At 49.4% G+C, this 115,343-nt stretch carries 99 protein-coding genes, 3 tRNA genes, 1 pseudogene and 1 riboswitch (2 of these 104 only partly in view); of the genes and pseudogenes, 50 read left to right on the forward strand and 53 right to left on the reverse strand.

Annotated features, from left to right (window positions below; all coding sequences use genetic code 11):
* From EKK48_19415 to EKK48_19435, 5 genes are all read right to left on the reverse strand, one after another.
* On the reverse strand, window positions 1-137 hold the 5' portion of the coding sequence (locus EKK48_19415; GenBank protein ID RTL39219.1) for a TolC family protein. 1,375 nt of this gene lie to the left of the window's left edge; the window shows 137 of its 1,512 coding nt (coding positions 1-137); the start codon lies at window positions 135-137; the stop codon falls past the left edge of the window.
* The gene (locus EKK48_19420; protein RTL39220.1) at window positions 134-1,540 is read right to left on the reverse strand and encodes an HlyD family efflux transporter periplasmic adaptor subunit; all 1,407 of its coding nucleotides are present in this window, start codon (window positions 1,538-1,540) and stop codon (window positions 134-136) included. The genes EKK48_19415 and EKK48_19420 overlap by 4 nt, the downstream gene beginning before the upstream one ends.
* Complete coding sequence (locus EKK48_19425) at window positions 1,541-3,331, reverse strand: ATP-binding cassette domain-containing protein (GenBank protein ID RTL39221.1); 1,791 nt, start codon at window positions 3,329-3,331, stop codon at window positions 1,541-1,543. It lies immediately after the preceding gene.
* A gap of 339 nt (window positions 3,332-3,670) precedes the next feature.
* Window positions 3,671-4,066: an acyl-CoA thioesterase gene (locus tag EKK48_19430; GenBank protein ID RTL39222.1), complete on the reverse strand. Its 396-nt coding sequence runs from the start codon at window positions 4,064-4,066 to the stop codon at window positions 3,671-3,673.
* A 116-nt stretch (window positions 4,067-4,182) separates the two neighbouring features.
* Window positions 4,183-4,314: riboswitch (cobalamin riboswitch) on the reverse strand.
* A gap of 146 nt (window positions 4,315-4,460) precedes the next feature.
* Window positions 4,461-5,990 (reverse strand): hypothetical protein, encoded by a 1,530-nt coding sequence (locus EKK48_19435; GenBank protein ID RTL39223.1) that lies wholly within the window; start codon window positions 5,988-5,990, stop codon window positions 4,461-4,463.
* An 80-nt stretch (window positions 5,991-6,070) separates the two neighbouring features.
* On the opposite strand from EKK48_19435, the gene EKK48_19440 reads away from it, so the two are divergent.
* Entirely contained in the window at window positions 6,071-7,288 is a 1,218-nt protein-coding gene (locus EKK48_19440; protein ID RTL39224.1) for an N-methyl-L-tryptophan oxidase, read from the forward strand.
* Here the strand turns inward: EKK48_19440 and EKK48_19445 are convergent.
* Window positions 7,278-8,210 carry a D-amino acid aminotransferase gene (locus tag EKK48_19445; protein ID RTL39225.1) on the reverse strand — a complete coding sequence of 311 codons (933 nt, stop codon included), beginning with the start codon at window positions 8,208-8,210 and terminating at the stop codon, window positions 7,278-7,280. The two genes, EKK48_19440 and EKK48_19445, sit on opposite strands and share 11 nt — an antisense overlap.
* A 530-nt stretch (window positions 8,211-8,740) precedes the next feature.
* On the opposite strand from EKK48_19445, the gene EKK48_19450 reads away from it, so the two are divergent.
* Window positions 8,741-10,888, forward strand: coding sequence for a molybdopterin oxidoreductase family protein (locus tag EKK48_19450; GenBank protein RTL39226.1), 2,148 nt, complete (start codon window positions 8,741-8,743; stop codon window positions 10,886-10,888).
* A gap of 94 nt (window positions 10,889-10,982) precedes the next feature.
* Here the strand turns inward: EKK48_19450 and EKK48_19455 are convergent, their stop codons facing one another.
* From EKK48_19455 to EKK48_19470, 4 genes are all read right to left on the reverse strand, one after another.
* Window positions 10,983-11,267, reverse strand: a complete 285-nt coding sequence (locus EKK48_19455) for a DUF427 domain-containing protein (protein ID RTL39227.1) — start codon at window positions 11,265-11,267, stop codon at window positions 10,983-10,985.
* Between the two features lie 225 nt (window positions 11,268-11,492).
* Window positions 11,493-12,614, reverse strand: a complete 1,122-nt coding sequence (locus EKK48_19460; protein RTL39228.1) for a hypothetical protein — start codon at window positions 12,612-12,614, stop codon at window positions 11,493-11,495.
* 141 nt (window positions 12,615-12,755) lie between these two features.
* Complete coding sequence (locus EKK48_19465) at window positions 12,756-13,706, reverse strand: alpha/beta hydrolase (GenBank protein RTL39229.1); 951 nt, start codon at window positions 13,704-13,706, stop codon at window positions 12,756-12,758.
* A gap of 909 nt (window positions 13,707-14,615) precedes the next feature.
* Window positions 14,616-14,687, reverse strand: a tRNA-Val gene (locus tag EKK48_19470).
* Between the two features lie 209 nt (window positions 14,688-14,896).
* Here EKK48_19470 and EKK48_19475 point away from each other — a divergent pair.
* The gene (locus EKK48_19475) at window positions 14,897-15,295 is read left to right on the forward strand and encodes a TonB family protein (protein RTL39230.1); all 399 of its coding nucleotides are present in this window, start codon (window positions 14,897-14,899) and stop codon (window positions 15,293-15,295) included.
* Entirely contained in the window at window positions 15,292-15,684 is a 393-nt protein-coding gene (locus EKK48_19480) for a transcriptional repressor (GenBank protein ID RTL39231.1), read from the forward strand. Before EKK48_19475 ends, EKK48_19480 begins: the two co-directional genes overlap by 4 nt.
* Window positions 15,685-15,698: 14 nt before the next feature.
* On the opposite strand, the gene EKK48_19485 is transcribed toward EKK48_19480, so the two are convergent.
* Together EKK48_19485 and EKK48_19490 are read right to left on the reverse strand one after the other, a co-directional pair.
* On the reverse strand, window positions 15,699-16,787 hold the full coding sequence (locus tag EKK48_19485) for a TrkA family potassium uptake protein (GenBank protein RTL39232.1): 1,089 nt from the start codon (window positions 16,785-16,787) through the stop codon (window positions 15,699-15,701).
* A gap of 288 nt (window positions 16,788-17,075) precedes the next feature.
* On the reverse strand, window positions 17,076-18,044 hold the full coding sequence (locus tag EKK48_19490; GenBank protein ID RTL39233.1) for a sigma-70 family RNA polymerase sigma factor: 969 nt from the start codon (window positions 18,042-18,044) through the stop codon (window positions 17,076-17,078).
* A 336-nt stretch (window positions 18,045-18,380) separates the two neighbouring features.
* On the opposite strand from EKK48_19490, the gene EKK48_19495 reads away from it, so the two are divergent.
* Together EKK48_19495 and EKK48_19500 are read left to right on the forward strand one after the other, a co-directional pair.
* A complete protein-coding gene (locus EKK48_19495; GenBank protein ID RTL39234.1) occupies window positions 18,381-19,922 on the forward strand; it encodes a DUF4118 domain-containing protein in 1,542 nt (513 codons plus the stop codon).
* Window positions 19,919-20,638, forward strand: coding sequence for a response regulator transcription factor (locus EKK48_19500; protein RTL39235.1), 720 nt, complete (start codon window positions 19,919-19,921; stop codon window positions 20,636-20,638). Before EKK48_19495 ends, EKK48_19500 begins: the two co-directional genes overlap by 4 nt.
* Window positions 20,639-20,702: 64 nt before the next feature.
* On the opposite strand, the gene EKK48_19505 is transcribed toward EKK48_19500, so the two are convergent.
* A complete protein-coding gene (locus EKK48_19505; protein ID RTL39236.1) occupies window positions 20,703-21,857 on the reverse strand; it encodes a hypothetical protein in 1,155 nt (384 codons plus the stop codon).
* A 276-nt stretch (window positions 21,858-22,133) separates the two neighbouring features.
* On the opposite strand from EKK48_19505, the gene EKK48_19510 reads away from it, so the two are divergent.
* From EKK48_19510 to EKK48_19535, 6 genes are all read left to right on the forward strand, one after another.
* On the forward strand, window positions 22,134-23,114 hold the full coding sequence (locus EKK48_19510) for a hypothetical protein (GenBank protein ID RTL39237.1): 981 nt from the start codon (window positions 22,134-22,136) through the stop codon (window positions 23,112-23,114).
* Window positions 23,115-23,316: 202 nt separating this feature from the next.
* Window positions 23,317-23,406 carry a K(+)-transporting ATPase subunit F gene (gene kdpF / locus EKK48_19515; protein RTL39238.1) on the forward strand — a complete coding sequence of 30 codons (90 nt, stop codon included), beginning with the start codon at window positions 23,317-23,319 and terminating at the stop codon, window positions 23,404-23,406.
* 2 nt (window positions 23,407-23,408) lie between these two features.
* Window positions 23,409-25,199 (forward strand): potassium-transporting ATPase subunit KdpA, encoded by a 1,791-nt coding sequence (gene kdpA, locus EKK48_19520; GenBank protein ID RTL39239.1) that lies wholly within the window; start codon window positions 23,409-23,411, stop codon window positions 25,197-25,199.
* A gap of 30 nt (window positions 25,200-25,229) precedes the next feature.
* A complete protein-coding gene (kdpB, locus tag EKK48_19525) occupies window positions 25,230-27,329 on the forward strand; it encodes a K(+)-transporting ATPase subunit B (protein RTL39330.1) in 2,100 nt (699 codons plus the stop codon).
* A 2-nt stretch (window positions 27,330-27,331) separates the two neighbouring features.
* Window positions 27,332-27,952 (forward strand): K(+)-transporting ATPase subunit C, encoded by a 621-nt coding sequence (gene kdpC, locus EKK48_19530; protein RTL39240.1) that lies wholly within the window; start codon window positions 27,332-27,334, stop codon window positions 27,950-27,952.
* Window positions 27,953-27,976: 24 nt separating this feature from the next.
* Complete coding sequence (locus tag EKK48_19535; protein RTL39241.1) at window positions 27,977-29,959, forward strand: sensor histidine kinase KdpD; 1,983 nt, start codon at window positions 27,977-27,979, stop codon at window positions 29,957-29,959.
* A 39-nt stretch (window positions 29,960-29,998) separates the two neighbouring features.
* Here the strand turns inward: EKK48_19535 and EKK48_19540 are convergent, their stop codons facing one another.
* Window positions 29,999-30,712 (reverse strand): transporter, encoded by a 714-nt coding sequence (locus EKK48_19540; GenBank protein ID RTL39242.1) that lies wholly within the window; start codon window positions 30,710-30,712, stop codon window positions 29,999-30,001.
* 210 nt (window positions 30,713-30,922) lie between these two features.
* On the reverse strand, window positions 30,923-31,285 hold the full coding sequence (locus tag EKK48_19545) for a response regulator (GenBank protein RTL39243.1): 363 nt from the start codon (window positions 31,283-31,285) through the stop codon (window positions 30,923-30,925).
* Window positions 31,286-31,676: 391 nt separating this feature from the next.
* Between EKK48_19545 and EKK48_19550 the strand changes: the two genes are divergently transcribed.
* The 3 genes from EKK48_19550 to EKK48_19560 all read left to right on the forward strand — a co-directional run bounded on the left by EKK48_19550 (window position 31,677) and on the right by EKK48_19560 (window position 34,284).
* The gene (locus EKK48_19550) at window positions 31,677-33,617 is read left to right on the forward strand and encodes an amino acid transporter (GenBank protein ID RTL39331.1); all 1,941 of its coding nucleotides are present in this window, start codon (window positions 31,677-31,679) and stop codon (window positions 33,615-33,617) included.
* A 175-nt stretch (window positions 33,618-33,792) separates the two neighbouring features.
* Window positions 33,793-34,011 (forward strand): hypothetical protein, encoded by a 219-nt coding sequence (locus EKK48_19555; protein ID RTL39244.1) that lies wholly within the window; start codon window positions 33,793-33,795, stop codon window positions 34,009-34,011.
* A 45-nt stretch (window positions 34,012-34,056) separates the two neighbouring features.
* Entirely contained in the window at window positions 34,057-34,284 is a 228-nt protein-coding gene (locus tag EKK48_19560; protein ID RTL39245.1) for a hypothetical protein, read from the forward strand.
* Window positions 34,285-34,361: 77 nt separating this feature from the next.
* On the opposite strand, the gene EKK48_19565 is transcribed toward EKK48_19560, so the two are convergent.
* The 3 genes and pseudogenes from EKK48_19565 to EKK48_19575 form a co-directional block, all read right to left on the reverse strand.
* Window positions 34,362-34,640, reverse strand: a complete 279-nt coding sequence (locus EKK48_19565) for a hypothetical protein (protein RTL39246.1) — start codon at window positions 34,638-34,640, stop codon at window positions 34,362-34,364.
* Window positions 34,641-34,956: 316 nt separating this feature from the next.
* A pseudogene (locus EKK48_19570) lies at window positions 34,957-35,031 on the reverse strand (RNA-binding protein).
* A 541-nt stretch (window positions 35,032-35,572) separates the two neighbouring features.
* The gene (locus EKK48_19575; GenBank protein RTL39247.1) at window positions 35,573-35,977 is read right to left on the reverse strand and encodes a hypothetical protein; all 405 of its coding nucleotides are present in this window, start codon (window positions 35,975-35,977) and stop codon (window positions 35,573-35,575) included.
* Between the two features lie 154 nt (window positions 35,978-36,131).
* Between EKK48_19575 and EKK48_19580 the strand changes: the two genes are divergently transcribed.
* On the forward strand, window positions 36,132-37,034 hold the full coding sequence (locus EKK48_19580) for a universal stress protein (protein RTL39248.1): 903 nt from the start codon (window positions 36,132-36,134) through the stop codon (window positions 37,032-37,034).
* Window positions 37,035-37,095: 61 nt separating this feature from the next.
* Window positions 37,096-37,890: a hypothetical protein gene (locus EKK48_19585; protein ID RTL39249.1), complete on the forward strand. Its 795-nt coding sequence runs from the start codon at window positions 37,096-37,098 to the stop codon at window positions 37,888-37,890.
* Between the two features lie 133 nt (window positions 37,891-38,023).
* Here the strand turns inward: EKK48_19585 and EKK48_19590 are convergent, their stop codons facing one another.
* A complete protein-coding gene (locus EKK48_19590) occupies window positions 38,024-38,392 on the reverse strand; it encodes a hypothetical protein (protein RTL39250.1) in 369 nt (122 codons plus the stop codon).
* 169 nt (window positions 38,393-38,561) lie between these two features.
* Here EKK48_19590 and EKK48_19595 point away from each other — a divergent pair, with 169 nt between their 5' ends.
* A complete protein-coding gene (locus tag EKK48_19595; protein ID RTL39251.1) occupies window positions 38,562-39,542 on the forward strand; it encodes an ABC transporter ATP-binding protein in 981 nt (326 codons plus the stop codon).
* An 8-nt stretch (window positions 39,543-39,550) separates the two neighbouring features.
* A complete protein-coding gene (locus EKK48_19600; protein RTL39252.1) occupies window positions 39,551-41,164 on the forward strand; it encodes an NAD(P)H-hydrate dehydratase in 1,614 nt (537 codons plus the stop codon).
* A 108-nt stretch (window positions 41,165-41,272) separates the two neighbouring features.
* Here EKK48_19600 and EKK48_19605 read toward each other — a convergent pair whose 3' ends face one another.
* A complete protein-coding gene (locus EKK48_19605) occupies window positions 41,273-42,226 on the reverse strand; it encodes an LD-carboxypeptidase (GenBank protein ID RTL39253.1) in 954 nt (317 codons plus the stop codon).
* Between the two features lie 2 nt (window positions 42,227-42,228).
* Complete coding sequence (locus EKK48_19610; protein ID RTL39254.1) at window positions 42,229-43,209, reverse strand: LD-carboxypeptidase; 981 nt, start codon at window positions 43,207-43,209, stop codon at window positions 42,229-42,231.
* A 23-nt stretch (window positions 43,210-43,232) separates the two neighbouring features.
* On the opposite strand from EKK48_19610, the gene EKK48_19615 reads away from it, so the two are divergent.
* The 7 genes from EKK48_19615 (at window position 43,233) to EKK48_19645 (ending at window position 50,092) form a co-directional block, all read left to right on the forward strand.
* The gene (locus EKK48_19615; GenBank protein ID RTL39255.1) at window positions 43,233-44,495 is read left to right on the forward strand and encodes an acyl-CoA dehydrogenase; all 1,263 of its coding nucleotides are present in this window, start codon (window positions 43,233-43,235) and stop codon (window positions 44,493-44,495) included.
* Between the two features lie 3 nt (window positions 44,496-44,498).
* Window positions 44,499-45,047 carry a hypothetical protein gene (locus EKK48_19620; GenBank protein ID RTL39256.1) on the forward strand — a complete coding sequence of 183 codons (549 nt, stop codon included), beginning with the start codon at window positions 44,499-44,501 and terminating at the stop codon, window positions 45,045-45,047.
* On the forward strand, window positions 44,975-46,006 hold the full coding sequence (locus EKK48_19625; protein ID RTL39257.1) for a polyprenyl synthetase family protein: 1,032 nt from the start codon (window positions 44,975-44,977) through the stop codon (window positions 46,004-46,006). Before EKK48_19620 ends, EKK48_19625 begins: the two co-directional genes overlap by 73 nt.
* Before the next feature lie 19 nt (window positions 46,007-46,025).
* The gene (locus tag EKK48_19630) at window positions 46,026-46,583 is read left to right on the forward strand and encodes a divergent PAP2 family protein (GenBank protein RTL39258.1); all 558 of its coding nucleotides are present in this window, start codon (window positions 46,026-46,028) and stop codon (window positions 46,581-46,583) included.
* A 412-nt stretch (window positions 46,584-46,995) separates the two neighbouring features.
* The gene (locus tag EKK48_19635) at window positions 46,996-47,562 is read left to right on the forward strand and encodes a hypothetical protein (protein RTL39259.1); all 567 of its coding nucleotides are present in this window, start codon (window positions 46,996-46,998) and stop codon (window positions 47,560-47,562) included.
* Between the two features lie 244 nt (window positions 47,563-47,806).
* The gene (locus tag EKK48_19640) at window positions 47,807-48,787 is read left to right on the forward strand and encodes a hypothetical protein (protein RTL39260.1); all 981 of its coding nucleotides are present in this window, start codon (window positions 47,807-47,809) and stop codon (window positions 48,785-48,787) included.
* Between the two features lie 81 nt (window positions 48,788-48,868).
* Complete coding sequence (locus EKK48_19645; protein ID RTL39261.1) at window positions 48,869-50,092, forward strand: cytochrome P450; 1,224 nt, start codon at window positions 48,869-48,871, stop codon at window positions 50,090-50,092.
* 73 nt (window positions 50,093-50,165) lie between these two features.
* Here EKK48_19645 and EKK48_19650 read toward each other — a convergent pair whose 3' ends face one another.
* A complete protein-coding gene (locus EKK48_19650; protein RTL39262.1) occupies window positions 50,166-51,821 on the reverse strand; it encodes a hypothetical protein in 1,656 nt (551 codons plus the stop codon).
* Window positions 51,822-52,112: 291 nt separating this feature from the next.
* On the opposite strand from EKK48_19650, the gene EKK48_19655 reads away from it, so the two are divergent.
* On the forward strand, window positions 52,113-54,101 hold the full coding sequence (locus EKK48_19655; protein RTL39263.1) for a hypothetical protein: 1,989 nt from the start codon (window positions 52,113-52,115) through the stop codon (window positions 54,099-54,101).
* Between the two features lie 2 nt (window positions 54,102-54,103).
* Here the strand turns inward: EKK48_19655 and EKK48_19660 are convergent, their stop codons facing one another.
* Window positions 54,104-54,838 (reverse strand): hypothetical protein, encoded by a 735-nt coding sequence (locus EKK48_19660; protein ID RTL39264.1) that lies wholly within the window; start codon window positions 54,836-54,838, stop codon window positions 54,104-54,106.
* Between the two features lie 278 nt (window positions 54,839-55,116).
* Between EKK48_19660 and EKK48_19665 the strand changes: the two genes are divergently transcribed.
* Window positions 55,117-59,493, forward strand: coding sequence for a tetratricopeptide repeat protein (locus tag EKK48_19665; protein ID RTL39265.1), 4,377 nt, complete (start codon window positions 55,117-55,119; stop codon window positions 59,491-59,493).
* Here EKK48_19665 and EKK48_19670 read toward each other — a convergent pair whose 3' ends face one another.
* Window positions 59,494-59,694 carry a hypothetical protein gene (locus EKK48_19670; protein ID RTL39266.1) on the reverse strand — a complete coding sequence of 67 codons (201 nt, stop codon included), beginning with the start codon at window positions 59,692-59,694 and terminating at the stop codon, window positions 59,494-59,496. It lies immediately after the preceding gene.
* A gap of 149 nt (window positions 59,695-59,843) precedes the next feature.
* Between EKK48_19670 and EKK48_19675 the strand changes: the two genes are divergently transcribed.
* A complete protein-coding gene (locus EKK48_19675; GenBank protein RTL39267.1) occupies window positions 59,844-63,488 on the forward strand; it encodes a CPBP family intramembrane metalloprotease in 3,645 nt (1,214 codons plus the stop codon).
* Here the strand turns inward: EKK48_19675 and EKK48_19680 are convergent.
* Window positions 63,468-64,217 (reverse strand): hypothetical protein, encoded by a 750-nt coding sequence (locus tag EKK48_19680; GenBank protein RTL39268.1) that lies wholly within the window; start codon window positions 64,215-64,217, stop codon window positions 63,468-63,470. The genes EKK48_19675 and EKK48_19680 overlap by 21 nt on opposite strands.
* A gap of 229 nt (window positions 64,218-64,446) precedes the next feature.
* Between EKK48_19680 and EKK48_19685 the strand changes: the two genes are divergently transcribed.
* Both EKK48_19685 and EKK48_19690 read left to right on the forward strand, forming a co-directional pair.
* The gene (locus EKK48_19685) at window positions 64,447-65,613 is read left to right on the forward strand and encodes a tetratricopeptide repeat protein (protein RTL39269.1); all 1,167 of its coding nucleotides are present in this window, start codon (window positions 64,447-64,449) and stop codon (window positions 65,611-65,613) included.
* 124 nt (window positions 65,614-65,737) lie between these two features.
* Window positions 65,738-66,223, forward strand: coding sequence for a hypothetical protein (locus tag EKK48_19690; protein ID RTL39270.1), 486 nt, complete (start codon window positions 65,738-65,740; stop codon window positions 66,221-66,223).
* A gap of 51 nt (window positions 66,224-66,274) precedes the next feature.
* Here the strand turns inward: EKK48_19690 and EKK48_19695 are convergent, their stop codons facing one another.
* The gene (locus tag EKK48_19695; GenBank protein ID RTL39271.1) at window positions 66,275-68,821 is read right to left on the reverse strand and encodes a hypothetical protein; all 2,547 of its coding nucleotides are present in this window, start codon (window positions 68,819-68,821) and stop codon (window positions 66,275-66,277) included.
* Complete coding sequence (gene smpB / locus EKK48_19700) at window positions 68,821-69,318, reverse strand: SsrA-binding protein SmpB (GenBank protein ID RTL39272.1); 498 nt, start codon at window positions 69,316-69,318, stop codon at window positions 68,821-68,823. The genes EKK48_19695 and smpB overlap by 1 nt, the downstream gene beginning before the upstream one ends.
* Window positions 69,319-69,760: 442 nt before the next feature.
* Here smpB and EKK48_19705 point away from each other — a divergent pair, with 442 nt between their 5' ends.
* The 5 genes from EKK48_19705 (at window position 69,761) to EKK48_19725 (ending at window position 74,953) form a co-directional block, all read left to right on the forward strand.
* A complete protein-coding gene (locus tag EKK48_19705) occupies window positions 69,761-70,828 on the forward strand; it encodes a GNAT family N-acetyltransferase (protein RTL39273.1) in 1,068 nt (355 codons plus the stop codon).
* Between the two features lie 267 nt (window positions 70,829-71,095).
* Window positions 71,096-71,503 (forward strand): 30S ribosomal protein S12, encoded by a 408-nt coding sequence (locus EKK48_19710; protein RTL39274.1) that lies wholly within the window; start codon window positions 71,096-71,098, stop codon window positions 71,501-71,503.
* Window positions 71,504-71,524: 21 nt separating this feature from the next.
* Window positions 71,525-71,998, forward strand: a complete 474-nt coding sequence (locus EKK48_19715; protein ID RTL39275.1) for a 30S ribosomal protein S7 — start codon at window positions 71,525-71,527, stop codon at window positions 71,996-71,998.
* Between the two features lie 237 nt (window positions 71,999-72,235).
* On the forward strand, window positions 72,236-74,389 hold the full coding sequence (fusA, locus tag EKK48_19720) for an elongation factor G (protein ID RTL39276.1): 2,154 nt from the start codon (window positions 72,236-72,238) through the stop codon (window positions 74,387-74,389).
* Window positions 74,390-74,539: 150 nt separating this feature from the next.
* Complete coding sequence (locus tag EKK48_19725; GenBank protein ID RTL39277.1) at window positions 74,540-74,953, forward strand: hypothetical protein; 414 nt, start codon at window positions 74,540-74,542, stop codon at window positions 74,951-74,953.
* Between the two features lie 46 nt (window positions 74,954-74,999).
* Here EKK48_19725 and EKK48_19730 read toward each other — a convergent pair whose 3' ends face one another.
* The 7 genes from EKK48_19730 to EKK48_19760 all read right to left on the reverse strand — a co-directional run bounded on the left by EKK48_19730 (window position 75,000) and on the right by EKK48_19760 (window position 83,345).
* Window positions 75,000-76,376: a DNA ligase gene (locus EKK48_19730; protein ID RTL39278.1), complete on the reverse strand. Its 1,377-nt coding sequence runs from the start codon at window positions 76,374-76,376 to the stop codon at window positions 75,000-75,002.
* Between the two features lie 173 nt (window positions 76,377-76,549).
* The gene (locus EKK48_19735) at window positions 76,550-77,320 is read right to left on the reverse strand and encodes a tetratricopeptide repeat protein (protein RTL39279.1); all 771 of its coding nucleotides are present in this window, start codon (window positions 77,318-77,320) and stop codon (window positions 76,550-76,552) included.
* A gap of 72 nt (window positions 77,321-77,392) precedes the next feature.
* The gene (locus EKK48_19740) at window positions 77,393-78,685 is read right to left on the reverse strand and encodes a Bcr/CflA family efflux MFS transporter (protein RTL39280.1); all 1,293 of its coding nucleotides are present in this window, start codon (window positions 78,683-78,685) and stop codon (window positions 77,393-77,395) included.
* Window positions 78,686-78,767: 82 nt separating this feature from the next.
* Window positions 78,768-80,321 carry a DUF4419 domain-containing protein gene (locus tag EKK48_19745; GenBank protein ID RTL39281.1) on the reverse strand — a complete coding sequence of 518 codons (1,554 nt, stop codon included), beginning with the start codon at window positions 80,319-80,321 and terminating at the stop codon, window positions 78,768-78,770.
* Window positions 80,322-80,473: 152 nt separating this feature from the next.
* Window positions 80,474-82,996: an adenylate/guanylate cyclase domain-containing protein gene (locus tag EKK48_19750; GenBank protein RTL39282.1), complete on the reverse strand. Its 2,523-nt coding sequence runs from the start codon at window positions 82,994-82,996 to the stop codon at window positions 80,474-80,476.
* Window positions 82,997-83,108: 112 nt separating this feature from the next.
* Window positions 83,109-83,181, reverse strand: a tRNA-Val gene (locus EKK48_19755).
* Window positions 83,182-83,273: 92 nt separating this feature from the next.
* Window positions 83,274-83,345, reverse strand: a tRNA-Cys gene (locus tag EKK48_19760).
* A gap of 171 nt (window positions 83,346-83,516) precedes the next feature.
* Between EKK48_19760 and EKK48_19765 the strand changes: the two genes are divergently transcribed.
* The 4 genes from EKK48_19765 (at window position 83,517) to EKK48_19780 (ending at window position 86,764) form a co-directional block, all read left to right on the forward strand.
* Window positions 83,517-84,530: an ABC transporter permease gene (locus EKK48_19765; GenBank protein ID RTL39283.1), complete on the forward strand. Its 1,014-nt coding sequence runs from the start codon at window positions 83,517-83,519 to the stop codon at window positions 84,528-84,530.
* A complete protein-coding gene (locus EKK48_19770) occupies window positions 84,530-85,510 on the forward strand; it encodes an ABC transporter permease (protein ID RTL39284.1) in 981 nt (326 codons plus the stop codon). The genes EKK48_19765 and EKK48_19770 overlap by 1 nt, the downstream gene beginning before the upstream one ends.
* 64 nt (window positions 85,511-85,574) lie before the next feature.
* The gene (locus EKK48_19775; protein ID RTL39285.1) at window positions 85,575-86,096 is read left to right on the forward strand and encodes a hypothetical protein; all 522 of its coding nucleotides are present in this window, start codon (window positions 85,575-85,577) and stop codon (window positions 86,094-86,096) included.
* Between the two features lie 2 nt (window positions 86,097-86,098).
* Entirely contained in the window at window positions 86,099-86,764 is a 666-nt protein-coding gene (locus EKK48_19780) for a hypothetical protein (protein ID RTL39286.1), read from the forward strand.
* 3 nt (window positions 86,765-86,767) lie between these two features.
* On the opposite strand, the gene EKK48_19785 is transcribed toward EKK48_19780, so the two are convergent.
* Entirely contained in the window at window positions 86,768-86,998 is a 231-nt protein-coding gene (locus EKK48_19785; GenBank protein ID RTL39287.1) for a hypothetical protein, read from the reverse strand.
* A gap of 194 nt (window positions 86,999-87,192) precedes the next feature.
* The gene (locus EKK48_19790; GenBank protein ID RTL39288.1) at window positions 87,193-88,077 is read right to left on the reverse strand and encodes an ABC transporter permease; all 885 of its coding nucleotides are present in this window, start codon (window positions 88,075-88,077) and stop codon (window positions 87,193-87,195) included.
* Between the two features lie 194 nt (window positions 88,078-88,271).
* On the opposite strand from EKK48_19790, the gene EKK48_19795 reads away from it, so the two are divergent.
* The 3 genes from EKK48_19795 to EKK48_19805 are packed head-to-tail and all read left to right on the forward strand — an operon-like array spanning window position 88,272 to window position 91,516.
* Entirely contained in the window at window positions 88,272-89,267 is a 996-nt protein-coding gene (locus EKK48_19795; protein RTL39332.1) for a methionyl-tRNA formyltransferase, read from the forward strand.
* Complete coding sequence (gene rsmB / locus EKK48_19800) at window positions 89,264-90,691, forward strand: 16S rRNA (cytosine(967)-C(5))-methyltransferase RsmB (GenBank protein RTL39289.1); 1,428 nt, start codon at window positions 89,264-89,266, stop codon at window positions 90,689-90,691. Before EKK48_19795 ends, rsmB begins: the two co-directional genes overlap by 4 nt.
* 39 nt (window positions 90,692-90,730) lie before the next feature.
* Entirely contained in the window at window positions 90,731-91,516 is a 786-nt protein-coding gene (locus tag EKK48_19805; protein RTL39290.1) for a slipin family protein, read from the forward strand.
* 15 nt (window positions 91,517-91,531) lie between these two features.
* Here EKK48_19805 and EKK48_19810 read toward each other — a convergent pair whose 3' ends face one another.
* The 3 genes from EKK48_19810 to EKK48_19820 are packed head-to-tail and all read right to left on the reverse strand — an operon-like array spanning window position 91,532 to window position 93,566.
* Window positions 91,532-92,083: a hypothetical protein gene (locus EKK48_19810; GenBank protein RTL39291.1), complete on the reverse strand. Its 552-nt coding sequence runs from the start codon at window positions 92,081-92,083 to the stop codon at window positions 91,532-91,534.
* Window positions 92,084-92,100: 17 nt separating this feature from the next.
* Complete coding sequence (locus EKK48_19815) at window positions 92,101-92,907, reverse strand: sulfite exporter TauE/SafE family protein (GenBank protein RTL39292.1); 807 nt, start codon at window positions 92,905-92,907, stop codon at window positions 92,101-92,103.
* A complete protein-coding gene (locus EKK48_19820; protein ID RTL39293.1) occupies window positions 92,898-93,566 on the reverse strand; it encodes a hypothetical protein in 669 nt (222 codons plus the stop codon). The genes EKK48_19815 and EKK48_19820 overlap by 10 nt, the downstream gene beginning before the upstream one ends.
* A 47-nt stretch (window positions 93,567-93,613) precedes the next feature.
* On the opposite strand from EKK48_19820, the gene EKK48_19825 reads away from it, so the two are divergent.
* Window positions 93,614-95,368, forward strand: coding sequence for a hypothetical protein (locus tag EKK48_19825; GenBank protein RTL39294.1), 1,755 nt, complete (start codon window positions 93,614-93,616; stop codon window positions 95,366-95,368).
* Window positions 95,369-95,375: 7 nt separating this feature from the next.
* On the opposite strand, the gene EKK48_19830 is transcribed toward EKK48_19825, so the two are convergent.
* Entirely contained in the window at window positions 95,376-95,738 is a 363-nt protein-coding gene (locus tag EKK48_19830) for a hypothetical protein (protein ID RTL39295.1), read from the reverse strand.
* A gap of 321 nt (window positions 95,739-96,059) precedes the next feature.
* Between EKK48_19830 and EKK48_19835 the strand changes: the two genes are divergently transcribed.
* From EKK48_19835 to EKK48_19855, 5 genes are all read left to right on the forward strand, one after another.
* Window positions 96,060-96,560: a DUF4330 domain-containing protein gene (locus tag EKK48_19835; protein RTL39296.1), complete on the forward strand. Its 501-nt coding sequence runs from the start codon at window positions 96,060-96,062 to the stop codon at window positions 96,558-96,560.
* An 8-nt stretch (window positions 96,561-96,568) separates the two neighbouring features.
* Complete coding sequence (locus EKK48_19840) at window positions 96,569-98,017, forward strand: hypothetical protein (GenBank protein RTL39297.1); 1,449 nt, start codon at window positions 96,569-96,571, stop codon at window positions 98,015-98,017.
* 283 nt (window positions 98,018-98,300) lie between these two features.
* Window positions 98,301-100,451, forward strand: coding sequence for a hypothetical protein (locus EKK48_19845; GenBank protein RTL39298.1), 2,151 nt, complete (start codon window positions 98,301-98,303; stop codon window positions 100,449-100,451).
* 110 nt (window positions 100,452-100,561) lie between these two features.
* Window positions 100,562-101,092: a hypothetical protein gene (locus EKK48_19850; GenBank protein ID RTL39299.1), complete on the forward strand. Its 531-nt coding sequence runs from the start codon at window positions 100,562-100,564 to the stop codon at window positions 101,090-101,092.
* Window positions 101,061-102,047: a hypothetical protein gene (locus tag EKK48_19855; GenBank protein ID RTL39300.1), complete on the forward strand. Its 987-nt coding sequence runs from the start codon at window positions 101,061-101,063 to the stop codon at window positions 102,045-102,047. Before EKK48_19850 ends, EKK48_19855 begins: the two co-directional genes overlap by 32 nt.
* Before the next feature lie 547 nt (window positions 102,048-102,594).
* Here EKK48_19855 and EKK48_19860 read toward each other — a convergent pair.
* Window positions 102,595-103,386, reverse strand: a complete 792-nt coding sequence (locus EKK48_19860) for a cyclase family protein (protein RTL39301.1) — start codon at window positions 103,384-103,386, stop codon at window positions 102,595-102,597.
* A gap of 203 nt (window positions 103,387-103,589) precedes the next feature.
* On the opposite strand from EKK48_19860, the gene EKK48_19865 reads away from it, so the two are divergent.
* On the forward strand, window positions 103,590-104,069 hold the full coding sequence (locus tag EKK48_19865) for a DUF2203 family protein (protein ID RTL39302.1): 480 nt from the start codon (window positions 103,590-103,592) through the stop codon (window positions 104,067-104,069).
* A 49-nt stretch (window positions 104,070-104,118) separates the two neighbouring features.
* On the opposite strand, the gene EKK48_19870 is transcribed toward EKK48_19865, so the two are convergent.
* The 12 genes from EKK48_19870 to EKK48_19925 form a co-directional block, all read right to left on the reverse strand.
* Entirely contained in the window at window positions 104,119-104,556 is a 438-nt protein-coding gene (locus tag EKK48_19870; protein ID RTL39333.1) for a YbjQ family protein, read from the reverse strand.
* Between the two features lie 117 nt (window positions 104,557-104,673).
* Window positions 104,674-107,079 carry a hypothetical protein gene (locus EKK48_19875; protein ID RTL39303.1) on the reverse strand — a complete coding sequence of 802 codons (2,406 nt, stop codon included), beginning with the start codon at window positions 107,077-107,079 and terminating at the stop codon, window positions 104,674-104,676.
* Window positions 107,080-107,515: 436 nt separating this feature from the next.
* Complete coding sequence (locus tag EKK48_19880) at window positions 107,516-107,851, reverse strand: hypothetical protein (GenBank protein RTL39304.1); 336 nt, start codon at window positions 107,849-107,851, stop codon at window positions 107,516-107,518.
* Window positions 107,852-107,976: 125 nt separating this feature from the next.
* Window positions 107,977-108,504: a GNAT family N-acetyltransferase gene (locus tag EKK48_19885; GenBank protein RTL39305.1), complete on the reverse strand. Its 528-nt coding sequence runs from the start codon at window positions 108,502-108,504 to the stop codon at window positions 107,977-107,979.
* Between the two features lie 56 nt (window positions 108,505-108,560).
* A complete protein-coding gene (locus EKK48_19890; protein RTL39306.1) occupies window positions 108,561-109,196 on the reverse strand; it encodes a tetratricopeptide repeat protein in 636 nt (211 codons plus the stop codon).
* Window positions 109,197-109,990: 794 nt separating this feature from the next.
* Complete coding sequence (locus EKK48_19895; protein ID RTL39334.1) at window positions 109,991-110,542, reverse strand: hydrogenase iron-sulfur subunit; 552 nt, start codon at window positions 110,540-110,542, stop codon at window positions 109,991-109,993.
* A gap of 65 nt (window positions 110,543-110,607) precedes the next feature.
* Window positions 110,608-111,780, reverse strand: a complete 1,173-nt coding sequence (locus EKK48_19900) for a 4Fe-4S dicluster domain-containing protein (GenBank protein RTL39307.1) — start codon at window positions 111,778-111,780, stop codon at window positions 110,608-110,610.
* Window positions 111,781-111,818: 38 nt separating this feature from the next.
* Window positions 111,819-112,193, reverse strand: a complete 375-nt coding sequence (locus EKK48_19905) for a hypothetical protein (protein RTL39308.1) — start codon at window positions 112,191-112,193, stop codon at window positions 111,819-111,821.
* Complete coding sequence (locus EKK48_19910; protein RTL39309.1) at window positions 112,186-112,557, reverse strand: hypothetical protein; 372 nt, start codon at window positions 112,555-112,557, stop codon at window positions 112,186-112,188. The genes EKK48_19905 and EKK48_19910 overlap by 8 nt, the downstream gene beginning before the upstream one ends.
* 4 nt (window positions 112,558-112,561) lie before the next feature.
* Entirely contained in the window at window positions 112,562-114,367 is a 1,806-nt protein-coding gene (locus tag EKK48_19915; GenBank protein ID RTL39310.1) for a hypothetical protein, read from the reverse strand.
* A complete protein-coding gene (locus EKK48_19920; protein RTL39311.1) occupies window positions 114,360-114,929 on the reverse strand; it encodes a ubiquinol-cytochrome c reductase iron-sulfur subunit in 570 nt (189 codons plus the stop codon). Before EKK48_19920 ends, EKK48_19915 begins: the two co-directional genes overlap by 8 nt.
* A gap of 19 nt (window positions 114,930-114,948) precedes the next feature.
* Window positions 114,949-115,343, reverse strand: partial view of a c-type cytochrome gene (locus EKK48_19925; GenBank protein ID RTL39312.1) — the end only. It continues 400 nt past the right edge of the window; 395 of the gene's 795 nt are visible here — the last part of the coding sequence; its start codon lies off the right edge, out of view; it ends in the stop codon at window positions 114,949-114,951.

Raw genomic sequence — 115,343 nt, forward strand, 5'->3', positions numbered from 1 at the left:
TGTGAAGTGTCGCGATTAGTCTCCGGAAGCGCATGCCCCGGAGCGCCCATGTGAAGGGGTATTGCACATGACAGAATTGTCGCCGGCAATCTCCTCTTTGATGCGAGTTTAATTAGCAATGTGCCTAGATGCTTCATTTACTTTTTCGCTTAACATCAGACTTTGTTTTCTCTGGGGTCTTGTGCAAACCAAGTTCCTCAAGTTTTACTGTTGGAGGGAATGAATTAAATTGCCTCCACAACTCAAACCCAAGACTGACGGTATCGAGCATAATCCAGCCACTTACTTCAGCACCGGGTCTCAGAAATTTCGCATCAGGCCATGGCTCGTCTCTGCCTTGAGCGATCGCTTCTGCATCCGGTCTTACGATCACTCGATAACAATTTCGTCCATCGTCAATAGCATCGATTACCGAAACTCGCCCACCAAAAGTACCTACAGCAATAGAGGGCCAACCAGAAAACTGAAGAGCAGGCCAGCCGGCGAACTGTAAACGCACAGGTCGCCCGACCGACACCAGGGGCGCGTCATTGTCGCTGATAGTCAACTCGGCTGCCAGGTCGCGCGTATCTGGAGCGATCACGGCCAGAACTGTACCGGCGTCGACTGTAGCACCTGCACCTACACACTGCAGCTTGACGATACGGCCTGCAGTCGGAGCGTAGACCTTTCTCTGCTTGATGCGTTGATTGAGATTTTGCAGTTCCACATCCAACTTAAAAATTTCGCCAGAAGTTGACTCTACGGTCTCCTGCGCGCTAGCTAAAGATGCAGCGATGTTACTTATAGAAGCTTCAGTATCGGCTCGCACTTTAGACTGGTCCAGTTGGGCCAATTTTTGGTCGTGCCTGGCAATCTCCAGTGATGCATGGGCACGCTCCAGATCAGTACGTGCTCTGGTATTGTCCAATTCAGACAATTCGAGATCGCGCTTCGATCTCAAACCTTTTTCAAACAGCTCTTTCATTCGCTGCAGATTCAGTGTAGTGGTTACATGGTTTTGTTTCGCGGCTTCAACAGCCTGCTGCGCTAACTTGAAGCGATCGTCTGCTTGCAATGCTCGCTCGCTAGCTGAAGGAACTGCGGCGCTTTGTGATTGCTTGAGACTAAGTAACTGCTGCTCAAGCGCTTTGTGTCTATCCTGAGCTGCCGCCCTGCGGGCAGTCAGTGCCGCTTTTTGATTTTCAAGATGTTTCAATTGTTCCGGGTCCAGGAATTTTGGATCAATATCTGAAAGCTCAGCGATCAGCTCACCTTGCTTAACTGTTTGCCCATCACGGACAAACCATTTGGTCAATCTTGCTGAAATCTGAGCTTCAATGTTCTGTGGTCGCTCCATTGGTGACAGAATGATGATTTTGCCACTGCCAGTGATGCTTTGCTGCCACGGTGCATAGACCAGAATCAAGACAGTTGAAATCAACAAGACAGCCAACAAGACCGCGACCTGGCCATAGCCGCGAGATGTCGCAACAACTCTGAGAGATTCATAGTCGACTCTCTGAGTTGAAGTATCCAGCTTGTTGTCGCTAACAGTCATTTACTTACTTGCAACCCGTTCCTTTTTGCGTCTTTCTACAGAGCGAATCTGTGCAGCCAGATCTGGAAAAAGCATAGAGAATTCACTGCTTTGTCTCCAAGCAAGATCAGCTGGACTACCTGATTCCTTAATCTGCCCGTCTGCCAGCAAATAGACCACGTCAGAACGCACGACGACCTCGGCATCATGTGATATGTCCATGACTGTCCAGTGATGCGACTTCGAAAATAACGCTTCGATGATTTTCAATTTCGTCTTTTCGTCTATTCCCGTGAAGGCTTCGTCTAATATCAACAATTTAGGGTGTCCGGCGATGGCTCTGGCGATCAATATGCGCTGAACTTGACCTCGACTGAGATTTCGACCACCGCTGATGAGGACAGTGTTCAAGCCCTCAGGCAGATGCACGAGGTCATTACTGAACTGCGCAGTATCAAGAGCCCAACGAACATCTTGATGAGAAACGTACGGTCGCCCAAGGCTGACGTTCTCTTCGATAGTCCCTTCAAATATTTCATTAGCTTCTCCAACAAATCCTACTTGTTTTCGAAGACTGAGCAAATCCAAATCGCGAACATCGAACCCACCGATTTCAATTGTTCCTGTACGAGCCTCTTGCAAACCACAAATTACCGAAGCAAGGGTTGTTTTGCCGGCACCGCTTTCACCGACTAGACTAGCCATTTGTCCGCCTTCTATAACAAGATTCAAGCCGGCCAATATCTCGCTGCGTCCTTCGTAAGCAAAACGCACCTGGTTACATTTCACAGACAGACCTTCTGCTCGCTCCGGCAAATCGAGCCCGTCCATCCGCTCTAGAGGCAAGTCTGTTATATGACCAACTTTAGCCAACCCGGTTAGAAGGTCATAGAAGGTGTCGCAATTCCGAATCAGCTTTTCCAACGCGCCCAGCACGTTCAGCACCACGAGTTCAGCCGCCACAAGCTGCCCAAGAGTAAGCTGCCTATTGATGACAAGCCAACCTCCAACGGCCAGAATGCCTGCACTGGCTACTGCTTGAAAGAAGTAAGTTCCGAGAGCTTGCCTGAATAACACCGAGAAATGCTCTCGCCTGGCTCGCAGATAATCAAGAACCAGAGAGTCTGTTCGTCTCGCCAGAAACTGACTGAACCCATTTGTTTTCAATCCAGTCTGACACCGACCCATGTCTTCCAACCATTCTGCTACTCGATACTTCAATACAGACTCTTCGATGCTCGTACGTAGCCCGAAAACACCAAGAATGTTGATTGCAAACAGAATAAATAGAATTATGATCAGGTCGAAAGCGAGCAAAAACGGACTATAAAACGCCATCAGCACCAAACCTATTAATATTTGAAGCAGCGCTGTTGGTCCCTCTAAAAGCAACTTAGCCCAACATTTTTGAATTGTTACTACATCGAAAAACCTATTAATCAATTCAGGCATGTACTCTGTGTTGAGTGCCGATGCCTTAATTGCAGGTATACGTTCACCAAGGGTGACGGTCGTTCGAGCAAAAATTCGCTGTTGGAGATTTTCGACTAGACAGAACTTGAGCATTCTCAGAACGCAGCCAAACATGAGTCCGGCTAGCACAAGCAACGAAAGAACTACAAGTGGCTGCAGAAAAATGCCGGCAGCAATCGTATTGACCAGAGCCTGTGCGGCAAGAGGCACTGCTAATGATACCAAGCCATTAATCAGCGTATAAATAATCAATATTACTAAATCACGCTTATCAGCGATCAGCAGAGACCAAAAGCGCTCGAGCGGGCTCTGTTCTTTAATGTCAAGTCGAAGAGACATCAGTTCTTACTGGCACCCTTTTGCAACCATAAATCCAGACTAGCACGACATGTGCACATATGCAATAGTTTGAATATTCAGAAATAACAAATTTGGCATCTACAGACAGATTTGGCAGCAAAATCTTTCAATACGCTTTCTGATCTGTGATTATTTATTGAGATCTGGAGATAAGAAATCGCCAGCAATAAATCGCTGACCTGAATGAGATACAGGAAAACTGCACCAGGATAAAGGCGACAGCGGCATCAAAATGTTTTGCACAGGCAAGCGCTTGGTTAAACCAGACGAGTGTGCCGACTGTTCTCACTACATTCACAGTTACCACTTAAACCGTGATCAACGCTGGGTTCCGTCGAGTGGAATCGGCTTGCTGTGCTTATCAACTGCCACAAGAACAAAATCACCCTGTGCGCATAACTGCCGCTCCCCAGAAAGCAAGTCTTCACTGAAAAGCTCCACTTTGACCTGCAGCGACGTTCTTCCTTTTTTGACTATTCGACCGATTACTTCGACCAAATCTCCTTGCCTGACGGGCGCATGAAAATCAATTTTGCTAGACGATGCCGTAACCATCGATTTACGAGCATAGCGTGACGCGGTGATAAATGCGCTTTTGTCCATCAGTTCAAGTGCATGACCACCGAACAACGTTCCATAGTGATTAGTTTGAGTCGGAAAAACCATTTCGACGATACAAGTGTCATGTTTAGAAAGATCAGTAGATAAAGTCATTTAAAAGCTCCACAGAAAAATAAAAAGTCCCTGATTCAAAACCAGGAACGCGATCTCGTATGAGCCACAATGCTTGTGGTCAGCGAAATTGGCCTCCTTGCCTCGAAGAGGTAATATCGATTGCTTTGTGTTCAGGTGGGTAGTCTGACTGGCAAATTAATTTGCTTCACAGTTGCGGGACAGCGGTGGACTTTCACCACACTTCCCCCACCAGATCGTATTAACGATCCCGAGTTTTGCTGAACAGCTAAGTTTGAGCGCGTGCTCCTCCTGGAGAAATAGACCTGCAAAAATTACAATCGAGCATAAGTTACCATGTCACCTCTAACCGCATTGCTCAAAAATGGATGTTAAGAAATCAAGTGTCATCAAAATTCACACTATTCACTTCTCTTCAGATACTTCCAACACAGAAGCCTTCAAATCGTTGAAGAAAGTCCTCTGTCGGCAGCGTGAAAAAGCCATTGTTCATCTGTACGCCCGCCTTATCATAGTATTGCGACGTTCCCCAGGGATTCCAGATCTGCATCTGATCTAACATCCGATCGTAGCGAATCAACGTTAGACAATGTCCTGGCACATCAGTTGCAATCAGACATTTGGCCGATTCGGCATTGGCAATGATCTGGCGCGCATTCTGTCGATCGTCTTCTTTCTTGAAGCTGTAGTATCGTCCCTCACGACCAGTAAGACCGAGCACAACAGGCATCATGTTTCCGCCATGAATTGTCACCGCATCTAGTGGCTCCACAAACCCGCCACCTTTCGTGCTCAACTCTTCCTTGCGAATGCCGTAGGCTTTTTCTAAAACGGTGAGCCAATAACCATCACCACCCGAGTCAGCATACGTAGCGATCTCACCAAGCGTGGGCACCCCGACCGTAACCGGCGAAACACCCTGAAGGTGTACAGTATAAGTTCCATCTGCATTGGTTGAAATCATCCGCTTTATCGCCTCGGGATCCACGGTGACGATTGCGCCGACGACAGCAAGGAAATAACAATCAGAAGTGTGTCCTTGCTTGATACCATTAATGTGAGGCAACCGGTGCGCGAATAATCGCATCGTCTGATGTTCGACCTTGTTGATGCCTGTTCTGTAAAAGCGCACCAGCGATTTTGCATCTTTATCGCCAAAAGCCAACGAGTTCTGCAAGTTAGCCAGCTCAGAAAGTGTGAACGGTGCGAAGCTCGAATCTTTTCTGTAGTCGAAGCGCTCCTGCGTTTTCAAAGCCGCGAGCGCGACCGCCTCTTCGGGTGTGTTGTTGGGATTTTGAAGCGCCCTGGAAATGTCATCGCCAGTCAAAATTCCATCATGTTGAGTATCCCACTTATCGAAGTAAAGTCGAACAACGGCGAAGAAATCATTAGCCGATTCGTCACTTTTCAGTTGGTCTCGCTGAAAGGAATTGATGTTCTGAAGTACTGTTTTGTGAGCGTCTGTGCTCGGCTTACGTTGCTCCAGATCTCTTATATACGGCACGACGCTCTTGTGAATTTGGGCATCTTTGCCATAGTAGTAAAGCCACGCAAATTGTTTGAGCGCTAGTTTACTCTGGTTCAGGTGCGCGTAACAGACACCTCGGTAGTACGTGCACATCTCGGAAGACGGCGAATGTGAAAGGGCATCAAGCGCTCGAACGTAACTACCGTTAGCAATCAAGTCTCTGGCGGTTGCCTCTGCGTCGGATGGTTTTAGCACTCCGCCTGAGTTCGACACTCCGCCTCGGTTCGGCACTCCGTCTGGGTTCGCCATGCTCGCCAGAAACGACTTGCCAACGCCTGAATCCGAAAGATATTTGCTTGTACTGTTTTCGCATTTGTTTTCGCATTTAGCCCCTGCATCGAGGGAAGCAATAAAACAAACCAGGCAGATTTGAAGAATAAAATTCGCAGTTAGCTTGGGAGGTGCAATATTCGCCATGACATACCAGATCGGGAACTCATCATAAAGCTCTTTTCCCGAAAACCGGTGACTTGCAACGACTGCTGCGGAAAATCATCTTGAGATATAATTTACGGGTTTCCTATCGAGATACAGTCGTGCCCCAAAGCTACAACACAATCGTTCTCGGGCTTGGCGCCATGGGCAGCGCAACCACCTACCAACTAGCCAAACGAGGCGACAAAGTACTCGGCATCGACAGACACAACCCTCCGCACACCTTGGGATCAAGTCACGGAGGCAGCCGCATCACCAGGCAAGCTATAGGCGAAGGCGTGGAATACACACCGCTCGCGCTGCGTTCGTACGAAATCGTTCAGGAACTGGAGTCGCTTACCGGCAATCAACTTTTACTCAGTTGCGGCGGATTGATGATTTCAAACAAAAATACTAAGGGTGTGCACCATGTGCAGAACTTTTTTGAAACTACAGTAGCTGCGGCAAAAATCCACAATATAAAATACGAAACACTTGAGCCCGCTGATATAAGAAAGAGATTTCCCGTTTTCAAAGTATCAGACAGCGAATACGCCTACTACGAGCCGGCAGCGGGAGTGCTTTTCCCAGAGACCTGCATAAAGACACAGCTCGATGTGGCAAGAAGCAACGGCGCCGCTATTCACACCGGTGAAACCGTGTTGAACTTCGAAGAAACAAAGAATGGCGTGAAAGTAAAAACAGACCAAGCTGAATACACGGCCAACCAGCTCATAATCACGGCTGGTCCATGGCTGCCCGAGCTTCTAAAAGAACATCCGGCACTGGCAGGTCACTTTAGCATTGCGCGCCAGGTGATGTACTGGTTCGACATCAAATCTCACTACGATAGTTTCAAGCCCGGCACTTTCCCCATCTTTATCTGGGAAGGTCACGATGACCTTGCCTCCAGCTACGGCATGCCGGCGTTGGATGGACCAGACGGCGGATTCAAAACAGCCAGCCCACAATTCAATGAAATAGTGACACCAGATACGGTGAACAGAGAGATCACGCAAGCAGAAATTGATGCCATATACAATCAACAGGTGCAGCGGTGTTTTGACGGAGTATCGAATAAATGCCTGCGCTCGGCAGTTTGCATGTACACAGACACTTCTGATTCACGCTTTGTGATAGACAAATTGCCTGGATCTAAGGCAATAATCGTTGCTTCGCCCTGCTCAGGACATGGTTTCAAACACTCACCGGCTGTCGGCGAATGCCTCGCTGAGCTAGCATTGTTCGGTAAGAGCAAACTCGATATCAGTGGATTCGAGATGGCGGCGGTTAAGAATTAGCCGAAGAACTCGGTGGCGCGTGCTCACGAATAACCTGTTCAAAAGCCTTTTCCAGGCGCGTTAATACTGGACCGGGCCGACCCGTTCCTACGGCGCGATCGTCGATTGAAACGACCGCCAACACTTCACAGGTGGTGCCCGCTAGGAATACCTCATCGAGCCCAAACAATTCCTCGGCTGTGATAAACCTCCGCTCCACTTCGATGCCCATCGATTGAGCGAACTCTAATACCTGTATCTTGGTTATGCCGGGAAGAACTTTGGGTGACGGAGGCGGCACAATAAGCTTGCCGCTTTTAACACCAAATATGGTTGTATGACTGCCCTCAGTAACTAATCCCTGAGCATCGATCATGATCGCTTCTCTGCAATTTTTCTCAGCTGCGGCTTGCGCCACGATGCAGTTTGCAGTTAGACCTGTTTGCTTAATGTCGTTCCTTCCCCATCGAATATCCGGATGGGTAATTACTTTGACGCCTTCCGCTCTCACTTGCGGAGTAATAGTCTGAATCCTGTCTGCGTATATAAGGACGTTGGGTTGGCAATTTTCCGGGTAACGATGTTGGCGAGGCGCCTCACCTCTGGTGACCTGGATATAAACTATCCCGTCGAGAACGCCACTGTTGGCTAGAGTCAGACGAACGTTTTTCTCAATTTCAGAAACATCAGCTTTAATCTTAAGGTCGTTCAATCCATTACGCATGCGGTCGAGATGATCGCTGAATCGAAATAATTGACCACCGTAAATCCTCACGACTTCATATATCGAATCTCCAAATGTGAATGCGCGGTCGAGCACCGACACCTTCACGTCTGCCAGCGGCATCTGCTGCCCGTTCCAGTTGGCAACTATCTGGCGAGCATCGTGTGTGGGATTGGTTACTTGATCTGGATGACCTGAAGTCGCTGATGATGCTTTCATTCAATTACTTTTCCTGACAATGATTGATAAAAGACATTCTAAGGCAATTTGGGCAGCCCATTCGCCGTGATGCCGCAAATCTATTCGCTCACGAGCCAAAATTGACTGCTTACCGTGAGCAAATGCTAATGTCAAGAACGAACCTTTCGAGGGACCCGAGCGTCTTCCTGATCATCGACAACTTCGAAAACAGTACTAATGTGAGGATTTCCCGTGCTAAAGAAAAAAACAGTGCTTCTGGTGATATGGAGCATTGTCGGTAACTGTCTCGGCACTCTGAGCAGCGACATTCTACGTAGCGGATACAACTCCCTGGCGAGAAATATCAGACAAGTTCGTCTAGCAAAGCGAACTGGACTTACTAAACCAAATGATAATTGCTCTTCAGTGCATGCTGATCGAACGTGATCGCCTGCTCGCCTGCTCAACTTCATCGTAAAAAAACAGGACGCTATTCTCGGTACATCCAAGAATGGAGGTTCAGGCAAGCCAGACACGAATAAGTACGAAGGCATGTTAGGCTTTTCCAAATGACAGATGCGCAGAAGAATTTGGACTCAAAGACAATCGTGCGAGGCGCCTGCCCCCATGACTGTCCTGATAGTTGCGCGCTGGTGATCACAGTTGAGAATGGCAAAGCTACAAGTGTAAAAGGCGCTCCTGATCATCCAACCACAGACGGATTTTTGTGTACAAAGGTGAATCGGTACCTTGAACGCACATACAGCCCTGAACGAATCTTGCACCCAATGAGATCGGTAGGAGCTAAAGGCGAACGAAAATTTGAAAGAATCAGTTGGGAAGACGCAATAGCCACTATCACAGACAAGTTCAAATCGATTGCGGAAGAGTTTGGACCAGAAGCAATTCTCCCATACAGCTATGCCGGCACCATGGGGCTCGTTCAGGGCTCATCGATGGACCATCGCTTCTTTCACAAACTCGGCGCGTCTCTATTAGATCGCACCATATGCGCTAGCGCCGGTGGTGCTGGTTACCGTTATACGGTTGGTGCCACCATTGGCACTGACATGGAGCGCTTTGTCGACTCCAAACTAATCATTATCTGGGGTTCCAATCCAATCACATCAAATGTCCATCTGTGGCCTAAGATTTTGGAAGCACAACGCAAAGGTGCAAAGTTAATAGCCATCGATCCTTATAAATCGCTGACGGCAGAAAAATGCAATCAGCATCTGGCGATCAAACCTGGCACCGATGGCGCATTGGCTCTCGCAATGATGAATGTAATCATTGCGGAAAATCTGACAGACTCTGACTATGTAGAGAAGTATACGGTCGGATTCGAACAACTGAGAGACCGTGTCGCGGCATGGACACCAGCGCGAGCAGCAGAGATAGCAGGCATTTCGCAAGAATCCATTGTAAATCTAGCACGAGAATACGCAACGATAACACCCTCAGTGATCCGATTGAACTATGGCATGCAACGTCATACGGGCGGTGGCATGGCAGTAAGAACAGTGGCATGCTTGCCGGCACTCATCGGCGCTTGGCGCCACCCATCAGGTGGAATATTACTTTCAGCTTCTGGCAATTTCGGCATCGATAACAATAAGCTTCTTCGCCCAGATCTGATCTGGAATAATCCGCGCACGATTAATATGTCAGCGCTCGGCGACGCACTGTTGGGCTATAACCGAACCGTAAAAACTGCGACGTCACCAGATGGTCTAACGAATGTTGAACAAACACTCACACCATTAGATCCTCCGATTAGAGCTATTTTTGTCTACAACTCAAATCCTGTAGCTATTGCACCAGACTCGAAAAAGGTAATAGAAGGATTCTCCAGACCGGATCTATTTACGGTTGTGCACGAGATTTTCCACACCGACACAGCCGACTATGCAGACATCATTTTGCCTGCGACAACTCAGCTCGAACAGTTCGATGTGCACAAGTCATACGGGCATTTGTACATGCTGGCAAATGCACCGGCAATTGCTCCAATCGGAGAAGCTAAACCGAATAGCGAAGTATTCCGACTTTTAGCTGAAAGCATGGGTTTCATAGACGAGTGCTTTGCAGATACTGATGAAGAAATTGCCGGGCAGGCGATTTTGACCAGTCATCCGAATATGCAAGGCATTGCACTGGAGCAGTTAAAGGAGAAGGGCTGGCAGCGCTTATCGGTTCCAGAAATTTACGCACCATTTGCGGAGGGTAACTTTCCAACCCCTTCAGGCAAGTGTGAGTTTTACAGTGAAACGCTTGCCAAACTCGGCATCGATCCATTGCCTTGTTTCATACCACCCACTGAGTCTGTGCGCACTGCACCGGAATTATCGAAAAAATTTCCATTGGAGATGATCTCGCCACCGGCACATAACTTTCTAAACTCGAGTTTTGCCAACCTGCCCAGCTTTCTAAAATCAGAAAAAGAACCATTCCTGGAGATCCATCCGAACGATGCTGGTGTGCGCGGCATCAAAGACGGTGACCGCGTGCGCATTTTCAACGACCGGGGAGCTTTCGGTGCAAGAGCAAGAGTTTCCGAGCGCGCCAGAGAAGGTGTTGTTGTGGCATTTTCCATCTGGTGGAAAAAACTCACCGTCGACGGTACTAATGCAAATGACGTTACTTCACAACGATTGACTGACATGGGTGCAGCAGCAACATTTTATGACACCCTTGTGGAAGTAGAGAAGGAATGAAGATAAAGCGCACTATGTGCTCGCGCCGTCCAACATTCGGTCTGCAATTGTCGGGATAGCCATTTTTCCGCGGCGCCCCGTCCCAGGTGACTGTCTAGACCTCGATCTGCACGCCTTTCCAAAAGGCTATATAACCGGCAATTTCTTTAGCTTCTTCTTTGGGCTGACGATAAGTCCATGCCGCATCGTTATTGACGTCGTCTCCGACTTTGATGCTGTAATAGTTTGCTTGACCCTTCCAACCACAAACGCTTGTTGTCGAGCTATCTTGCAAATACTCTTGCCGCACGGAATTCAGAGGAAAGTAGTAATTTCCTTCGACAGTCCTCGTCTGCTCACTCTCCGCGATGATTGTATTCTTCCAAATAGCACGAACCACTGGCAAATGTCCTTTAGGTAACAAACACGATGGTACCAGGTAAGCACAACTTCTGGATCACTTATTAACTCCGCGCAGCAGCGACCTTTACGACACCCATGTGGAAGTCGAGAAAGAATGATAAATGGGACTAAAGGCAGCCGCACCGGTTTTGGTGCCCTTCCCGGACAACGGACACAATTGCAATAGACTGACCAGCCTAGCTAATAAAAGTCGGAGAGACGCTCAATAGTTTGATCGGTGACTAATTCTCTTGAGGGTCATGTCTGCACAGACACTTCCGGCAATTCCTGCTGCTATGCACAAAAATGGATTTGTTGTTGCTGTGTTTCTCAACAGAAGCTTCACGCCTGACTCCCAGCCTAACCAAGCAACACCGGTGTCTATTAACGCATTGATCCCCTCTTTCGGAGATTGTTTGAAGCCATGTTCAATCTCGTTGATAGTTGCAAGAGCGCCAAACAAAGCTAGTTTTTTTAAGGGGCTTCCAAAAGTTCGTCTAGCGGAATTACCCAGATTTTCTGAAACAACAGACTCAAGGGAAGGAATTTTGCTGCCGCGGTTAAATTTCTGTAGGTCATTTAAAGAATAGTTCCCGAGAGATCCGTCTGTTTTAAGCAGACCAGGAAAAGCCTTTTTGATGTACGAAGCAGAGATAGCATCGGCCTCAGAGTTTGTCAAAGATTTCAATTCGGGATAGGTCCATGTTTGTTTGATATAGCTTCCTAGCTTCCCGGCACGAAGTTGTTCGAATTGAATCGAAGAGTCTTGAATTGTCTTGCCCACTTCTTGCTGCCATTTCAGCGCGCTTACTATCGCGCTAGTCTCTTTTAAAATGCTCGACTTTGCAACCAGTTTCGGATCTGCTCCTTTTGAAAAAAGTTGATAGCCATGAATACCATCGAAATGCCCTATCTCATGCGCAAGCGTAAAAGCAGATGAAGTTCTCGGGCCCACGTTACCAGTGTGCGTAACAGCGTCAAAAAAACTATCAAACAGATTTCGCCTGTACGTAATCTTTCCTAAACCATTCGTGCCAAGTGTTCCGCTTCTACCGAAGAATCCTTCTTGAGAATATCCACTAGCAGCTCTGTTGAAAATCGTGACCTTTTCTACAGGAACTCTCAGTCTGTCAAGCTCAGTTTGAAGTTGTTTTCCGTGCTCTCCGGTCGAGCCGAGACGTTTTATTACTGATCTGCTGTCAGTTTCAAGTTCGCCAATCAACGCCAAATATGCGCATCTCGAAATGAGACCTTTTGGTGCTGCAAGCAAGGATGTTTGATCGATTGAATCACTACAAAACTCGTCCACAGCAATACCAGGTTCAATTCCAGAGTTGTCGTCCAATCTAACTGGATAACTGTGACAATTCCATTGCGCAGATAGGGTGAACTTGGAAAAAATTTAGGTCTTGCAGGCTGCCACCAAACTTTGATTCGTCAGGTTCACCCAACTTCGATTCTCGCAGATAGCGCAAGACTGCGAGTTTCAGAGAGCCAAAACTTTCTTCAAGAACCTATGCATCAAATCTAAATGCCTGGTGTCAAAAAACTCCGGACTAAAATGTCCGACTCCGTTCAACCAATAAACTTCGGAATATATTCCATGCTTTTTCAGCGCGTCCTGCATTTCCGCGATCTGGTTTGACGGAACGACTTTATCGGCCGTACCAGCCTCGAAGAAAAATGGTGCTGTTTTATTCGACACCCAATTAACGGGACTAGCCTGGAGCGCGACGACACGATTCTCAAGTGTGGGTCCACCAATTAGCTGAGATTGGTCGCTCTTCTTGTTTTGCACAATTTCATAACCTGGTGTTGATGCACGTGTAATCAAATTTGCTATTCCTGAGAACCAGAGTACTGCTTGCACATCGCTTGACGATGCCAAATTGGCGCCCTTGTCGAAGTCTTTGATACCATTTGTGGCGGCAAGAAATGCCGCTAAATGCGCTCCGGAAGAATGTCCTCCAGCTACAAATCGCTTTGAATCCAGATTGTATATATTTGCATTCGCTCGCAGCCAGCGCACTGCTGATTTGCAATCCAGTATTTGTGCGGGCCAAATATTCTCTTTGCTAAGTCGATAGTTTATTATCGCCACTGCGAATCCGCGTGACACAAACTCATGCGCTACTCCTGCAAAATCAGCTTTATCGCCACCGAGCCATCCGCCACCATGGATAAGAATGACAACAGGCAAGGGCTGCTTCGAAGGTGCTTTTGGCAGGTACAGGTCAAGCGACTGACTTGGTCTAGCGTCGGGAGTATATGCAAGATCGTGATAAATCCGCATGCCTGACTCTTCAGTTTGCACTGGATTCAAAGCCGGTGCTGGCATAATGCCGGGAGCTATCATGCAAAACACCAGTATTGAAACGGTCAGAGCAATGCTAGCGGTCCAGTTCGCTCGAAACAAATTTGCCAACGAAGAATTCATAAAACATGGCACCAGAAAACGATTCTAATTCAAGAATGAAGGAGAAATTCGTCAAATCCTGCTTTCTGCACAAATTCATCGGCGCTTTACAGAGCAAAAAGCTTGCTAGCGATTCCTTTACACGAAAGTAGTTTCATTAGGCAAACTCTTTCGAGGTAATAGTGAAACGTCAGAGTTCTTTGGTATCAAATTCTTCGCCATCTGAGGAGATGGATGACTAAAGTCTACACGAGAATCTCCTATTTCCCAGACCCATTAACGTTTTCCAGCCGAAAGATATTTTGTGTACTCATCCGCATGAATGATGTCAGATTCCTATGCAGCTCAAATAATAGAAGTACAAATATGTTGCAGAGGCTCGACCCCGCCATGGACACAAACAAGATTGCTTCAGGTCATTTAAACTGCAAACGTTTTTTCGAAACAATTGTTCGGATTTGCACATCCAAGAATTCTCCTGTCACTGCAGTCGAACATCCAGAGAAGCAATGTATATGCAAGTCTTGCCTTGACCCGCTCTCTCGTTCTCATTCGGAATCCGTAAGACAATTTCGACAGCACGATCGTGAACTGGTTCATAAGTGGTTAACTGAAAGTGGTTATCACGATACTGACAATCCTCCAATTCATGCTACGCGAGAAATCCAGCTTGAGGGATTCGCGGACGCATACCTGGAGAAACTGGAGGAAGGTTGGTGTCAGGCAGAGAAGCGATAATTCTGGCATTTGAACAAAAAACCAGTCTGTTTTTTTGATCGCTGTGGTACTACATAAAGTGCCTAAATTGGGATGTTTCTTATTCACCGAGGTGAAGAGTACAGAACAACGCACACATGTTTAATGACAAAACACTCCCCGCTCATACGTAGGGGGAGTGTTGGGGGACGATTTGCCGACCCCGGAAAGAATTGCGCGGTAAGAGACTCGAACTCCTAACCCCCTCGGTGTAAACGAGGTGCTCCACCATTGAGCTAACCGCGCAAAGCAGAATGACAGTGTAACATCTTTGCTTCCGCTGACTAGGTCTGTCTCTCCATTCGTTAATCCGTTTTACGAACGTTGCTCATCAGCCAGACAAGCGGCTAGATACCGTTTGATCCAAATCTAATCTTGGCAACGGTAAAAATGGAAACGACTGGAGCAGTTTCGGGTTAGAATGAAAACCGTTGTCAAAACCAAACGGGTCGGATATGCGGTCAGCGACAAAAAATCTATTTATTGTTGGCTTTGCGGCTCTAGGGTTCTCGGCGCAGTTTTTCCCGACCCAGTCCGCCTTTGGTGGTCCGTTGCTCAAAATCGGCACTGAAGAGTCTTCATATTATAAAGATGCCGAAATCGTTCATTGCCCGAAGCCCGAAATCCCCGCAGAGCTGCACGAACAGTGCTTCAAGTCCTGCTGCCTCGCCAAATTCACTATCAAGCAGGATGGCGCCAGTTCAGTCACCTTGCTTTCCTCAACCGGTAGCACCGAGGTTGACGAAATCGCCGTCAGCACGCTACAACGATGGAAGTTCAAGCCGGCCACAGTAAACGGAAAACCGGTAGAATCTGCCAAGAAAATAAGGGTTGAGTTCGAAGTCGAAGAATGACGCACAGCGAACGGTTGACGAAGGGCGCGAAAAAAGTTTTAGAGATTCTGGGAAAGTCGCATGAGCTGACTAGCGCCCAGGATATACATAGCCGTCTACGCACCGACGACGAGCGAGCGCCCGGCTTGACGACCGTGTACAGGTCTCTGGAATCGCTGGTTGGGCAAGGGCTGGTACAGGCTGTCGACCTTGGCGACGGCGAACGGCGCTATGAAGTCGTAAAACCAGGCGAACATCATCATCACTTGATTTGCGAAAAATGCAACAGCAGCGTTCACCTGGATCAGTGCGTAGTCCACGATTTGGTAGACGCTATCAAAACCAAATACGGATTCACAACCCGCGCACACATACTGGAAATTTTCGGCACCTGCTCCAAGTGCAAGTAACGGCCGTCACCCGCTCAATCATGACTCTTTTGCGGCAAAGTAAGTTTGCGAGTAGAAGGCTCCAGGCGCTTCAGTCCAAGCCGGTCAGTCATAATCAGCAGCTTGTCTCCAACGGCAAGAATGTTGTTGGGTGAAGGATTCCAATCCACTTCGCCACCAGCCTTCTCGTGCAGAAGCACAGTTACCTCATGCTGATGCCGCACATCATCAACAGTCTGCCCAACCAACGCTGTATTAGACTCAACCACAATTTGAATAGCATTGATTGTGGTGCCACCAAACTCAAACGAGTCGATAATGTCTCCGCTGATAGCCGCCTGGGCAAACAATCTTGCCGATCGCGCAGATGAACTGTATGCGCCGTGAATACCGAGATTTTTCTCGATTTTCTTCGCCATTTTCTGGTCGAACATACGCACTACAACACGAATATTGGGATTCAACTCACGCGCAGTCAATACCGCTTCGAGGTTAACAAGGTCGTTGTCAGTCACGGCGATGATTGCTTTGGCTTTGTGTATATTTGCCACCATGAGCATTTGCGAGTCACGCGCATCGCCCATCAACACTGGTACGTCTATGCCGGCCACTTCATTGACGAATCGGCTTTCAGCATTCGACTCAATCACAGTCACGGTCTCGTCGAACTGGCGCAAGTGCTGCACAACGCGCACCCCCACGTTTCCCAGACCACACACGACGATGTGATTTTCAAATGTAGACGCGATCATTTTTTGCCACTCCCCGGAGTACCGCTGATGCTGAAACAAAAGATTGCCGAGATGCACGACACCCTCGGCAATTGTGACTAAACCCAATAGTGGTAACAAAAAGAAGAGAGGCGCGATTCTCCAGTCATCAACATATGTGAGCGGACTTTCGAAAAAGAGCATAAGCCAGACGTCGTAGACTGTCTGCATGAAGCCCAGACGTTCATGCGGCAAATCAGCCCGTGGATAGAAGGAATAGATGAGAAGCGCTGAAGTCGTTACCGAACAAATGAAGATGATGAAAAAGCTCTGAAACTCTTTCAGCAGCACCTTAATCAGCAGCATCAGCTGCTGGCTTTTTCTTTGAACGTAGAAGACTCTTCCAGATGCCAAGATCAGTTCTCACTTCAGGAAACACCAGTATATTCGCAATGGCATGATTTGCAGAAGCGACAACCTTTTGTACCTTTTGCAAGCCCTTGCAAAGTGGCGAAAAGACGAGGACCGGAAGAGACTGGCAAAAGTCAGCGACTCAGAAAGCGCCGAGAAAACCAACGACAAGCGCCTGCCAGTGCAGCGGAACAATGCGAGCGGCGCTGATTTGCTCAGTGATCGGACAAAAAGTAAGCCGGATGCGTGATGCATCCGGCTCAACCATTTCATGCGGAACCTCGAATTTGATTAGTTCAAGTATTCCTTCAACTGTCCAACTTTCGAATTGCCTCTCAATTTCTTGAGGGCTCTATTTTCCAATTGTCTTGCTCGTTCTCGTGTGACGCCTAACGCCATTGCGCATTCCGCCAGGCTCTTAGGTTTATCACCGTTGAATCCGTAGCGCATCAAAAGAACGCTGCGCTCGTGAGCGGTCAAATAACTGAGAGCTTCAATGACATCCTTATGCAAAAGCTTCTGAGCAACTGCTTCAGCGGGTGCCGAGTTTTCATTTTCATCACTCAGAGTTTCACCGAGAGTGGTGTCAAATCCAGCAGCGCTAGCAGCGTCGAGAGACAGCAGCCCTTTTGAAATATCGAGAAGTTTCCGCACCTTATCAGGCGTGGTCTTCATTGAAACTGCCAACTCCTCGGTTGTAGGCAGTCTTCCGGTTTGTTCACTTAACGCTCTAACTTGTTTCTTCAAACGGCTAAGCATTTCGTTCATGTGTCCAGGCAAACGAATAGTCCGAGATTTATCGGCAATCGCTCGCACAATTGCCTGGCGAATCCACCATGTAGCGTACGTCGAGAATCTGTATCCCAGTTCGGGATCGAATTTATCGACAGCTTTCATCAGACCAAAGTTACCTTCCTGAATCAAATCAGGATAGCTTAGACCGCGATTCAAGAAGTGGCGAGCCACACTAACGACCAAACGAAGATTCGACTGAATCAGCTTTTTTCGGGCGTCCGCATCGCCTGAGTGCGCAGCTCTCACGAGTTCGATCTCTTGAGCACCTGTAAGAAGGCTGTAACGGCCAATCTCTTTCAAGTACATAGTCATCGAGTCGTCATTGAACGAGCGCGCCTGCTCGATCGGTTCGACCTCCAATTCCACCGGCTCAGCAACGTTTTCGTCGAAGGAAGCTTCGAACTCGTTCCAAGGCTCGTCATTTATATGATGGGATTTTTTCTGAAGGTTCATTTTCATTGGCATGTTTCCTAAATGGGTTCCCAGGTGACCCGAGCAAGTCTCACTCGAACTCGGTGGTCTGGGAACCACTGAACAAATAGATGACCAAAGAGACCTTAAGGTTCCCCAAAAATCAGCCAAATTTGTTAAGAAAATACGAAAAGATGAAGCCCAAAACCCAAACCAGTTAACAGTTTCTCTATGGATACTATTGGATTTTTGGGGGCTTCCAAACCCCGAAATGGACTTGTCGCCCGCTGGACGCCCCGTCAAATTAGTGTCAATTTCTAAGCCCCTTCGTTAGCAGAATGCTCTAAAAGTAGTAGAACTAGATCGGGCTCGCGTACGCGCCACACGGAAATGACAAAATACTGGCGAAAATTCGGCATTCCATACTTAACGGCGACAGCCGCTGTTGCGCTGATGACTGTGCTAATCGCGGTTGTGCACGCAGACCGGCACGCCTCGAACATCTCGATGCTCTACCTGCTGATTGTGACGGTTGCCGCCCTCTTGCTGGGTCGCGGAGCCTCCATCTATTGCTCGATACTGGCATTTTTCGCCTTCGACTGGTTTTTCGTCGAACCGAGGCATCAGCTCACCGTCGCATCGTTCAGCGAATGGTTAGCCCTATGTATGTTTCTGCTCACCGCGACAATAATCGGGCAGCTTACGGCGTTGCTGCGGAAACGCATGGAGGAAGCGCAAAAAAGTCGAAACGAGACGGCAGCTCTTGCAGAAGCAAGTTGGGCTGTTGCGTCTGACATTGACAGAGACCGCGTATTGAAGAAGCTGATGGAAACAATCATGAAAGTTTCAGCCGCCGATGCCGTTTCAATGTGTCTTCAAAACGCAGAGTTCGACGACAGTCCGGTCTGGATTCACTCCAACGCACCAATTCAAGACGACGAGCTTTCCAAAGAAGCAATGACGCATGCGCTCGTGCGAGGGCAATCGATTGGATGGGACAACAGCCCGCACTGGAAAAAAGCATTCGGAGATCTCAAAAAGTCTGAGCTGATATATCTTCCAATCACTCTGAACAACGAAACATTTGGCGTCATTTGTATGCGACTGAAACCTGCCGCGACCATTGAAGACAGTGAAAAGAACATCATCAACTCCGTGATGAATCATGCCGCCGTCGTATTACATCGAGACAAACTCTTGCAAATTCAAACGCAGGCAAAAGCACTGGCTGAAGTAGATCGCTTGAAGACTGCGCTACTGTCCATGGTGTCACACGATTTCCGCAGCCCTCTCACTTCCATCAAAGCAAGCGTCGGCAGCATGCTTCAAACAAACTCCGGAGCGCTTGACGCAGAAACTCAGACGCAGCTTCTTCAAGGCGTCGATCAGGAAGCGGACAGACTGAACAAGATGGTCGGCAATATTCTCGACCTTTCTCGCCTGGAAGCTAACGCATGGACACCGAAGAAAGAGCTGACTACAATGACTGAGTTGGTTGGGTCAGTAGTCGATTCGTTCGGTGAACAAGAAAACAAACGGATAAAAGTTGACATTGCAGACAGAGACAAAGAATTTTCATTTGATCTGGTGCAGATGACACAAGTGCTGCGAAACCTGATTGAGAATGCACTGAAATATTCGAGCGACGACGTTACGGTCAAGTTTTACAACGGCAACAACATGATGAATATTGATGTCATCGACCACGGTCCAGGACTGCCACGTGGGGAGGAAAAAGATATATTCAAACCATTCCATCGCTCGAAATCACTGCAAGAATCGTCAACGCCTGGAATGGGAGTAGGTTTGGCTGTATGCAAAGGACTGATTGAAGCGCATAAGGGCACGATAAGTGCTGCGAATCAAAGTGGTGGCGGTGCGGTCTTTCACATTGCCCTGCCACAAGAAAATGGAGATACAAAACAACAATGAAAATTCTTGTTATTGACGATGAGCCGCAAATTCGTCGGGCATTGAGGGTCGGACTCGAACAGAATAACTACCAGGTGTTTCTGGCAGCAAACGGCGAAGAGGGGCTTGATATGGCAGCTTCGCGCCTGCCTGATTTGATCATTTTAGACCTGGCGATGCCCGGCAAGAATGGTTTCGATGTTTGCAAGGAACTGCGGGAGTGGACCAAGACTCCAATCATCGTTCTTTCTGTGCGCGATAGGGAAGAAGATAAAATCAAAGCTCTCGATCTCGGCGCCGATGATTACCTCACCAAACCATTCGGAATCGGAGAGTTGCTCGCCAGAGCCAGAGCAGTTTTGCGCAGGCAAGCACCAGATGAAGAGCAGGAACAATCAACATTCACATGCGCAAATCTGAAAGTAGATTTTGCGCACCGGCGCGTGTACATCTCCAACGAAGAGGTGCATCTGACACCGAAGGAATATGACTTGCTGCGGTATATGACTACGAATGCAGATCGAGTCTTGACTCACCGTCAGCTTCTGTCGAAGGTCTGGGGACCCGAGTACGAAAACGATTCGCACACGTTGCGCGTTCACATTGCCAATCTGAGAAACAAGATTGAGGAACATCCGGAGCGACCTTTTTATATCCACACTGAAACAAGAGTGGGATACCGCTTCCGTACGGATCAGCAGGCAACCGCAAACGATAAAGCAACCGTTGGAGTCTAATTCATCGGCAGGGAAGAGAATTACCGAGTAGCAGTCACATGGTCTTAACAGATCCTATTGACTGCTAAGGTACACCCATACCAGCAAAAGCTTGCTGGGTGAGAGTTGCGGCTAATTCTCCAGACTGAACATTTGCAGCAATTGGTCGCGCCGCTCCGAGCCCCTTAGGCGCACTGGCACCAGGTGCGTGCGAAACCGGAGTAGGTCGAAGCTGAGTCGCGGCAACAAATTGCTTGTCGCCCTGCACGACCATCGCTAGTTCGAGCAACAGGCGCTTCATCTTTTGCACTTCGGCACTGAGTTGCTCCAACATCACTTGCCGCGTATTCAATGTAGCAATGCTAAGGCCTTTTTTCTGTGCGACACTTGCCGTAATTGCATCAAGCGATTTCGAATCTCGGCTTGTAAATCCAGGAATGTTTGCGTCTGTAATCCATCGATCTATCATCTGGTCTTTGCGCGTTTTTGAACTGCTTCCATCCGCTGGTACTTCGTTCAAGAAAAGCCAAACTGATTTCGGATATTCAATTTCAGGGCTGGTTGGATAGTTAAAGATCTTCGCCAGCATGTTGGGCTCAACTTCAGAAGTCTTCCGCTTTCCGTTGACGGCCTTCAAGGTGTACATGGATGCAATCGACGGCACAAGACCAGCAGCGATACCAGTGATACCTGATGAAACAGCAAAAACTCCTCGAGTATGTGTCGGTATAGTCAACCCTTCACATACCGCCCATAACACGCCGTTACTGATAAAGCTACCAGCGTTTACTCGCGCAACAAGCTTGTCTCTATCGTTAGTAAATGTCGACAGAATTTCATTGTAGACATTTTGTTCTGCAGTCATCTCAGCAATTGCGAAATCTACTTCAAGGCTGGTTCTAGTGATAATCTGAAGTGCCTCTGAGCGAGCATCCAGCAAATCTAATCTCGCCTCATTGCGCTCCGCTCCTGGCGCAAGGTTATCCAGCTTGGCGCGAAGAGTCTGCATCCTGTCGATCACAGGCGTCAGCTGGATATCGTTGGCTAACTGCAAAGTATTCGGAGAAACATCAGTTCTGTTTAGATTCACACCACTTTTCAAAATCTGTCGTGGAAATTCCTGACTGTTCACTACCGGTGCACCGGAACTGGCTGGCGCGGGCGCATCTGCATAGACAACAGACGCGTTGTGCAGAACGGCTCCAGCTGCCACTACTACGCCGAGGATCTTCGAATTCATTGCCACCTCTTTTTCTAGTTTTCAGACCAAATCAGTTTAGTTTGATCTGCATCAAGATGGCATCAAGAATATCAACTGCACCTACCATGGCCGACGCGCGCGCACCATATCCAGTGGCACCACAAAGCAGATAAGCGCAATTGACATCACGGCACAATCAGGCTCTATTCTGCATCGAAGTCGATTTCTGTCCTAAATATTATCTTCGCTCAGTAGCAGCCCTAGTATTATTAGAACCCAGTTCAGATGGTCCTTTTAACCCGTTCAGGAGACCCAATGCGATCGCGGCGCCCTGTGATAGCGTCAAGCCTGTCACTACTTTGCATCTTCAACAATTACACAAGCGCCTTAGCCGCTGCTCCGAACTCGCAAGAATTTCCAACCCAAATCCTGCGTACCGGAGTCGATCTCAATTCAACAACTGTTTCACCTAACACCAGGCAACTAGCTGACATCTTAAAGTTAACGCCACTGATCGAGCGAAATCAACAACTGCGCACCAAAATCAACCCAACCAATTTTGACCCCACTCTGGAAAACGTGGCGATGGGGCAACAACTGATTGCCTGCGTTTCTGAGTCGACACAGATCATTCAAGAAGCGAATCTGGCAGTCGACTTTACTCTTGCGGAAATACAAGCCGAACAAAATATCTACAATGAAATTTTGAACACCTACGTCAACGACAGAGATAAAGCGACTTTAAGAACCAACGCATTGAGCTTTATCTCAAACGGCGCCCTGTGGTCTGTCTGCGAAGGCCTGGCTATTCCAACAAATACTCATCCGGAACTAACAGCTCCATCAGGAATAACGGGAATTTTGGCAGGAATTATTCCATCAATCGCATCGATTTATGCACTTAAACAACTAAGTGGAAAGAAACAGACGTCGGAAAAAGATCCAAACATGTTGGCAAAAATTTTCGACTATCCGGTCACTCCTGAAATCGATTATCCAAAATGCGTCTGGGATTTTCTGAACAGTACGCAAGTCGGTGAACCGTCTAATAAAACGCGCCGCACGCTGCTGATTGAAAGATGGGTAGCTGACAAGAACATTCCAGAGTTCACGGAATCAACAGCCACCAAACAATTAGATGTCATAACTGCAAGCGTGCCCAGGAAAAAAGCGCTCAACATAGCCACCCTCAACACGCGCATATCAATGCTGCAACAACTTGGCGCTGAGCTTCTTAAGATGAAAAGAATGCTTTTGGAATTGTCCATGGTCATTCGCGGCGAAAAACAAATGTAGCCGTTCATCCGAAACTTGATGCTGCCTTAACTGCGTCTGACGAAGTCTTGACCCTTTCTTGATACTCACAGCGGTACATTTACCTGTGGGAGCAAAAGACACATGGATTTCTTTTACATAGGCGCTGCCATTTTATTCTTCGCACTCAGTGCAGCCTATGTCACAGGCTGCGATCGATTGTGATCGTCTGCAGGCAAGCAAAATGAATCTCGACAACATACTGGCCGGCACCACCTCAATAGGGCTGCTTGTCTACCTATTCTTCGCACTCTTATATCCGGAGAAAGTTTAGCCATGACCGGCATTGGTTGGTTACAGATCCTGCTGTTTGTGGTGGCACTGATTGTCATCACGAAACCAGCCGGCACATACATCAAGCGGGTAATGGAGTGCGAGGCAACATGGCTGGACCCGCTTTTTAGGCCTGTCGAAAAGATCATTTATCGGATTGCTGGGGTCGACGAAACAATCGACATGCACTGGACACAGTACGCATTTTGCATGTTGGCATTCAGCATTGTGACTCTTCTGTTTTCTTACGCCATCCTCAGACTGCAGGGTGTCCTGCCCTTCAACCCGATGTCATTTTCGACAGCACAAGCACCCGCTTTCGCCACTGCTATGACGCCTGACCTGGCTTTCAATACTGCCGTCTCATTCACCACGAACACAAACTGGCAGGCATACAGCGGCGAGAATACAATGTCGTACCTGTCTCAGATGCTAGCCCTGGCACTTCACAACTGGGTTTCCGCAGCTGCGGGAATCGCCGTCGCTGTAGCCATGATTCGCGGATTCTCCAGACAATCAGCGACCGGCATAGGAAATTTCTGGAAAGATCTGGTTCGCTCCACCCTTTATGTTTTGCTGCCCGTGTGCCTGATTGCTGCGTTGTTCATGGTCTCGCAGGGAGTCGTACAGAACTTCAGTCCTTACGTCCAGGCAACAACACTAGAGGGAGCACAGCAAATCATTCCCCAGGGTCCTATCGCTTCGCAGGAATGCATAAAGATGTTCGGCACTAATGGTGGTGGCTTTTTGAATGCCAACAGTGCACATCCATTCGAAAATCCGACACCGCTATGCAATTTCGTGGAGATGCTCTTGATCTTCATGATTCCAGCAGGGCTCGCATACACGTTCGGGCTCATGGTCAAAGACACACGCCAGGGCTGGGCGCTATTTATCACCATGATGATGCTGTTCGTAGTCGGAGTAATCACCTGCTACGGCTTCGAAGCATCTGGAAATCCGAACATTGCCAGGCTCAATGTCAACACTTCTACTTCGCAACTTGGTGACCTGGGCGGCAACCAGGAAGGCAAAGAAGTGCGCTTTGGTTTAGCGAATTCTGCGCTCTTCGCTGTGATCACGACAGATGCAAGTTGCGGTGCAGTAAATTCCATGCATGACAGCTTCACGCCACTGGGCGGGCTTGTTCCCCTCTTGAACATCCAACTGGGCGAGCTGATATTCGGCGGAGTGGGTGCAGGACTATATGGCATTCTGATTTTCGCCATTCTCACCGTCTTCATTGCCGGGCTGATGGTCGGCAGAACGCCTGAGTATGTCGGCAAGAAAATCGAAAAGAAAGAAGTTAAAATGGCAATGCTGTTTGTGCTTGTCGCGGCTTTTTCCATACTGGGCTTTACTGCCTGCGGTGCCATATTGGAGCTGCCCGCCGGCAGTTTCTGGAACGCCGCCGGTGCGACCTACAATAACGTGAACAACAACGGCGCCCATGGTTTCTCGGAAATCATGTATGCCTTCACATCAGCAACAGGCAACAACGGTTCTGCATTTGCCGGAATTTCTGTAAATACACCCTTCTACAATCTGACTCTGGCAATGGCGATGCTCATGGGCAGATTCATGATGCAAATACCCGTGCTTGCTATTGCCGGTTCGCTCAGCGCAAAAAAATACATCCCCACCACAAGCGGAACATTTCCAACAGATGGTTTTGTATTCATCGTTTTGCTGATCAGCGTCATCATTATCGTCGGAGCATTGACCTTCTTTCCAGGCTTGACACTGGGTCCAATTGTCGAACACTTTTTGATGCACTCAGGCAAGCTGTACTAGCCATCGGAGTATGAAGTGGAAACTGAAAACATAGTCACAAAGAAAAAATCGAGACCTCTTCTCGATCCGCAGATCGTGCGTGGTGCTCTGAAAGATTCTTTCATTAAGCTAAATCCAGCCAAGCTTGCCAAAAATCCAGTCATGTTCGTGGTCGGAGTTGGTTGTGTTTTGACGACGGTGCTGTGGTTGAGAAATCTGGCCTCAGGTGCGACGACTGGCGAAAAGCTCTTGTTCGAAGGTCAGATCACTCTCTGGCTATGGTTTACAGTTCTGTTTTCCAATTTCGCTGAAGCCATGGCGGAAGGGCGCGGCAAGGCACAAGCTGAAACATTGAAACGCGGCCGCAAGGAAGCAATCGCTCGAAAACTTCTTGCCAACGGGCAAGAAGAAATGGTCGCAGCTACAAACTTGCGAAAAAATGACATCGTGCTGGTAAAAGCGGGCGAGCTAATTCCCAGTGACGGGGAAGTCATCGAAGGAATCGCGACCGTCAACGAAAGTGCGATTACCGGTGAATCCGCACCGGTAATCAGAGAAAGCGGCGGCGACCGCAGCGCTGTCACAGGCGGCACAACAGTGCTGTCAGACTGGCTGAAAATCAAAATATCGGTTGACCCAGGTGAGACCTTCATGGACCGCATGATCGCTCTGGTCGAGGGTGCGCAGCGGCAAAAAACGCCAAACGAGATTGCGCTCGACATTCTCCTGGCTGGTCTGACAATCGTTTTCGTCATCGCTGTTGTCACGCTACTCCCATTTGCCAACTATGCTGTGCGCGCAGGCGGCTCCGGTCAAGTGCCGGACATCTTCTCTCTGGCATCATTGCTCGTGTGCTTAATTCCCACGACCATTGGTGGTCTACTTTCTGCCATCGGTATTGCAGGCATGGACCGTGTGTTACAACACAATGTGCTGGCTATGAGCGGCAAAGCCGTCGAAGCGGCCGGCGACGTCGACACGCTCCTGCTCGATAAAACCGGAACAATTACGCTGGGAAACCGCCAGGCCGTCGAATTCATTCCCGCACCAAACGTGACTGTGCAAGAGCTCGCCGATGCGGCTCAGCTATCTTCTCTGTCGGACGAAACTCCCGAAGGCCGATCGATCGTGGTGTTAGCCAAGAACTATGGTTTAAGAGAACGAGAACTTTCCAACAAAGAAGCTGAGTTCATTCCATTTTCCGCCAACACTCGAATGAGCGGCGTCAATATGAACGGCACCCAAATCAGAAAAGGCGCAGCCGACGCCGTATACAAATACGTCAAGGAAACTGGACTGACGATTCCTTCCGAAATTGAAAAGGAAGTGACGCGGGTGGCGCAGGCCGGCGGCACACCACTAGCGGTGGCGGATAACAAACGCGGTACGCTCGGGGTAATTTACCTGAAGGATGTGGTCAAAGGAGGAATGAAAGAACGCTTTCTGCAACTCCACGCCATGGGCATCCGCACGATCATGATCACCGGTGACAACCCACTCACTGCCGCAGCGATCGCCACCGAAGCAGGGGTCGATGACTTTCTTGCCGAAGCTACACCCGAGCTAAAAATGCAGCTTATTCAGAAAGAACAAGCGGGCGGCAGGTTGGTTGCTATGACCGGAGACGGGACCAACGATGCTCCGGCGCTGGCAGCAGCAGACGTGGGTGTGGCGATGAATTCCGGAACTCAAGCAGCCAAAGAAGCCGGCAATATGATCGACCTTGATTCCAACCCGACCAAATTGATCGAAGTCGTCGAAATCGGCAAACAACTTTTGATGACTCGCGGAGCACTGACTACGTTTTCGATTGCTAACGACGTGGCTAAGTATTTCGCCATTCTGCCCGCAGTTTTCGGCACCATGTATGCAGCATCTGGAACAATGCACGGACCATTGTGGACGCTAAACATCATGCAACTGCACTCCCCTGAGTCAGCAATCCTCAGTGCCGTCATATTCAACGCTCTGATCATAGTTTGTTTGATACCTCTAGCTCTGCGTGGCGTTCCTTATCGACCAATGACCGGTGCGGCTCTGCTGCAAAGGAACTTCCTGGTCTACGGAATTGGCGGTATTGTCGTGCCGTTCCCTGGCATCTGGATCATCGACCGAATCATCGTTATGCTCCACCTCGCACCAATGAGCTAAAAATGCTGAAAGAATTGATACCTGCTCTCCGAATGACCTTTGTGCTGGCTCTTTTAACGGGACTGATTTTTCCGCTGTTTATCACTGCAGTATCGCAAGCGCTATTTCCTGAAAAGGCTAATGGTTCACTTGTCCGCAATAACAAAGGCGATGTTGTTGGCTCAGCTCTGCTGGCTCAAAAATTCGAGGCGCCAAAATACTTTCATCCGCGTCCATCAGCAGCAGGATCAGGATATGCAGGAGAAGCTTCAGGCGGAACGAATCTGGGACCGACCTCGACCAAGTTGATCATGGGAATCGCAGACGACCCGAATACAAAAGCGGACGAATCATTTGCCGGAATCAAACAACTTGCAGAAAGCTATAGAAAAGAAAATGAGCTTGATCCAAATGCAGCCGTGCCTGTCGATGCAGTAACGCGATCAGCATCAGGTCTGGACCCTGATATCTCCGAAGCCAACGCCATGATGCAAGCACCAAGAGTTGCCAGAGCTCGCAATCTAAAAGCCGATGACGTAAAGGCTATGATTCGCAAATACAGAACCGACCGCGACCTGCAAATTCTGGGCGAGCCGAGGTTGAACGTACTGACAATCAACATGGCTTTGGATAATATCAAATGATAGCTTTCAGGCATTGAGCACAAAATGAACGATGGGCGACCGACACCAGAAGAGTTTTTACAAAGACTCAAGGACGAAGAGACGAGCCGCCTGATCGGTAAACTCAAAATCTTTCTTGGCATGGCACCGGGCGTCGGCAAAACGTACACGATGCTGGAGTCGGCGCAGAAGCTACTTCGCGACGGCGTCGATGTGGTCGCAGGATGCATCGTCACGCATGGCAGAAAGGAAACGGAGCAGCTTCTGCACGGCATCGAAATAATTCCCTACAAACAGATCACGTATAAGAACACCACGCTGGATGAGTTCGATCTGGATGCGGCACTGGCTCGAAAGCCTCAGGTAATTCTCGTAGACGAATTGGCGCATACTAATGTACAGGGCTCAAGACACGAAAAGCGCTGGCAAGACGTAGAAGAGCTGCTCAATGCAGGTATAGATGTTTACACGACTCTCAATGTTCAGCACGTCGAAAGCGCGAACGACATCGTGGCGCAGATTACTCACGTACAGGTCAAAGAAACGGTACCGGATCTGGTGCTCGAACGAGCCAATGAAATCGAACTTGTTGATTTGACACCCGACGAACTAATTCAACGACTGAAGGAAGGCAAAGTATATGTTCCCGAACATAGCGAACGGGCGCTGGAGAACTTTTTCCGCAAAGGCAACTTGATCGCGCTGAGAGAATTAGCCCTGCGAGCAACAGCCGAACGCGTCGACGATCAGATGCAGAAATACAGGCGAGATGAATTCATCAAGGAGATCTGGCCGGCTCGAGAAAGACTGCTAGTTTGCATCGGTCCACACCCTCTTTCGGCCAGACTTGTACGAGCAACAAAACGAATGGCTAAAGGTCTGCACGCAGAATGGACCGCCGCTTACGTCGAGACTTCGCGCACGGCCAGATTCTCAAAGAGAGATCGCGACAGAATCATGCGCACGCTCAGATTGGCAGAGCGACTGGGCGCAGAAACAACAATTTTGACGGGTGAAAAAACTAGCGAAGAACTTGTCTCGTATGCGCGTAAACTTAACATCACCAAAATAGTTATCGGTAAACCTGCCAAACCACGCTGGCGAGAATTGATCTTTGGATCGGTGGTGGATGACTTGATCAGGAAGAGCGGCAACATCGATGTCTACGTAATCACTGGCGACACCTCAAACACAGAACCTCTGGCCAAAGACATGGTGCGTGAATCGGAAAATTTCATGCACTACATTTACGCCACGTCAGCCGTAGCAATCGCGGCGGCAGTAGCCAAATTCGGGTTTCACAAACTGGCTCAGGAGAACCTGATGATGTTCTTCTTACTGGCAGTCGTTGTGACAGCACTTAAACTCGGAAAAGGTCCTTCGATACTGTGCGCGGTGCTCGGAGTGGCTGTCTACGATTTCTTTTTTGTGCCTCCTTACCTCTCCTTTGCAGTATCTGACACGCAATACTTAATAACCTTCGGTGTCATGCTCCTGGTTGGTCTGACACTGAGCACACTTACTACCACAATAAAGAAACAAGCAGAGTTATCACGCAAACGAGAACGCCACACGGCGACACTGTATGCGATGACTCGAGAACTTGCCTCTGCGCGAGGAAAAGAAAAAGTTGCGCGCATTTCTGCACGTCACATCTGCGATGTGTTCGGGTGCCAGGCCGCAGTTATGCTACCTGATGAAAGTGGTGAAACTGTAGTAGTTCCTGATATAGACAAAGCTTACGAACTCGACGCCAAAGAGACCGGAGTTGCCCAGTGGGTCTTTTTGAACAACCAGGTGGCGGGAGTCGGAACATCAACTCTACCGGGCGCAAAGGCACTGTATCTTCCTTTGACCGGCGCAAAGGGAATTATCGGCGTGATCGGAATTTTGCCATCAAATCGGGAACGTATGTTCGACCCTGATGAAATGCATCTGCTTGAAACATTCGTCAATCAAATGGCACTAGCGGTCGAACGTGCCTGGCTCGGTGAGCAAGCCGCACAACGAGTACAGTCGATTTCGTAATTCACATCGACAGGAATCAAGATTGTGTGAATCACTCACTCACCAGGGCAGCTTATCGAATCGATAAGAATAACCACTGCCGATGAAAGCGGCGGGCGCGGTCTGGCTCAGACCGAAACCGAAGTGCAAGTCGACCTGATGATGAGGCTTTACTTTATAGACTCCACCGAAGTGGGCAATCTGTGATGCTGATGCATGCTGGGTGAAAAAGCCCACATATTCAACAAAAACGCTCGCCTTTGAACCGACGGAACGACTGAGCATAAAGTCTGGCTGATACTCGAGGCTTCGACCTGAATTTAGAAGCAGAATAGACTGCATGCCCATAATCGAAAGTTTTGGCGTCAACGGATACGACCACGGCGCCCGCAAAAGACCTTGTACGCCTTTTCCGAAATATGCATCCTGATTACCGGTAGGAATATTAACGGAGGGTATAACACTCAGTTGCAATTTCTTCACCGGTCCTATCTGATACTTGATGCCGACCTCATTCAAGCCAGACACACCACTCTGAGTGTCATGTCTGTGCGCCCGATGCGTTGCACCATAGGATGGAACATACATTTGAAACTCGACTCGGTCCGTCAGACCGACCCGCACTTGGGTTTCACCGGCACCGAAAAAGTTGGTGCCATGTTGAGAATGCTGATACAATCCACCATTTTCTAACTGTAAGCTACCCTTGGGCACCACCAATGGTGAAAACATGAAGCTGGGACGATTCGTGTCTATATCCTCTGTCTTGTCCATAGCAAAAGCGGCAGAGGTACTGAAAAATGACAATAATATCGAAACAACCAGAGAGATGGTGCAACGATGGCTAATCGATGTAGTGAACAACCTCTTGTGTTCCGTGAAAGCAAACCCAACTCATCTATACGACTTGAACACTTTAGCAATAAAACACAGCCGATAAATGACAATACACATAAGAACGGCAAAGCTACTGCCTGTCGGACTTTATTCCAGCTCCAACCATGTTCGAACCAGACCAGGATAGTCTGCAGGCTTTATTACGCAATCATCCATTCCGCAAGATATCAACGACAAAGGATTTTCAATTGATGTAACTCCGACTATCGGCACTCGCTTTCCCGTTTTTTCTTCATCAACACGAATCCTGATGGTTGCTGTAATACCGTCCATAACCGGCATCTCCACATCCATCAGCACAAGAGAATAGTTACGCAATCTGGTTGCCGCAACCGCCTCCGCTCCGTTGCTAGCCACATCTACAAAAAGATCGAAATTTCGTAAGCTGAGCTGCGCGGCACGTGCAATTACCCGGTTATCTTCAGCAACGAGCACAAATGGCTTATTCATCTATGACACCTCGCTGAGCTCTTAGAACTCATTCAATCCAGCGATTAGTCAAAACAGAGTCAAGAAAAACGCTATTTCAACAAGCTAGTGTCTAGATTCGGCTATCAAGATGTTGTCTAGATTTGCATGCGTTTCGGCCGCTGGCACGCACTTTCCAGGCTTTAATGCTTCTTTAACGCAATATCTCGTCATCTCGCATTTGGAAACTGACTGCAGGAAGGCTACTCCCTGGCACTTCAACGGTATTACCCTTATCAGCATGAAAATCCGGGTATCAAGAAAGTGTCAAGATTCGGGCTGGCAGCGGATTTTGAGGAATTCTAGTGCTATGTTGATCTTTATATTTACACTGTAATCAACCTTGTCAAAGCCTATAAATCTTTACGAGATAGTGCATACCGGTCCCTCCACTAGAGAACGTCGATCGGCACACGTCACGAATCGCTTTCGTCGCTGGTTTTTCCAGGGCATAAGGGAAAGCAACAAACACACAGAGCATCAAGCGCCCTGGTACAAGGTCATGTGCTTGACTGGCGTGGATTACTTTTCGACCCTGGGATATTCTCCAGGTATAGCTTTCCTGGCTGCTAATACCCTGTCTCCGCTAGCCACACTCATTCTGGTCGTGCTCACCCTCGCCGGTGCATTACCGGTCTACATGAAAGTGGCACAAGAAAGTCCTCACGGGCAAGGAAGTATCTCAATGCTCGCCCGGTTGTTGCAGGGTTGGAAGGGCAAAATTCTCATCCTCTGCCTGTTGGGATTCGCCGCCACAGACTTCATCATCACAATCACATTATCAGCAGCTGACGCAGCCGCGCACATAGCCCAGAATCCTTTTGCGCCGCTCTGGATGCATGATCGCATCTCAACAACGATGATTTTGCTCGCTCTTCTTGGAGGGGTATTTCTCGTTGGTTTTAGAGAAGCAATCAGCATATCTGTTGTCTTGGTCGGACTCTACTTAGTTCTGAACGCCGTTATCGTCTATGTCAGCGGCATGCATTTAGCGCAAGAGCCGATCAAAATCTCAGACTGGATGACGGGTTTAACACAACACTACGATTCGCCATGGCGAATGATCGGATTGTCGGTATTACTGTTTCCCAAACTCGCACTGGGGATGTCGGGCTTCGAAACAGGTGTCGCCGTTTCTCCACTGGTTCAGGGCAAGGAAAGTGACAGCGCGGAAGCACCTCTGGGCAGAATCGCCAACACCAAGAAACTGCTGATCACTGCCGCCTTGATCATGTCGGTATTTTTGCTGTCGACATCATTTATTACAACTATGCTGATTCCTGCGCAGCACTTCGCGACAGGTGGTATCGCTAACGGACGCGCTCTGGCATACCTGGCTCATCTTTATCTGGGCGACTCGTTCGGCACCATATACGATATTAGTTCGATTCTCATTTTGTGGTTTGCTGGTGCCTCCGCGATGACCGGACTTCTCAACCTGGTGCCTCGCTACTTGCCAAAGTTCGGCATGGCGCCTGAATGGACTAGAGCATCAAGACCGCTGGTAACCTTTTTCACCATCGTCGCATTTCTGGTTACGGCCTGGTTCAAGGCAGACGTAGATGCGCAGGGTGGTGCGTACGCCACCGGCGTATTAGTGCTGATGACGTCCGCAGCATTCGCTTGCACCCTGACCGTCTGGCGTGTCAGCAAAATGATTCGTTTCTTCTTTCTCTCCGTGTTTCTCGTTTTCGTTTACACAACTGTTGTGAACTGCGTTGAGAGACCTGAAGGAATTCAAATCGCCGGCCTATTCATTCTGACGATTTTCGCTGCCTCTCTTATCTCTAGAGCCATGCGCGCGACAGAGTTGAGAGTGCAAAAAGTCGAGCTGGACGCAACAGCAAAAGCGTTTATCGATGAAGCAACCCGCGGCGGAACAGGCGACGTGCGGCTACTTGCCCATCGTCCCGGCGGTACCGACTATGGCTCAAAAGAATCAGAAGCTCGCGAGATTCATAGCTTATTGGGTCCGGACTGCAACTTCATTTTTCTGGAAGTGGAACGCACAGATGCATCGGAATTCGTCGAGAGCTGCTTGGAAGTTTCGGGTCACATCGTCGAAGGCGGATACAAGGTGTTGCGCTGCGATAGTCCGGCGGTGCCCAATGCCATCGCAGCCATTCTTATTCATATTCGAGACAAGACCAACACACTCCCGCATGCGTACTTCGGTTGGACCGAAGGTAATCCGGTGCTCTACATCTTCAAGTATCTATTCTTTGGAGAAGGTGAAACGGCTCCAGTGACAAGAGAAATTTTGAGAGAAATCGAACATAAGCCAGAACGCAGACCTGCGGTGCATGTTGCCTGAGTGCTCGGGGCGATCGAGTGTTCGGGGAAGGGTTCGTGAGTGCTCAGACAATGAAGACGCACTATAGTCAAGCGTCAAAATTGATAGAAACTTGACGAGCCAAGCGCCCATTTTGACGCGTTCTTGCCGCCTTCAGGAGTTTAATGAAAGTGACAGAGCAACGGTCGCGATCAGCATGGATTACTTAGAAAATTCAGTATTCAAATCAAAGGTCGTTATATTCGACCAGCTTTCGTTCTGGCTCATCATCGGCGTTTTCGTAATTTTTATTGCAGGCACAGCATTCGGTCGACTAACTGATGCAGACACCAACAAGAGCAGTTTGCCAAACGCCTCAAGCACTCGCCATCACAGTGTCTATGGACGATTCGGTTCTTTGCACTGGGATAGGTAGTTTCGACCACGCCTGAACCCAATCTGGAAACGTACGACACCGGCGATGGAATTCGACAAAACGACTCGCGACCAGCTTGCTCTCAGCGGTGGCATCATAGGCGGACTCTTCGCATTTATTGCGATCTACAACGTCGGAGCTTTTATTGCTAACGACAAGTTGCTGGCTTACATAATCGCGCTGGTATCAAGTTTCTGCGTCATTTTAGTAGGCACTGGTATCTTCGCCCACATGCTGGAAACAAACAGCGAAACTTCTGGCACTAACGACTAGAAGCTGGGAACGGCGAAGTCTCTGCACTAACGGCTAAAAACCCAAAACATCGAAGTTTCTGCATTAGCGGCTAACAGCTACTCGTTTAAATCGGCTACAAGGGTCTGCGATGAATTAGACTTAGCTTGCTGCTGAAGCCAGCGGGGCGCTCCGTATCTACCGTGAGCTGTGATTTTTCCGACAGTTGATGACGCCTGTATTGTTGCACCTGAAATAGCGACTTTGGTTGGCACAGTCTTGCCCACAGCGATTCCAGCGGCAAATAGAAACAACGCTGTCATGTATACGAAAAAATTGTCTGGCTTGCAGGGCGAAATCGAAATGTTATTCACGAACACGCGCGAGTCAAATTTCATTGACCATCCTCCATTTTGTTGCCGGCCGAAGTGCGGCAAATCTAAGGAATGAGCTGATTCCATAGCGTGAAGAGAAAGAAAACTTTCGCTGTCACTAAAAATCGGGAGGTGTTCGCGACCTTGTTTAGGGCAGAATTCGCGGCGCACTGCGGTGAAGCGAAGCAAAAACAGGAGAAGAAGAACTCAGAAGAGGAACTCGTCCAACAACTTGACAAGCATCACCGTTGATAGAATACCTGACAACTTGTGACGATGACATGACAAAATAGCAAAAACAATCAAAATGGGTCAGGTTTTATGTTCTGCGGTGTTACCAGCCGTAGCCACGCATCCCGTAGCCACCCATGCCGTAACCGCCCATTCCATAGCCACCGCCACCCATGCCATAGCCGCTCATCATCCCGGCTTTGGTTGCGGCTCTAGTGACCATGTATAAAGCTCCGAGCCCGGCGACTGGCAGCGCGACATGCCCGAGAGTTCGGCCAATGCCGCCGACCGCTCCTTTGATCTTCTTGGTATTAATGCTCTTCTCAGGCTTTATGGGTTTATCTGAAAAAGTTGACTGAGCCGGCTGCTGCTGCTCCATCATGGCGCGAGTTGCAGAATTTGATTCCGGCTGAATGGGCTGCTGATACTGATAATTGCCACCAGCAGTATTCTGTTGCGCCTGTCCTCTGTAAGCGTCGTATTGGGGTGTTTCGTACCCCTGGGGCGCCTGTTGAGGCCAGGTCGGTGCGCTGCTCTGGTAATTTGCATAATTAGCGTTCTGGTAACCGGCATTTTGTGCAAAGACAGCCGTGTTTGCGGACGCGAAAAAGATCGCGACCAGAAGCCACGCTCTGGGCTTGGTCATAAGCTTACGCTCTCAGTATGGGTTGGCTAAATTAGGTATCTTCTAGGATACGCCACAAAGTCACGATGTCAAGCAGAATTCATTTAGCAAACGGGCGTTGGAAGATGATTCCGCCATCAAAGGTTCGAGCCTTGAAATAGCCGTTCTCCAGTACTACAAACTTCTTGCGCCGTCCGGTGACAGCCAGCTCCAAATTAAGAGCCGCAAGTAAAGGTTCAAGAATTTCCGCAGTCACATTGAAAGAGACAACTATGCGTTCAATTGCTGATGCACGCTCACAATTAATAGCATCGGCAAGGGCGTGCACCAACTCCAGTTCGTTCAGACCCAGGCTATGCACGTCCCTCTCGCCGCTGGCGACCTTACCTTCACTCAGCACAATTCCGGCAACAGGAACAAGGCGCGATTGCCAGTCGCTTGCTATAAAAGGAATTTCTGGGAGCACGGAAATCGGCGGGCTCTGAAGCATCACTACACTATTCATCAGGCAAGTCTCAGGAAGGGGAGTGAGGAGAGCATAGATTTAAAAAGTGTCAAAACAGTTTCCTTTTGAAAACACAGTTTCTTGGTTGCCAGAGTATTCAAAATGGAGTGGAAACGAGTAAGATTCTCCAACCAGACGCAGGAAGCGCCGCCAAATGTTATTTGAAAGCATAATTGTCCCAATCGACGGCTCTGACTCAAGCCGAATTGCCGCCGACTACGGCTTCTGGTTAGCTTCGTCCTTAAAAGCAAGCCTGACTGCGCAAAATGTCATAGACGCACGCATGACAGATCTGCTGCTCGCTCCGGAATTTGCCGCCGAGTCTGGAATCAAGATCCCTTTGGACGCTTCAGAGAAGCTGTTGAGGGCACAAAAACGCATAGCGCTTCTAACATTGGACTTGTTCAAGAAACAATCTCAAGAACATTCAATTCACGGCGTTAAAACATGTCTTGATATTGGACCTGTGTCGACTTCTATTTTGAAACGTTCGGCAAAACACGATTTAACAATCATTGGGCACCACGGACGAAGCCAGCAAAACGAAGCCGAACATTCAACCGGCTCCGTATCTCGACGAATTGCGCTGGACAGCAATCGCTCAGTCTTAGTGGCATCCCAGCCCATTCAGGAACTGGGGCATATACTGCTGGCGTATGACGGTAGTGCCACCGCAGACAGTGCACTGGTGATGGCAGAGCGCTTAGCTGTCTCGCTGAGGAAGGAGTTGAAAGTCGTTCACGTCGCACCGAGCAAGCAGCAATTTCCTAAAGCTAAAGTTCTGATGCAGCGGGCAGCCACACATCTTAATAAAGCAGCTACTGCATATTCTTCGGCATTCGATAACGGCAAACAATTTCTCGATAAAGTGACATTTATAGTTCGAGAAGGACAGCCGGCCGATACGCTCATCGAATTCGCCCGGGTTACTAATGGATTGCTCGTAATCGGCTCCAATGGCTCGCGTCCGAGATCACACAAAGAGTTTGTAGGAAAGACGGCCGCTTATATCGTACGCATGATGCAGACGTCAGTGCTGGTTTTCAGAGCAGAATAATTCACGATTTCTCCCCGAAATTTAAATGTTGACAAGCCACATTTCGTGCTAACATTTTTTTGTGCGTTTAATACTCTGTTTTGTTCAACAGGTCTACAGTTACTTGAAAATTTTATCGACGTTCCGCAAAGTCGGGCTTACGCTGGCCGCTGTCATCACCATAGCTGGTATCACCCCGACTGTTGTATTTGCTCAAGAGCACCTTGCAGCAGTATCACCAAACGTCTCGTCCATCTATTTATCAGATACGGCAATCAACAACTTCGGTCGTGTCGTACCCGGTATCACTCGCGGTGGACAACCGTCGAACAAAGCTCTGGAGTTAATGGCAAAAGATGGAGTAAAAACCATTATTGATCTGCGCATGACGGGCGTTGGAACGGTAAATGAAGAAGCTGAGACAAAGCACCTTGGTATGAACTACGTTCATATTCCGATGACGCTCCTGACACCGAATAAAGATCAGGTGGCGCAATTTTTGAATGTCGTAAACAAACCCGCTAACCTGCCGGTATTTGTCCACTGCCGACAAGGAGCTGACAGAACGGGAACACTTGTAGCAATCTACCGCCGGAAAGTACAAGGTTGGGATTTCGATAAAACCTACGCGGAAATGCGCGAACACCACTTCAAACCATTCTTATTCGGAATGAAAGATCTGGTCAAAAATTGCCCAAATCAAAGTTTCGAAGTCAACACGACGCAAGTGGCAAACAGCAATCAGGCACCACATACGGTAGCAAACAAGTCATCGGTACAAGAACCGGTGATTGCAAAACTGCATCCGGAAAAGGACAAAATTATGGCTGGAGATTTGCCGCCTGCGGGAACCATGACAATGACAGTCGGCCAGTAATTTCAGGAACAAGTCTTTCTGCGGTCAAAAGCGAACCTGTGCAGTTGTTCAAGTCAATCATCTACTAGAGCAGAAGAGGGTCACGCATTTCTGTGATTCCAGCCTTGTTCAGACTGCGAGATTCCAGCATTGTTCAGGCTGGCGGTTCGTCACGCTTGCCTTTCACATCGGCCCACAAAGCTTGTTCATCGTAGCTTTCTGTGCTGTCTTCTACTGTTCCATCATATTCTCGGATCACTGAGTTACGACGATTTTGATCCAATTTTTTCATGCCCGGGTCAAGCTCATAGAGCCGATATAGCGGCTCTAATGACGTCCTGACGATGCCCAGAATATTGCTTACTTCAGAGCCAATCAGATTGAAAGCAGCCTTCGCCTGTGGCGTGCTAGCGTGCGTATCGATGTCATCGGCGAGCCGAACCAGGCGATCAGTTTCCTTGACGAGCTTGGTTAAAAGCTGCAAAACAGAGATATCGCGGGTATTTCCGGGCTCAGACGGCATCAAGTGACTCCTCCATACACTATTAAAACACCTGTTTGGATATATTCATAACATTGCCGAGCTTCCTAGCTGAAACATTATCCGTTTGCCGCCGAGTGGATTCGAGAAGGATAGTGCTATAAACTGTTGTTTGCCTTACCAGAGCGGCTATCTGGCCGTTGAGAACTTTATGCCACTGCTTGAAATCCAAAATCTCGCCACTACTTTTCCAACTGAAGCTGGGCTGGCAAAAGCAGTTGACGACGTCACTTTCAAGATCGACAAAGGGAAAGTTCTTGGCATCGTCGGTGAATCGGGCTGTGGCAAGTCGATAACATCACTTTCCGTTCTCCGCCTCGTGCCACCTCCTGGTCGCATCGCGTCCGGCAGCATCAAACTGGACGGTCAAAACCTTCTAGAGCTCAAAGAGTCGCAAATGCAATCGATTCGTGGAAATCGAATTGCTCTCATTCCACAAGATCCGATGACCTCATTGAACCCGGTCTATACGGTGGGCGACCAGATCATGGAAGCAATCATGCTGCATCAGAAAGTGAGCAAACAAGAAGCTCGCAAGCGTGCAATAGACGTTCTGGAGCGGGTTCGTATTCCGGAAGCAAAGACCAGAATCGACGAATACCCGCACCAATTCTCGGGCGGCATGCGGCAAAGAGTGATGATTGCAATGGCGCTTTCGTGCGAGCCCGAACTTTTAATTGCCGACGAACCGACAACGGCGCTAGACGTCACAGTTCAGGCGCAGATACTGGATCTCATGCGTTCAATTCAGAAAGAACAGAACATGTCAATTCTGTTGATTACGCACGATCTGGGGGTGGTAGCAGAGATGTGCGATCACGTCGCCGTCATGTACGCAGGCGCTGTGGTCGAATATGCAAACGTGCAAGAATTATTTGCTCATCCTAAGATGCCTTACACGGTAGGCTTGATTAACTCCTTGCCGAGACCGGGCGGCGAACGACTTACACCAATCGAGGGGCAGCCACCGAGTCTGGTGAATCTTCCGAAAGGCTGCCGATTTGCAGACCGATGCCCGCTTGTCGAGCCTCGATGCCGAGAGTCCGTGCCGCCTCTCGAAGAAAAACGTCCCGGACACTTCGCACGCTGCGTCGTGGTGCCAAGCGAAATGGAAACCCCAAGTCAAGCATAGGTAGTTAAATGCGATCGACAAGAATATTGACCACCAGCCAGATTCGCAGGTTAGAAGCTGACTGGATCGAACAATGCGGAAGCAACTGGTCTCAAGTTTTGATGGAAGTTGCCGGTCGAGGCGCCGCAAAAATCGCTCTGAAGATGTGGGAGAACGACCCGGGAAACGTAATCGTCATATGTGGACGCGGTAACAATGGTGGCGACGGCATGGTCATCGCTCGCTACCTTCATATGTGGGGGCTTCCAGTCAGCGTGTGGCTGGTCAGCAAAGACAGCTCACCGAAAATCGAGATGTCGACTGTCGAATCGAAAACAAATCGCACCATTTTGGAAAATCTTGGTGTGGATGTAACAGTCTCCAATGAATCTCCTCTGCATGCCTTGTCTGAAGTAACTCTGATTGTAGATGCATTGTTTGGTACAGGATTAGACCGCGATTTAGAAGGTGCTTTCCGCACTGCAGTCGACGCTATCAATCGCAGCGGCAAATCAGTACTTGCGGTCGACATGCCCTCCGGAGTCAATTCCGATACCGGAAAGGTGATGGGTTCAGCGGTTCGAGCTGATCACACCGTCACATTCGGATATCTAAAACCTGGTCTCTTGTGCCATCCCGGCGCCAATTTAGCAGGCGACCTCAGCGTAATCGACATAGGCCTACCGGATGCCGACGAAGACGAGCAACCGATCATCACGCTGATCACTTCGGACTACGTGCGGGGCTTGCTGCCTCCACGTCCCACCGATTCCAACAAGGGCACATTCGGTTCTGTCCTGACCATTGCCGGCAGTCTCGGCATGAGCGGCGCCACTTTGCTGGCAAGCCAGAGTGCACTCCGAACAGGGGCGGGATTGTCACTACTGGCGACACCAAAAACGCTGGTACTAAATCTGCCACCAGGTGAAGTCATCTATCATGCCATTCCAGAAACAACTGATTATTCAATTGGAACAAGCGCCATCAAGAATGTCGAAAAGCTTGTTGAGCGAGTAACAGCAATCATTCTGGGTCCGGGTCTATCAACACACGATGAAACAGTCTCGTTCGTTCATACCTTCGTTAAAGACTGTCTCGCTGAAAACGACAAACCATGCATTATCGACGCCGACGCACTCAACGCTATCGCTAAAGACACATCGGTTATACCTGCCTCGGCTGAACACATCGTGCTTACTCCGCATCCAAAAGAATTGTCTCGATTGATGGATTGCAGCGTGCAAGAGATTCAAGAAGACCGCGTTAAAGCCGCTTCCGATGCTGCGGCTAAGTTCGGTTGCGTGGTAGTTCTCAAAGGTGCTCACTCGATAGTAGCCAGCCCGGATGGCGAGCTATTTGTCAACCCTACGGGCAATGCGGGAATGGCTACGGCCGGAGCAGGAGACGTACTTTCGGGCATTATTGGCGGACTGCTTGCGCAGGGACTGAAACCGACCGACGCTGCGGCAGTCGGCGTTTACCTGCATGGTGCCGCCGGAGATTACGCCGCCGCAGAAATTGGCGAAACCGGACTGATCGCGGGCGATATAATGAGTGCCATTCCATTTGCCATTAGCAATATCGAAAAAGGCGATGCCAGCGAACTGGAACAACAATTGACTGGTATCATCGCAGCTGAATAATGGCAATACGCCAGTGAGGTCGCAGTCCGATGACCGAACCTGAACACTTACCGATAAATTCCAGAGAGAATGATAGTGATACTTGAAAGCGCGTTGGGTGTTAAGACATCAAAGCAGCGCCGGTTGCAGAAACTCCAGCGTCTTGCGACGCGTGTCGAGAGCCACAGTCAAGCCGATCGGAATGGTCGGGCACGCCCCGCCTGCAATCGGAAAATCGAAAATGCTCGGCAGATTCAATTCAACCAACCTCTCCGAGAACAAATCTTCGACAGACAAAATGTTGAACGAACCTTTATTGCCGCAGTTATCGAAATAACCGAGCGCAACCGCTTTTACTTTCTCGAGTTGTCCTGATACATATAGAGTGGTAAACCATCGGTCCAAAATATCGTTGCGTTCGTCGTGGTCAGTCAAAAACAATACTGCGTCAGTAAGATCGGGTTCGAATTCCGTACCGAAAAGCGACGCCAATCCCGTCAAATTTCCACCGAGAAGCGGTCCCTGGCCAATGCCCTCAACAGCAACATGACTGTGACTGTCAGACCAAGCCGCACCATTACCAGTGCCAGCGAAAAGTGTAGTCAAAGCAGATGATGCTGTCAGTGTAGATTTCAGACGGAGAAAAGTAGACTCGCTTTTTATGTCTTCGAGATTCGGTCCGTGAAAGGTTATCAATCCGGTTCTCTTCTGAACGCCCATCAAAATGGTGGTGTTCTCACCGCCACCGACAATAATTTTTGGCTGGCGCTCGATGGCGGCATATTCCAGAAAAGGCAGCAGGGACAGTGCTCCAAAGCCACCACTAATACAAAAGATGGCGGACACGGAATCGTCATTTAGAAATCCATTGAAGTCACTGGTCCTATCCGCGACACTACCTGCGGTGTGCCCTTTTACTTCCAAAACATGTTCGCCGATGACTGGACTGAATCCCATATCTTCGATCAGGCGCGCTGCACGTGAAACAACAGATGGTCGATAAGGTCGCCCGCCGGGTGCGACCAACCCGACTCGATCGCCTGGTTTCAGGGCATTTGCTTTCAATGATGTTTTATTCGTCATCTTCAACTTGTTGCAACTTCGTCAATACTAAAGCGAACATTCTCCCTGTCTGTGGCATCAAGCGTAGCCATTACTCCTAGTGGCATTGTAAATTTTTCTACTCCATGTCCCAGTCTCAAACCATAGACAACAGGCACATCGAGATCGCCCAACTGCTCACGCAAAACCGATTCAAGACTGTCGTTCAGAGGCGATACTTTTCTACCACTTTCACCAGGCTTGCATTCCACACTCTCGCCGACAATAATGCCTGCTGCTCCCTGAAATTTATTGGCCAACTTCAGTTGCACCAGCATCCTCTCGATACTATGTGGCTCCTCGCCAACGTCTTCGATAAAAAATATCTTGCCGGTTGTTTCGATTTCGAACGGCGTTCCAAGCATCTGTTTAATCAAAGTCAACGAACCACCGATAATTTGACCAGTAGCGCGACCGGCTCGTAACACCATGCGTGGTGGCGGATATTTCGGCTTGAACTCAGGTTCCGGCGGGTCTTCGATTGCTCCAAGTGCTTGATCACCCATCACAGCCTCTTTGAAATGCCTGTATGTGTAATCAGCTTCGAAAAAATTCCCTAAGGTAGGTCCGTGAAAAGTAACCAGACCGGTCTGTTGATGAATGGGAACCAACAGACCTGTTATATCGCTGAAACCGACCAAAATTTTGGGATTTCTTGCCAACAGCTCAAAGTCGATCTTCGGCAGCAAGCGCACCGAGCCCGTACCGCCACGGAGCGGCATCACCATCTTGACCTCGGGATCTGCCCAGATGGTGTGCAAATCTTCGACGCGAGCCTCATCTCGACCAGCCAGGTCACCATAACGCGCAAAAACGTGCTTTCCGAGTTTGTATTTGAGTCCAAGTTTCTTCAAACGGCTGAAACTGTACTCAACATGACCTTGCTCGAAGGCTGGGCTCGACGGAGCGATAATGCCGACAGTGTCGCCTTCACGCAGTCTCTGGGGTTTCTTAAGCATAGGCATGTGTTAATTGTAGCCCATGAATTATGCCGATTTTGCCCATAAGTAGCCACTGTCCTTGGTATAGTTATGCGTGCAAAGCCTACGCAGCCAAGCAGCTTGACGTACTCACCGACAGCGTGGATTTATCGATGCTCAAGACGGAAACATCGCCCCAGACGCGAAAGAACGAATTCTCACTCTATACGGCTGAGCAGCGGAAGTGGCTTGACAAAGCACGCGCATTCGCCGATGCAGTGCCGCTCAGCGACGTAATCAAGTCAGACACGGAAAACACTTTCAGGCGCGACCTGTTCGAAGCAGCCTGCAAAGAGGGACTGGGCAGTCTGCCGTTCCCAACCACTTACGGCGGCTCCGGCGGTGATTATGTGAGTTTCTGCCTGGTCAATGAAGAATTCGGCAGGCGCTGCGTTCCCATTATGAGTTCGCTTGGCGTGCATGTGCTCTGCCAGGAGCCAGTCTTCAGGTTCGGCACAGAGGAACAAAAGCAGAAATATCTGGTTCCTTCATCGCAAGGCAAGTACCTGGCGGCTTTCGGTCTGACTGAGCCTGCAGCAGGTTCGGACACTGCAGCCATAGAGACATCGGCCAAGCTGGTCGGTAACGAGTACATCCTCAACGGGACCAAGACGTTCATAACCAGTGGCGGTTCAGCCGATTATTACATTGTGATGGCACGCTTGACTGATGTCGACGATGCGGGCATCACTTCTTTCATCGTTGAGAGAAATTTCCCCGGCTTTCAGATCGGTCAAAAGTTCGACATGCTGGGCATGCGTGGATACGCAACATGCGAAATCGTTTTCAACGACTGCAAAGTGCCGAAGGCAAATCTTCTTGGACCGCATGGTGCCGGGAGAAAAGTAGCGCTGTCGAGCCTTGGAAAAGGTCGCGTCACAATCGCGGCTCAATCGACAGGATGGGCGCAAGGGGCTCTTGAAGGGGCAATCGCAGCAGTCAAAGCCAAACCCGAAAGCGAGCGACAAGCACTTTATCATCTGATCGGTGAGCTGGCAGGCGAAGTTGAGGCTGGTCGCGTTTTGACTTATCAGGCCGCTGCGCGAATTGACCAGGGCGATCCTGACGTGACAGTTGCAGCGATGGCGAAAATTCGTGCGACTGACGCTGCCATGCGAGTTTCAACTGAAGCGATATCAATTGCAGGCTTAGCTGGAATGGATCCAGAGAAGTTGTTGGAACGCATTTTCAGAGATGCTAAAGCCGGACAAATTTACGAAGGAACAAACCAGATTCAACGAATGTTGATTGCACGCTCACTGCTCAAGTAGGTTATGACTCAGTCTGATTTAAACCAGGTGATTGCTGAACCGGCTGTTCCCATGCCGCTTGATCTGGCGCAGGAATTCAGCAGCAAACGTCAGGCTGCAGAGACAGCGATTAAGGGGCTTATCGCTGCAGCGATAGTGAACGTGCTGGCCATCATCGCTTTGATCATATTCGTAGAACCGCTTTTCGCAGGGAAAGTCGTTTTGATTGAAGTCATGTTCGCGATCTCGGCAGTTTGTCTGGTTATCGTGATTGGACACAACAAAATCATGAGCCTCCTGACACAAGCAGAAGAAATAGCCTATTTTGCACGAGATCAGGCATTCATTGATTTGAATACTTTGCGCGAAGAACTAGTGCGACTGCGACACAAAGTGCGTCGTGATGTTGATGCGGAAGGCTACGGTCATGTTAACGAGCTGCTCAAAATGGTCAGCCCGCTCGTCATGATGTTTATACAAAAAGAGAAAAACGTTCTTCGATGGGGAATGTTCGGTTGGAAAATTGCGCAAAACGCAATGGCAATCATCAAGCAGCGATCGAAACAACAGTGATTTACATGGGACAAATAGCTTCGAATTCTACCTTCAGCTTCAAAGCGTATGCCTCTGATCGACGAGTTTTGATCGAGAAGCGACTTGAACAATATATGAGTGCAAACGAACCGGAAAAGCTCTGGGAATCGATGCGCTATTCGGTTCTGTCGGGCGGCAAAAGGCTTAGAGCGCTCTTATGTTTAGCCGCAGCTGAAGCAATTCTGCCCAACGAAGATGTAGCCGATCTCGTATTGCCGTGCGCGTGCGCAATTGAAATGGTGCACGCCATGAGTCTTATCCATGACGATTTACCGTCTATGGACAACGATGATTTGAGACGAGGTAAGCCCACCAATCACAAAGTTTTTGGCGAAGCGATGGCATTGCTGGCAGGTGACGCATTGCTAATGCTGGCCAACGAAATCCTTATAGAGGAAACTCCAGCAAAAGTTGACCGGAACATTCTGCTTTCTGTAGTCAAAGAACTATCGATCGCAACCGGCGCTCACGGCATGGTGGGCGGACAAGTTGAAGACATGAACTTCACAGGCGCTTTTGAGCAAGGACATACAAATAAAGAGTTTGTTGACGAAAAGATTTTGTCGTCCATCCATCGCCGCAAAACAGGTGCGCTAATCACATTTTCAATTTGGTCCGGAGCGCGTCTTGCCGGCGCAAATGAGAGACAACTCATAGATCTGAAACGATTCGGCGAGATACTCGGACTGGCATTTCAAATTACCGATGATCTATTAGATGTAACCGGTGATGCCAGCACACTTGGAAAGACACCAGGTAAAGACGAAGCCACGCAGAAGGCGACATGGGTGAGACTGTTCGGAATTGAAGGATCGAAGCAGCGCCTGCAAGAGTTGGAAAGCGAAGGTCTGGAAATTCTCAGAAGCAACAATATCGAGAGCGGCTCTGCACCTGCACTTACCGAGCTTCTCAAGTACGCAATACATCGAGTAAATTAAGGGGTTTTCAACTTAGCAAATGCAGCATGATTGGTCATCACTAATTTCACTCGCCACTACTTTCGCCGATGCGACCACAGCGGTCACGGCTGCGTCAGCACCCCTTCCTCCCAGTCAAACGCGTGGCTGGCAAGTTATCTGCGTAACTGTTCTTTGCAGCACACTCGCTCAAGCAGTCAAAATTGTGACCAAGCTAATCAGGACCGGAAAGCTCGACCTGAGAATGCTCGCCAAGACAGGTGGAATGCCGTCGAGCCACAGCTGCTGCACTATGGGAATGGCAGTTTCGGTCGGGCTGATTGAAGGATTCAACTCAGTTTCGTTTGCTATTGCATTGTGCCTTGCAATGATTGTCATGTACGACGCAGCCGGCGTCAGACGGCATGTTGGGCTGCAAGCCAAGGTCATGAACGAGATGATGACGGAATTGTTTTCGGACCACCCGCGTCTATCTTCTGAGCGTATTAAAGAATTCCTAGGGCATACACCGAAGGAAGTTTTCGTCGGAGCGATACTGGGATCTGTGATCGCATGGTTGTTCAACATGTGGGCCGTGAGTCATTTTGCGCAAGTTTGACAAGCGATGTCACGCACCGCAAAACCCTGATTATGTGAAAAGAGTGTAATACATGACTTCCGCGCTTTCTTGTAACTTTGCTATATAATCAAGGTCTTGGAAAGGGTTGCCAGGTTCACTCCCGAAGACTACTGACAAAGTTAGTGATCGAGAGTTTTGATTGAAAGAAAACAAAATCTTTCAATTTGAATAACGGAACAAACGTTAGGAACATGTCACTTTTCAAGGGGAACCATTGATCTAAGCTATTAGTCAATGGATGTGCGTTGGAGGGTAGCGAAAGCTATCGTTTAAAAACAAGCAAGATATCACTTGCGATACCAGTCGGGTTCCGATCTTTAGAAAAGGAGGAAAGGCAGAGATTGACAAATAAGCTAATCGAAAAAAGCTTTGTTCTGCTGCCGCAAACTGAATGAATACAACGGTTCAAACAAACACTTCCGTGAAGACTACTTCGCCACGACGTTCGCGTTTTCCTGGCAAAGAGTCTGGTTCGGTTTCGTTCAATTTGACCGCGCTCGGCCGCCAGTTGCTCAAAGAGCAAGCTGCAAGCGCAGGCGTATCCAATGGCGACTATGTCGAAATGCTCATTCGTGAGCGCGCCGGCATGCCTCCACTGAGATTGCCAGCATCTGCTAAGCAAACCGGTCCAAAGGGCGGCGCTAAATCGTTCTTCTTCGGCAAAAACCGTGGAACGACCACCGCTGTCTGCGTAACACCCATGGCACACCGTCTTTTGGACGAGCAAGTTGCAGCGTCTCGCATGAGCCGCGGTGACTATATAGAATATTTGCTCCGCGAAAAAGGTGGCGTGATCGAAGAAAGCATCACTGCAGCTATCGCCGCTCAAGCAGCACAGCCGCAGCCAGTTGCAGCTCCCCAACAATCGTTTGCTCCTCCAGTAGCCGAACAAGTTACTGAAGTTGCTTACATACAACCTACAGTTTCAACAACTACTGACTGGAACACCAGCAACTAGTCTGAAACCTAGTTCCTCCTTTAAGAGCCCTTGCAGAAATGCGAGGGCTTTTGATTTTTGATTCTTGCCACCGCTTTTAGTGACGGATCAACCTTCACATCAGGGATACCTTCTCATCAGGGCTACTTTCTCAACAGGCAAACTGCAATCCTTAGCAAGCCGTAACTCAGATGGAACCGTTACGCCTCGCATCCGTCATCGAGACGGTCGCACTCTCATGAAGGATTACCAGGAAGGATCACTGATGTCATCGATTGGAACCAAGTCGCTGCTGCCCGTCCTGCTTATAGCAGGGACGCTGAGTTTGTATTCTTCGGCACTGGGCCAGGAAAACTCGCCTATAGGCACCAAAAGGAAACCAAGAGAGACACAGACAAAAATAGATACACAGACAAGAAAAGCTACGCAGACCAAAGATACACACTCAACAAACGAGAAGCCAATCAGAGCGACCCAGGCAACTAAAGACCTGGGTGGTACGGCCACATCGCCAAAGAACAACCGGGGCGTGCCGGTTAGGAAGGTCAGCGCTCACACAGACAAAATGAACAAGCAGACGGCTAAAGCCGTCAACAAAATACCCGGCGTCAATATTCAGGCGTCAGACTTGCAGCCTCCAGCCGAAGACCCGCCGATCAAAGGTTTTCACCCCATCAAAAAGCTATTGCGTCCTGTTATCAGACTCGGCAAAAGCTCTGTTCAGATTCAACAATCGATGATGCAGCTAGAGGGTCCGATCGCTGCACTGCACCCGAGCATGATAGCGCTCGATCGCAAGATGACGAACGTAGACCACCAGATGGAGCGAATGCAAAAGCAGCTTGTGGCGATGGGGGGCAACGTCGATCACATCAATGCCGGGCTGGATAAAGTCGGCAACCGCGTTGATGAGGTACGCCAGGACATTAGCGGAATGACACAGCAGGTAAAGCATCTCATCATTCCAATCAAAGCCCTTCAAACACCACTGCACGAGTTGATGGAACCACTTAGAGACGTAACCAAGCCAATGAGCCAGGTCCACGGTCAGCTGGCAGAACTGCACACAATGCTGCACTGGGTGCTAGTAGCAATTATTATCAGCGTTGTAGCAATTACAATCGGCACTCCGCTGGCTGCAATTTACGTCTACAGAAATCGGAAGAAGATTTTCCCGCATCTGCGCCAGCCTGGTGAGGACTTGCCACTCGAGCAATTACGCGAAAAACATTTGTCCGCAGCTTAATGACGCAGCCGATTACGGTCGGTAAAATAGATCCTTCGTTTCGTTACGTGTACTCCACTCCACGAGGGGCTTGTTTTTCTTATGGCCAAATCGAGCGCGACTCTAGAAGATCCAGTTCTGCACGCCAGCCAGGAATTCATAAATAATCCGTACCCGACTTTTGAAAGATTTCGGAACGAAGCTCCTGTCTTCTGGAGCGATAAAGGCAAGTATTGGCTGGTTAGCAAATACGCAGACATACAGAACATCCTGCGTGACTTGCACTACGAAAAGGGCTTACAAAATTCAAACATGCTCAATCCAGTCGTGAAGATGCTTCCGCCTGTCAAAGAAGCAATCAAGTCGCGCTCCACCTGGATGCTCAATCAAAATCCACCAGACCACACGCGCCTGCGTTCACTCGTAAACCGTGCCTTTACGCCAACCATGGTCAATTCCATGCGTGGCCACATTGAAGACATCGCCAATAGATTGCTCGATGACGTCGCGCAAAAAGGCGAAATGGATATTGTTCAAGATTTCGCGTTTCCGTTACCTGTAACCGTAATTGCAGAAATGCTTGGCGTTCCGCCTGAAGATAGACAAATCATCAAAGGTTTTTCGAAACGGCTGACCGACGGGCTTGAGCCGGGTTTCGATGTAGGTCGAATCACGCGAGCAAACAGCGCCGTGCAAGAATTTGAAGATTATCTGCGACCACTGGTTGAAGAGCGTCGCAAACATGCGCAAAACGATTTGATTTCTGCGCTTGTTGCCGCCGAAGAGCAGGGCGATAAGTTGACACTGGATGAATTGCTCGGAAATTGTGTGCTCATGCTCGTCGCCGGACATGAAACCACAGTCAATCTGATTGGCAACTCCGTTCTGGCACTTCTCAATCATCCAGATCAGATGGAATTGTTGAAGGCACAGCCGGAGCTGTGCGTAACAGCAGTGAATGAATTTCTCCGTTATGAGAGCCCTGTGCAAACCGTCCGCAGAATGGCTGCGCAAGAGTTGGAATTGCACGGGCAAAAAATCAAAACGGGAGATACTCTTTTACTGCTTTTGGGCTCGGCAAATCGCGACCCCGATCACTATCAAAACGCGGACAAGCTCGATATTACTCGCGCTGATAATCGGCACCTCGCATTCGGAACGGGCATCCATCATTGTCTCGGATCATCGCTTGCCGAAGTCGAGGGACAGATTGCAATAACAACGTTGCTAAAACGCTTTCCGAATTTGAAAATGAAATCGACAAATGTCGAATTCAAATTCCCATTCGCATTGCGTGGGCCCAAAGAACTATTAGTCAGTTTCTGACAGCAGACGTTTCCGACCCGGCAACACCTTAGTTTCTAACACGGCTGCACCTCAGTTCTGACGGCTGCACCGATCATTTATTATCGACCGGCTTAACCGGATCGAGCGGAAAGTTGTCGGTTCGAAATGGTGAGGCAGGCACGTCAGAAGTGCTATAGAAGTTAATCGGATTTTTCGGATTGTTCTCCCATGCATATCGCACCGCGATTGGATTTTTCACTTTCGCACTGGTGACGTTGACGTATTTACCGTCGATAGTTGCAGAATCAGCAGGAACAAAATTCAAACTGTCATCACATATGGTGAAGTTGTTCAAATTGGCGTTATCTTTGGGAATCTTCAACTTGTCGTAGTTGCCCGGGTCAAAGAAGCATTTGACGGTGCTGCCGTCGACTCGCATGGACTTATAGATCGGTCCGAAATATGGGATTCCCTGCTTTTCATAAGCGCGGGCCAGCGCCACTCTTGCCAATCGCTTTCCAACAGTCGTTTTATCACGAGGGTGAATATCGGTGGGCTCGCCCTTATCGATAGTGACTGCTATTCCTGAGTTGAGAAGATCTCGAGATAGACGCAGCTGAGCCTCGCGAATCTGCGGATAGTCCGCATTCGAATCAGCCATGTAGTTAGCCAGTTGCACAAAATAAAATGGAAAATCAAATGACGTCAGTGTTGATGTCTTGTCAGCTTTAGCCCAGTCGCTGCGCCATCCATCTACAAGAGCCTTCATCGTTCCATAGTATTCTTTGGCCAGCCAGTGCGGCGTGTCTGACTCGCCCTGATACCAGAACACTCCTCGAATTGCATATGGTTCGAGCGGTGCAATCATCGCATTGTACAATCCGCAAGGTCTCTTCAAATGCGTAGCACTCATCGGCTCATCGGGAACGCGCATGGAATCAGGCTGTTTCTGCGATCCCAGCGCTGCAACATCAGCCTTATACTTTGCTAGATTCGCTTCGTATTCAGCTTTGTGCTTCGGATACGCATCTAATTCCTTTTGATACCACTCCCGTGCATAAGCCAGCGCCGGATCATTCTGGAAAACATTGTTCGGAACCCAACTGTAAGCATTAGTTCCGCCTACGGAAGAATTGATCAATCCAATCGGCACATCAGGATAAACATTCTGCAATTCTTCGCCTGCGTAAAACAGAACTGCACTGAACCTGTTGAGATTATCGCCTGATGCGAGTGTCCAGGGGTTGCTTACCGTCGACAATGGCTGATCGGCGGCACGGGCAGCGACCTGAAACAGGCGAATGTTTTTGTACTTGCCAGTCTCGGCAGCAGCCTGCACTCGCTTAGCATCAGACGAATCCCGAAGATGCCAATTCATATTCGACTGACCGGAGCCTAACCAGACATCGCCGACCAGAACATCGCCAACACGCAATTCATTAGTGCCTTTGACGATCAAGACTTCAGGTTTCGTGGAAGCGAATAGCTCTGGAATTTGGACTAACCATTTGCCATCCGGTCCTGCCACACCATCAACTCTGTTTTTGCCAAGTGTAACGCTGACCTTCTCACCGGGGTCCGCGGTTCCCCACACAGGAGTGTTGATGCCTCGCTGAATCACCATATGTTCGGTGAACAGCGGGTTCAATTTAACCGCTGCATGCGAGGGTGCGATGCTCGAAAACATCAGCAGGCTGGCAAATACAAATTTATTGATTATTCTTGAGTTGATCATATCGATCTCACGGAGTCGAGTTCCTACGTCCATCCAATTGGTGCCCAATAGGTAGTTTAGCAACAATCAAAAGATTCATTCTTTCCTCTTGGCCACACTATCGTAGAGCTGACCAAGCCACTCAAAAAAATCTCTGCAAAACTGCCATGAAATCATGTTATGAAACGACGTTCCGCATGACATCAGAATGACACTATATACGGTGCAAACAGAACCGAAAATTCCGCTCTGGAAACAGCTTTTTAAGATACGTATTTACACCCTTGGCGAGCTCAGCCGCCTCAGATATATTTCTCAAGTGGTTTAATCTCTGGCGAACTCTCTGTGGTAGTTAATCCAACCGATCCAATGCTGGCTAACCCCGGTGGCATCAGTGCCGGGCAGCTCATCATGTCAGCCATCGGCAACAAACTGAAAGGATTTTTGGGGGCCTCTCCAGCGCCCAAAGCGGCAGCCCCCACCGAAGAACAACGCAAGAACCTGGCGCTCCAGTCCCAACGTGTGCACCTGAACATGCTGGCCAGGGAGGGACGCTTTAACGAAATCGTGCAAATCGCTGAAACGACCACAGAGCAAGACATTGCGGGCTGTGCGGTCAGTGTGCTTGGCAGATCGGAAACAGACCAGCTGACAGCCCTCGAGCACCTTGCCAGAAGCCATTCGCACGCCGCTGTTCTGGCGATGATTGCCCTCTTCAACAACACCCACCACGAAAACGGCAAACGTATCTTCGTCACCCGGCTCAAAAATGGAGAACTCGCCAGGCTGGTGAGCAGCGGGCACGCCAACCTCTTTTCCATCCTCGACATACTGGGCTGGCTCCAGAAATACGGTGATGGCAGCTTTGTCGCCCTGAACCACTTTCCCGAGCTGTGGCAGTGCCTGTCGGACAGAACCGAACAGGTCAAGGTTCTCGGACAAATGTACGGTGATCCCGACCCGCTCGGCATGCGCTACATTCACGAGCCAAACGTGATTCCTGGCACGATTAAACTGCACGCCATGTCGATGCTGCCAAATTTCACGCCAGCCGAACAAGAGCGTTTTCTGATTTATGCCTCCCGAGATGACGATGACAGAGTCGCCCATGCCGCAACCGTCAGCCTGGTTAATACATGGCGCAGTGAGGCAGGATTAGTCCCACCAGGTCTCGAGTATTTCCGCATGCTCGACTTGAACTTGCTCTTTCACCTGTGCCAGATCAGCTCGTCATTCCAGTGGGGCGAACCAGTCGAACATTTTTATGAGCGTTATAAAGCTCACTACGCAGAACTTGCCGAAACAGACCCATACAACGATACGACTCGCTACGAGCAACTCATGGCGATAGCTGAGGAGTTGGACAGAGAACTCGTCCGCATTACCGAACGCCGCATTAACAGCCTGCAGCCCGTAGCCAGTAAGATCAGCACACTGCTGAACCTGCCCGTGGCGCGCCTGGAATCTACGGAAGAAGACGTGAACGCAGCCTACCTGATAGGCAGCGGCAAAGTGCAAGTGAAGCGGCAAGTGCTAATGGAAGACAAACCGCTCTCAGAAGATGTTATGTCTGCCTTGCTCCACGAAATCGGACACATGGAGCAAGACGTTCTCGTAATACGCATGATTGCAGACGAAATCGGACTCAAGTTTGGTCAACATTCGCAGCAACTCGAGCAACTTTATGAGCGTTATGCCGCCGGAATAGGCTACGCGCCCGATAGCATGTTTTTGCTGGCAGTTTTGAGGCTCCGTAACGACAAGCCACTCACACCAGCTGAAAAAGTACGAGCAATGCGACTCTACGGGGCAGCACATCAGGCCAAGATCAATGCTAATCAAGGGCGCATGGTGCAAGGACGACTCGATCAAATCAATGAGTCAATCGATGCTCTTTCGGGCGGCAATTATGACGTAGAGTTGCTCAATTGTCTGCGCAGTCAACATGGTCTGGATTCGCTCTTCCAACGTGGTCAGGTGCCGGCTGTTCTGGTCGCTGAAATGAATAGCTGCGCGCAAGATTTATATCGCATCGTCAATAATCATTATCAACTTAACGGCGCACCATATTTAGTGCGTAACGGCAAGAAACTGGACATCATCACACTGGCGCGCGAAATCTATATGTCTGAGGCAATCGACGCAGTGGCGCCGGTCATTACCAAACTGCGCGCACTGCTGGTGCAAATCTTAAGGGAAGAATCAGCAGTTTTACACAAACGGCTTACGCAAATCTGGCGCACCGGATATCACGAAGCGGAAGCATACGTCATCTCTGATCGCGTCAGTGTCATCGTCAAAGCGATTCGAAAGAACTGGTTCCAAACATCCTGAGTTCACGGCGACGGAGGCTCACCGAACATTTCCTCCATTGCTTCCTGAGCCTTAGGGTCGATAAATACCTCTCGCTCAGACTTAGCTGCAGTAAATTTCGGCAGGTCGAAAAATGGATCGACAACGGAAATCTTCTTCACATCTTTCGTGGACAGCGCATAGAGAGTCTCACCGCGGTCTCCGTAGAAAGTACAACTTATAGGGACGTCGCCGAATAACGGCATTGAATAGAGAGTGGCAAGGACGTTGCACGCTTTATCAGGCAACTTGAGACCTGGACAGACATAGTATTCAGCACTACGCACATCACCGCGCATCAAATCAAGATGCGAATGTTTCATATCCAGACGAACGCCGAACTTGAGAATTTCCAGACCTTGCCGAGTTTCAACGCCCGTTTTCTTCCACTTAACCGGTGTCAGCGCCTCACGATACAACTTAGTCAGAGTATTGAAGAACGATGCTTTGAAAGCTTCAGCTGCGCAATGGTAGCTGGTACGATTGCGCTTGTTGTAGATATCGAGTTCCCACTTGGGCGCCTTGCAAACCAGTGTGGTACCAGTTTTCTGATTGTCGATGCGCAAAGCTTTAGGCGTAATGTAGACGTTCTGTGGTCCTGTGATTCGACTGTCTTGAATCAGCAATGTTGCGTCCGCTCCAAGCGCAGACGGAGCGGCACAGGCGACACAAAGCAGTATCAAGGGTGCGATGCAATTGGTGATAAATCTTCTAAACAACTCGTTCTAATCCGGAATCAGGGAGATCTGCCCAACTCTATGCATTACCAGATCACGGACGCCACGGACCACTTTCCTGATCATAGCCGATTGCCGGCAAAATAACGCACCAGAGGCAACTAATGGAAGGTCGCCCGCCCCGATTAATCCAGGCAAGCTAAAGTCAGCCTGACACGCCTGGAAGCAGCATAAAGGCTCCCCAACCGTCCCAAATAAATAAGCCGAATACATGAGTGCATGATATCCTCTGAGCAAGTTGAGCAAACACGGTCAGTGGAATGCATGCACCCCGAAACCGGAAACTCTTTAGCTTATTAGCAACTCTCCTTTTCATATCGCCAACGGTCGGTATTAGCCAGGCGAGTATAGCGAGTGCTTCATCAAATTCATCTCACGCTACAAAGGGATCAAGAACTCCCAAAATCCCTGCCTGGCAGCAGGTGCTGGAGCAGGGGCAAGACGCGTTCGACGCCGGAAACTTCACCCAAGCGGCAAAATTGTTCGGTTCCGCAAGAGCACTGGCGCACGCCACTGCTCCTGAGGGTGTTAACGAAGCGAAGTGCCTGGGATGGCTTGGTAAAGCATATAAACAGATGGGAAACACTAGCGAAGCGGAAATCAGCCTGAAACATAGCTTGAAGATCAGGCAGGCAAAACTCGGCGAGGACAGTGCAGAAACAGGTCAGGTGCTACAAAACCTGTCGTGGCTACTATTTAGTTCAGACAAAAAGGATGAGGCGATCTCGGTTTGCCGTCGAGCCATAAAAAACATACGCCACAACTCCGGACCACGCTCCGCAACCGAATCCGAATTCTTATTGCAGTTGGCGATATTGCTTGAAGACGATGACTCAAGAAAACAAGAAACAGATCATTTGTTTCACGACGCATTATCCATCCAGGAAGAAAAGTATGGAAAGAACAGCAATCAGTTGATCACCGGACTGAATGCTTATTCGAGCTATCTCGTGTCGGAGAAGCGCTTTGCTGAAGCAGACGCTTTACTTGAACGCGCACTGAAAATTTCCAGACAGAAAGGCGAAAACAGCCCAGAAGTAGCCGACGAGCTAATCGAACTCGCCTACTGTGCACAACAACAGGGCGACCACACCAAAGCCATCAAAGCACTGGAAAAGGCACTCGATATTAGGGCTCTTCATAAATCAAACGACACAGCGGAAATTCTCGAAGATCTAGGGAAAAACTACACAGATCAAGACAAAAATCTAGAAGCAGAACCATTTTTACGCAACGCTTTGACTCACTATCGAAATCAAAAAGGCGTTTCCCCACGCACTCTTATAAACGCAATCGAAGAGCTGGCACTGAATTTGCACGAACTGCAAAAATACAGCGAAGCCGAATCACTATTGCGCGAAACGCTTGAATTGACGGAAAAACATTATCCACCTAACCACATCGAAATTGGCATTGCATTGCACAATTTATCGCGTTGTTTGCGCGCCGAAGGGAAGTATGCGGAAGCGGAAGAATTACTCAACAGATCACTTGCAATAAAGCGAGCACAAACAACACTAGACGAAACAGATTATGCAGCATCTCTGCGCAACATGGCACGCCTGAAGGCGTTGCAAAACAAATTCAGAGAGGCAATCCCCTTCTACGAACAATGCATAGAAATCTACAGTAAAACGAATCAGAAATACAATGTTTTCTTGAACAAGGTAACTCTCGCCAACGTGTATCTTGCCCTGGACGATTACAGAAGCGCGGAGAAAGTGCTGCTATCGCTCGCGCACGAAGACCTCAATACTTACAGCAAAACCAATCCGTTCATGCGGCTGGGAGAAGAGCTAGTTTCGCAGAAAGACTCAACCATGACGGTAATGAATAATGACTTCAGCAAGATGTTTAGCGAACAACAGAGCCAGGCTGAAGCAATGGAGAGCGCACAGACTCTAGTAAAATTTTCAATGCACTTCCAAAATCTCGGAGGAGACGGATCGATAGTTGCAACCAAATGCTTTCCCCTTCTAACACCTTACTTTGAAGGCAAAGCGGGCAACGATACGATAGGTAAGGGCATTTTCAATACCCCAGCACTGGCACAATCATTAATAGGCTTAACTTGTGTATTGGCCAGTCACAACAGAACCGACAGTGCTATAAAGGCACTGCGATGGGCTGGAGCCGTGATCAAATCTCTACCTGTTCAAAAGGACCGTGTCAAAATCAGACTGCAAGTCGCCTATTGCTGGCAACTTTTCTCTGATTACGCAGCAGCACAGCAACTGATTGACGAAGCCCTGGCAGAGTGCGCCGATGATAAGTCACTTCAGTTTGATGTACTGAATTCTCGCGCTCATCTTTTGTTTCAACTGGCTGAATTCACTTCAGCCAAAACTTGCAGCGAAACCGCACTCTCAATTGGACAAGCACTGTTCGGCGAAAACTCACCTCGATTATCTGATTGCTATCAAACCCTTTCGGAATGTTCGCTCGCCCTCGGTGACCCCAGTCAGGCCCTGGAATATGCTACCAAAGCGGCGCAACAATCTACGCAAGATTCAGAAAGACACGCACAAGGATTACTGCTGGTCGGAGAATCATTGCTGGCGCTAAATCAGGTCGATCAAGCAGCCGATCAATTCATGGATGTGATCGAAATCTATCGAGAAAAACTTGGTAACGCTGACTTAAAGCCAGGAGCGATCGCCTCCAGTTGCCTTGGTCAGTGCCTTCTACGCAGCAATTTGTCCGACAAGTATAGACAAGCTCAAGTACGGTTTGCCTCAGCTCTAAGAGTAGAAGAGAGGGATTCGAGCAACACAGACGTCCTCAGCAAAGCCAGAAATTTAAACGGATTAGCTCTGGTTTCGTATATGGTATCGAAGGAAAGTTCAAAAAATGCCGTAACGTCCTTTGAACAAAATTTTGGCGAATCAAAATTGGCAGACCGTTATGCACTTGATGCAGCAGCCTGCATCGACAAATATATCTATTCGGCATTTCCAAATCTATCTTTCGCGCAACAATGCGCTTTCATCAAAAACATCAATAAGCAAGAAAGTTCACTATTAACAGTTTGCAGCAATCCGACCTCCATTAAAGAAGCATACGGTTACATGATGAAATGGAAAGGTCTTCTGCTTGAATCATTGAGGCAACGAGAACTCATCACACGCAGTTCAAACGACAATCCTCAAATCAAAATCGTACTCTCCGAACTCTATAAAGCCCGGCGCAGACTGGAGGCGCTCTCTTACAACAAAACCCGGAACGAATCCGACATTCCTACGGAAGCGCTGCTCAACGAAGCGGCAACAAAAAAAGAAAAACTGGAACGAGAGCTCCTGGCGCTTACAGCAAACGCTATAACTGATCCTATGTCAAATATGACGGCCGCAAAATTCTGCGACTTACTTCAACCAGATGAAGTGTTCATCGACATCGTCAGATTCCGACCGTTTGGTCAAAATGAGGACAGATACGCCGCAGTTGTCTGCCAAAAATCTGAAAGCGGAAAGGTCGATTACATCGACCTCGGCGGGGCAAAACAGATAGCTGCAGCCATTCAAGAATGGAGAACCGCGACGACAAACGGAGCAGCCGCAGCTGCCCCATCAAACAAACGCGATCTAAAGTTCGACAACGATCCGACATCATCGCCAGTGAGCAGACAAAACTACTCCGCGCAGACAGAAAAACTTGTGAGCATACTGGCACCAATAATCGAGCAAATCGGTAAGGACAGCGACAAAAGGAAGTACTGGATTTGCCCTGAAGGTGATTTTTCTCGCGTGCCGTGGAATTCGCTTTCGCTCATCGGCAACTTTGAAAAGATGCCCAGCCAAATTTGCGAGATAGACAGTGCTCGCGAATTGGTATTGCTGCGTCAGAACAAAAATACCAAATTCGCGAATCTGGAGAACGATCCCGCAAACAGTACATCCAATTCAAAACAGACAAGCTTGTTGCTGGCCGGTCTAAGTGATTTCGACAAATCCGACTTACCAGCGCTGCCTGGAGCTCTTGAGGAAGTCCAAGCATTGCAAGAAATTGCTCAAAAATATGACATGTCAGTGAAAGCGTGCACTCAGGAGTCTGCAACCAAAGAAGATGTCACAAATGAGCTGGTGAAAGCCACCGTCGCGCACATCGCCACCCACGGCTTCGTGCGAACCGAGTCGTCAAAGGGAACGAACTCAAATGAAAATTTTGTTCTCGCAGATCTCACCACTCGCGGTGGCGCGCCGTTGACAGGCGTTTCAAGAGATCCTCTTCTGGATTGCGGAATCTTCCTCGCCTATCCACATACAAAAGACGCAGACAAAGCTGACGCGATTTTGACAGCAGAAGAAATTGCCGCTCTAGACCTATCCAAATGCCAGCTCGTCACGCTATCGGCATGCCAGACGGGACTGGGGCGCGGTTTGGACGGACAGGGAGTGATCGGGCTGCGATCTGCCATCATATCGGCTGGAGCCCGATGCATGCTCATGTCTCTCTGGAGCATCGATGATGAGTCTTCCAGGGAGCTGATGAAGAAGTTTTACTCACACCTGTGGAGCGATAAAAGCATATCCAAAACAGAAGCGTTGCGAATGGCTCAAAAGGAAATTCAAGCTATTCCTGAATGGTCTGAACCGCGATATTGGGCAGGTTGGGTTCTTGCGGGCGACGGCTTCAACTGATCACAATCTTTCTTCGGGTGGAGCAGCCTGAACAACCGGCTCCGGTTTTAAGTGGAGCGCTCGCGACACGTCACCCCAGGCGGCAGTGACTACCAGAACGATGAGAAATACGACGATGAATCCAGAGCCGGAATCGAGCGCCCCCATTCGGTCGGCAAAAGCACCGAGCATACCGGAACCGCCAAAACCACAACAGCGCATATAGACCTCGATAGAGGATATAACTTAAATGACAAATCGGCTACATGGATGGTTACCGCAGTCAATATACCCAAAGTGTCCGGTTCATAAATCGTCTGTGTACGCCGTTCACCGGGCATATCATCTAAGCGTTGCCGACTCATCTATTCATGCAAACAAACAGACCGAACTCTCCGATCAAAAGCATCTTTTCAAAAGACGTCATCTTTTTGACTGTTCTTGGTCTGGCGCTTCTGGTGTTCTCGGTCTGCCGTCGAGATGATGCATTTCCGGCCGCTTCGTTGGACCTGAAAGTAACAAAGAAAGAAGCGGTCGCGCTTGCTCAAGCGTACGCGGAAACAACCGGCTTCAGTGTACCGAATAAGATCATCAGCTCGAGCTATTTCAGCTCGGACAACGAAGCAGCGACCTTCCTGGAATATGAGTATCCGCTTTCCGCAGCGAATGAGCTGATGCGCAAAGAGGTGCCAATTTGGCATTGGAAAGTACACCTCCTTGACGGCAAAAACGACGAGGTGCAAGTCTGGATCGGCGTGAACGGAGGTCTGCATTCGTTCGAGCGCGACTTAAACAAAGACAGACCGGCGAAGTCTATCAGCCATGATGAGGCGAAACAAATTGTCGCCGGATATGCCGCCAGAGAAATGCAAGTAGATTTATCAGACTGGAAGCTGATCAGCGATGAGCAATCCAGACTGCCACGGCGCATCGATCATACCTTCACGTGGGAGAACAGCAAAAGAGATCTTCACGGTGGTCATCTGCAGCTCAACGCTGTCGTTTCAGGCGACCGCTTATCCAAATTCACTTATTACTTGCATGTGCCTGACACATTTCAGCAAAAATTTAAATGGTTGCGAGCGCAGAACCGAGCCCTGGCTAACATCTCCTTCATTTTCATGTTTCTGTTTGCACTCTGGCTGCCGGTAATCTTCCTGCGAAGATGGACAAAAGGACAGTTGAGAATGAAGTTCGCCGTCATTGGCGGACTGGTTGCAGCATCGGTAGCCTTTATAAGCAATCTGCATGATGCCGCCACCATAGTTGCCGGTACCTCGAATTGGTCGATGGAAACATTCCTCGCCAAGCACTTTTTAAATGGTTTATCAGCAGCATTACTTGCCGGTCTAATTTGCACCATTTTTGTTGGAGCCGTCGAGACAGTTTATCGAAAGGCTTTTCCGGCTCAGCCAGCCTTTGAACTGTTTTTCACTCAAACAACAAAAGTTTTCCGCTCGATTGCGGTTGCAAAATCTGCCATCCTTGGACTTGCTGTTTTTGGTATCACCACAGGATATCAGGTCATTTTCTTCCTCGTAGGAAAGCATTATGGGCTGTGGTTCCCACTGGCAGTTCACGATCGCGGCATTATTGACGATTTTCTGCCGGCCTGGCATGCGATTTCGATCGGCACGCAAGCATCAACGCTGGAAGAACTCGGTTTCAGAATATTCATACTGGTAATCATTCAACGCACAACAAAATCATTTTGGATTGCCAATATTCTGCAAGCCACGATCTGGGCTTTCGCACACTCCACCTATGCCGTGGAACCGCCCTATGCGCGCGGTATCGAGCTTGGGTTACTGGGAATATTCTACGGCTGGATGCTGCGACGCTACGGTGTGCTCTGTCTGCTTCTGGGACACTACGCATTCGATTCATACTTGACCATACAAACCTTGTTCGGCTCACATGATTTGATCGATTGGACCCAGGCATTTTTTGCATTGACTCCCGTTGTTATTATTCCGCTCCTCGCGCTGCTCCTCATTCTAAGGCGCGGAAGCGTGCCGGACGAAGAGGTCAGCAACGAACATATAACTGCAAATTTGATTGCAAATGCTCAAGTAACATCTAAACAAGAGATGTGGCCGCCCTACAGACCAATTGAAAAAAAACAAATTCTATGGGCTGTGGTATTTGCTCTCATCGCAGGCACGTCCATGATGCTGCCCAAGACGCGATTAGGCGACGACCCGATGTTGCGGGTAAATCACGAACAAGCAATTTCGATTGCCAGAGACTATTTTGCCAGGCGCGGCTTTCCCGTCACCGGGAGCCTTTCAGTCGCATGGCTGTCGGACGATACAGATCCCGAACAGATCCAGTACCTCGCTCAACACATAAGTTTCGAACGAGCCCAACAGCTAGAGCATTTGATCGAACCAAGACTGGTATGGAACGTTCGACTATTCAAACCAGCTGATTCCAAAGTGCTCTACTTGAAAATCGGTCCTGACGGCACGCCAGTCAGTGCCACCATTTCTGTCGATGAAATGACACCCGGAGCAAAACTAGAACAGAGCCAGGCAACAGAAATCGCCAACAATTACTTCCAAAGCCTGGAAAAGTCTGACATCGGTCAATACAAAATATTCGATACACTCAAATTAGAGCATCCGAACCGAATCGACTATATATTCACCGCCCAAAATTCCAATGCGGATATCGGGCAAGCGCGTTTCCAAATTTCCTTCAAATTAATCGGCAACCAGATATCGGACGTAAAACGATACTGGGCCATGCCTGACGACCATACCAAGAAAAAGCGCAGCTACGCTACCGCAAACGATGTGTGGATTCTAGTGGCGAAATTGGTGACTGGGCTTGTTGTCATTCCCAACCTTGCTTACTGGATATTTTGCATTTGCAAAAGACAACCCCCTAACAGATATCTGGTATCGAGTGCGGTGATAATTGCCGCCACCCTTTCACTGCTTGAACAAGCTAATTACATGGGTAGAGCCGCGCTCTGGTCGTACAACCCCACCGAACCAATGGACACTCACCTGCTAAGTGTGGCATTTGGCGGTTTAACAAGAACGGCTCTCGATGTTTCTGTAGCTGCTGTTTTGGCAGCAATTGTAAGTTCGAGCTACCCGGGTCTATTTGTAAGCAATCGATTGCGTGAATTATTAAAGAGCGCCAAACCACAAATATCCAACTACCGTATCTGGTCAGACGCAATCTTAATCGGTTTCACGGCAGCAATAGTATGCGGTGGACTAATGAGCACAAATGAATTCGTCGTCAATCAAGTCTCGCACTCGGTCTTGATTACAAAACTGCACCATATTCCATTGCTCGAACAAACAAGTCTGACCATGACCTCGCTCCTGGATGCTCTCAAATACGGATTGTTGTTTGTGTTAGCCGGTGCAGCCATCTTGCGGTGGTCGGATTTTTGCAGAAATCCAATACCAGCACAAGATTCGGAACAGCGACGCGCAGGATCGCCGCTGGTTGTACCAGTGTGCATTGCCATGGTTATCTGCGTAGCCAATCTGAGCAGCAACGACCCTCAAAGATCGATTTGCAATATCGCAGCCAACCTCGGCCTGGCTCTTTCACTGTATGTGGTGCTAAAAATTCTCGGAAACGGGAATCTACTTGCTTGCTTTTTCACTGCATTTTTCCTGACGATTGGAAAAGACATTTACTATCTGCAGAAAAACGCGGCATTCATTCACCCTGTAGATTTGATGACGCTCTACGGCTTGCTGATTGCTCCCTTCCTGTGGTTGATACTTTGCCTGATTCTAGAATTCCGAAATAATAAGCCCACACCAGAACAATTGCCTACAGATAGTACAATCGTGGAGAGTCCCGCAGAAGAACAGCCAAATGCAAACCATCCTAACTCGGAAGATCGAGCACCGGAACAGCCAATTGCAAATCATCCTGACTCGGCAGATCGAGCACCGGAGCAGCCAATTGCTGAGCACTCAGCCCCCACAGATACAGCACAAGAACAGACAAAACCAGACGAGCTAGCGTCCGGTCTTGAATAATTTAGCTGTAAGAGCATCAACTGGTCGAGATGCAAATTGACAGATCTGATTGGAAATTTGCTTGCCATGCAAATCAAAGTTGCTTACGTCGAATAAACGCGCCGAATCATACTGCTTAATTAAGAACACATGGTCCAGTTGAGCCTTTACCGGCAGAGGCAAAAAGTCCACTTTATCGAGTCCGGCTTGCATGAATGAATTCACGACGACACTAGTTGCAGCAGGCGCCATTGTCTCAGGAATTGCATATTTACTAAAATTCGCTTTCACTTCCTGCGAACCAAAGAAGATTGTATTAATTCCATCTTGCTGCATGAGACCGCAGCGGCCCAATGAACCCTTTGGATCGTAAGCCACTTGCACAAGATCACCGGAGCGAAACACATAGATGACGTAAATCGCCTCGAGCTTGTGATTCGCCAGAGAAGTTTTGGCTACCAATGCAGGTTTTTCGCCGTCAGCTTGCAACTGAATGCAATTAAAATCAATCCACGGATATCGCGTAGGAAATTTGACACTGTATTGTTGATGCGCCACAAGATCCCCGAAAGTTGTCCGGTCCAGCAACTTATACGAATGCCATTCCATAAATTTATCGTTCAAGCTCATAACTTGATCGACTTTCCTATCGTAAACGAAAATATCCCAAATTCTAGAGTGATTATCCGGCGTTCTGCTGCGCACTGAACTTGAAGGCTGGACGTGAATTTCATTGGTTTTGAAATTCACAACAACGCCATGATAAGAACCAGCCAGGGGGGCTGCGGAAGCCATTAACACTAATGATGATATGCCTGCCAAAGGGAAAAGCGCGCATTTCAAAAAATACTGAATTTTGGCAACACAAACTGAGTACTTGACCATCTGTATGTCCGCAGATTTGAGTGTGGAAGATAAATTATAACGACATCTGACTTTTCAAATTGCTATGATTCCATAACTTCGAGGTCATCAAGCAATGAAATTGAAAAACAGAATATTGAACCTGTCCCTGTTGCTTCTTCTTTCCGCACCTCAAACCGTTGAGGCGAAGTTTGCCTATCCTGAGTTGGTCAAAGTTCCTATTCCAAGGCTACTAACAAACCTGCAGAAGAGGCTCAATGACCCGAAATCAAACCTATCTCAGCAAGAGAGAGCAGAGCTCGATTTCCGCATTGGGCGGTTAAATTCAATGGCCTACGCGTACAACGCAAACGAAGTGCAAGTAAGAAAAGCAGAAAGTGATCTCGTAGCAGAAGGAAAAGCCACCCCATTTTATGGAGTTGGAATGAGAGAGTTCCAGCAGTTTGAGGTTAGCGATACAAAGCACGATGCCACTGCAAAAGCCTACCTGAAGGAAGCAGTCAAATATTTGAGAGAAGCTCTGAAATTAGATCCATCGATGTCTCAAGCGAGATTAGGACTGGCGTGGTGCCTCGATCAAAGTGGAGATAAAGCCAACGCGATCCCACTTTACCGACAGGTATACAAAGAATCATACGAGAAAGAGAAAAACCAAAAGGGAATGCGAGGAACCTCGATATGTATGGAAACAGCGGGTTACCTTGAAAAACTCTTGAATCCCGTTAAAGATGCCGCAGAAATCGCAAAGATGAAAGAGCAGACAGAAAATATCAATCTCTCTTTCAGAACCGTTACCCCGATTATGATTCCGCTGGTCGCGAATCTTTCACTGCGAGATTTTACGCAACCAGCCTCGTTAGTTTTTGATCTGGACGGCAATGGACCAAAACACTATGGGCAATGGACGGGCCCCAAAGCAGGCTGGCTGGTTTATGACGCAGCGAATTCCAAAAAGATAACATCGGGGCTTCAACTTTTCGGTCCCAGTTCCTTTTGGATATTTTGGAATGACGGCTACGAGGCGATGAAAGCTCTCGACGACAACAATGATGGAAAGCTCTCGGGCACGGAATTGAATGGATTGGCAGTTTGGTGCGATAGCAATCGAAACGGACAAAGCGAATCTGACGAAGTCAAAAGCTTGGCTGAACTGGGAATAAAAGCACTCTCCTGCCAGGGGCATTTAAACGCAGAGGGCACCATGCTCAGTATCAACGGTGTAACGTTTGCCGATGGAAGCACGGCAGATTCTTATGACATAGTTCTCGACCAGATACCATGATTGCAAACCTGAAATAGCAATCGTGTAGAATCTGTTCCCATGACTTACAGACCAATCCAATCCAATCCAGACCAATCCAGACCAACCGAACTAAATCCAATCCCCATTCAACACAGGAAAGACAATGAAGAACGCAGCAAAGCCACTAATTGCACTCGGGTTGATGTTAGCTTGCTGGAACGGCGCCACAGCTGAAGAGGCGAAAGACGTCCCGGCAACTGAAGCACAGAAAAAGCTATTGCATGGTTTGACCTCGCTCAAATACAGAGTTGTCTTCGATCCCACGAACTCAGTCGCCGACGTCGCAAAAAAATCGTTTGCCCAGTCAAATCTGACCATGTCGGAATTTGCTAAAGGCGCGGAAAGCCAACCACTCAAGGCTTCAGAAGGACGACTAACTCTCGTTGTCGACTACAGAGACGGTAATAAAAGTTGGGTCGGTCTCACCGTCAATCAACTTTGCCGTCTGGAGCGCAGCGCTGAACCAACGTGGACAGGCAAGACTTACGACGCCGGGAAGCTAGTTGCCAGAACCAAAGAAAAAGACGCAGCAAAGTCACTATGTGATGAATTCGTCGCGGCTTTCAACAAAGAAAATCCGAAGAAATAGCTACTCAAATAGAATCCGAAGAAATCTCACGAGAATCCGAAGAGATGGCGGCTACTGCTGAGCAGCGGTAGGGACAATGGCTGAAGTTTCAGGTGGCGTAGCTCGTGGCTTGCGCACCGGCGCAGCGCGCAACTCAGTCGCCGTAGTCTCATCCAAAGTATGGTTGAGAGACTTGGCTTTGTGCGATGCGTAAGAAAGAATCGCTTCAACCTGTCCCAGATAGCTGACAATATATTGAGCTCGATAACCGCGCTGAATAAATGCCTCCAGGCGCAACCAATTCTTGATTGTGTTGTGCAGTGTAGTCACATCTTTCAGCACCGCTTCAATTGATTCAGGCGAAGATTTGCTGTTGAGCGAATGCATCGATTTCTGAATCGCGTCGATTTGCTGGAGCACATCGTTGGTGCTGGCCTGGTCTGACATGATGTGTTTTTGCGGATCCTGCAAATAACGATTGACCATCGCCGCAAAGTCATCGACCAGCAATCGGCTGGCGCGCAACGGCTCAGATTGCGGAGTCAAAAGAGGCTGACGTCGGTATGGACCAACTTTCAACACATTGGACTTCTTATCGTCGAGATGGGCAGCCGCGAACATCGTAGTGCCGAGCGTTCCCATCTCGCGAGCAGAATCGAGTTGCTCCACCAGACCTGCTGTGTCCAGTTGCCTGATCGAAAGACCGGGATAGACAAGCACGCGGTCAGCAGTTGACTCTCTCACGTAGCCAGCGGCCGTGGTGAGTTCCTTTGCCGTCGGCACATAAGTCATCGGATTGAGAGTGTCGATCCAACCGTTGGCGACCCACGTTTCCCATTCTTGCTGGATCAAATTGGTGCGCATTCTGCGAGGCATCGCATAGACAGCGCAAGAAATGCGCATCTTCGGTCGAGCGGCGCGCAATGTAGTTGAAACGTCTTTGACAAAGTTATTGACGTTTTGAATCTTCCAGGCTTGCCAAACTTGTCTGGTTTCTTCATCAAGGTGGTCCAGGCTCAGCCCAGTGTCTTGCTCGAAGCGCTGACGACCGAGCCAGTTGAAGCCCATTTCGCCGCCCTTGCCGTTGAACGGATAACGAATGTAGTCGAGCTGAATGCCATCGACAGCGTAGTTTTGCGCCACTTCCATGATCAAGTCCTTGATGTATCTCTTAGCATCAGGATTGGATGGATCAAGCCAGAACTCGCTTTGTTTGGGCGGAATCAGAGAACCTGTTTGCGAAGCAAGTGCCCAGGAAAAATCATGGGTAGACAACACAGGTCCCGGATAATCAGCAGGTTTTCCAACAATCGGATTATGTTTGGTATTGCCAACGTTGAACACCCACATCCAGGCATGCAATTCCATGTTGTGGCGACGGGCTTCGAGCAACGCCGCGCCGAGGGGGTCCCAACCGAGTGTGTCGGGATTCTGAGTAGCCATTTTGCTCGGATACATTACGAATCCGGCGTTGTTGGTTTCAAAATAGACTACGTTGATACCAGCTGCTTTCAATTTGTCGAATACAGCCGTCATTCCTTTTGGATTTTTGCAGTTGACGATGGTGCCACGATCCAACCAGACGGAACGAGCTTCTACTGGTCGAACCGGCATCGCCTGTGCGAATGCCCGCGAGAAATCAGCACGCGCCTTCTGCAGATATTCATCAGCTTCATAGTAGCGACGCTCGTGATAGGCATCTTTGAATTTCTGAACATGGTCGGTAGCAGCATCGAGATCTTGCTGAATCACCTTAAAAGGAACTGCCAGATCAGCCTGTTTAGCAGTTTTGATAGTTTCCTCGGTGCGTTTAGTCAGATACTCGAGCTCTTGCTGGATCGTCTGAAACTCAGCGAAACTGATTTGAACTGCACTTTGCTGGGTGATACCAGGTGACAATTCTTCCAGCGCCAGCTGAAGCAATCGCGAATTGGCACTGATGTCGCCTTGCAGTCCAGGTGCCCAGGAAAGATAGAGTGCGTTATTCTTCCGCGCCGCGCCGGATCCTAATTTGTTACCTGACGCGTCAGACCATGTTGCAACCGGCGTCGCACCTTCTTGCAGGGTGATGTCTGCGGAGACACTGCCGATCGGAAACTCTTCGGCATTAACGCCGCTCTTGGACCACTGCAACTTGTGCGCATCGGTGGAAGTAGACTGCTTGGAAATACTGACGCCGGCTAATGCTTCCAAAGCCTGAGCATTAGGCAAAGGAGAGCCAGCCGCATCGGTGATTAAAAGCTTTCCGCCGCCCTTTTGAAACTCCGTCAAAGCGCTCACCACATCTGGTGGCTCATCAACTAGCAACGGCACGACGATAAGTTTGTATCCCTGCAGCTTGGAAGGTCCGCCGCTAACATCAATATCGCTCAACTCATCAAAACGAACGTTGGCGGCATCAAGCGCGCGCTTGAAGATGTTCCAGTCCTCGTCATAAGTACCAAGATGTGCATCTTGATAGGCAATCGCATTGCGTGAACTTTTCAGCACCGCCACCGGTGCGGCAGCATATGCCGGAGTGCAGTTGAAAAACAAATTGCCGGTAAACGTCGTTATTGCCACCATGGTGGCAGTAATGATCTTCTGTGTTCCAGCGTGTGTTGGTTTCCCAAATGTCACTAGCCATTCCTCTTCATTAGTCGTTCCAATTGACGGTTGCTGTCTTTTTTAGCAATCGACTCACGTTTGTCATAAAGGTGCTTACCTTTTGCCAGGGCGAGATCGACTTTGCACAGGTTTCCTTTGAAGACGAGCTTGAGAGGAATCAGCGTTAGACCCTTTTCCTGCATTTGCTGCTTCATTTTCAATATTTGTCGGGCGTGCATTAGCAGTTTACGCCTTCTGAGCGGATCGTGGTTGAAACGATTGCCATGGTCATAAGGAGATATATGGCAGTTATATAGCCAGAGCTCCCCGTCCTCGATGCGCGCAAAGGCATCAGCCAGATTGGCTCGCCCCTGCCGAATCGACTTGACCTCGGTTCCGACAAGCGCAATCCCAGCTTCGAAGGTTTCGATCAGGTGATATTCATGGCGTGCTCGTCTATTGTCGGCAACGGTTTTAACAACCGGCTTGTCGTCCTTGGTCGCCTTGGATTTATCGGCTACCTTAGCCATTTCAACCTTCTACTAATACCAAGCTTCAGTATAAGATATCCGCACTCTCTTGTCGTCGGCATTAGAAGCCGCTAGAAGCGAAATTCACCCCCAGATGAGTTACGCAGAGAAGCACAAATTTAGGTGGATGACGTCGAAATTCGTAGCAACCCGCACGGTGAGTGCTGCGCCGCCCTAAAATTGACAAATCTTTTCCAAATTGAAGGTTTTCTAATTAATAGCGACCTGGCGAAGATTCTTTACTGCTGTGCGAAATATGCAAGAAAGTGAATATGACGAATTGCCACCGTGGATAGTGCCATGAGGCGATATTTCGAGCCATCACCCGCAGGCGGTGTCCAGAGCTCAGCCTTTACGAACAGGGCTCGAGGCGCGAGCTTTACCGGCATGGTATTATAAGAAAGCTGGAAAAGGTGATTCTGACCGGAAGTTAGCGCATCTTATGATAAAAATTGAGCCGTTATTTGCCACTGATTGCACCCAGACAAGGGCGCTGCTCAGGCATCAGAACGAGCCGATGCCATACGAGAGCTTCTGCGCCGAAGAAGCCCTGAGCCTGCGTGGTCTGACGTTCTGGCAACACTGGATGCCCTGCCGGATGCACATGGCACCCTCCGTCTATATCGCCAAGGAAGATGGCGTCGTTCTGGGTCTGATTTCATTACGCACTCTTGGCAGATCCCGCGCCTGCTGGCGCATCGATCATCTCGTTGTGCACCCCAACCACCGCGGGCGCGGCATCGCGCAAGAATTGCTCAAGTTCGCCTTCGCCCTCTTCGGCAGCCAGGGCGTCAGCCACTTCATCGCCGAAGTTTCCGATCAAAATTCCGCCGCTTTGAATTTGATGGGAAATTGCGGCTTCCGCCGTTGTGCAAAAGTGACTGAATATCAGGTGCCGTCTGACTTTTCCGAACCAATTCTGACTGACGAAACCAGCCACTTTCGGCTTGCCATGCCGGAAGACAAGCTCCGACTCTATCAGTTGCATCAAGACGCCCTCCCTCCCGACCATCGCCTAATTTATGAATGGTCTCCGGAAGATTTTGCAATCTCAGATCTTCCCGTCGAAAATTTCGACCGCACAATCAAGCGCTTGATAAAAGGCAAGACATGGTTCTGGGTATCGCAAGACAGCGAACGAAAAGCGCTCACCTCGGCAGTGCGAGTCACGGCTCACCAGGAAGGCGACTACCATCTGGAATTCGCAGTGCATCCAGGTTATCTGCATATGGCTGAAGAAATCGTCATCTTCACTCTTGGCATGATGAAGCGCGCCGGTATGCGCGGAGTCATTAATGCGAAAGGTTACGACTACCAGGCGGCAGTCGTAGAAGCGCTTGAAAAGGCTGGTCTCGAACGCGCTGGAACGTTTTCATTGCTGGCCAGAGAACACTGGATGCGAGCGAAAAAGCCACGCACACTTCGATTAGACAAGAGTGTTTCACTCGCTCCGATTCCCGCCCCTGCCGTCAACCTGCCAAGAACAGCCAGACGCGGCGGAGAATCCTGATTGCAAAGTTGTATAAATAGATAAAGTATTTGCGAAGAACTGCATCTTAGTGGTCCACATCTGTTAACCTGACATACACTCATGCCCTATGGCTTGGGCGCACTGGACTGTTTACAGCCAGGGCAGGCGCTATTTGACAGCGGTACCGGTCTATCGGTATCATTGCCAGTCGCCTTTCGCTAGTTCCCAGGAACGCCATCGCAGCCAGGCTGCAGGCCCATTCCCAGGAAGAAATCGCAACTTGTCAGCTATTCAGGAGCTTCTTCGGTGCCGACCATCAATCAACTTATCCGCAGAGAGCGCGCGAAAGTGACTTACAAAACCAAGTCACCAGCGCTCAAGTCTTGCCCGCAGCGCCGTGGCGTTTGCACTCAAGTCAAGACCACTACGCCAAAGAAGCCGAATTCAGCGCTTCGTAAAATTGCTCGTGTGCGCCTGACAAATGGCACCGAAATCACCGCCTACATCCCGGGTGTCGGCCACAATCTCCAGGAGCACAGTGTCGTGCTCGTAAGAGGTGGTCGTGTTAAGGACCTTCCGGGCGTCAGATATCACATCGTGCGCGGAGCACTCGACACCGCCGGTGTCAAAGACAGAATGCAGTCACGCTCCAAGTACGGCACCAAACGTCCAAAACCAGGCGCAGCAGCAGCCGCCGGCGCCAAGAAGAAGTAATCTCAGACAGGATAAAAAGCAATGTCACGCAGAAACAGCCCAGAAAAACGTGTTCCCGAAGCGGATCCAGTATTTGGAAGCCAGCTTGTACAGCGCTTCATCAATAGAATGATGCAACGCGGCAAACTCAGCACCGCGCAGAGAGCATTCTATGACTCCCTCAATATCCTTAAAGAAAGAAGCAAACAGCAAGAGCCGATGGACGTTTTCAACAAGGCTGTGAAGAACGTTACTCCGCTCGTCGAAGTAAAAGCACGCCGCGTCGGCGGTTCGACTTATCAAGTTCCTGTTGAAGTGAAGCAGTCACGCGGTGTCGCGCTCGCCACCCAGTGGATCATCACCAACAGCAGAAAGCGCCCAGGTCGTACATTCGCAGAACGCCTTTCTGCAGAATTGCTCGACGCATCGAACGGTGCTGGCAACTCAGTTAGAAAGAAAGACGAAACCCACAAAATGGCCGAAGCCAACAAAGCTTTCGCTCACTACCGGTACTAAATCTTTCGGTGAATCAAGGCTAGTGGCTGTGCAGCAAAACTGCATGCATGGCCGTTGGCGATTCATATTATAGTTAGCTCAATAACACTGATTCTTTGTAAAGATACGCAAGGATTTCGAGCCATGATTGATGAATTTTTTGTGGAGAATTCGCGTATCAGTGTTATTTTGCAATAGGCTGTCAACAGCGCGCCTCCACCGGGGCGCGTCGACACAGTCATTTCAAGGTAGTTACACATGGACACTTCCACCAGCGAAAGGAAACCCAACGCCGTGCAATCCACTAGAACCGTAGCACTCAAAGACATCCGCAACATGGGTATTGCTGCGCACATCGATGCCGGCAAGACAACGACGACCGAACGTATCTTGTTTTACTCTGGGTTGATCCACAAGGTAGGCGAAGTGCATGAAGGCACCAGCGTCACTGACTGGATGGAACAGGAAAAAGAGCGCGGTATCACAATCACCGCCGCAGCTATCACGAGCAACTGGCGCGGAAAGCGCATCAACTTGATCGACACCCCCGGACACGTTGACTTCACAGTCGAAGTAGAACGCTCGATGCGCGTTCTCGACGGTGTAATCATCGTTCTCTGCGCAGTGGGCGGCGTTCAGCCTCAGACTGCAACTGTCTGGAAGCAAGCCAATCGCTACGAAGTTCCTCGCATGATCTTCATCAACAAGATGGACCGCTCAGGAGCCGACTTCTATAAAGTAGTTTCACAAGTGAAAGAGCAACTGCCTGGAATGCATTCCACATGGGCTAATGCTCACCCTATTCAGCTGCCAATCGGCGCTGAAAGCGAATTTGTCGGCATTATCGATCTTCTCGAAACCAAAGCGATCATGTACGAAGAAGATGATCCAATGGGCAAGAAGTTCCGCGACGAGCCGATTCCAGAAAGCATGCGCGAGCAAGCCGAAGAATACAGACAGAAATTGGTCGACGCCATCGTCGAAACAGACGATGAACTGATGGAGAAATACCTCGAAGGCGCCACTGAATTCACAGTTGATGAGTTGCGCGCTGCTCTGCGCCGCGCTGTCTGCGCCAACAAAATCATTCCTGTTCTCTGCGGTTCAGCCTTCAAAAACAAAGGTGTACAGCCACTTCTCGACGCTATTGTCGACCTGTTGCCTTCACCTGAAGACGTTGCAGCGATCAAAGGCGTCACTCCTGACGGTGCAGAATCACTGCGCGCACCAGACGACACCGCCCCATTTGCAGCTCTCGCTTTCAAGGTCATGAACGACCCGTTCGTAGGCAAACTGACATTCTTGCGTGTCTACTCAGGCACGCTGGCTGCCGGCTCGTACGTGCAGAACAGCACTAAGGGCAAGCGTGAGCGCATCAGCCGACTGGTTCAGTTGCAGGCAGACGACAGAACAGACGTGGCAGAAGCATTCGCTGGAGACATCGTTGCCGCCGTCGGTCTGAAAGACACGACAACCGGTGACACACTCTGCGCTGATGGTCACCCGATCATTCTCGAATCAATGAAGTTCCCTGACCCAGTTATCTCGGTTGCTATCGAACCGAAGACTAAAGCTGACTCAGACAAGCTCGGCGTCTCACTGGGACGTCTGGCTGAAGAAGACCCTACCTTCAAAGTTAGAGTCGATCACGAAACTGGTCAGACAATCATTGCCGGAATGGGCGAACTCCACCTGGAAATCATTGTCGATCGTCTCTTGAGGGAATTCAAAGTGGAAGCCAACGTTGGTAAACCACAAGTTGCCTACCGCGAAACCATCAAGAAACAAGTCAAGCAAGAAGGCAAGTTCGTTCGTCAGTCAGGTGGTCGTGGTCAATACGGTCACGTTGTCATCGAACTCGAACCAACTGAACCAGGCGAAGGCTTCGTATTCGTCAACAAGATTGTTGGCGGTGTGATCCCGAAAGAATACATTCCAGGTGTTGAAGCTGGTATCAGAGAAGCTCTGCAAGGCGGCGTACTGGCGGGCTACCCGATCATCGACATCAAAACAACACTGGTCTTCGGTTCATATCACGAAGTTGACTCGTCTGAAATGGCGTTCAGAATCGCTGGCTCTATGGCTCTCAAAGAGGGCTTCATGAAGGCTAAGCCTATTCTGCTCGAACCGATCATGAAAGTGGAAGTAGACGTTCCTGAAGAATTCATGGGCGACGTCATCGGTGACATTTCCTCACGCCGCGGAAGAATTGAAGGCATGGATACTGCCGACAAACTCTCCAAGGTTCGCGCTACCGTTCCTCTCTCTGAGATGTTCGGTTATGCCACCGACATCCGCAACAAGACCCGTGGTCAAGGCACGTTCGTAATGGAATTCCTTCACTATGAAGAAGTACCTGCTGCGATTGCTGAAACCGTTATCAAGGGCAAACAAGCATCAGATAAGGCTTAATCGCACTGGCTGAGGCTTGAAAAAGTAACTGAAAAGGCGCGGCGAAAGCTGCGCCTTTTGCTTGTGTAGCAAGCAAATAGGGTAAACTTTAGAACGCTTACTAACATGTTGGAGCACAAACCCCTTGAAATCAGGGCGGCGGGAATAGTCATGAAATACCTACACAGCGGCTATCTATTATTCTGCGAAAAGGCAGACCACAGAGACGATGGACGAATTGATGCACTCGGGTTGTACGATTTGTTCGTCGCAAAAGAGCTGCCAATTGCGATGAACTCCTGGTGGGTTCTAGGTTTTGGTACGCCCTATGAGCGTCGCCAGTACAAAGGTTCGCTGACCCTGGAAAATCCATCTGGAGAAATCGTTTTCCAGAAAGAATTCAGTGCCAACGATCCAGCCGACATTTTCAAAGGCCACTACATCTTTAAGCCTGAAATCATCCTCGATAAAGAAGGTTGCTGGACAGCAAAAGCGACGCTGCGCAACTGGAAAGACGAATCAATGTGGGATGTGGAACGTCGATTCTGGACGATGCTTGAAACGGATTCACCGCCAGATCCTTAGAACGATTGGATCACAAACGATTGGAACAGCCATCGCATGCGGTGCTCTAGGTTCCACCAACTTCGCAATACCCTTTGCCGATCTTTTCTACAATCAGGTCGTCATAGTACTTTTTAGCAGCTTGATCGGTGGGGAAAGATTTTGGTTTTGTCATCCCAGCGGTGCCAATTTTGCCAAAACGAACAGTAACACTGCTGCCCTGCAATACGACTTCCCAGAATTTATTCGATGTGCCCTCAGAAAACTCGAACATACGAGGTTTAGTCGCGACGGCAGTTCCAGCAGGCACAGCCTCGGCCAACTGCACCGCATTTGATACCGCGGCTGTCTCTCGCTCAACAATGGCGGGCACGTGTTCGATATCGGTTCGCATTCTGACATAGGCCGGGAAACGCGGAACACCACGATCGGACAATTCCTGATAGCGAAAGGTTACGACGCTTCCGATGGGCGGAGGGTTGTTTCTCTCAGCGTCAGAAAAACCAGTACCGATGGAGAATTTGATACCATTGGCCAGTTCGACTGACAGTGCACCCAGCCTTCCTTGATGTTTACCAGTACCAGGTAAATGTTCGATGACACGAGCTTCAGCGTCGTGCATACTTTTCACTTTCAACAACGAAAAGGAACGACCGATTTCGTACTTCGACGATGGCTTTCTCAGCATCAAACCTTCACCACCAAGTTCCTCGACTCGTGCGAGTTCCTCACGAAGATGATCGGTGCCTTTACATCGTTCGTGAGTATGAGGACGGGCATATTTTGGCTGAGATTCGTCAAGCAACTGCGAAACAAAGGCCATACGCGCCTCAAAAACGTCGTCAATCTTGGGCGCATCGAAAACGAGGTAAGTAATTTCCTTCCAGTGGTCACTCTTATCCTGCCGACGCACGATGCTGACGGCTCGTTGAAATCCTTTGCGAGACAACCACAGCTCACCATCGAGGTGAACATCTCGAGGCAAATCTTCTATGAACCAATCGGGGGCGTGATAAACGTTTCCCTGCCTGGAAACGAATTTTTCGCCGTCCCAGTAAGCGCGCACCCCATCAAGTTTTTCACTCATCCACCAGCCTGTCAGGTCTATATCTGAAGTCCAGCTGTGAGCCAATAAAATCGGCGGTCCAGAAACTGCATTGCCTGAATCGGAACTGCCCATGCCAGTTGGCGTCGTCGAATTTGAATTCGCTGTTCGGCGAGGACGAGATGCGCTTGTCGGGAGTTCACCTCCAAGCCGTGCCTTTTCTGCATCCTCGCCACAATACTGGCGCAGATGTTTGCAGGTGCGACGTTCGATGGCAGTCGATTGATTGCGCCATGCCGGGCAGGTGCAAGAATAAACTCCACCCACATTACGCAGCTGATAGGGATCTTTAGCCGATCCTTTAATTTCAACGGTTTCGCCATCCTCGATGTCCGGCATATCACACCTCACAGTGAACGCGCTGTGATCTCTTGCCCAGTTCTGCTCAGATTAACTCCCGGCACCGGAAGTGTTGATCAGGCTAAACGTAAATCCCAGTCATCGCGGCTGTTGATTATGCTCAACACAACTACCGTCATCGCGCCCGTTGAATATGCTAAACGTTACTACCATCATCGCGGCTGTTGGTTATGCTCAACGTAACCCAGCTCTCTGGCTTTCGCAAAGTCTCTCGCGGCAGCATCCTTATTGCCAAGTTTCAAATAAGCCATGGCTCGTGAATTGTAGGTCAGCGCGACATCATTCTGCTGCTTGATTGATTCGGTATAGTCCCGCACAGCCTGTTTGTAGTTTCCCATTTGATAATAAACATCGCCACGCGACCGAAGCGAGTCTTCATCTTCAGGCACTCTCTTGATGATGGTTGTGTAATCGTCGATTGCCTTTTGATACTGCTTTATACGTGCAAAAGCAGCGGCGCGATGCGAAACGGTGTCGTTATCGGCAGGAGTAATCTTGAGGCAGCTCGTATAGTCAGGAATCGCTTTTTCCGAATGACCCATATTCTCAAAAGTCCTGGCTCGCTCGTACAGAGCAGCTTCGTAAAGGGGCTTCAATTTCAGGGCCGAATTTAAATCACTGATCGCCTGATCGTACTTTTCCTGAGAACGATAAGCTACTGCACGCTGATAGTAAGCTCTGGCATCGTCCTTGTTCATAGAGATGTACCTATTCAAAAGAGTCAAAGCCTTATCGTATTCTTCATATTTATTCAGCTGACTGGCATTGAGAAGTAGCTCATAGTTCACAAACTGTCGTCTTTGTTCAGGTGCGGCTGCCACACAGAACTGTCCAGAAAAAACGGAAATACAACTTAGAAGAAGCGAACCAGCAAAAATAATTCGACCGAATGGGACTGCTCGATTATGCAAAATTGTTGCCATGGAATCTAGAGAAGCACTCGTGTTCTGAGATAGGCTGATTTCACAGACTATTGAAAAGGTCACGCCATACAGTTACCGCTTGGGCGTGTTTCCCTGCTCACTCACTATACCAAAGCGAACCACCGGTCTAACAACAAAGACATAGGTGCAGACCGAAGCAATTACGAAAAATAGCATCGTCGAGGCCAATGCCCAGGGTGAATGACCATCATACAAGTACGAGACGATTACGCCACCCAGGGCACCAACTACCATTTGCGAGAATGCCATCACAGCCGATACCACTCCCGCGATACGAGGCAGCGGATCAATGCAACCATGAGCCACTGACGGTGAGAGCATGCCATAAGCAAAAGTGAATAGGAACAGTGCCGGAAACAGCGTCACAGGGCTGGCAATACCTGTTATGGTCAAGCAACATATCGATACAACCGAGATAAGCGCAAGAACCAGGGCAAAATTAATCGATAATACAGGCGAGATCTTTCGCTTGTTCAACTGACCGTTTGAGAACGCACCAGTCATGATTCCGAACGACACTGCAGCAAACAAATATCCGAATTGTTGGTTGGACAGACCAAAATGCTGCATCATCAGCAATGGTGAATTAGTAACATAACCAAAAACTGCACCGAAATAAAGCGCATTCATCATCGCGAATCCAAAACTTTGGCGGTGCTTGAAGACCTGCATATATTCGTTCCATAAAGCCTGCACCGTAAGCGGTGCCTTATTCAGTTTGGCCGACTCAGCAAAACAAAAATTGACGACGAAAAATATCGCGGTACCGAGCAAGAAAAGCAAGCAGTATATGTGACGCCACGTGCCCATAGTCAGGATCCAGGCTCCAATAGACGGTGCAATCATAGGAGCAAAACTGCGAATTGCCCCCACCTGTGCCAATCGAGCCCTGGCTTCCTGTCCCTCGAAGAGGTCCCGCACAAGGGCCGTATTCAGAACGGTAGCAGCTCCGGACCCCAACCCCTGAATGGTGCGACATATAAGAAGAGTCTGGATATTAGGGGCAAAAGTGCATCCAGCTGCAGCCAGCGCAAAGGCGGCACAGCCTGAAAGCAGAACAGGACGACGCCCATATCGATCTGACAGCGGTCCACAAAAAATTGGAGCAACAGCGAAACCAATCAAGAACAAACTCAACGTCATTGCTGAGGTGCGATCGGTAGTATGCAGATTACTTGCTATTAAGTCGAGCGCCGGCAAGCCCATGTCTATGGAAAGCGGTGGCAGTACTCCCAGGCTTACTAGAAAGAGAGTGAACCAGAAGGAGTGCTTATCCATGTTTCCATAGACACGCTTTTTCGGCGCCGCATTTCTTTCTTCTTCCGAGATTGCGCAGTCGGTCATTCCGAAAGCGTAACCGAAAGTGATGATGATCGGTAAGCAGTTCTAAGCAATAGATACTTACGATTTGTTGCGACTGCCCGGGCTAAGGGTCCATTCCAGTCAGGTAGCTGATGAAATTCCTCAGTCCAAAGAAGCTAGCGACAGGCTCACCATCGGTGCCACGAATTTCCACAGGAAACACGAGCCTTGTACGAATCGTTCTAACGTAGTTTTCGCTGAGAAGTATTCTAGAGCCATCTGTCGCCGCGCCAATCTCGAGATAATATGCCCAAGGTCCGATTGGGTCCCAGTATGAGTCCTCGCCAGTCGCGGGTTCCGCCTCTTGTTGTAACGAAATTATCCTGACCTTGCTGAAGGGATGAAGCTTCCAGGTGACTCCAGCGCTGTCGGTGACGCTGAAACCATTACATTGCTTATACAGCTCGAAAAACTCGCCCGAAATATTTATGCCGGCTCGCACCTGTCGCTGTAACTTTTCGGATAAAGCCGATATGACAGTAGACGGTAATGGTAGTTTCTTCCTTTTCACTCGAGTGCAAGCCAGAGAAGACCATGTCTGATCGCGTTTATGACGAACAGCCCAACCAATCTTGGGTTTAACCGCGCCTGTGGTTTGATCTTGCTCGATGCCCACGAAGCCACCGATCATCTCCATCAGCGCACAATCGCCCTTGCGACGATCGATGCAGCGAAACGGGACCAGAGACATCCCGGCAGGAAGGGTGTCGCTTCTGACACCAATTTCGCCCCTGTGCTCTACGGACCCGTCATCTGTCAGGACCGGATTTATAAGATCCCAGTTACCGCTTAGTTTGTTTTGTACGTATGGAATCAGCTTCACAATCCAGCCATTGATCAGGTCGCCACCATATGCGTCCGGAAGTTTGTACATACCTTTCCAGGTCTCGACATCGACCCGACCTTGCGCAGCATCGCAAAAAATGTCAGCAACTCGACGCAAATGAGGCAACCAGAAATCTATCTGGAATCGCTCCAGAAGATCGATTTTACGACGCAAATTACTCCAATCGTCGGCGGTACCAGTCAGAGTGATCTCAGGGAATCCACAGCCGCTCAGGAGTATGTATTCGTAATAGGATTCGAACACATCAAGCAAGCAGACCTGTGAAACCAGTTTCTCAATTGGTCCAGTCGTGGAAAAATCACTCAACAAAGCTGCACTTCCCTGGGATTCTTCACACAAGGCACTGGCAAACGTGTTAATGGCATCATCCCAGGCACTCTCAGGGGAGTGGGCATCGAGTTCCATCGAAATTTGAATCTCTTTGCGCCCGGAATGCTGAACCAGTATCGGACGCAGTTCCTCAGCATGCAAATGAACATGCAATGCCAGACCTTGCAAAATGGTTATCCAGACCATATCCGGAGACAAGATCAACGGTAAATGCCTGGCGTAGGCCGTGTGAATAGCATTGATAAATGCATGAGAAACTGTTCCCGCTACAACATCAGAGTTATAACCAGAGCAAGCCAGAACTGGCTCTTCAACACGGTCTAAGACATGCCTGAGAATTCTGTCGATGCTATCGCGAGTCTTTCCAAACTCTAGCAGCTCGCCGGATTTCTCTACATCGTCCACACGAAAAGTCACACCAGCTGAAGATTTTAGCTTCATGCAAGCACCTCAAATTTTTATACAGGGCGTAATTTGTACTTCTTATATTTTAGTTGAATTGCATATTTACTGCTCAGCACACCACCTCAAAACAGCGTCACCGCAAGCATTTGCAGCCACAGAATAATTAATGTAGAGGCATCAAATCGCGGTCAGGTCTGTTTTGCTTCTGACTTGGAAAGCACTGTACGACAGTGTTCCAGCATCAGGGAGGTAGCTTTGTCACCCGGCATCATTCCTGCTGCAGTCGTGAAAAGTTGCTCAGCCTCTCTAAAACGTCCACTTTCGAAACACTGTCTGCCGCGCCTGAAAAGCTCCATCGCTTCTTCATGCACGCCGGAGAGAGCACCATCAACAGACAGAAGTTCGTAAATCGGCTGACTCTGATCTCTGGTGCCGATGGTAATGCGATCCAGCTCCCTGACGTCAGCTTCCGCTAACAACTGAGCCGTAGTCTGCCCGACAATGCAGGTGGTTCCGTAGTGTTCGTTCAAAGGATCTAAACGCATGGCCAGATCTATTGCTGGTCCAAGAGCTCCGTACTGCACTAGAGAAGAATCGCGTGAGCCGGCATCGATTGTGCCGCAAATAGCATCTCCCGTATTAATGGTACAAGTCAAACCGAACGGAGATTTTTGACCGCTCTGATCATTACCAGTCAGCCGTTTAAGACGCATTCTCATTTCAACGATACATTTTGAGGCTGCTTCAACCTGCGCATTACTATCCATAGCGATAGGGGCTCCCCACAGCCCGATGACGCCGCAATTCCAGACCCTCTCGACTAATCCACCATGCTCTCCAATTGTCGCCATCATTACGCCCAGACACTCGTTGAGGCTTTGCAAAACTGCTTCAGGAGACTTGCTGTCCAGTGCCTCTGAAAAATCATGAAGCTGGCACGCCGCCACTGTGACATTCATCAATTTACCGGTCAATCCAAGTTCAGCCAACAAACGGCGTTCGATTTCATTAGCCAGTGGTTTAGCCGCTAGAGAGCGGAAAAGCTTTGTCTGTTTTGCCTTCTCGCGCTTGATCTTAAAATACTGATCAAACAATACGATGATCGTCGCCGGCCATGCCACTCCGATTACAGGCACCGTAAACGGTATCAAAACCCGCAACGAAACAAAAGCATAGAAAGATACCGCCAACCAGAGTACCGAAAGCAGCGCCATCGCCGAAAGGCTGAGGAAGGGACGATACGCACAACGCGCCAGTATTCTGCCCACTAGAAGCCCGCCGAAAATTATGAGAAGAAGCAGTTCCCACTGATCCGGTTCAGCCAGGAAACTGTTCTGCATAATATTGGAAATCAGATTGGCCTGGATTTCCACGCCATTCATAAGCGTTGGAGGCGGAGCCGCCGGAGTCAAAAAATTGGAAATAGAACTGCCGTAAAAATAATGCTGTTGGCTCATTCCCGGCACAGAAGGCTCGAACATGCCGATCAGAACAATTTTATTCATGAACGGATTCTGGGCGTCGACAACAGAGTCAGCAGCTTCCGGCTCATCGTCGCGACGGCTGGGCATGCTCTCAAACCAACCGTGTTGAGCATGTTTCTCCCAGTCGACGGCGCGCCAGACAGGTATAGCTCGATACGTACCTGGTGGTCCGGCATAATTGATGCGCACGACTGTTGGTATCAATCGATCACGAATATAGACAAAGCCCCTATCATCAACGATGGAACGTGCGCCCATCTTTTTCTCGGCTACGCGCAAAGCCAGTGATTTATAGAATGATGGTCCGAGCTGATCAAACAACATTGTGCCGCGACGAACCATTCCATCTGTGTCGGCGACTATGACGTTATTACCGACCGAACCGGAGTCTTCGCCGACCGCTTCTGTAAAAGGTGCACCCGGAGAACGCAGGAGAACCAGAGATTGATCGTGCATCGAGCCTGTGGTCGCTGGAGTTTTATCGATACCGGAAGTGAGCACCACATTTTTAGCTTTACGCAACTCTTCCAGTAAAGCAGCGTTATCGGCCTGGTCTATGTCACCGAGGCCGGTGGCAGCGGAAGTTAACGATGGACCTGTCAACTGTGGCGCCGCAGACCCCGTAGCAGCTGAAGAACCAGCATCTGCCTTGAGCTCGGTCGTTGCATCGAGTGGCACATCCAGAACAATCACAGCAGCATGGGCTTCCTCGAGTTTATTGATCAAACTCGCAAAGATCGCTTTCGGCCATTGATGCGCATCTGCCACACCCAATTTTCTTGCCGACTCTTGATCCACAGAAATAAGGACTATGTCCTTAGCAGCCGACGTTCGCCATGCACCATTAGGCCACAGATAATTGCGCAGCAAAAAATAGTGATCTTCCAGACGCATTTCCGCGTCCGATAACTCGGGATGCAGAGGCGGTAGATGAAAAAACTCCAGCAAGCATGCAACCAGCGCTGTTGCAGCACAAATTGCCATAGCCCGATTGCCAAGACTCTGAAAGCGTTTGCGGAGCTTGCCGAGCGCCGACGGCTTCGCATTAGGATTTGGTTCATCCGCTGCTGAACTCATTTTCGACTCGCCTGAGGCGTGCAAGAGCACACGTTTGGAAACGACTATAAATGGTGATATTCCACGCGCCCGTGAAAAATACCCAAATCGTGCATCCATTCCGGCGCAGACTGATTTGAGAAGTGCAAAATCCGAACTTCTTTTATTCACGCCGGAGCAGCAGTGTTTAAATCAGTTTTGACAGTCAAAGAGACGAGACGCGTTGAACTAACGGAATTTCTAAGCCGGAAACTCCTGCACAATTTGCCACTGAGTAAAAATTTGGACAGTACAGGATTCGAACCTGTGGCCTCTTCCATGTCAAGGAAACGCGCTACCAACTGCGCCAACTGTCCGTTCGAGGCATCATTTTAACCGAGCTGAGCCTGGGTCGCAAGTTCCTGGGCCGCGCAGTTGCCTCATCTGCTGAGTAGCCGGGGAGAAAGACAGGCGGCACCCAGATTTGAACTGGGGGATGGAGCTTTTGCAGAGCTCTGCCTTACCACTTGGCTATGCCGCCAAAATTTCCCCGCCACTCAAGGCAGTTGAAAGTATCGTATGCGGTTCAGACATCGTTTGTCAACGCAGAAGGCGGTTATGATAAACCAGGTTGAGACAAGCAGCTTAAGGCTGCTATGCCGGGGCTTTACGGCGCCTCAACGTGGTGGCCGCGGGAACAGAGGTATTTCGATTGCTGGTTTTGGTGTTGAAGCGCTGCTTGGGCTCGTTGCCTCTGCTGTTCCTGCTTTCGCTGGTTTCCTTCTGCATTATCAAAGTGTTACCGGGAGACCCTGTCGAAATCATGCTTGGTTCCGCTGAAAAGGATGTTCCCGCCGAGCAAGTAGCACTTATGCGCAAAGAGTTGGGTCTGGACCAGCCGCCCGTAAAGCAATACACCGCCTGGCTGACCGGGGTCTTGACCAGGGCGGAATTTGGACGCTCTTACCGTGACGGCCGCCCCGCCATCGCCGTCATAAAGGAACGGCTACCAGCAACTCTGGTTCTGGTCGGAACAGCACTGACAATTTCATTTACAATCGGCATCGTTTGGGGGCTGATCATGGCCTGGTTGCGCTTGACCAGGTTTGCCCGTATCGATTCCGCATTGATCGGGCTCGCCCTGGTCTTCTATTCAGCGCCCAGCTTCTGGGTCGGCTTTCTGGCTATTGCACTGGTAGCAAGCTACGGTCCACTCTCCGCAGTGCCGGTACTTGGATTGCATGCGCCAGGGCAGGTAGGCACGCTGCTGGCACTCTTCGGGCACGCAATCTTACCGGCACTGGTTCTGGCCAGCCGTCGAACCGCAAAAGTAGCACTTTTTGTACGCGCTTCAACAATCGAGGAAATGAACAAAGGCTACGTCACAACGGCTCGCAGCAAGGGTCTGAGCAACGCCGCGGTGATTATTCGACATGTCATGAAAAACAGTTTCATGCCGGTTGCCAGCCTGATTGGCTTGTCTCTGCCGGCTCTCCTGGGCGGGTCTGTTCTCGTCGAATCGGTTTTTGCCTGGCCGGGCATGGGAAGACTGGCGGTTGACGCCACCTTCGGCAGAAACTATCCAGTGCTGCTGGCTCTGATCATGATCTATGGAGCACTGGTAATAGCATCCAATCTCATTGCAGACATCGTGCATCTCTATCTTGACCCGCGCGCACGAGAATCCGAGTTGAGTCGCTCCCAACTGGCTAGAGGTAATGCCTGATGCCGGTAATGAAGGAGTTTGAACATAAGCGCATTTTGTCGACAACCGACAAAGGCACCGTCGCCATCTATCGGGTGCGCTTCAGCAAGAGAATAGTCTTCGGTTCAATGGTTCTGGCTCTCATTGCTGCCATAGCCATTCTTGCGCCTCGGCTGGCTCCAATCACTTACGAATATTCACCGCTGGCTGTACACCTCAATCAGATCAACCTGCCACCAAACTCACCCGGGCACTTATTCGGTACAGACTATCTTGGTCGCGACGTATTTGCCGAGACAATCTGGGGTAGCCGCGCTTCCTTGATAGTGGGGCTATGCGCGGCGCTGATTGCAGTTTCATTCGGAAGCATCTGGGGCTCCTTGAGCGCTTTTGCAGGCGGCATCGTCGACACGATAATGATGCGCACAGTGGATGGACTCTTATCCATTCCGAGCATAATTCTCTTACTGGCTCTAAACTCGCTTCTGTCGGCTCCAAGCATCGTGGCCACGCTTCCGCAGCCTGTGCTCTCCTTTCTGCACATCACCAGCTACAGCTTTGGAGATCTGCCCATAGTGACCGTGGTGACAGTAATCAGTGCCACGACCTGGCTGGAAGCAGCACGTATATCCAGAGCCAAGATTACAAGTGTAAAGTCGGAAGAGTATATAGAAGCAGCATCGGCACTGGGAATGAGCACACAGAGAATGCTGTTCCGCCACCTTCTCCCTAATGCCGCCTCTGTGCTGATGGTGGAGGCAACTCTTCTGGTTTCAGATGCGGTGCTAATGGAGTCGGGCTTGAGCTTCCTCGGTCTGGGACTTGGACCGGCCAATCCCAGTTGGGGCAGCATGCTGACTGCAGCACAGATAAGTCTGACTCAGGGAAACTGGTGGGCTGTATTCATTCCAGGACTTTTGATCACCCTGACGGTCGGGTCGGTTAACTTAATTGGCGAAGGATGGCTTGAAATGCTGGGTCGGCGACACCCGGCGGCATAATAAAATCCTCTCACACAGAGTATAAAGTGGTCGGCTAAAATGAAGGAAGTAAAGTGAGGAACTTATGTCGAACCCGCTCCGCACAGCCAGTCTAATATTCATCGCTGCCTTCTCTGTCTTATCCTTATCTTCTTGCGGAAATCAAAAGGAAGTCTCGTTCAAGTCGGGTGGCATGACTCAAACCTTTGCGGAAGGTCAAGATGCTATTCCAAAAGATTTTCCGTTGCCGATTTATCCTGGCGCCACCACATCTGGTTCAGTTTCAGCTGGCGGCGAAGACCAGGAGCATTCCCAATTTTTGATGCTCTCCAGCAATGATTCAATGGATAAGATCAGCGAGTTCTATCAAGGGCAGCTGAAAGACAAGGGTTGGGAGATAGACAAGGTCGATACAAGTCCCAAGCTGGTCAGCATTGACGCACATAAAGACAAACTGCAAGCCAATGCAGAACTGGTTGAAGACTCTGATTCAGACAAAACAACAATAAGCCTGCAAGTAAGCCAGCAGAGCGACAACCCTAAAGAAGACAGTGAAGCTGCGGCAGAAAATTTCAAGCCGGACAAAGTCACACCACCCACTGACTGAGCGTGAACGAGAAGAATAAAGCCAAGTTGAATACCAGAACCGACGCTGCAAAAGCAGAGGCTCTGGGCGAAGTGGTGTCTTCATCGATCACCGGGCTCGTCGCCGAGTGCTGGACAATCGAAGACTCTGACGGCATGCCGTCGGTGCAAAAACCGCGCTTCGGAAGTTTTCTCACAGTCGATTCAGAAGAAAGTGGTATACGCATTTACGCAGTCGTTTTCAACGTCATTACGGGTCCCCAGGATAATATGCACAGACCATCTGCGCTGGGACTGACGAGAGAGCGCTTGAAGGCTGAACAGCCCCATATCTTTTCACTCTTAAAGACCGAAGTGCACGCTGTCACAGTCGGCTACAAAAGTGGTGGCACCTCCTTCAACCACTTACCGCCGCAACCACCTGAGGTGCACGACTTTGTTTACAGAACCAGTAATTCTGAGATTGCATCACTGACTGAAGGTTTTGAATTTCTACGTTTACTGACGACCATCTCGTCTGTTCCAACGGATGAATTACTGGCTGCAGCAGTGCGGGAAGCGTACCAAGCGCGCGGCAACGATTACCAATTTTTGATCGAAGCAGGGCAGTCTCTATCGCACCTGCTGAGGTCGGATTACGACAGATTGCTCAGCGTTCTTCGCAAGATCAAACCGGCAACAATGAATTAGCATCTAGATTTGATGTGGTGGCAAATCAGCAAGCTCTAAAGCGTGATTCTTGCTTTCATACTTGCCTATTTCATCAAGCAGAACTTCAAGATAATCACTTTCGTCCTCTGAAACTGGCTCCTCTCTCATAATCAGACTCTGTACAACTTCATGAGCGGCATCAAGATGGTTGTCGTTTTTGATTGGCACCAGCGGAAAGCGCTCAATCAGCGCTCTATACTTCTCGGTCACCATCAGAATCTCTCCTTGTTCTACTCGGCATGAATTATAATTTCAGGACGTAAACTCGCTCTTGTTTGCTCCAAAGCATCGCAGCGAGACGATAATTATTGCCTCAAATATTGAAAATGAACTTTTGAGAGGAGAAAAGCAATGGAAATCCTCTCAATTCGATAGGATTTAATGTTATACCAACAGGCTGGGCTTCTTCAGCGATGTGCAGGGGCGGAATCGGGCTCGACATACTTCAAATAGAGCCAGATCGCAATACTGACGATGACTATCAAAATGGTGGAAACAGCCGAACCAAAAGCCCAATCACGCACCGTTAGAAATTGATTCTGAATCAGGTTGCCTATAAACATCGTTTTGGCACCACCTAGAAGATCGGGCGTAACATAATCACCCAGAGCAGGCACAAAGACCATGATGCTGCCTGCCACCATTCCTTTTGATGAGAGCGGCAGTGTTACTTTCAAAAAAGATTGCCACGGCGTAGCACCAAGGTCAGCAGCGGCTTCCAGCAGACGAACATCCAGCTTTTCCAGTGATGCATAAAGTGGCAACACCATGAACGGCAGGTAGTTATAAACCATTCCTAACAGCACCGCCCACGGTGTGTATAGAATCACCGGACAGTTTTGCCACCCAAGCGAATGCAAAGTTTCTGTGAGCAAACCAGTGGGCCGAAGTATCGTCATCCAGGCATAAATACGCAACAGAAAAGACGTCCATAGCGGTGCCACCATAAGCGTCATGAAAAAATTTTGTCTGGCTTTGGGCACGGAAAATGCCAGCCACATAGAAAAAAGCGTGCCCAGAAATAAGCAAATCGCAGTCGTAGATGAAGCCAACACTAAAGAACGAAAAAGCGATTTGAGATAAGGACCGCTAAAAAATCGAAAGTAATTCTCGAAGTTCAAACCAAGGACGATTTGCCCCAGGTCATCCCGACTGCCAAGGCTGTATACAAGAAGAATGGCAAGTGGCAAAACCATAAACACAGAAAGCCACAATCCGGCCGGCAACAGAATCAACTGCCCCTTGCTCCAGGGCAAACCGACAGAACCGTGCTTCTTGATTACTGTATTCATAACGGTCAATAGACTAGCAAAAGGCGACCACGTAAGTAGCCCCTAAGTAGCCCCGGAAACTCTCTTGATTTCATACAAGGCCCGGCAAACCGGGTCTAATTCCAGACCAGACAGGCACAACATTATCAAAAGTACACCTTTTCTCCAGCCAGCTCGCCCCATTTGCAAGAATAGACTTGGCTAACCCCAAACGGATAAAGAACTTGCGCGTTATTTTTCTCGGCACACCTGACTTCGCAGTCCCAACTCTGCAGCAACTTATCGACTTCCCGCACACCGATGTAGTTGCGGTTGTCACTCAACCCGACCGTCCATCAGGACGCGGCAACAAAATGCATGCACCGCCAACCAAAGTGCTCGCCGAGCAGCACAACATCAAAGTTTTTCAACCGGCAAAGCTTTCCAAATCACCAGAAATCGTACAAGCCATGCGAGACCTGCAGCCAGACTTGATCGTTATGGTGGCATTTGGTCAGATTTTGAAAAAAGAAGTATTGAACATGCCGCCCAAAGGCGTGATCAACGTACACGCCTCACTTCTTCCTAAGCTGCGCGGTGCGGCTCCGCTGAACTGGTCGATCATCAACGGCGACACCACTGCCGGTGTCACTACGATGTTCACAGAAGCCGGTGTCGACAATGGACCAATGCTGCTCAAGAAGGAAACACATATTGACGACGAGATGAACGCCGAGCAACTGGCCAGAATACTGGCAGTCGATGGCGCCTACTTGCTCATCGAAACCATACAAAAGCTGCTCGACGGCACGCTCGTTGCCGAGCGGCAAGATGATTCGCAGGCGACCCTGGCACCTATGCTCGACAAAGAGTTGGGAAGAGTAAAGTGGAGCAACTCCGCAAAAAACATCCACAATCTCGTGCGCGGCATTGTTCCATGGCCGGGTGCTTTCACTATCTTCAATAATGCACCGCTCAAAATCTGGAAAACCAAGGCGGCAGAAAATTCTGAAACGAAAATGCCAGTTGGCTCGATTGTCAAATCAGGAGACAAAATTCTCGTCGCCTGTGGCTCCGGTGATGAGAGACTGGAGCTACTGGAAGTGCAGCCCCCCAGCAAAGCAAAGATGCAGGCAAAAGATTGGGCCAACGGCGCGCATCTGAAAAGCGGAGATATGTTTCATAGTGAATTGATTGAAGAACTTACCAGCGCCGGAGAAACACAGCGATGACCACGGCTATCACAGGTTTGACTTCGAGAAAGGTTGCTCTGGAGACTCTTATCAAAGTCGATAAGCAGAAAGCTTATTCAAATCTTGCACTGAATGCGGCATTCAAGCGCTCACAAATGAGCGAGCGAGATCGCGCTTTCGTTACAGCCCTTGTTCAAGGCGTGATGAGAAACAAGCTGCATCTTGATGAAGTGATTCAATCGCTCTCCAGACATCCTCTCAAGAAACTGTCCCCGTCGGTTTTGAATATTCTCCGTCTTTCCATTTTTCAAATCGAAGAGATGTCAGACATTCCGCAGTCAGCAGTCGTCAACGTAGCAGTTGAGCTGGCTAAATCTGGCGGAAACAAAGGACATGCTCCATTCGTTAACGGAGTTTTGCGCAGCTATCTGCGACACAAAGAAAAACAGTCGGAACATCCAGAGATAGTCGAAGCGGACATTGACAGCAGCGAAGAGAAGCTTTCAACAGATTATTCGGTGCCGCAATGGATAGTCAGACGATGGATAGCAAATTTCGGCAAGGAAGAAGCCATCGCCCTCCTCAAGTTCGCGAAGAGCACTCCGCCTGTAATCGTGAGAACTTGCGATACGGCTATAACCCCGGAAGGACTGGAAACAGTCTTTGAAAACAGTGGTATAAAGTTCCACCGCGGCCAGCTTGTCGACTCATGCTTCATCATAGACAAGATGAAAGGTCCACCAGAAAAACAGCCCGGCTACAGCGAAGGACTGTTCAGCGTACAAGACGAAGCGGCCGCATTTGCAGCGATTGTTGTAGAGCCTCAGAAGGGTGACTTCATTATCGACCTGTGCGCGGCGCCTGGCGGCAAGGCTCTTCAGCTCAGCGAAATGCTGGACAACACGGGCAGAGTAATCGCCGTGGATATAAGCGAACCGCGCTTGAATTTAATCAAGAAGAATCGAACCAGATTGGGTTTGAAAAATCTCGAGACGGCTGTCGCCGATGGAAGACAGTATCGAACCGACCGGCTCGCCGACAAAGTTCTGCTCGACGCACCGTGCACCGGAACCGGTGTCATAAATCGCCGCGCTGATTTACGCTATCAGAGAGAAGAGCTCGATATTGAGGCTCTGGTTGAGTTACAGAGAGAATTGCTGGCCAATGCATCGACGCTGGTAAAGCCCGGCGGCACTCTAACCTACTCGACGTGCTCTCTGGAGCCGGAAGAAAACTTTGATAACATCAGGTGGTTTTTGCGCGAATTTGAAGACTTCGAAGCGGATGACTTTTCCCATTTGATACCAGCACAAATTCGAGAACAATGCTCGGTGACGTCCGGTCCAATGTGCAAAACGGAAGCGGAGATGAACAGGCTCTGCCAGATCCAACTGCTTCCGACACAGCACGGTGTCTCAGGCTTTTTTATTGCTCGCATGAGGAGAAAAGGGAATCAAGGCTAACGGCGGAAATAGTCAGATCCTATTTGAGAGGAACGAAACGTGTTAATTGAACTAGGAATTGCAGCAGCAGTCTTGTATGTTCTCTCCGGTGTAAAAGTCATCAAAGAATATGACAGGCTGGTCGTCTTCACTCTTGGCAAAGTGAACAATGTGATTGGACCAGGCATTCAGGTAGTTTTTCCCGGTATTCAGAATACGAAAAAAGTGGATCTGCGCATCATCACGATGGGCGTTCCGATGCAGGAAATTATCACCAAAGACAATATTTCCTGTAAAACTGCAGCGGTGTGTTTCTTCCAAATTACCGATCCGTACAAAGCGGTAACCAAAATCGAAGACCCAATCACAGCCACGAATCAGATTGCGCAAACGACATTGCGCAGCATTCTCGGTCAACACGAATTGGACGAGATCCTGACGGAGCGAGATGCAATCAACGCCAAGCTGTCAGATATCATCGACAGACAAACTGAAGGCTGGGGCATCAAAGTTATCGCAGTCGAGCTGAAAGACGTTGAAATTCCCGAGCAGATGCAGCGAGCCATGGCAAGACAAGCTGAAGCAGAACGAGAACGGCGAGCCAAAATCGTGGCTGCAGAAGGAGAATTTCAGGCAGCTGAAAGATTGGCAGCTGCAGCCAATGTAATTGCATCTCAACCGGGCGCAATGCAATTGAGACAATTGCAGACCATGGTGGAGATCTCATCTGAACAGAAATCAACAGTGATCATTCCGATCCCCATGGAACTGCTCGAATTCGCAAAAAATGCTGTACCCAAGCAATCAATCAAAGTGGTAGCTGATGAAAAAAATCCGGTCGAATAGACCAGGCTAATCCGCTCAGCTCTCGCTCACTTGCTGTTTCAAATATTCCGAAAGAGTGGTCTGTTTAGGACGCTTCAATATCCAACTGCAGGCCTCGACAACAGCTGCCTGCAACTGAACATCAGGCGATGGGTCGACAGCAGCCTCGAAAATTAGCTTATAAGCTGCTATTCCCTCACCATACCAGAGGAAGATGCGTGTCTTTTCACCTTTGCCGAAGTTGATGAGCAGATGGTCTATATCCTGGGAAGGGGTGACATCAAAATTTCGCTCGTAGTCGGCAATCACGTCGCCGCCTCCGCTCGCATCAAAACCGGCTTTGCATTTACCGAACATGCCCGCGGCAAAAGCGCGCCCACGGCAGATAATCAAGGCATCATTTTTACGTTTGTAAGTCAGCCAACCTCGCCAGTTCTGAGGTACTTTCGCGGCAAGACTGACACCAATTTCAGACTCGATAGACTGCAATAGATAAAGGCACTCGGCAGTCATTTCTGTCACGCCGCGCGCCGCTTCTTCTTTGGCAATCAGCTCAGCTTCGAGTTCTAGAAGTTTAAAATGAAACACGTCAATCTCTTACGCATCTAAATTATGTTCAGTTCTTTTAGAGCAAGCATAACAGCCATAAGCAGCATCACTACACCAAAACCTCTCCGAAGAAAAGAATCTTTCAATCGCAAAGAAAGCAGGCTGCCAAGCCATGCGCCAGGCACGGCACCAGCCACCATGGAGAGGGCGAGATGAAAATCCATATGCCCCTGACTGGCATGCGTCAAAGTCCCCGGAATCGACACAGCAGCGATAACGAGCAAAGAGGTTCCGAATGCCGCCTTCACCGAAATATTGAACGTGTAGAGAAGACACGGCACGAGAATAAAGCCGCCTCCGACCCCGAAGAACCCCGCCAGAAAACCCGCCCAGAAGCCAATGCCAATGGCTACATGAGTGGGAACGACGGGCGCAACCTCATAGTCGGCAGCATTGCTTTCTCGTTTCTTTCGCGTCAATGACTCGCCTATGCCCAGAGCCAGGTCTAAACCTGCAACACTGGCAAAAATCGAAAACAGAATCATCAAAATAACCGGTTGCACGTAGTGAGTGCCGACCGCACCGAGCACCGTTCCCAGCACCGCCGAAGGAGCTAACAACTTCGCCAGACGCAAATCGATTTGCTTTTGTTTGATGTAATTGACGGCACCGACAATGGCAGTTGGAATAATCAACGCCATCGTCGTGCCTACGGCCACATGTGGTGACACGTTGAGAACAAGGCGTATTACCGGAGTGCAGAAAATGCCGCCGCCGACTCCAAAAGCACCAGATAAGATACCAGTAAGTAAACCAATCAGAAAAGTTTCAACGGTAGAAACGAGATCGATTGTCACATGTATGCCGCTACGAGTTTACCGAGGTCGGGATTGTCATAAACCATCTGATCGAACATCGGATTTTTTACAAGTCTGCGGGCCGTCGCTTTATCTCTACGAATAGCGCGATACATGCCCTCCGGGTCTAGCGCGACGACTTTGTCGGCTTCACCATTTTTTGCCAGGCGACGAGCTACTGTTTTCCATTTAGTCAGTCGCCGGCATAAGTAGTGGTCAGCCTCAGCGATTTCGCCAAGGCGAGGATGCTTGGCCAACTCCAGAGCGGCAGTGTAGTGCGTCGTAATCGCTGCCACTATGCCTGGATCAGACTGAGCAACTTTATCAAGCCAGTGGTATTTAGCCATCTGTACGGCCGTGCGGCGATCGCTTCTAACATCGGTCGTAGAATATTTCTTCGAAACAGATGCTGTAACTGGTGCGCTCGCATTGGAAGCGCCAGCGGTGGTGGTATCAGCACTGGTGCTGCGTGTGCTGCTGCTGCTGCTGCGCATGGTGTTACCGGTGCGCGTATCTGTTGTCTTGGTCGCTGTCGTTTCCGAGACGGCACTGACAGGCGGTCTGAGGGAAGGGTCTGACGACTGAGCAGGGGCGGCTACGACCGAAATTGAGAGGGCGAAGAAAATCGCAAAAAGGAATTGACTGCGATAGATAACATTGCTCATGCATAACCTCAATTCCGCTTACGAAAGAATTCTAACATGGCTGTACAATGATGATTGAGGCTGAGCCAATGACTAATCCGTACGATTCCGAATCAGATTCGAAAGATCAAAAGCTGACGCAGAAAGCTGAAGGTGAGAGCAGCGAGACGCAGAGACTTTCACTTGACGACCTCGTATCCCGCGAGTCGAAAGCGTTTGCCATCGATCAAGGTCAGGTCGGCAAAGCCAGACTGCCCGGCAGCGACCTGAACAAGTTCATCAGCAAGGGTCTGACGCCAGAGCTCGGGCGAGAACTGTCAGGTCAAAAAGCCAATCCATCGCTGAGCGAACAGCCTCGTGAATTCAAGTGGGCGAACACGAAAGATATCTCAAATACATCTCGTATAAGCAGTTTTGCGCCCGGTGGTCCACAGTTTTTGCAATTACGCAAATCAGAGTTCATCAAACCCGACGAAAAACCAATCGGTGAACTTAAAGTTGCAGTCGATAATTTTTTAAAGAATACTGCCCGCGAGGACGACAAAAACCTCACCGCAGCTGAGGTTCTGGAGCTCGAGCAGACTCGCTGGGCCATTGAAAATGCCACAAACACCCCGGATCTACTCTCAAATACACTTCATCTAGCCAGACTTTATCAACATCTGCGTTATATTGATGAAGCCAAAAAGGCAGTGGAGTTTTCCCTAGGCATCGACCCGGAGCATATGTTAGGTAAGCAAGTTTTTTCAGAGCTGGAGCGCATGCATCCAGCAGATATGGGAAGTACCACGATCACACCATCTGCGGTGCCGCTTTCCCTGACGAAAAGTGTTTTACGGAAACGAATTCAGGGGTTGAGCGATGGCAGAGTAATTGTCATCGGTGACCTTCTCATCGATGAACTGCTGGAAGGCAAGCCCGAGCGGATTTCGCGCGAAGCTCCAGTGCTTATTCTCGAACACGTCGACACCGAGCTGATTCCAGGCGGCGCAGCCAACACGGCTCACAACATCTCTGCTCTGGGCGGCATCTGCCACGCCATCGGTGTTTGTGGTGACGATGAGTACGCTAACAAGCTCGAAAGCGTCCTTGAAGAGTGCGGCATTACTCATGCGCTCGTCAAAGATCCAACCAGACCAACTACGGTCAAAACCAGAATCGTCTCCAAGTCGCACTCGCTCATGCAGCAACTCTTGCGCCTGGACCGCATTTCACATGAGCCCTTGAGCAAAGAAATAGAGAACAAACTTGTCACCAAGTTGCGCAACGCCACAACCGGCTACAAAGCAATTGTTTTGTCGGACTATCGTGCCGGAGTAATCTCGGAAAGCGTTATCAACGCCTGCCGAGAAGAAGCGAAGAAAACCAACATTCTTGTAATCGTCGATGCCCAGGGCGACTTCTCTCGATTCAAAGACGTGACCTTGATGACGCCGAATCAACCGGATACTGAAAAGGCAGTCGGATACGCCCTGGAAACGAGCGAAGACTTGCGTCGAGCCGGAGCCGAGATTCTCAAATCTACAAATGCTAAATCGCTGCTTGTGACTCGTGGTCCACACGGCATGGCTTTGTTTCAACAGGGTCAGGAGATGGTGGAAATTCCAGTTTTCAATCGAAGCGACGTGTTCGACGTAACAGGCGCAGGCGATACTGTAGTAGCAACAATGGCTCTGGCCCTTGTATCTGGCGCGACATTCGTAGAAGCCATGGCTTTAGGAAATTTAGCAGCAGGAATAGTAGTTCGAAAATCCGGCACAGCTGTAACCAGCCAGAAAGAGATGTTGGAAAATCTGGAACGCCTCAATCTTCCTGAGAACTAACCAGGACTTAAACAAAGACTGAGCGCTCTGCCATCTGCTGTGCCTGATGCTTGTCAACGAGACGGTTATACATCGGATAGTTTTCATTATCACCGTACATGTGTGGAGCGAATGACTCGAGCAAAGCTTCTTTGTAGGCTATCGGCAGTCTGTCGAACTTAGTGAGAATGTTGCTCCATGACTCAGTCGCCTGTTTGACGAGCTCTTCGTTTCCAGCAAGCAACTCATGAACTTCCGGCCGGCGCTCGATACGGCTGGCATTAAATCGCTCGACAGTGGCACGGTCAGGACAAACGCTTGTCAGGTCCAAGCCGTTGTCGCCTTGTGCTTCATTTGGTACTGCTGCAATTTTGTGCTGTTCGAAAGTCATCTCTCATTCTCCTGGGGGAATCATCGCCCGCTCAACGTATTCAGATGTATCGAGATTGATTCGCTTTTAGACACGCCTCTACGTAGTTTCCCCACAAGAATTTCAAAATATTTTCCTGCCACGATTCCAGGAAATCTTCCCAATAGAAAACTCTATAAATAAAGGGTTCGATCATATATATAGGATTGCCTTCAAGAACGAAAGGCTAATATTTTGCCGCTCGCACTTAGGTATCATGAACTGGAGCGTCGGCATACTCTGCCTCAGACCGTCTTGAAGACGGCGCTCCAGCTCAATTTGCGCACGCAGTCATAAAGAGGTATGAAAATGGCTCAAAGGAAACTGAACCCAATAGACTCAGCGGTCGTCGTCATTTTGTTGCTCTCAGCGACTGGTTTCGGATTGGCAAAGGCTGGACATGCAGGTGTGGACAAGGTCGTAGAGGGCGTAAATAAAGTCGCCATCGACGTTTGTATAACAGGGGTCAAAACCAAAGACCTGGACATTTTCAAAGTCGGCGATCCATGCTCAATAACTATTCGCAATCAGCCGGTCACGCCTGCGATGAAGATTCTCGCAGTCAGCCATACGCCGAAGCAGGTCACCTTCCTCTCGCCTGACGGCAAGAAAGTACTGGCTTTTCCAGACCCAGCCAACCCGATCGCCAACGATTTTCTTGTCACAGTAGGCGACGAAGCGGAAAAAACAGCTGATGGCTTCGTCATCCGCGGCAACAAAATCAAAATCGGCAATCAAATCGACCTGGAAGGCTTTAAATATCGCATACAGGGCGTCGTTGCAGACATCAAACCGATTCAGTAACTGTAATCATGCAAGTGTTCTCTCAAATCGCCAACCTCGCCTCGTTGAACGACGTTGATTCTGCCTGGCAGAAGGCAGTGCAAAGCTCAGCGATAGTGGGCGTGGGCAGCGCCTTCAAGTCAGCAATGTCGAAAATCGACGGCGATGCGGTGCGAAAAGCCGGTTCACTTCTGCAGATGCTTGGATATCTGTCTGCGCTGGTTCTGTTTGCGGCGCTCGGCATGCGTCAGTTCGCAGAAGACAAAGGCGGCCTGGGAATTATTGCGCTGGGCGGCTTCGCCGTCTGGACACTGGGCTATCTGTTGGGCGGAAAAGAATCAAGACGATCGAACGCAGTCGACATCATCGTTTTGATATTTTTCGCCATCAATATAGTTGCGGCATGTGCGTCTCATTATTTCATTCCATCTATAAAAGGATTGCAGAAAATCATCGTCTATATAAGTAGCTATTTCTACTTCACGGCGATACTGCGAGACTCTCCGAAACGGAAGTTGGTGCTTGTTTCAATACTGGTTCTGGCGGGTGTGGTGGAATCGCTTTACGGGTTCGACCAGTTCAGAAATCACGTTCAACCTCTGGCTACATGGGAAGACCCGACGGTTGAATCTCAAGGCACACGCATATTTTCGTGGCTGGGAAATCCAAACCTCCTAGCCGGTTACCTCATCCCAATCTGTCCGCTGGCTCTAGCACTGGGTTTCGGCGCTCTCAGCTCGGGTCGATTTTTACTCTCGATTCCCGCCCTGGTTTCGGCAGCGATAATTTGTGTGGCGATAGTTCTGACAGGCAGTCGTGGTGGCTACCTGGCAATCGCTGCGGCCGGCGCTACGATTTCCTGGATGGCAGTGGCAAGGTTCTGGGTGCTCAAGCCAAAGGCGCGAATATTCATCGTCATTCTGAGCATTGCAGTGCCAGTCATCCTTCTACTCGGATTGCACTTCGTGCCGTCGTTCGAACAGAGAGTCACTTCCATCTTCGCAGGCAGAGAGCACAGCTCTAACTCTTACCGCATCAACGTCTGGATAGCATCCTGGCGTATGTTTCTAGACAACTGGTGGATCGGTATCGGTCCAGGCAATCAGGTTTTCCGACTGGCCTACGGGCTCTACATGGTGAGCGGATTCGACGCTCTGGGCACATACTGCGTGCCGCTGGAAGTGGCAGTTGAATGCGGCATTTTCGGACTGGCTGCTTTCGCCCTTTTGTTAATCAGTTTGTTTGCCAGAGCCCACATCAGTTTCTGGTCGACGAATGCCGACAGCAGCAACAAACTCTCTCTAGAGCAATGGCTTACTGCCGGGGCGACTGCAGCATTAATAGGATTGATGGCGCAGGGAATGGTCGATACTGTCTTTTATCGCCCGCAAGTTCACTTCATTTTCTGGCTGGCAGTAGCCCTGATCGTCACTGACAGCAAAGGCTCCAAAAAACCATTAAGCAGAACTCATAATTGATTAAATCATTCAATTTTGGCGAAAAAGTTTCGAACTTCAGGGCTTAATATTAGAGCCAGCTAATATTTCTACGCTTGCAAAGCATGAGTATACGGAGGTTACGGGGTTGTCTAAAGTCAAAAATCGGGGAAGTTCCCTACTGTTGACAATTTCCGGCTCCTTAAAGGAAGATAATATTAGCAGTTTACTAATATCTGACTGGTTGGTTTAAACAACTTCCCAAGATCAGATCCCCAAACACTCATAAAGCCAATTCACAGTAGGGCAGGAGGGTTCCAACCACATGAAATCCCGTAGAAGACAAGGAGCAACGCTAGGGCTGGTCGCAGTCTGCGTGCTTGTCATTATCGTAGTAGGAATCGGCTGCTTCTTCCTCGCCAAAATCTTTGGCGGTGGACGAGAAGTTGCCAACGCTACTGACGCAGGCGCTTTGAACATCGCGAAAAACGTGATGAGCACCAAAGACGCGAACGTCGGTGTGTTTATCGATGATAGCGACCCATCGAAATATCCAGACTTTGTTCAATGCGCTGATCCTCTTCCAACCAAGCGAATCACGCTTTTGACCTACAACCGATGCGTTGCACAAGCATTGCTTGTGGCTTTGAACGCTCAGGCAGAAACAGCCGCCGGCTCGACTCAAGCAAATGGCAATGCTGCAAAAGTATTGGCAGAGCTGACCAGACTCGGCACAGACTTGAGAGCAAAACTCCAGGATAACCAGTTAACCTCCTATTTCGACAAAGTCGCAAACGACACCAGAATGTGGGGCAACAATCCTGTCAAAGTCGACACTTCGAAAGCCAATACTTACGTAACAGCTTTCATGAAGCCTAAGCAATCGACCAACGTGTACTTCTATGCAGCCAGTTTGCCAGGCTCCGTGCCAGGCACACCAAGTGGTGTCGGTGATCTTCCAAGCAACTGGAACACACAGACAGCATCGGCTCAGCTCAAACCGCCCGCCAGTACATATCAACGCAGCTACCTTGCTGGTTACGAGAACATAGTCGTACCTGGCGTAGGAAGCATCATGGGCGTCCCCGTGTTCCCTCAACAGAACCCCCACTTGGTTGCTAAAACTGAATTCGACGCAGCCGCCGCAGCTCCTGCTACTTACATTCCGCCTAACGCATTCAGCGTAGCTTCAAGCTCCACTGAATCGAAATCAGGCGTAGTCGGTGGTGCAGTTGCCGCAGCAATCGTCGGTGCAGTCAAACTGAACACAGCCAACAACAACTATGACTGGCCGGCAGCCATCCCTGGCGGCTACATCGAAATTCAAAACCCAGCTGGAAACACTCTTCCTGCAGGGTACAGAGGACTCGACCAGAGCGACAACATCTTCAACTGGGAGTTGTACAACGGACCGGGCATCGAAGTTGCACCAGTCGGTGCTGACGGTGCTGCCTATACCACCAACGTTGGTGCCGTAAATGCATGGGCCGATTACAACAACTCAACCGGTGCAGACACTAACGGACACGATCCAGCGCTCTACCCACCGACCCTCGGATTCGCGAACAACACCATCTTCACAACGACTCAATCGTCTGCAGCTGGCACAACAGCGACAAACGATGCGTTCTTGCTGACGATCAAAAACAAACCAGTCAACTGCCTGACTCTGTTGCAGCAGAACAACTGGGGCTACCCATGCGACAAGTTCTTGTCATCCATGGAAGGCGCTTACGGCCGCACTCCAGTATCTGGAGCCGGAACGGACCCACGCGACTCTCTACCGATGTACTCAAACGTAGATCTGGTCAAGGGTCAAGTAATCGCAGCCTTCCAGAGCGGTGCTAAGAGCGTAAGCATCAGTGCACCTAGTGGTACCAGCGGATTGGGTGTATATCCGAACGGTGTCTACGGTTCCAACCCAACACCTTACTTTGATGCACCAATCCAGAGAACAGGCACCATCGATGCACTACTCGACCAGGTCACAGGTGCAACAGCAGCTCCTGGTTACACAAACTGCACGAAGGCTAAGATCATCGCTTCAATGAGCGAGCGCTGCTATGAAATCAAACCAGACGCGACGCCAGCCGAGATCGCTGCACTATGGCAACAAGATTTGCCAATGGGCAAGACCTTCTACATCTACCTGGATACAACAACCAACAAACTGATCATCAGCGAAACGCAACCTCCTACCTACAAGGGTGCGACTCCTGACGGCAATCCGAACGATACCAATACCGTTTGTGTGAGCCAATACGGTTTGACAGGCAACTTGATCGACGTGCCAATCGGTGGAACCCCAGCAGACCTCAACCTGCATGAAGTCCCATACGAAAACCACAGCGGCAACTTGCAAGGACAAGACCACGCAACCTGGGTACTTTCAAGTGGATATCAAAACCTGCTCGGAAAACTCCAGTTTGCCAACACGACCACTGGTAATGTTGAAAACTTCAGCAGACCAAACTAGTCCGAACCTACTGTGAAATGCATGAGACCGGTCCTGTCTAGTATGATCTAGATGGGACCGGTTTCTAATGCAGTGCTATGCACCAACACAACTGATAACGGAGAATCGAATTGGATATTGTGGACGACAAAATCTTGAAATCTCGGTTGGCGCTTTTTGCAACCACTCTGCAAATCGCTGTCTGCAACCTTCCAGCATTGGCTCAGCTGCCGGCACAGAAAGCTTATCCTCCAACTAAATCAGCAACTGGTACGGCCATGCAGAAGCCTCAGCGGAAGGGCGGCCTTCAAACCACCCCACCAAACGACTGGGCAATCGAACCACTGAAAGACAAAGTCGATCTGCCGAACTTGCCAAACTTCACAGGTCACGCGAAATTTATTATGGGCACAGTGCATCCGTCCGACAAAGGACCAAGCTATGTCATGCATTTTGCAACCAAGGAAGATCACAAGCTTGTTCTGGATTGGTACAAAAACACCCTTAACATGTATGGTTGGAAGATCACCTTCGCAGATGGGCAGGTCGTTACTGCCCAGCTGAAGAATGCTAACTGCGCCGTTTCGGTTAACGATTGCACGGGTCGCAGAGACGGCAATAATTCGGAAATTGAAATCGATTATTCACAACGCAATAAATAAGTTTCTGAATAAGAGTGTAGACAGCAGCGACTGGTTCGGAAACTATATAAAAATCCGGCTCACCAAAGCGGCTCTGCTGCTGGGCGCTTTTATGTTGCCTGTCTTAGGCTGTGCCCCCGGGAAAGCTAATGAAAACAAGTTATTGATTGGCGACCAGGCCATCAGTACCGGGCTGGAAATTCCTGTTCAGAAGCCAATCGATTTGAACTTCCGCAGCAAAGCCGAAATTTTAGAACTGAGACGCCACTATGTAGCTCTTACACCAAATCTGGTGGCACAACCGTATGAGCCATCGGCGGAAGTTTTTGGCGCTATCGAAGACAACAAACCCTGGTGGGGACTTGCAGGTCAGGGCATCTGGGGTCCAGGCTCCAACAGCGCCCTCGGACCGGCGGAGGAATCGCGTTTCATTGCCAACCCATTTCTTCTTGCCGGTGCAAATCCAGCAGTTGTAGAAATCTGGGACCCAGACAAGGTTCACGATGAAGACTGGCAGCGCAGCGACTTTCCGGTTTGCTGGCAGCCAAATTTCATTAAGTGGTGGCCCCAGCAGTCTTTAATGCAGGTTGAATATCCAGTTTCACAATTCAATCAAGACCTATATAACTGGCGCATGAAGATGCGCTCACAGGAGATAACACCAGCCTTCGGAGTCGTCGCTTACAACGCGGTCGATTTCAATCTCAACTGGATCTACATCGATACGGCACGCTCTCTTAATATCGAAAACATCAATCACCCGCCGGCTGAGGCTGTGAAAATCGGTCAATACATACATTGTGGTGGCACGTGCGGAATTGCCGGCGGCTGCAATAACATGAGCCCGGAAGTACGCGCCATCGACAAAATCAAATACAAAGCTTTGCCTGCCCGTGTCTGGGTGTCTTTATGGCGAAACAAACCCAGCAACATCAATGTGAAACCAGATATGGTGGTATACATCGATCTGAAATAAAACGTGCAAAAACTTCCAGAGCATTTTCGTACCAGAGCATTTCTCACCAGTTCTTTTCAACCAAAAATTAAAGTCACCATCCAAACTTTTCAATTTTGATACCACTTGATTAGTGGTATCAAAAATTTCTTCGAAACACTTTGAATTATAGGTCGCTCCAGAAGCTGCCAGCTATGGGGCTTTCAGAGAACGAGGTTTACAGCAGGTGGAAACCAGTAAAAACCCTAGGCAATTTGGGTTGGCATGAGGATACGATGATCTATAGCAGCCGCCAGGCTCTGTGAAAGCACGAGAAAGATTAACCAACCGACTCATCTGGCGGCCAGTTTTAAAAAGTGTAGAGGGGCAAGTGTTAGTTGGCAGACTACACAGCCCCTCTCTTCTTTTGCAAATCGTTGAAACAATACGGAGCGCTCGCGGCGTCTCGCGGACATGGAGCGCACCCGTCTCGCGGGCATGGAGCGCACCATCGATTGGTCAGCCAATGGATCCGATTAAACCATCACGATAAGTGAGCGCCAGCAACCTGAGCAAATCCAATCTTTGATCATTGAAGAAATGCTACCGCGCGGGTTTGCGCGGCCGAAGCACCAACGAACGGAATAGGGAAAAACGCGACCTTGAAACCGTGCGGCGGTAGTTTATCCAGATTCGCCAACTGCTGCACGATGTAAAACTCGCTCTCTCTTGCAGCATAATGCGCATCCCAGATTTTCGACTTGTCACCACTGGTTTGAAAGTCTTGCACCATCACCGTGAATGGACGGTCCCAACCGAATGCATCAGTACCGCCGATTTTTGCGCCCTGCTCAATCAGCCAGAGCGTAGATTCTCTGGTCATGCCGGGATAGGCGTAGCGTGACGGGTCAAGCAGATCGAACTTATCATGGTCGGTGCGAATCAGCACCGCATCACCAGGCTTGATTGTATATGACACCGCCTGTAATGCCTTTTGCACGTCCTCAATAGTAATAGATTGTCCGGTCAACTTCTTCGCACTCATATCAAGCACCACAGCATCACAATACAAATCCTCAAGAGGAATCTGGTCAACAGTCTTCGCCGGCGCCCCGCCACACTTGCTGCCATAGTGCCACGGAGCATCAACATGAGTGCCCAGGTGACTGGAAATAGATACGTTATCTTCGGCCCAACCTTCGCCTTCTGGAAGGTCACTATCACTGCATCCAAAAATGTGCCCCATGATTTTGGCGCCCTCGGCGTGTCCGACAAACTCAATGTCTGGAGAGATTATGCGATAAAGAGGCGATAGCGATTCGGGAAACTTATCTTTATCCAGCATTACCAACGGACGAGTCAGGTCAACAATTTTTGTCATCTAATCAATACCCTTTAATTGGCAGCTAAAAGTGGGCAGCCACTGCCATCGAGACCGTAATAGTCTGGCTATTTTGTCCGAGATTTACAAGAACAACATGAGATAACCGTGCACCACTAAGATCAATGAAGCACAGCTCGACTCTTGCGCTGAATGGCTGAGAGCCTGCCATAATATCCTCAACTTCGATATGGGCGACCGCGATGAGATACGAAAAAACATTCACAATTGAGCAAGCAAAAGAACTCTTGCCTGCAGTCAAGCAAATGCTTATCAAAGCCAATGATGAGCTTAAGGCAATTGAGGAGCGCCTGCGCGCGGTCAACGAAGAATTTCAAGACTCTGAACGGGAGTTGGCTACAGTCAAAGCCACAAAAGATGATGCCGCCGAGTTGCAAAGATTACGAGAATGTCGAGCACGGTTTCAGGAGCGCACACAAAAACTCTCTGCGGTACAGCATGAGTATGAAGATTGCCTCTACAAGTGGGTCCACAAGATTACGGATCTGGGCATCATTTTGCGAGACATTCCAACGGGGCTGATAGACTTTCCAGCCGAGAAGGGCGAGACGCAGTATCTGCTGTGCTGGCGCCTGGACGACAAAGATCTTGACTTCTGGCATCTGCCCAACGATGGTTTCATCGGGCGCCGTCCGCTCGCTGTACTGGATGAATATTTTTAGCACCACATATAGTGGCGGAAAGAAATTACGCGCTTTACTTGGTTCGGCTTTACTTGGGTTCGATCAAAACAGCCGTACCATAACAAACAACTTCACTGCCCATTTCATCGCTGCCACTGGAAAAGGCGGAGCTGTCATAACGCAGCCCCACGACCGCTTGCGCCCCAGCTTGATTAGCTCGCTCTACAAGCGAGTCGTAGGCGGCCTGACGCGCAGTCTCACACATGGAAATGAACGGTTGAATCTTGCCGCCGACGATTTGCTTAAAACCGGCTTTAAAACTCTGCCCGATGGTTGGCTGACGCACCGTGACGCCCCGCACGATGCCAATGTATTTGGTTATTTTGTAACCGTCCACGCCATCGGTTGTAGTCACTATCAAACCTGAATTAGACTGCGCGCGAACGGCGTTCAAACTGCCCTGGATGTTGGATTCCGAGCCTGCGTAACCAGCGGACTGGGATAGGGCTAGAGAAGCCAGAATCATGGCGCCTGCTGACAGTACCCGAAATTTGATGTGCATTTCACTGAACTCCTTATTTGCCAGGACAACAGTAACTGAAATGCACTTTTTTTCTACAAAAAAAATCTAAGGCTGAAGTAACTAGTTTGTCGATGACAGCTTCTCTTGCAGTTGCCTCAATCCGCGCCAGCGCTGATATTGCTCGACTTTAGCGGGAGCAGATGAATCTTCGTGATTATTGAGCCAAAAATCGAACCAATCCAGATTTGTTTCCATGGCAACGAAAGCAAGCTTTGGCTTGGATTCTGTGTGCGTGCCATCTCTAAAATAAAGCAAATCGACAGGCTTACCCAACATTCTCAAAACAGGATAGGTGCTCCAATCCAGGAGCCCATAAGGATTGTCATACTCAACCAGAATCGGCGCATGAATCTTATCGAGATTGAATCCGGACGCCTGGTCGATCCAAACTTTCAAGCCTTCGCCAAAAGGTTTCTTAGAATAATCTGTGTCGAGATAATTGCTGCCGTTATTGGAAAAATCTACATTGCGCAGATATTCTCCATAGCTGCTGCTGTTAGCGTCGGCAAGTGTAGCGGCTCTGAAATATCTAGGCTCATTTATAAGAGTATCGAGCACATACCAGCCGGTACGACTCCAGCCAATTATCCCGACTTTAGTGGGATCGATTAATCCCTCTCTCGCTAATCTCTCGATTGCAGCGACGTAACAGCCGCGTCCGTCCTTCTCCGCCTCCTGAGTGGTGCCACGATATTTAGATCCGCGTCTCGGCTCACCGCATTGAAGCACAATCATTCCGCGAGCAGCAGCAGCGCGACCAGGAAAACCCGTTGCAGAAGCACCACACGAAAAGAATTCGTATTGATTGAAAGAATGAGTTTGCAGAAGAAGTGGATAGCGAACCCCGGGCTTAAAGTCGGGCGGCTTTACTAAACCACCAACACATTCACGCCCCTCCGCATCGGTCCACTTATAAACCGAGACGTCACCAAGCTCGACATCTGTCAACTGAGGATCGGGATCCAAAATAGTGAGGAACTTGTTTCCCTCGAGCAACTGATCGATAGACTTTCCTGCTTCAGCCAGGCAAGCAACAACTGTCGGTCGCCGATTCAAGCGCTGCAACGTGAGTACCTCAAAGTCTTTTCTCGAAGAATCGACTGCAGCAGCCTTAGTGCGCGCGCCAACACTCCAGAGTGCACCACCACCTCTATCGGCAGATGCGCCTCGCTCAAATCTCTGCAAAAACCCGTTTCCTTCAATCTCTACGGCGCTGCCACTCTTATCCCAGTGCAAGTCCCAGACTGGAATGTGTTCTTTATCAGTCGCATCCAATTCTGCAACGAACTCAAGCGATCCTTCAGTGTTGGCGACCACAATACAGGGGCGACTGCGGAAATTTGCACTGGAAGAATCTTTGGGCGGCGGAAAAAACGTATTTGCGATAACGACTCTCTTGCCGTCTGGCGACCAGACGATGGTAAGGTCGTCTTCGTGATAGCCAGCATCAACACCCAATGGAGCATCAATCAAAATCCTGGATTTACCAGTCTTGAGCTCGACAATGCAAATCTGTTCAGGGCGAAGGACCTTAGAGTGGGCTCCTGGGAAGGCTGAAGGATTGTCAGCTTTAAACGGATGATAATCTTTGCTTCTGGTTTGAAACTTTTCCCATGATGCTGGAATACTCTCTACTTGCGCTCTGTAAACAGCGTATCGAGCGTCAGGCGATATCAAAACTGTCGGTTCAAGAGATAGAAACGTGATTTCCTGTCTGGAATCTGATTCGAAAAGCGGCACCGGCTTACCATCAACAACAGAACAAAGCCGCCTGCGCTCGAGTCCGTAGCGAAGCTTTCCAAGATTGGGAAACATCAATTCAGTAGACGACACGCCGCCACCGCGGACGATATCAGGAACGTCTGAACCCGGGCCAGCCTGGTAAAGATCAGCAGGATCAGGCAACTTAGAATCAACGAACACGATCGCATCATTACTCAGGTCAAACGCCGACACGTCTCTGCCATCGAAAGAGAGCTGATGGGATTGGTGCGTTTTCAAATCGTATGAAAAGAGCCGCCGCTCTGCCTTTCTACCTCTGGCAAGGAAATAGAACATATCGCTATTCTGCGCCCATTTGAGATTGCTGATCGTCGTCGCGTAACCAGTCTCATCAAGGGTTGGTGCTGAAATCTTGACGATCGAATCAGCAACCGAACGGACATTAGCTTTGGTTGCACCTGAGACAGACGCACAAAATTTCTTCACCTTATCTGAATCGAAACACCAGATCGTCGATTCGATTTCGTTGATGCTAATCACACCACGAGATGAGGTCACGCAAAAATGCGCGCCGTCTGGCGAGAATCGAGGCTGCCCGATCGCTCGAGACATCTCGACTGTGTCACGCGTCGTCCAGCGGCGTGCATCGGCTGGAAACACAAACAGAGAGGAAAGAGCAACAAATGAAAATAGAGCCGGAACGTATCGTTTCAAAGGAACTGCCTCAGATCGAAACAGCTTCATCTTAAGCAATTGCACATTACCAAATACTAACAAAGAACCAGCGAATCGTTTGGTGTTTCACGGAGCTCTTCTAAAGTGTGAGCTCCCGATCAAGCTGTGCTCTCAGAGCAATTAACAGAGAAGGACAACGTCAAGACGATAAACGAACGAGCGTAGTGCGCCAGACCTGTTCGATTCCTTCTTTGTAGATTTTCCAACCATCTCGGTTAAGAGCGAAAATCGTCTCGGAATATTCCTTGATAGTGGTGGTTACGTCGAAATTTATAACTTTGACTTCTAGCTTCACTGCGTCACCTGTTCATGACTGTCGCTAGTTTAATTCTATTCAGACACCATACACGGTGCAAATATTTTCACGCTCACTTCATTTTGCATAGTCGTCGACTATCGACGCAGCCGTGAAAGTTCTTACTGTGCTCCGGCGAGTTATTCGACTTTATTCAACTTTTTTGACGCTGCCGGTTTTGATATTAACCTGATAGCGGGCGAAAGTAAGTGCTTGCTCAGGCTTATCTTCAAAAACGTGTACTACATAAACCGAGCCATGATGCGACTCGATGTCGAAACCAGGTCGGCCTTGCGTAGCGGGGTTTACCCCCCTGGGGCCAAACGCTTTCTCCCAGTCGCGCACTTCTTTTGTTTTCTCGGTGAGAGCAATCGCCTTATCCTCAGCAAGTTCCGAAGCTGACTTCCCTTTCGCCAGTACATTCTGAGAAACAAGTACAAAAAACATACTCAACGCAAATGCGGCCAAAAATCTCTTCAAAAACATTGTTGATTAATCCCCTGGTTACTTGTTCTTATACAAAAACCGTTCCAGAAATAGGGTGGCTGATTGATTTTTCGGTTTAAGGGCGCTTCCAGCCAATACAAGAGCCCTGCCGAACCTGATAGTGGTTAACGCGGAGCCGGCGAGCTGTTCGAGCGAGCATAATCGAAGTCATAGCGCACAAAACCACTCAGTCTTCCGACTTTGTCATAGAGAATTCGTGCCTGGGCATTGCTCTCTTGCGTCAACCAGTAGCACCTGTAGCAATCTAAATCCTTGGCGCGTTGCGCAACCGTTTCGATGAGCAGACGCGCGAGACCCTGCCCTCGAACGTCGGCATCGACAAACAAGTCTTGCAGATAACACATTTGCTTTGACGTCCAGGCTGACTCGTGCATCAGGTAATGAACGATTCCGAGTAACGGTCCCGATTCAGTCGCACGCACCCCGGCGCCACGAAGAGTGCCTGACTTGCTCAGCATGCGTTCCCAGGTGGAATCAAAAACATCCGCCGGCAGATTTGTTTTGTAGAACCGCAAATAGGCCGTCCAGAGTTCAGTCCAACGGCTACGGTCTTCGGCGCGAAAATCGGTGACTACTGCTTGCATGACTTTCCTCAGCGAGAACATATGTTCAACTAGAGTACCGCCTTTCAACGATACTCGCCTGGAATTAATCCCTTGTCAAGCCTGCAAGAAGTAAGGCTTGAAAGTTAGTTTGAGCGGTAATAAGACTCGATTGTGCCGGGCGTGTAACCGATGGCAATAGCGCGGTCCAGGTCGTCCTGAGCTTCGGCAATTAGACCGAGGGCTTCCAACGCCTTGCCACGATAAAAATGCGATTCACCGGAGGCAGGAAAGAGCTCTAAAGCCTTCGTGCAACATTCCACAGCATCAGCATAACGGTCGAGCTTGTAATAGATTTCGCCCAGATTTGCAAAAGCAGGAGCGCATTTAGGGTCGAGGCGAATTGCTTCGCACAAGTCGGCAATAGCGCGGTCAAAGCGCTTCACAACAACGAAAAGTGCGCCACGATTGCAGTAACCCATTGCATCGTTCTTGTCCAACATAATCTGCTTCTTCAAATCATCAAAAGCATTGTCGAAGTTGTCTGTGCGAATGAAAACGACAGCGCGCGATGCATATGCTTTGGCGTTGTTGGGATCGATTTGAATTGCCGAATTGAAATCTTTTAGCGCATCTTCGTAGCGACCGAAGGCTAGAAACGTATCGCCGCGCATGATCAGACGCTCAACATCAGCGGGCTTAGATTTGAGATGTTGCTCCAGCGCGGGCATTTCGCCAAAAAGCGTGGAGGATTCAGTTGTTTCCAGTGTTGCAATGTTCATTTTTTATCGTACTTTCTACTTCAGCGTTCAATCAAGCACTTGCCTGATCGTTGGTAAAACCGGACTCAGAGCCAACAAAGCCTGTTAGATAATCAGGCGATTCACAACCGATATAGCATCTGCCATCAATCGATAAACCTTGTGAAACGGCTTGCAGAGTGGTTATCCGCGATTCTTGATTATAGAGATCCGCGCCGCAAATGGTACCACCTGGGAACTAAGATTTCGACCATAAAGCCGATTTGCCTTGCGCAGAGAGGGTTTTCAGAATGCTGATTGTTTCGTGAATAGTTTAGATACAGCAATGAAGTTTTGTTGCCGATCAAATACAAATAAAAACCCATGGAACGCAGCCGTCCCGGCTGCTTTAAACATCCGAAATACCATGGAACGCAGCCGTCCCGGCTGCTTCAAACATCCGAATACCATGGAACGCAGCCGTCCCGGCTGCTTCAAACATCCGAAATACCATGGAACGCAGCCGTTCCGGCTGCTTCAAACATCCGAAATACCATGGAACGCAGCCGTCCCGGCTGCTTCAAACATCCGAAATACCATGGGATGCAGCCGGGACGGCTGCGCTCCATATGAGACTCAAATCTAAGGACGGCCTCGCGAACTCTTGACGACCTAGAATTCTGCGACGAGTCCGAAACTTGCAATCAACAAGATACAGAAAAAATAGAAGACAAAGAACCACGCCCAGCGAGTGATTAGTTGAATCTCTGTGACTTTTGCTTCCTTAGCCATTACCTTATCCCCATTTGGCGTTCGATAGATTCTTCCAGACTACTTCAGGATTTAGCTTCACTGCTCGTGTCTTCAATCGGTCCTTTGTTTTCCTGAACTGGCGGCACTTCGGCTTTCGCGTCCTTGCCGTCTTCTGCTGCTTTCGCTTCAGCTGTTTCAGCTTTAGTTTCAGCGGGCTTTTCAGCTGCCTTGGCTGCCGGAGCCGGCTTTGCCGCAGCCGGGGCCGCAACCTCTGGCGCAGGCAGAGAAGCTACGAATTTGACAAATTCAGCCGTATCAGCGAGGAAACGATCCTTCTGCGGACGAGACAACCAGAGCGCGAGAATGCGCCGACGATCCGTAGCCTTCTTGAGAGTAGGCACGCGATTGCCGAGCAGTCTTTCGCGGATCATCTTATTACCTTCGCGGTAATAGCAGTCTCCAATCTGGCAGCCGCATACTACGACCCCAGCCGCCCCTGCCTTGAGGGCAGTCTCAATCATGTTGGGCTGAACCATTCCACTGCAGGGAAGCTTAACGACGTGCAGTCCATCAACGCCTTTGACCTTACCGTCGGCATCAAGTAAGTCATTCACGTCTGCTGAGCGTTCGCACATCAGCGTTATTACTCTGTTGTTTTCGTTAGCCATCTCGACTTCCCTAATCTCCTGCGATGAAGAACTTATTTCGCTTCCATAATTTGCTTAACTTGAGCCAGTACATTTGCATCCGGAAGATCCGGCAAATCGATTGCATCGAACGCACAAGCACCTACGCAGACACCGCAGCCCGAGCAGCGATACGGCAGAACCGTAGCGAGCAGTTTGAATCTCGAGTTCGCAGGAGCCGGCACCATTTCAATAGCCTGATAAGGGCAGTCGAGATAGCAAAGGTTGCAGCCCACACATTTGTTCAAGACAACTTCAGCTGCCTCCACCGGTGGTTCCTTAATCAAGAATGACCACGGCATCGGCAACAAGCAAGCTCCTACTGTGATACCGGCGACGACTAACCAGTAGACGAGAGCGCTCGGAAGCGAATTCATCAAGGCGTAAGGAGCAAGGAAGAACCAATCCATCTCGAAACCGGTCGGAGGTGGACCATTCAACGAAGCCATCTTGCCGCTGGTGATCGGGAACATGAACACAAACACGAGCAGCAACGCCATCAGAACATAGTTGATAGCCGGCGGCGGCGTCATCACAGGGCGTGTCATGCGCACGTAGTGAATCCACAAACCAAACAGCAATGCAAATGACAAACCGATATGAATGAACAGGTAGTTCGACATTGTGTAGTTCGAGATGGTGTCACCATTCAAGAACCACTCTTTCAGACCAGGTCCAAAGAAAGGCACGCCTTCGAGCGCATACACAGTCATGCGTGTGAGAGCCAGAGAGCGTTCATCCCAAACCAGGTAGTAGCCGGTCTGACCGATGAAGAGCACCATGACGAAAAGAACGATGCCGCTGAACCACTGCAACCAGCGGTACTGACGATAGCGATCTGTGAACCAAACACGAATTGCGTGCAGCAAAATCGTTATCACCATGGCGTCACCGGCGTAACGGTGAATACCACGCACCACAGCGCCGAATGGAATCGAATCGTTGATGTACTCAACTGAAGTCCAGGCGTTGATCAGAGCCTTAGAGAGATAGGCATTATCTACAGTTGGAATGTAGTATGCGAAAAGCAGCAGTCCTGACAGATACAAGACCCAGAGATAAAACTGAGGCAGAGCGCCGTGATAATAGAGCGGGTTGTACTTGCTCGTCATTATCTTGTTTGTTAGGTCTTCAAAAACAAGGAAGAACTTATTCCCTGATTTGATTAGTTGTTCGTATGCCGACATGGTCTTCCTCTTTCAGCTTCCCTGAAACTGCCGCTCAACTACTTCTTCACCGGAATAATCAATTTCTCTTCTGCATCGTCTTTTCCAACAAACATGATGGCGAAAGCAGCGAGAATCATCGCCACACCCATTGCCATCGCATATGTGTAATTACCAGCAGCAATTGGATTGATTACGCCTTTTGCGCTCTCATCGTCCTTATCAACTTTTCCGCTCAATCTTTGCTGAGCCCAATCACCCAGAGGTTTAAGACCGGTGAAAGGGGGACTATCAAAAATCGGCTGCGACCAGGCCGGCAAAGCAGGCTTGTCGAAACCGAAGCCCGATTCGGCCCAGGGCATCAACATCAAGCTGACACCAACAACAGCAACGCCGATCAGGGCGACCACAACTAGCTTGGCATCATTATTCATGATGTTCCTTTCTCCTTAGCTTCCTCTCCTCTTGAAGACGAATATGTATGTCTTCATAGAGTTTGATTTTCTTCTTCAAAGTGCCTTTGCTTTTTTCTTCGAAATAGGTCCAGTACCCCATGATTCCGAGAATCAAAAGAGTCAACGAAGTGCCGAACACAAGCAGCGCCACGCTGGCGATTCCTGGTGCTTGATTGACTTCGCGCCAGCCCTGGAAAAACCAGGAAAGCGAAAGTACAGCCATGCAGAATGCCACCGTCTTCAGTGCGAAGCTGATCTTATACACGACAGGTGCGCCGGCATCAGATGCGGCGCCTCCGTCAATGTTCACTGAGTGGTTGTTGCCTGTGGCCAAAATCTCCATTCCTTTATGACGCCGATGCCGCCGGAACTTTAGGTGCCTGAGGCGCAGGAGCCTTAGCACTGCGGAACTTCACCCAACCATACATGCACGCGGCGAAAACGATGAAGCCGGCAACCATCCAGAACCAGTCCAGATCAGGAATCGGTTGTGGATAAATGGTTGTTATTGTCGGCTGTTTAACACCGTCCATGCGGTCAGCGAAGTTCACGAAGTCGAAGCACCAGCGGTTGTTGACCATGAAGTCTATTTGACCTAGATACTCTGCGTGAGGGGCAGGAGTGAAAGTCGGAATCAGCTTATAGAGCCAATCGAGACCGGCCGGTTGTTGGCATACAGTCTGCAATTCGAGCAGCTTTGCCTTCTCCAGCGGTTCGCCCATCTTTTTGATCGTTTCAGGATCGAGAACGAAGGGATAGTTCCAATATTCTTTGTTTGTCGACCAGAGCGCACGCACGAGCTCTTCCGCTTTCTTCATGTTCTCGCCACCGAACGGACGGCAGAGACTGTAGAGGAAAGCATGCAACATGGGATCGAAGAAGATTTCAGTGCGCGCCATGAAGTAGTACCAGACAGCGCAGATACCCTGAATCAACCCGACAATAGCCATCACCAGAGCACCCTTGGCATTCTTAGCAGCCTGGATAGGATCTTTGTTCGTGAACATAAGACCCAATTGCAAGAGGATACCGATGTCGACCATAAGGAAGAGTGCATCTCTCCAGTAAGGCGGGTCGACGTGAATATTGGCGATGTTGACGATGATCAGATAGGAGAATGCGATCCAGTTAAGCAGCCCCATCAGTGTGACGAGGAATATCAGTGGACGCTTCGAAATATCTTTCTCGGCACCGGTCACCCAGACGTCAATGAAGGGCAGCAAAATAACGGAGATCGGAATAATCAGCGTAATTTCAGTTGCCACTACCGGCTCGAGATATTTGTACATCTGGTACAGACCAAGGAAGTACCAGTCAGAGAGAATCGGCAGCGGAGTTACGTCTGGATCAGAACGGCGACCCTGCGCAGCAGGCAGGATGATGGCAACGATGACGAGCATCATTACGACGATGATGCGTTTTGTCCAGTTGAGCGGAACACGCTTGTAAGCATTTTTGTAGAAATAAAGTTCGACGAAGATCAGCGGAATCAACGAGAACGCCAGGTGCAAAGAGAAGAATCGAGTGATCGTCTCTTGAGTGATGGCGGCGCCACCACCCAGCAATACTTCAGCTGTATTCCAACCGAGATGCAATGACTTGACCAGAGGCTGATAGAAATCGCCCATGACCGGAAATTGATCCATATAAGTCGGGAATGTAGCAAACACCTTGGTCGCCCAAAATGCACGCTGGTTCCAGATCAAAAGATATCCAGTCAGACCTGAGTACATCGAGAGCAGAAGAGCAATAAGACCAAGCGCGATGTTGAATTCGCGACCTGGCTTATAGTCTGCATTTATGAACATTCTGTAGAGGCGCAGCGTTGCCGCGATAATCATCGCGTCTGCACCATATTTGTGCATGCCGCGAATCAAGCCGCCGAATGGAATTTCAGTCTGGATGCGGAAAATCGAATCGAAAGCCTCAGGCTTGGTGGGCACATACCAGATCATCAGCAACAAGCCACTGGCCATAACTATGAACCAGACCAGATAAAAAATCGGTCCGAGAGCATAGAACGGATTCGTCTTAGCCTCGACGTTCTGATAGCTTTCATCGAAGATATCGATGTTTTTTATGCGCGTCTTGACGTAGTCAGTCACAGCAGTGACTGTTCCGGACAATCCCTTGTCAGAAGTTGTACTAGGCAATTCCCCCGGCCTCCAAACTTAGAACTTGATATTCCTCGCCTACTTTTTTCACTTCGAAACTGCGCGGTGGTCTTGGTGCCGGTCCGCTCACGACTTTGCCACCATTTGCGATGTCATAGACGCTCAAGTGGCAGGGGCATGCGAATACTGGACCGTTTGGTGTGAAGTTGTAACCCTTGGCACACTCGGACGGATCTTTGACGAAATTGAAGATGCAACCAAGGTGCGGGCAAATGCGGCTATATGCGACAACGTCACCAGTCGGCAATTTGACGATGAAACCAGGAATCTGGCGAACTTCTTTGCCTTCAGGGTTGTACTCGATGTAGCTCTGCTTGAACATGAATGGCAAGCAGGTCCAAGGTTCAGGGAAATCGCTGTCTTTGAACGACGGCACAGGCAACTCAGCTACTGGCTGGTCAGATTTGCCGAGCACGTCGAGCGGCTTTCTGGTCGGCAGCAAGAAACGCAGGAAAGGCGACGCCAGCAAACCGAATGTAGCAGCCAGCGGAATCGCTGCCGCCGTCTTCAATAAGAATCGTCTTGATGTACCATCAGCCATATTGCTTCACCCTTGTTCCTTACTTACTTGAACTGGCTGCTGAGCCAGATTTGTTTGCACCAGTGTCTTCTGGCAATGTGGCCAAATTGGTTTCGTGGAAGTTTCGAACATACTGTACCAGTTTCCAGATGTAGGCCTCATCGAATTTTAGGTTCTTCGCCTTGTCTTCCTTACCGAGGAAGTTCGGCATGCCTTCCCACTTAATGCCGTTGGCGATGTGGTCATAGAGAGTATCGTCAGTGCGATCGTAGAATCGGTTGTACTGAGAGAAGTTAGCAGGCACAGGCTCTAAAGCGTGAGCAAGCGGACCATCTCCTTTTCCCTTTTTGCCGTGGCAAACAGCACAGTTCGAACCAAAGACGGGATCGATTGCCATAATCTCAGCATCGTTCAGCTCAGGTACAGCAAGTGATC

Source organism: Candidatus Melainabacteria bacterium (assembly GCA_003963305.1).
GTDB lineage: Bacteria > Cyanobacteriota > Vampirovibrionia > Obscuribacterales > Obscuribacteraceae > PALSA-1081.

Excerpts from the sequence above, each read along its gene's own strand:
- EKK48_19435 (RTL39223.1), bottom strand. The coding sequence starts at position 5,990 with ATGGCGAATATTGCACCTCCCAAGCTAACTGCGAATTTTATTCTTCAA.
- fusA (RTL39276.1), top strand. The coding sequence starts at position 72,236 with ATGGACACTTCCACCAGCGAAAGGAAACCCAACGCCGTGCAATCCACT.
- EKK48_19615 (RTL39255.1), top strand. The coding sequence starts at position 43,233 with ATGCCGATTTTGCCCATAAGTAGCCACTGTCCTTGGTATAGTTATGCG.
- EKK48_19875 (RTL39303.1), bottom strand. The coding sequence starts at position 107,079 with ATGAAGCTGTTTCGATCTGAGGCAGTTCCTTTGAAACGATACGTTCCG.
- kdpF (RTL39238.1), top strand. The coding sequence starts at position 23,317 with ATGAATCTCGACAACATACTGGCCGGCACCACCTCAATAGGGCTGCTT.
- EKK48_19510 (RTL39237.1), top strand. The coding sequence starts at position 22,134 with ATGCGATCGCGGCGCCCTGTGATAGCGTCAAGCCTGTCACTACTTTGC.
- EKK48_19865 (RTL39302.1), top strand. The coding sequence starts at position 103,590 with ATGAGATACGAAAAAACATTCACAATTGAGCAAGCAAAAGAACTCTTG.
- EKK48_19505 (RTL39236.1), bottom strand. The coding sequence starts at position 21,857 with ATGAATTCGAAGATCCTCGGCGTAGTAGTGGCAGCTGGAGCCGTTCTG.
- EKK48_19690 (RTL39270.1), top strand. The coding sequence starts at position 65,738 with ATGAAGAACGCAGCAAAGCCACTAATTGCACTCGGGTTGATGTTAGCT.
- EKK48_19890 (RTL39306.1), bottom strand. The coding sequence starts at position 109,196 with ATGAACATTGCAACACTGGAAACAACTGAATCCTCCACGCTTTTTGGC.
- kdpC (RTL39240.1), top strand. The coding sequence starts at position 27,332 with ATGCTGAAAGAATTGATACCTGCTCTCCGAATGACCTTTGTGCTGGCT.
- EKK48_19535 (RTL39241.1), top strand. The coding sequence starts at position 27,977 with ATGAACGATGGGCGACCGACACCAGAAGAGTTTTTACAAAGACTCAAG.
- EKK48_19490 (RTL39233.1), bottom strand. The coding sequence starts at position 18,044 with ATGCCAATGAAAATGAACCTTCAGAAAAAATCCCATCATATAAATGAC.
- EKK48_19580 (RTL39248.1), top strand. The coding sequence starts at position 36,132 with ATGTTATTTGAAAGCATAATTGTCCCAATCGACGGCTCTGACTCAAGC.
- EKK48_19545 (RTL39243.1), bottom strand. The coding sequence starts at position 31,285 with ATGAATAAGCCATTTGTGCTCGTTGCTGAAGATAACCGGGTAATTGCA.
- EKK48_19740 (RTL39280.1), bottom strand. The coding sequence starts at position 78,685 with ATGACCGACTGCGCAATCTCGGAAGAAGAAAGAAATGCGGCGCCGAAA.
- EKK48_19905 (RTL39308.1), bottom strand. The coding sequence starts at position 112,193 with ATGAATAATGATGCCAAGCTAGTTGTGGTCGCCCTGATCGGCGTTGCT.
- EKK48_19910 (RTL39309.1), bottom strand. The coding sequence starts at position 112,557 with ATGGAGATTTTGGCCACAGGCAACAACCACTCAGTGAACATTGACGGA.
- EKK48_19895 (RTL39334.1), bottom strand. The coding sequence starts at position 110,542 with ATGTGCGAACGCTCAGCAGACGTGAATGACTTACTTGATGCCGACGGT.
- EKK48_19900 (RTL39307.1), bottom strand. The coding sequence starts at position 111,780 with ATGTCGGCATACGAACAACTAATCAAATCAGGGAATAAGTTCTTCCTT.
- EKK48_19825 (RTL39294.1), top strand. The coding sequence starts at position 93,614 with ATGATGATTGAGGCTGAGCCAATGACTAATCCGTACGATTCCGAATCA.
- EKK48_19840 (RTL39297.1), top strand. The coding sequence starts at position 96,569 with ATGCAAGTGTTCTCTCAAATCGCCAACCTCGCCTCGTTGAACGACGTT.
- EKK48_19705 (RTL39273.1), top strand. The coding sequence starts at position 69,761 with ATGATAAAAATTGAGCCGTTATTTGCCACTGATTGCACCCAGACAAGG.
- EKK48_19555 (RTL39244.1), top strand. The coding sequence starts at position 33,793 with ATGGATTACTTAGAAAATTCAGTATTCAAATCAAAGGTCGTTATATTC.
- EKK48_19540 (RTL39242.1), bottom strand. The coding sequence starts at position 30,712 with ATGGACAAGACAGAGGATATAGACACGAATCGTCCCAGCTTCATGTTT.
- EKK48_19670 (RTL39266.1), bottom strand. The coding sequence starts at position 59,694 with ATGCGCTGTTGTGGTTTTGGCGGTTCCGGTATGCTCGGTGCTTTTGCC.
- EKK48_19630 (RTL39258.1), top strand. The coding sequence starts at position 46,026 with ATGCAGCATGATTGGTCATCACTAATTTCACTCGCCACTACTTTCGCC.
- EKK48_19605 (RTL39253.1), bottom strand. The coding sequence starts at position 42,226 with ATGACGAATAAAACATCATTGAAAGCAAATGCCCTGAAACCAGGCGAT.
- EKK48_19835 (RTL39296.1), top strand. The coding sequence starts at position 96,060 with ATGAAAATGGCTCAAAGGAAACTGAACCCAATAGACTCAGCGGTCGTC.
- EKK48_19770 (RTL39284.1), top strand. The coding sequence starts at position 84,530 with ATGCCGGTAATGAAGGAGTTTGAACATAAGCGCATTTTGTCGACAACC.
- kdpA (RTL39239.1), top strand. The coding sequence starts at position 23,409 with ATGACCGGCATTGGTTGGTTACAGATCCTGCTGTTTGTGGTGGCACTG.
- EKK48_19575 (RTL39247.1), bottom strand. The coding sequence starts at position 35,977 with ATGAATAGTGTAGTGATGCTTCAGAGCCCGCCGATTTCCGTGCTCCCA.
- EKK48_19870 (RTL39333.1), bottom strand. The coding sequence starts at position 104,556 with ATGATTCTGGCTTCTCTAGCCCTATCCCAGTCCGCTGGTTACGCAGGC.
- EKK48_19845 (RTL39298.1), top strand. The coding sequence starts at position 98,301 with ATGAAATCCCGTAGAAGACAAGGAGCAACGCTAGGGCTGGTCGCAGTC.
- EKK48_19775 (RTL39285.1), top strand. The coding sequence starts at position 85,575 with ATGTCGAACCCGCTCCGCACAGCCAGTCTAATATTCATCGCTGCCTTC.
- EKK48_19860 (RTL39301.1), bottom strand. The coding sequence starts at position 103,386 with ATGACAAAAATTGTTGACCTGACTCGTCCGTTGGTAATGCTGGATAAA.
- EKK48_19600 (RTL39252.1), top strand. The coding sequence starts at position 39,551 with ATGCGATCGACAAGAATATTGACCACCAGCCAGATTCGCAGGTTAGAA.
- EKK48_19745 (RTL39281.1), bottom strand. The coding sequence starts at position 80,321 with ATGAAGCTAAAATCTTCAGCTGGTGTGACTTTTCGTGTGGACGATGTA.
- EKK48_19645 (RTL39261.1), top strand. The coding sequence starts at position 48,869 with ATGGCCAAATCGAGCGCGACTCTAGAAGATCCAGTTCTGCACGCCAGC.
- EKK48_19450 (RTL39226.1), top strand. The coding sequence starts at position 8,741 with ATGACAGATGCGCAGAAGAATTTGGACTCAAAGACAATCGTGCGAGGC.
- EKK48_19790 (RTL39288.1), bottom strand. The coding sequence starts at position 88,077 with ATGAATACAGTAATCAAGAAGCACGGTTCTGTCGGTTTGCCCTGGAGC.
- EKK48_19610 (RTL39254.1), bottom strand. The coding sequence starts at position 43,209 with ATGCCTATGCTTAAGAAACCCCAGAGACTGCGTGAAGGCGACACTGTC.
- EKK48_19420 (RTL39220.1), bottom strand. The coding sequence starts at position 1,540 with ATGACTGTTAGCGACAACAAGCTGGATACTTCAACTCAGAGAGTCGAC.
- rsmB (RTL39289.1), top strand. The coding sequence starts at position 89,264 with ATGACCACGGCTATCACAGGTTTGACTTCGAGAAAGGTTGCTCTGGAG.
- EKK48_19620 (RTL39256.1), top strand. The coding sequence starts at position 44,499 with ATGACTCAGTCTGATTTAAACCAGGTGATTGCTGAACCGGCTGTTCCC.
- EKK48_19475 (RTL39230.1), top strand. The coding sequence starts at position 14,897 with ATGCGGTCAGCGACAAAAAATCTATTTATTGTTGGCTTTGCGGCTCTA.
- EKK48_19640 (RTL39260.1), top strand. The coding sequence starts at position 47,807 with ATGTCATCGATTGGAACCAAGTCGCTGCTGCCCGTCCTGCTTATAGCA.
- EKK48_19820 (RTL39293.1), bottom strand. The coding sequence starts at position 93,566 with ATGAGCAATGTTATCTATCGCAGTCAATTCCTTTTTGCGATTTTCTTC.
- EKK48_19715 (RTL39275.1), top strand. The coding sequence starts at position 71,525 with ATGTCACGCAGAAACAGCCCAGAAAAACGTGTTCCCGAAGCGGATCCA.
- EKK48_19730 (RTL39278.1), bottom strand. The coding sequence starts at position 76,376 with ATGCCGGACATCGAGGATGGCGAAACCGTTGAAATTAAAGGATCGGCT.
- EKK48_19565 (RTL39246.1), bottom strand. The coding sequence starts at position 34,640 with ATGAAATTTGACTCGCGCGTGTTCGTGAATAACATTTCGATTTCGCCC.
- EKK48_19830 (RTL39295.1), bottom strand. The coding sequence starts at position 95,738 with ATGACTTTCGAACAGCACAAAATTGCAGCAGTACCAAATGAAGCACAA.
- EKK48_19625 (RTL39257.1), top strand. The coding sequence starts at position 44,975 with ATGGGGAATGTTCGGTTGGAAAATTGCGCAAAACGCAATGGCAATCAT.
- EKK48_19595 (RTL39251.1), top strand. The coding sequence starts at position 38,562 with ATGCCACTGCTTGAAATCCAAAATCTCGCCACTACTTTTCCAACTGAA.
- smpB (RTL39272.1), bottom strand. The coding sequence starts at position 69,318 with ATGGCTAAGGTAGCCGATAAATCCAAGGCGACCAAGGACGACAAGCCG.
- EKK48_19920 (RTL39311.1), bottom strand. The coding sequence starts at position 114,929 with ATGGCTGATGGTACATCAAGACGATTCTTATTGAAGACGGCGGCAGCG.
- EKK48_19590 (RTL39250.1), bottom strand. The coding sequence starts at position 38,392 with ATGCCGTCTGAGCCCGGAAATACCCGCGATATCTCTGTTTTGCAGCTT.
- EKK48_19495 (RTL39234.1), top strand. The coding sequence starts at position 18,381 with ATGACAAAATACTGGCGAAAATTCGGCATTCCATACTTAACGGCGACA.
- EKK48_19665 (RTL39265.1), top strand. The coding sequence starts at position 55,117 with ATGCATGCACCCCGAAACCGGAAACTCTTTAGCTTATTAGCAACTCTC.
- EKK48_19480 (RTL39231.1), top strand. The coding sequence starts at position 15,292 with ATGACGCACAGCGAACGGTTGACGAAGGGCGCGAAAAAAGTTTTAGAG.
- EKK48_19785 (RTL39287.1), bottom strand. The coding sequence starts at position 86,998 with ATGGTGACCGAGAAGTATAGAGCGCTGATTGAGCGCTTTCCGCTGGTG.
- EKK48_19725 (RTL39277.1), top strand. The coding sequence starts at position 74,540 with ATGAAATACCTACACAGCGGCTATCTATTATTCTGCGAAAAGGCAGAC.
- EKK48_19650 (RTL39262.1), bottom strand. The coding sequence starts at position 51,821 with ATGGACGTAGGAACTCGACTCCGTGAGATCGATATGATCAACTCAAGA.
- EKK48_19880 (RTL39304.1), bottom strand. The coding sequence starts at position 107,851 with ATGTTTTTGAAGAGATTTTTGGCCGCATTTGCGTTGAGTATGTTTTTT.
- EKK48_19635 (RTL39259.1), top strand. The coding sequence starts at position 46,996 with ATGAATACAACGGTTCAAACAAACACTTCCGTGAAGACTACTTCGCCA.
- EKK48_19445 (RTL39225.1), bottom strand. The coding sequence starts at position 8,210 with ATGAAAGCATCATCAGCGACTTCAGGTCATCCAGATCAAGTAACCAAT.
- EKK48_19560 (RTL39245.1), top strand. The coding sequence starts at position 34,057 with ATGGAATTCGACAAAACGACTCGCGACCAGCTTGCTCTCAGCGGTGGC.
- EKK48_19465 (RTL39229.1), bottom strand. The coding sequence starts at position 13,706 with ATGAATTCTTCGTTGGCAAATTTGTTTCGAGCGAACTGGACCGCTAGC.
- EKK48_19675 (RTL39267.1), top strand. The coding sequence starts at position 59,844 with ATGCAAACAAACAGACCGAACTCTCCGATCAAAAGCATCTTTTCAAAA.
- EKK48_19735 (RTL39279.1), bottom strand. The coding sequence starts at position 77,320 with ATGGCAACAATTTTGCATAATCGAGCAGTCCCATTCGGTCGAATTATT.
- EKK48_19685 (RTL39269.1), top strand. The coding sequence starts at position 64,447 with ATGAAATTGAAAAACAGAATATTGAACCTGTCCCTGTTGCTTCTTCTT.
- EKK48_19425 (RTL39221.1), bottom strand. The coding sequence starts at position 3,331 with ATGTCTCTTCGACTTGACATTAAAGAACAGAGCCCGCTCGAGCGCTTT.
- EKK48_19430 (RTL39222.1), bottom strand. The coding sequence starts at position 4,066 with ATGACTTTATCTACTGATCTTTCTAAACATGACACTTGTATCGTCGAA.
- EKK48_19500 (RTL39235.1), top strand. The coding sequence starts at position 19,919 with ATGAAAATTCTTGTTATTGACGATGAGCCGCAAATTCGTCGGGCATTG.